General features: G+C 62.0%; 100 protein-coding genes and 5 pseudogenes (1 of these 105 only partly in view). 51 read left to right on the forward strand and 54 right to left on the reverse strand.

Features of this window, described 5'->3' with window-relative positions; translation table 11 throughout:
- Window positions 1-116: 116 nt before the first annotated feature.
- Together AC3G88_RS21085 and AC3G88_RS21090 are read right to left on the reverse strand one after the other, a co-directional pair.
- Entirely contained in the window at window positions 117-1,613 is a 1,497-nt protein-coding gene (locus AC3G88_RS21085; RefSeq protein ID WP_488893825.1) for an alpha/beta fold hydrolase, read from the reverse strand.
- Window positions 1,598-2,185, reverse strand: coding sequence for a hypothetical protein (locus tag AC3G88_RS21090; protein WP_488893826.1), 588 nt, complete (start codon window positions 2,183-2,185; stop codon window positions 1,598-1,600). The genes AC3G88_RS21085 and AC3G88_RS21090 overlap by 16 nt, the downstream gene beginning before the upstream one ends.
- Before the next feature lie 374 nt (window positions 2,186-2,559).
- Here AC3G88_RS21090 and AC3G88_RS21095 point away from each other — a divergent pair, with 374 nt between their 5' ends.
- On the forward strand, window positions 2,560-2,772 hold the full coding sequence (locus tag AC3G88_RS21095) for a DNA-binding protein (RefSeq protein WP_228771113.1): 213 nt from the start codon (window positions 2,560-2,562) through the stop codon (window positions 2,770-2,772).
- 362 nt (window positions 2,773-3,134) lie between these two features.
- Here AC3G88_RS21095 and AC3G88_RS21100 read toward each other — a convergent pair whose 3' ends face one another.
- The gene (locus AC3G88_RS21100) at window positions 3,135-4,172 is read right to left on the reverse strand and encodes an AraC family transcriptional regulator (RefSeq protein ID WP_488893827.1); all 1,038 of its coding nucleotides are present in this window, start codon (window positions 4,170-4,172) and stop codon (window positions 3,135-3,137) included.
- Window positions 4,173-4,459: 287 nt separating this feature from the next.
- On the opposite strand from AC3G88_RS21100, the gene AC3G88_RS21105 reads away from it, so the two are divergent.
- The 8 genes from AC3G88_RS21105 to AC3G88_RS21140 all read left to right on the forward strand — a co-directional run bounded on the left by AC3G88_RS21105 (window position 4,460) and on the right by AC3G88_RS21140 (window position 13,782).
- Complete coding sequence (locus AC3G88_RS21105; protein WP_488893828.1) at window positions 4,460-5,245, forward strand: enoyl-CoA hydratase/isomerase family protein; 786 nt, start codon at window positions 4,460-4,462, stop codon at window positions 5,243-5,245.
- 51 nt (window positions 5,246-5,296) lie between these two features.
- Window positions 5,297-6,538: a thiolase family protein gene (locus AC3G88_RS21110; RefSeq protein WP_488893829.1), complete on the forward strand. Its 1,242-nt coding sequence runs from the start codon at window positions 5,297-5,299 to the stop codon at window positions 6,536-6,538.
- 9 nt (window positions 6,539-6,547) lie between these two features.
- The gene (locus AC3G88_RS21115) at window positions 6,548-7,705 is read left to right on the forward strand and encodes an acyl-CoA dehydrogenase family protein (RefSeq protein WP_488893830.1); all 1,158 of its coding nucleotides are present in this window, start codon (window positions 6,548-6,550) and stop codon (window positions 7,703-7,705) included.
- A gap of 23 nt (window positions 7,706-7,728) precedes the next feature.
- Entirely contained in the window at window positions 7,729-8,505 is a 777-nt protein-coding gene (locus tag AC3G88_RS21120) for an SDR family NAD(P)-dependent oxidoreductase (protein ID WP_488893831.1), read from the forward strand.
- A 106-nt stretch (window positions 8,506-8,611) separates the two neighbouring features.
- The gene (locus AC3G88_RS21125) at window positions 8,612-10,177 is read left to right on the forward strand and encodes a class I adenylate-forming enzyme family protein (RefSeq protein ID WP_488893832.1); all 1,566 of its coding nucleotides are present in this window, start codon (window positions 8,612-8,614) and stop codon (window positions 10,175-10,177) included.
- Between the two features lie 28 nt (window positions 10,178-10,205).
- A complete protein-coding gene (locus AC3G88_RS21130; RefSeq protein WP_488893833.1) occupies window positions 10,206-11,288 on the forward strand; it encodes an MBL fold metallo-hydrolase in 1,083 nt (360 codons plus the stop codon).
- Between the two features lie 27 nt (window positions 11,289-11,315).
- Window positions 11,316-13,100, forward strand: a complete 1,785-nt coding sequence (locus tag AC3G88_RS21135; protein ID WP_488893834.1) for an acyl-CoA dehydrogenase — start codon at window positions 11,316-11,318, stop codon at window positions 13,098-13,100.
- A 187-nt stretch (window positions 13,101-13,287) separates the two neighbouring features.
- Window positions 13,288-13,782: a hypothetical protein gene (locus AC3G88_RS21140; protein WP_488893835.1), complete on the forward strand. Its 495-nt coding sequence runs from the start codon at window positions 13,288-13,290 to the stop codon at window positions 13,780-13,782.
- Between the two features lie 26 nt (window positions 13,783-13,808).
- On the opposite strand, the gene AC3G88_RS21145 is transcribed toward AC3G88_RS21140, so the two are convergent.
- The gene (locus AC3G88_RS21145; protein ID WP_488893836.1) at window positions 13,809-14,555 is read right to left on the reverse strand and encodes an IclR family transcriptional regulator; all 747 of its coding nucleotides are present in this window, start codon (window positions 14,553-14,555) and stop codon (window positions 13,809-13,811) included.
- A 281-nt stretch (window positions 14,556-14,836) separates the two neighbouring features.
- Between AC3G88_RS21145 and fabG the strand changes: the two genes are divergently transcribed.
- The 12 genes and pseudogenes from fabG (at window position 14,837) to AC3G88_RS21205 (ending at window position 29,079) form a co-directional block, all read left to right on the forward strand.
- Window positions 14,837-15,589 (forward strand): 3-oxoacyl-ACP reductase FabG, encoded by a 753-nt coding sequence (gene fabG, locus AC3G88_RS21150; RefSeq protein WP_488893837.1) that lies wholly within the window; start codon window positions 14,837-14,839, stop codon window positions 15,587-15,589.
- A 21-nt stretch (window positions 15,590-15,610) separates the two neighbouring features.
- Window positions 15,611-16,759, forward strand: coding sequence for an acyl-CoA dehydrogenase family protein (locus tag AC3G88_RS21155; protein ID WP_488893838.1), 1,149 nt, complete (start codon window positions 15,611-15,613; stop codon window positions 16,757-16,759).
- Window positions 16,760-16,770: 11 nt separating this feature from the next.
- Window positions 16,771-17,271, forward strand: coding sequence for a MaoC/PaaZ C-terminal domain-containing protein (locus AC3G88_RS21160; RefSeq protein WP_488893839.1), 501 nt, complete (start codon window positions 16,771-16,773; stop codon window positions 17,269-17,271).
- A 22-nt stretch (window positions 17,272-17,293) separates the two neighbouring features.
- Window positions 17,294-18,085, forward strand: a complete 792-nt coding sequence (locus tag AC3G88_RS21165; RefSeq protein ID WP_488893840.1) for a citryl-CoA lyase — start codon at window positions 17,294-17,296, stop codon at window positions 18,083-18,085.
- Window positions 18,086-18,117: 32 nt separating this feature from the next.
- On the forward strand, window positions 18,118-20,235 hold the full coding sequence (locus tag AC3G88_RS21170) for an acetate--CoA ligase family protein (protein ID WP_488893841.1): 2,118 nt from the start codon (window positions 18,118-18,120) through the stop codon (window positions 20,233-20,235).
- 53 nt (window positions 20,236-20,288) lie between these two features.
- On the forward strand, window positions 20,289-21,245 hold the full coding sequence (locus AC3G88_RS21175) for a Bug family tripartite tricarboxylate transporter substrate binding protein (RefSeq protein WP_488893842.1): 957 nt from the start codon (window positions 20,289-20,291) through the stop codon (window positions 21,243-21,245).
- A 36-nt stretch (window positions 21,246-21,281) separates the two neighbouring features.
- The gene (locus AC3G88_RS21180) at window positions 21,282-22,331 is read left to right on the forward strand and encodes a CaiB/BaiF CoA transferase family protein (protein WP_488893843.1); all 1,050 of its coding nucleotides are present in this window, start codon (window positions 21,282-21,284) and stop codon (window positions 22,329-22,331) included.
- Window positions 22,332-22,341: 10 nt separating this feature from the next.
- Window positions 22,342-23,364, forward strand: a complete 1,023-nt coding sequence (locus tag AC3G88_RS21185; RefSeq protein WP_488893844.1) for an NAD(P)H-dependent flavin oxidoreductase — start codon at window positions 22,342-22,344, stop codon at window positions 23,362-23,364.
- 1,813 nt (window positions 23,365-25,177) lie between these two features.
- Window positions 25,178-25,951 (forward strand): annotated as a pseudogene (locus AC3G88_RS21190) (IS1595 family transposase); the annotation flags it as partial.
- A gap of 303 nt (window positions 25,952-26,254) precedes the next feature.
- Window positions 26,255-27,193, forward strand: a complete 939-nt coding sequence (locus AC3G88_RS21195) for a DNA-binding protein (RefSeq protein WP_488893845.1) — start codon at window positions 26,255-26,257, stop codon at window positions 27,191-27,193.
- Entirely contained in the window at window positions 27,190-28,680 is a 1,491-nt protein-coding gene (locus AC3G88_RS21200) for a tyrosine-type recombinase/integrase (protein WP_488893846.1), read from the forward strand. The genes AC3G88_RS21195 and AC3G88_RS21200 overlap by 4 nt, the downstream gene beginning before the upstream one ends.
- A 168-nt stretch (window positions 28,681-28,848) precedes the next feature.
- Complete coding sequence (locus tag AC3G88_RS21205; RefSeq protein ID WP_488893847.1) at window positions 28,849-29,079, forward strand: hypothetical protein; 231 nt, start codon at window positions 28,849-28,851, stop codon at window positions 29,077-29,079.
- A 12-nt stretch (window positions 29,080-29,091) separates the two neighbouring features.
- Here the strand turns inward: AC3G88_RS21205 and AC3G88_RS21210 are convergent.
- Together AC3G88_RS21210 and AC3G88_RS21215 are read right to left on the reverse strand one after the other, a co-directional pair.
- Window positions 29,092-29,568 (reverse strand): annotated as a pseudogene (locus AC3G88_RS21210) (MFS transporter); the annotation flags it as partial.
- Between the two features lie 352 nt (window positions 29,569-29,920).
- Window positions 29,921-30,273, reverse strand: a pseudogene (locus AC3G88_RS21215) (transposase); the annotation flags it as partial.
- Window positions 30,274-30,470: 197 nt separating this feature from the next.
- Between AC3G88_RS21215 and AC3G88_RS21220 the strand changes: the two are divergent.
- Window positions 30,471-32,717: a TonB-dependent receptor gene (locus tag AC3G88_RS21220; protein ID WP_488893848.1), complete on the forward strand. Its 2,247-nt coding sequence runs from the start codon at window positions 30,471-30,473 to the stop codon at window positions 32,715-32,717.
- Window positions 32,718-32,894: 177 nt separating this feature from the next.
- A complete protein-coding gene (locus tag AC3G88_RS21225; RefSeq protein ID WP_488893849.1) occupies window positions 32,895-33,641 on the forward strand; it encodes a hypothetical protein in 747 nt (248 codons plus the stop codon).
- Window positions 33,642-34,175: 534 nt separating this feature from the next.
- Here AC3G88_RS21225 and AC3G88_RS21230 read toward each other — a convergent pair.
- The 10 genes and pseudogenes from AC3G88_RS21230 to AC3G88_RS21275 form a co-directional block, all read right to left on the reverse strand.
- Window positions 34,176-34,559: a YkvA family protein gene (locus tag AC3G88_RS21230; protein WP_488893850.1), complete on the reverse strand. Its 384-nt coding sequence runs from the start codon at window positions 34,557-34,559 to the stop codon at window positions 34,176-34,178.
- Between the two features lie 19 nt (window positions 34,560-34,578).
- On the reverse strand, window positions 34,579-35,589 hold the full coding sequence (gene dmeF, locus AC3G88_RS21235; RefSeq protein ID WP_488893851.1) for a CDF family Co(II)/Ni(II) efflux transporter DmeF: 1,011 nt from the start codon (window positions 35,587-35,589) through the stop codon (window positions 34,579-34,581).
- 44 nt (window positions 35,590-35,633) lie between these two features.
- Complete coding sequence (locus AC3G88_RS21240; RefSeq protein ID WP_488893971.1) at window positions 35,634-35,912, reverse strand: metal/formaldehyde-sensitive transcriptional repressor; 279 nt, start codon at window positions 35,910-35,912, stop codon at window positions 35,634-35,636.
- A gap of 147 nt (window positions 35,913-36,059) precedes the next feature.
- Window positions 36,060-36,257, reverse strand: a pseudogene (locus tag AC3G88_RS21245) (hypothetical protein); the annotation flags it as partial.
- A gap of 16 nt (window positions 36,258-36,273) precedes the next feature.
- On the reverse strand, window positions 36,274-37,467 hold the full coding sequence (locus AC3G88_RS21250; RefSeq protein ID WP_488893852.1) for an ABC transporter permease: 1,194 nt from the start codon (window positions 37,465-37,467) through the stop codon (window positions 36,274-36,276).
- Complete coding sequence (locus AC3G88_RS21255; protein ID WP_488893853.1) at window positions 37,410-38,957, reverse strand: efflux transporter outer membrane subunit; 1,548 nt, start codon at window positions 38,955-38,957, stop codon at window positions 37,410-37,412. The genes AC3G88_RS21250 and AC3G88_RS21255 overlap by 58 nt, the downstream gene beginning before the upstream one ends.
- Window positions 38,954-39,889, reverse strand: coding sequence for an efflux RND transporter periplasmic adaptor subunit (locus AC3G88_RS21260; protein ID WP_488893854.1), 936 nt, complete (start codon window positions 39,887-39,889; stop codon window positions 38,954-38,956). Before AC3G88_RS21260 ends, AC3G88_RS21255 begins: the two co-directional genes overlap by 4 nt.
- On the reverse strand, window positions 39,886-40,632 hold the full coding sequence (locus AC3G88_RS21265; protein WP_488893855.1) for an ABC transporter ATP-binding protein: 747 nt from the start codon (window positions 40,630-40,632) through the stop codon (window positions 39,886-39,888). Before AC3G88_RS21265 ends, AC3G88_RS21260 begins: the two co-directional genes overlap by 4 nt.
- Before the next feature lie 100 nt (window positions 40,633-40,732).
- Window positions 40,733-42,028: a sensor histidine kinase gene (locus tag AC3G88_RS21270; RefSeq protein WP_488893856.1), complete on the reverse strand. Its 1,296-nt coding sequence runs from the start codon at window positions 42,026-42,028 to the stop codon at window positions 40,733-40,735.
- Window positions 42,012-42,701 carry a response regulator transcription factor gene (locus AC3G88_RS21275; protein ID WP_488893857.1) on the reverse strand — a complete coding sequence of 230 codons (690 nt, stop codon included), beginning with the start codon at window positions 42,699-42,701 and terminating at the stop codon, window positions 42,012-42,014. Before AC3G88_RS21275 ends, AC3G88_RS21270 begins: the two co-directional genes overlap by 17 nt.
- Before the next feature lie 506 nt (window positions 42,702-43,207).
- Between AC3G88_RS21275 and AC3G88_RS21280 the strand changes: the two genes are divergently transcribed.
- Entirely contained in the window at window positions 43,208-43,531 is a 324-nt protein-coding gene (locus tag AC3G88_RS21280) for a hypothetical protein (protein WP_488893858.1), read from the forward strand.
- Between the two features lie 56 nt (window positions 43,532-43,587).
- Here the strand turns inward: AC3G88_RS21280 and AC3G88_RS21285 are convergent, their stop codons facing one another.
- From AC3G88_RS21285 to AC3G88_RS21315, 7 genes are all read right to left on the reverse strand, one after another.
- Complete coding sequence (locus AC3G88_RS21285) at window positions 43,588-44,043, reverse strand: hypothetical protein (protein ID WP_488893859.1); 456 nt, start codon at window positions 44,041-44,043, stop codon at window positions 43,588-43,590.
- Between the two features lie 23 nt (window positions 44,044-44,066).
- Window positions 44,067-44,921 (reverse strand): FAD:protein FMN transferase, encoded by an 855-nt coding sequence (locus AC3G88_RS21290; protein ID WP_488893860.1) that lies wholly within the window; start codon window positions 44,919-44,921, stop codon window positions 44,067-44,069.
- A gap of 9 nt (window positions 44,922-44,930) precedes the next feature.
- Window positions 44,931-45,506, reverse strand: a complete 576-nt coding sequence (locus tag AC3G88_RS21295) for an FMN-binding protein (protein WP_488893861.1) — start codon at window positions 45,504-45,506, stop codon at window positions 44,931-44,933.
- Between the two features lie 34 nt (window positions 45,507-45,540).
- Entirely contained in the window at window positions 45,541-46,950 is a 1,410-nt protein-coding gene (locus AC3G88_RS21300; protein ID WP_488893862.1) for a porin, read from the reverse strand.
- A gap of 38 nt (window positions 46,951-46,988) precedes the next feature.
- Window positions 46,989-48,302, reverse strand: coding sequence for a cytochrome-c peroxidase (locus AC3G88_RS21305; protein WP_488893863.1), 1,314 nt, complete (start codon window positions 48,300-48,302; stop codon window positions 46,989-46,991).
- A 1,166-nt stretch (window positions 48,303-49,468) separates the two neighbouring features.
- A complete protein-coding gene (locus AC3G88_RS21310; RefSeq protein WP_488893864.1) occupies window positions 49,469-50,140 on the reverse strand; it encodes a glycine zipper 2TM domain-containing protein in 672 nt (223 codons plus the stop codon).
- A 634-nt stretch (window positions 50,141-50,774) separates the two neighbouring features.
- Entirely contained in the window at window positions 50,775-53,708 is a 2,934-nt protein-coding gene (locus AC3G88_RS21315; RefSeq protein ID WP_488893865.1) for a Tn3 family transposase, read from the reverse strand.
- 211 nt (window positions 53,709-53,919) lie between these two features.
- Between AC3G88_RS21315 and AC3G88_RS21320 the strand changes: the two are divergent.
- Window positions 53,920-54,153 (forward strand): annotated as a pseudogene (locus tag AC3G88_RS21320) (transposase); the annotation flags it as partial.
- A gap of 312 nt (window positions 54,154-54,465) precedes the next feature.
- Here AC3G88_RS21320 and AC3G88_RS21325 read toward each other — a convergent pair.
- From AC3G88_RS21325 to AC3G88_RS21340, 4 genes are read right to left on the reverse strand one after another with little or no spacing between them, the layout of a single operon-like run.
- Complete coding sequence (locus AC3G88_RS21325; RefSeq protein ID WP_488893866.1) at window positions 54,466-54,996, reverse strand: hypothetical protein; 531 nt, start codon at window positions 54,994-54,996, stop codon at window positions 54,466-54,468.
- The gene (locus AC3G88_RS21330; protein WP_488893867.1) at window positions 54,947-57,265 is read right to left on the reverse strand and encodes a hypothetical protein; all 2,319 of its coding nucleotides are present in this window, start codon (window positions 57,263-57,265) and stop codon (window positions 54,947-54,949) included. The genes AC3G88_RS21325 and AC3G88_RS21330 overlap by 50 nt, the downstream gene beginning before the upstream one ends.
- A complete protein-coding gene (locus AC3G88_RS21335) occupies window positions 57,262-58,794 on the reverse strand; it encodes a tyrosine-type recombinase/integrase (RefSeq protein WP_488893868.1) in 1,533 nt (510 codons plus the stop codon). Before AC3G88_RS21335 ends, AC3G88_RS21330 begins: the two co-directional genes overlap by 4 nt.
- Window positions 58,775-60,013: a tyrosine-type recombinase/integrase gene (locus tag AC3G88_RS21340; RefSeq protein WP_488893869.1), complete on the reverse strand. Its 1,239-nt coding sequence runs from the start codon at window positions 60,011-60,013 to the stop codon at window positions 58,775-58,777. The genes AC3G88_RS21335 and AC3G88_RS21340 overlap by 20 nt, the downstream gene beginning before the upstream one ends.
- A gap of 762 nt (window positions 60,014-60,775) precedes the next feature.
- Here AC3G88_RS21340 and AC3G88_RS21345 point away from each other — a divergent pair.
- Window positions 60,776-61,390, forward strand: a complete 615-nt coding sequence (locus tag AC3G88_RS21345; RefSeq protein ID WP_488893870.1) for an ATP-dependent DNA ligase — start codon at window positions 60,776-60,778, stop codon at window positions 61,388-61,390.
- Between the two features lie 46 nt (window positions 61,391-61,436).
- Here the strand turns inward: AC3G88_RS21345 and AC3G88_RS21350 are convergent, their stop codons facing one another.
- A complete protein-coding gene (locus AC3G88_RS21350) occupies window positions 61,437-61,754 on the reverse strand; it encodes a hypothetical protein (protein ID WP_153949548.1) in 318 nt (105 codons plus the stop codon).
- Window positions 61,755-61,865: 111 nt separating this feature from the next.
- Between AC3G88_RS21350 and AC3G88_RS21355 the strand changes: the two genes are divergently transcribed.
- From AC3G88_RS21355 to AC3G88_RS21365, 3 genes are read left to right on the forward strand one after another with little or no spacing between them, the layout of a single operon-like run.
- Window positions 61,866-62,234 carry a hypothetical protein gene (locus tag AC3G88_RS21355; protein ID WP_153949549.1) on the forward strand — a complete coding sequence of 123 codons (369 nt, stop codon included), beginning with the start codon at window positions 61,866-61,868 and terminating at the stop codon, window positions 62,232-62,234.
- Between the two features lie 10 nt (window positions 62,235-62,244).
- Window positions 62,245-62,928 (forward strand): SOS response-associated peptidase, encoded by a 684-nt coding sequence (locus tag AC3G88_RS21360; RefSeq protein ID WP_488893871.1) that lies wholly within the window; start codon window positions 62,245-62,247, stop codon window positions 62,926-62,928.
- The gene (locus AC3G88_RS21365) at window positions 62,925-63,734 is read left to right on the forward strand and encodes an NYN domain-containing protein (protein ID WP_488893872.1); all 810 of its coding nucleotides are present in this window, start codon (window positions 62,925-62,927) and stop codon (window positions 63,732-63,734) included. Before AC3G88_RS21360 ends, AC3G88_RS21365 begins: the two co-directional genes overlap by 4 nt.
- A 251-nt stretch (window positions 63,735-63,985) precedes the next feature.
- On the opposite strand, the gene AC3G88_RS21370 is transcribed toward AC3G88_RS21365, so the two are convergent.
- On the reverse strand, window positions 63,986-64,498 hold the full coding sequence (locus tag AC3G88_RS21370; RefSeq protein WP_488893873.1) for a hypothetical protein: 513 nt from the start codon (window positions 64,496-64,498) through the stop codon (window positions 63,986-63,988).
- 607 nt (window positions 64,499-65,105) lie between these two features.
- Between AC3G88_RS21370 and AC3G88_RS21375 the strand changes: the two genes are divergently transcribed.
- From AC3G88_RS21375 to AC3G88_RS21385, 3 genes are all read left to right on the forward strand, one after another.
- Window positions 65,106-65,663, forward strand: a complete 558-nt coding sequence (locus AC3G88_RS21375) for a PBECR2 nuclease fold domain-containing protein (protein WP_488893874.1) — start codon at window positions 65,106-65,108, stop codon at window positions 65,661-65,663.
- Window positions 65,664-66,009: 346 nt separating this feature from the next.
- Window positions 66,010-67,044 (forward strand): DUF3800 domain-containing protein, encoded by a 1,035-nt coding sequence (locus tag AC3G88_RS21380; protein WP_488893875.1) that lies wholly within the window; start codon window positions 66,010-66,012, stop codon window positions 67,042-67,044.
- Between the two features lie 116 nt (window positions 67,045-67,160).
- Window positions 67,161-68,288, forward strand: a complete 1,128-nt coding sequence (locus AC3G88_RS21385; RefSeq protein ID WP_488893876.1) for an AlbA family DNA-binding domain-containing protein — start codon at window positions 67,161-67,163, stop codon at window positions 68,286-68,288.
- Between the two features lie 462 nt (window positions 68,289-68,750).
- On the opposite strand, the gene AC3G88_RS21390 is transcribed toward AC3G88_RS21385, so the two are convergent.
- Complete coding sequence (locus AC3G88_RS21390; protein ID WP_488893877.1) at window positions 68,751-69,575, reverse strand: cell envelope biogenesis protein TolA; 825 nt, start codon at window positions 69,573-69,575, stop codon at window positions 68,751-68,753.
- A gap of 214 nt (window positions 69,576-69,789) precedes the next feature.
- Between AC3G88_RS21390 and AC3G88_RS21395 the strand changes: the two genes are divergently transcribed.
- Window positions 69,790-70,965 carry a tyrosine-type recombinase/integrase gene (locus AC3G88_RS21395; protein WP_488893878.1) on the forward strand — a complete coding sequence of 392 codons (1,176 nt, stop codon included), beginning with the start codon at window positions 69,790-69,792 and terminating at the stop codon, window positions 70,963-70,965.
- A 40-nt stretch (window positions 70,966-71,005) separates the two neighbouring features.
- Here the strand turns inward: AC3G88_RS21395 and AC3G88_RS21400 are convergent, their stop codons facing one another.
- The 5 genes from AC3G88_RS21400 to AC3G88_RS21420 form a co-directional block, all read right to left on the reverse strand.
- Window positions 71,006-71,659 carry an RES family NAD+ phosphorylase gene (locus AC3G88_RS21400; RefSeq protein ID WP_488893879.1) on the reverse strand — a complete coding sequence of 218 codons (654 nt, stop codon included), beginning with the start codon at window positions 71,657-71,659 and terminating at the stop codon, window positions 71,006-71,008.
- Complete coding sequence (locus AC3G88_RS21405; RefSeq protein ID WP_488893880.1) at window positions 71,659-72,300, reverse strand: hypothetical protein; 642 nt, start codon at window positions 72,298-72,300, stop codon at window positions 71,659-71,661. The genes AC3G88_RS21400 and AC3G88_RS21405 overlap by 1 nt, the downstream gene beginning before the upstream one ends.
- 555 nt (window positions 72,301-72,855) lie before the next feature.
- Window positions 72,856-73,083, reverse strand: a complete 228-nt coding sequence (locus AC3G88_RS21410; protein WP_488893881.1) for a hypothetical protein — start codon at window positions 73,081-73,083, stop codon at window positions 72,856-72,858.
- 142 nt (window positions 73,084-73,225) lie between these two features.
- Window positions 73,226-73,660 (reverse strand): hypothetical protein, encoded by a 435-nt coding sequence (locus AC3G88_RS21415; RefSeq protein ID WP_488893882.1) that lies wholly within the window; start codon window positions 73,658-73,660, stop codon window positions 73,226-73,228.
- 113 nt (window positions 73,661-73,773) lie between these two features.
- Entirely contained in the window at window positions 73,774-74,367 is a 594-nt protein-coding gene (locus AC3G88_RS21420) for a hypothetical protein (RefSeq protein ID WP_488893883.1), read from the reverse strand.
- Window positions 74,368-75,379: 1,012 nt separating this feature from the next.
- Between AC3G88_RS21420 and AC3G88_RS21425 the strand changes: the two genes are divergently transcribed.
- The 3 genes from AC3G88_RS21425 to trfA all read left to right on the forward strand — a co-directional run bounded on the left by AC3G88_RS21425 (window position 75,380) and on the right by trfA (window position 78,265).
- A complete protein-coding gene (locus AC3G88_RS21425; RefSeq protein ID WP_488893884.1) occupies window positions 75,380-76,090 on the forward strand; it encodes a nucleotide-binding protein in 711 nt (236 codons plus the stop codon).
- Window positions 76,087-76,419: a hypothetical protein gene (locus tag AC3G88_RS21430; protein WP_061959944.1), complete on the forward strand. Its 333-nt coding sequence runs from the start codon at window positions 76,087-76,089 to the stop codon at window positions 76,417-76,419. The genes AC3G88_RS21425 and AC3G88_RS21430 overlap by 4 nt, the downstream gene beginning before the upstream one ends.
- An 871-nt stretch (window positions 76,420-77,290) precedes the next feature.
- Window positions 77,291-78,265 (forward strand): plasmid replication initiator TrfA, encoded by a 975-nt coding sequence (gene trfA, locus AC3G88_RS21435; RefSeq protein ID WP_488893885.1) that lies wholly within the window; start codon window positions 77,291-77,293, stop codon window positions 78,263-78,265.
- Between the two features lie 284 nt (window positions 78,266-78,549).
- Here trfA and AC3G88_RS21440 read toward each other — a convergent pair whose 3' ends face one another.
- The 17 genes from AC3G88_RS21440 to AC3G88_RS21520 form a co-directional block, all read right to left on the reverse strand.
- On the reverse strand, window positions 78,550-80,502 hold the full coding sequence (locus AC3G88_RS21440) for a helicase associated domain-containing protein (protein ID WP_488893886.1): 1,953 nt from the start codon (window positions 80,500-80,502) through the stop codon (window positions 78,550-78,552).
- A 164-nt stretch (window positions 80,503-80,666) separates the two neighbouring features.
- Window positions 80,667-81,464, reverse strand: a complete 798-nt coding sequence (gene istB / locus AC3G88_RS21445; RefSeq protein WP_488893887.1) for an IS21-like element helper ATPase IstB — start codon at window positions 81,462-81,464, stop codon at window positions 80,667-80,669.
- A gap of 20 nt (window positions 81,465-81,484) precedes the next feature.
- Complete coding sequence (istA, locus tag AC3G88_RS21450) at window positions 81,485-83,026, reverse strand: IS21 family transposase (RefSeq protein ID WP_488893888.1); 1,542 nt, start codon at window positions 83,024-83,026, stop codon at window positions 81,485-81,487.
- A 93-nt stretch (window positions 83,027-83,119) separates the two neighbouring features.
- Window positions 83,120-83,917 (reverse strand): DEAD/DEAH box helicase family protein, encoded by a 798-nt coding sequence (locus AC3G88_RS21455; RefSeq protein WP_488893889.1) that lies wholly within the window; start codon window positions 83,915-83,917, stop codon window positions 83,120-83,122.
- Between the two features lie 89 nt (window positions 83,918-84,006).
- On the reverse strand, window positions 84,007-85,734 hold the full coding sequence (locus AC3G88_RS21460) for an ATP-dependent helicase (RefSeq protein ID WP_488893890.1): 1,728 nt from the start codon (window positions 85,732-85,734) through the stop codon (window positions 84,007-84,009).
- A 265-nt stretch (window positions 85,735-85,999) separates the two neighbouring features.
- Window positions 86,000-86,833: an ATPase gene (locus tag AC3G88_RS21465; protein ID WP_488893891.1), complete on the reverse strand. Its 834-nt coding sequence runs from the start codon at window positions 86,831-86,833 to the stop codon at window positions 86,000-86,002.
- A 55-nt stretch (window positions 86,834-86,888) separates the two neighbouring features.
- Window positions 86,889-87,506, reverse strand: coding sequence for an IncC plasmid conjugative DNA transfer DtrJ family protein (locus tag AC3G88_RS21470; RefSeq protein WP_488893892.1), 618 nt, complete (start codon window positions 87,504-87,506; stop codon window positions 86,889-86,891).
- Between the two features lie 3 nt (window positions 87,507-87,509).
- Window positions 87,510-87,803 carry a hypothetical protein gene (locus AC3G88_RS21475; RefSeq protein WP_231906831.1) on the reverse strand — a complete coding sequence of 98 codons (294 nt, stop codon included), beginning with the start codon at window positions 87,801-87,803 and terminating at the stop codon, window positions 87,510-87,512.
- Window positions 87,778-88,284: a hypothetical protein gene (locus AC3G88_RS21480; protein ID WP_066733057.1), complete on the reverse strand. Its 507-nt coding sequence runs from the start codon at window positions 88,282-88,284 to the stop codon at window positions 87,778-87,780. The genes AC3G88_RS21475 and AC3G88_RS21480 overlap by 26 nt, the downstream gene beginning before the upstream one ends.
- A gap of 6 nt (window positions 88,285-88,290) precedes the next feature.
- A complete protein-coding gene (gene traD / locus AC3G88_RS21485; RefSeq protein WP_488893972.1) occupies window positions 88,291-90,153 on the reverse strand; it encodes a conjugative transfer system coupling protein TraD in 1,863 nt (620 codons plus the stop codon).
- A complete protein-coding gene (locus tag AC3G88_RS21490; RefSeq protein WP_488893893.1) occupies window positions 90,153-91,385 on the reverse strand; it encodes a TraI domain-containing protein in 1,233 nt (410 codons plus the stop codon). Before AC3G88_RS21490 ends, traD begins: the two co-directional genes overlap by 1 nt.
- Window positions 91,382-92,431, reverse strand: coding sequence for a type IV secretion system protein (locus AC3G88_RS21495; RefSeq protein ID WP_488893894.1), 1,050 nt, complete (start codon window positions 92,429-92,431; stop codon window positions 91,382-91,384). The genes AC3G88_RS21490 and AC3G88_RS21495 overlap by 4 nt, the downstream gene beginning before the upstream one ends.
- A gap of 12 nt (window positions 92,432-92,443) precedes the next feature.
- Window positions 92,444-93,202 (reverse strand): TrbJ/VirB5 family protein, encoded by a 759-nt coding sequence (locus AC3G88_RS21500; protein ID WP_066733051.1) that lies wholly within the window; start codon window positions 93,200-93,202, stop codon window positions 92,444-92,446.
- Window positions 93,203-93,219: 17 nt separating this feature from the next.
- Window positions 93,220-95,676 carry a VirB4 family type IV secretion system protein gene (locus AC3G88_RS21505; RefSeq protein ID WP_488893895.1) on the reverse strand — a complete coding sequence of 819 codons (2,457 nt, stop codon included), beginning with the start codon at window positions 95,674-95,676 and terminating at the stop codon, window positions 93,220-93,222.
- Window positions 95,670-95,999, reverse strand: a complete 330-nt coding sequence (locus AC3G88_RS21510; protein WP_066733049.1) for a conjugal transfer protein — start codon at window positions 95,997-95,999, stop codon at window positions 95,670-95,672. Before AC3G88_RS21510 ends, AC3G88_RS21505 begins: the two co-directional genes overlap by 7 nt.
- Before the next feature lies 1 nt (window position 96,000).
- The gene (locus AC3G88_RS21515; protein ID WP_488893896.1) at window positions 96,001-96,342 is read right to left on the reverse strand and encodes a TrbC/VirB2 family protein; all 342 of its coding nucleotides are present in this window, start codon (window positions 96,340-96,342) and stop codon (window positions 96,001-96,003) included.
- Window positions 96,343-96,367: 25 nt separating this feature from the next.
- On the reverse strand, window positions 96,368-97,417 hold the full coding sequence (locus tag AC3G88_RS21520; protein WP_488893897.1) for a TadA family conjugal transfer-associated ATPase: 1,050 nt from the start codon (window positions 97,415-97,417) through the stop codon (window positions 96,368-96,370).
- Window positions 97,418-97,815: 398 nt separating this feature from the next.
- On the opposite strand from AC3G88_RS21520, the gene AC3G88_RS21525 reads away from it, so the two are divergent.
- The 15 genes from AC3G88_RS21525 to AC3G88_RS21595 all read left to right on the forward strand — a co-directional run bounded on the left by AC3G88_RS21525 (window position 97,816) and on the right by AC3G88_RS21595 (window position 113,475).
- Window positions 97,816-98,523: a VirB8 family type IV secretion system protein gene (locus AC3G88_RS21525; RefSeq protein WP_488893898.1), complete on the forward strand. Its 708-nt coding sequence runs from the start codon at window positions 97,816-97,818 to the stop codon at window positions 98,521-98,523.
- A 17-nt stretch (window positions 98,524-98,540) separates the two neighbouring features.
- The gene (locus AC3G88_RS21530; RefSeq protein WP_488893899.1) at window positions 98,541-99,449 is read left to right on the forward strand and encodes a TrbG/VirB9 family P-type conjugative transfer protein; all 909 of its coding nucleotides are present in this window, start codon (window positions 98,541-98,543) and stop codon (window positions 99,447-99,449) included.
- Complete coding sequence (locus AC3G88_RS21535) at window positions 99,449-100,693, forward strand: TrbI/VirB10 family protein (RefSeq protein ID WP_488893900.1); 1,245 nt, start codon at window positions 99,449-99,451, stop codon at window positions 100,691-100,693. The genes AC3G88_RS21530 and AC3G88_RS21535 overlap by 1 nt, the downstream gene beginning before the upstream one ends.
- Window positions 100,686-101,483 carry a lysozyme family protein gene (locus AC3G88_RS21540; protein ID WP_066733038.1) on the forward strand — a complete coding sequence of 266 codons (798 nt, stop codon included), beginning with the start codon at window positions 100,686-100,688 and terminating at the stop codon, window positions 101,481-101,483. The genes AC3G88_RS21535 and AC3G88_RS21540 overlap by 8 nt, the downstream gene beginning before the upstream one ends.
- Window positions 101,480-102,718 (forward strand): TrbG/VirB9 family P-type conjugative transfer protein, encoded by a 1,239-nt coding sequence (locus AC3G88_RS21545; protein WP_488893901.1) that lies wholly within the window; start codon window positions 101,480-101,482, stop codon window positions 102,716-102,718. The genes AC3G88_RS21540 and AC3G88_RS21545 overlap by 4 nt, the downstream gene beginning before the upstream one ends.
- Window positions 102,715-103,140 (forward strand): lytic transglycosylase domain-containing protein, encoded by a 426-nt coding sequence (locus tag AC3G88_RS21550; protein WP_488893902.1) that lies wholly within the window; start codon window positions 102,715-102,717, stop codon window positions 103,138-103,140. Before AC3G88_RS21545 ends, AC3G88_RS21550 begins: the two co-directional genes overlap by 4 nt.
- 28 nt (window positions 103,141-103,168) lie before the next feature.
- Window positions 103,169-103,762, forward strand: a complete 594-nt coding sequence (locus AC3G88_RS21555; protein WP_488893903.1) for a toxin co-regulated pilus biosynthesis Q family protein — start codon at window positions 103,169-103,171, stop codon at window positions 103,760-103,762.
- Window positions 103,763-103,770: 8 nt separating this feature from the next.
- A complete protein-coding gene (locus AC3G88_RS21560; RefSeq protein ID WP_488893904.1) occupies window positions 103,771-105,573 on the forward strand; it encodes a protein PilN in 1,803 nt (600 codons plus the stop codon).
- A 2-nt stretch (window positions 105,574-105,575) separates the two neighbouring features.
- On the forward strand, window positions 105,576-106,373 hold the full coding sequence (locus AC3G88_RS21565; RefSeq protein ID WP_488893905.1) for a hypothetical protein: 798 nt from the start codon (window positions 105,576-105,578) through the stop codon (window positions 106,371-106,373).
- Window positions 106,370-107,734 carry an ATPase gene (locus AC3G88_RS21570; RefSeq protein WP_488893906.1) on the forward strand — a complete coding sequence of 455 codons (1,365 nt, stop codon included), beginning with the start codon at window positions 106,370-106,372 and terminating at the stop codon, window positions 107,732-107,734. The genes AC3G88_RS21565 and AC3G88_RS21570 overlap by 4 nt, the downstream gene beginning before the upstream one ends.
- Window positions 107,734-108,369, forward strand: coding sequence for a hypothetical protein (locus AC3G88_RS21575; RefSeq protein ID WP_488893907.1), 636 nt, complete (start codon window positions 107,734-107,736; stop codon window positions 108,367-108,369). Before AC3G88_RS21570 ends, AC3G88_RS21575 begins: the two co-directional genes overlap by 1 nt.
- A gap of 10 nt (window positions 108,370-108,379) precedes the next feature.
- Entirely contained in the window at window positions 108,380-110,197 is a 1,818-nt protein-coding gene (locus AC3G88_RS21580; RefSeq protein ID WP_488893908.1) for an ATPase, T2SS/T4P/T4SS family, read from the forward strand.
- Entirely contained in the window at window positions 110,194-111,429 is a 1,236-nt protein-coding gene (locus AC3G88_RS21585) for a type II secretion system F family protein (RefSeq protein ID WP_488893909.1), read from the forward strand. The genes AC3G88_RS21580 and AC3G88_RS21585 overlap by 4 nt, the downstream gene beginning before the upstream one ends.
- A gap of 16 nt (window positions 111,430-111,445) precedes the next feature.
- Window positions 111,446-112,078 carry a type 4 pilus major pilin gene (locus tag AC3G88_RS21590; RefSeq protein WP_488893910.1) on the forward strand — a complete coding sequence of 211 codons (633 nt, stop codon included), beginning with the start codon at window positions 111,446-111,448 and terminating at the stop codon, window positions 112,076-112,078.
- A gap of 65 nt (window positions 112,079-112,143) precedes the next feature.
- Window positions 112,144-113,475, forward strand: coding sequence for an adhesin (locus AC3G88_RS21595; RefSeq protein ID WP_488893911.1), 1,332 nt, complete (start codon window positions 112,144-112,146; stop codon window positions 113,473-113,475).
- Window positions 113,476-113,538: 63 nt separating this feature from the next.
- Here AC3G88_RS21595 and AC3G88_RS21600 read toward each other — a convergent pair whose 3' ends face one another.
- Both AC3G88_RS21600 and AC3G88_RS21605 read right to left on the reverse strand, forming a co-directional pair.
- Window positions 113,539-114,363 carry a hypothetical protein gene (locus AC3G88_RS21600; protein WP_488893912.1) on the reverse strand — a complete coding sequence of 275 codons (825 nt, stop codon included), beginning with the start codon at window positions 114,361-114,363 and terminating at the stop codon, window positions 113,539-113,541.
- A 95-nt stretch (window positions 114,364-114,458) separates the two neighbouring features.
- Window positions 114,459-114,645, reverse strand: partial view of a hypothetical protein gene (locus tag AC3G88_RS21605; protein ID WP_488893913.1) — the end only. Its footprint extends 524 nt past the window's final position; 187 of the gene's 711 nt are visible here — the last part of the coding sequence; its start codon lies off the right edge, out of view; its stop codon occupies window positions 114,459-114,461.

The following is a 114,645-nucleotide window of genomic DNA, read 5'->3' on the forward strand; positions in this document are numbered from 1 at the left end:
GTCGCTTCGTGACTGCACAACGGACGCTCGCGAATCCACGCGCAATGGCAGAGTCTGGCCGGATCCCGACGCCGGATCTTCAATGACCGTTGTAAGGCTTTTCGTTTTTCTGCCTCTTACGTCGGTAATTTGCAGACCTTTAATCGCAGTTCACCTGGCCCCTCTTCAATTTGGGCTACAGCACGAGGAAGTGCGTACAACTCCGAACGAAGCGGCGCCAAAAACTTTGACTGAAATATAACGTCCGCTCCAGGATATTGCGGGAAATAAGGGGGAGTGCTGGATACGTTGAACGAGAGGTCCTCAAAAGGACGTCGAAGATTCATATTTTCGTCGTAGTCCAGTGACGTGTAAGAGGTGCCTTCGGTTAGATAGGCAACGCTGCGGAGATAAAAAGGCGACTTTCCGACTAAAAAAGCGTGAGTAGCCGAAGAGATGTCTGCTGCAGCAGGCAAGCTTGGCGTAAGTCTCGCGAAGATTTTATCAGTCGTCGTCGTGTACTCAGTGGATGTTGCGGGATTGAATGGATTGAGCTTGTTTTTGTTTTTATCAATTAGTGTCCAGCTTCTAGGTCCGCAAACCACATCTGCCACATAGTCTTCGTAGCCGGTCCCTGTGTAGATCAAATAGAATCTCTGGTAACAGGTATCAAGGGAGCCATATGCACCTGCGTCCCCGCCCAGCAGATCATACCAATATGGCACTGGGCCGTATTTTAATAAGACCTCAAAATCATAGGTGTCGTCGGGACGTTCGAGTTGAGAAAGCGTATCGGTAATGTTTTTCCCGATAATGGCGGGGCTGGGAAAATCCTGGCGGAGATAGCTTTTAATGAACTGGTGTCCGGAAAAATCGTTCGTGTTGAACGGATTGTCGACGTTACTTGGCAACGTATTGTTCGCCACAAATTGCCGCACCGCATTAACCACGCCATCCATAACGCTAGTTGCATAGAGACCGTTTCCAGCGACGAAGTTCGCAGGTGTCGCGACGGCCGTAATGCCGAAACTTTTTTTGCTTATGCCAGGATCCGAATATACCATTCGATGTGCCGCGTTGGCATAAAGCCCCCCTTGGGAATGCCCTAGGAGTAAGACGCGGCGACCTTGATTCAGGATTGCGTCCTTTATTTCTGCTACTTGCAAGACAAGATCAATGTCGGCGTAATCGTACTGTTGTGCAAATTTATTTGCGAGTTGCACGGAATTTTGATTGCCGACAGTTGATATGATTGCTGATACATAGCTTATGAGTCCGCCCGTGAGCATGTCGGTAGCACCTAACAACACGCGAAAAAGGACCTCCCACGATAAACTAGGATCTTCGCTGACTTTTTGCTGATATACTTGATACAGATCAAGCAGAAAACCATCCGACGGGTTTTGTGCAATTCCATAGTTGACTTTTACTTTATGGAATTCGTTGCCTATGAGGCTTTGCAGTGCGAGGCTCGATGCGAGCCAGTCGGTTTCTGTGGTTAGAACTCCATTGCCGAAAAGAATCTTGTACTGTGATTCACAATATTCCTCGCTTTGTGCGCCTGCCAATATTGGAAATAGAATCGAAGCCATTACAACGAGAGAAACAAGGCGATGCGCTAATTTTGTTCGCATGGTGATTCCCCGGAGTAGTTATCATAGATGTGGCCAGCGGCAATCTTCCTGGTTTCAATGTAGGACTGAAATCTGACCGGGGTGTTTAAGAGTTGAGCCTGTATTTCATTTGCCTCTCGGGTCCAATTTGCGCCAAACATTTGATTCAAGCATGCTGCAGCTTTTGAATATGAGTTCCAGTTTAGTTTTGCATCCGACGCGGATTTTGTTTCTAAGAGGTACGATTCGGCTGCGCGAGTGTATTGGTACATGGCAAAGCGTTGTTTAAGATCCCTGTAGGTCGTATCAATGTATCTTTGGACGTCATCGCGGATGCCATTGTTGTCGCTGTCGATTCCGTGGGCTGTCGCAGTAAAGTCCGTGGACTTAACACCAGGTCTGCTGCTTTGATCTTCTACTTTCACGAAAGCGCCTTGCGAAAAGAACTTTCGTTGGGCCAATCGGGAAGGGTCATTCTTCTCACGGTGCTGAGCCTCTGATTGGCTTGAATTTGGCGGCGACAAAAATTTTATAGAAAAATATATCGTTAGAAGTGCCGCCGTTGAATATACCGCCAATGTCGTCTTCTTCATGATGCCCCTGATGTATTCGTCGCGTTATATGCTAGAACTGATGAGGTTTTGTTTGCCACCCCCAAGAGGTCTGGTGCGCGATTACATTTTTAGAAATCTGCTATTAGAATGATGAAATCGCTCCGATACGGCGCTGCCCTCATTTGCGTCGTCGCTGGTGTGGTTTTCGCTGTGTTACATATGCACCTTGTCGTATTACGGCACCGATTCACGGCGCGCGTTTTTACTGACCGAAGGGACAAGCTACGCCATATGCAAACGTCTCCGGGTGAACCATTCGCTCGCCCTTTGCACTACCAACTGCTTATCACGAGATCGCCGGGGCCCAGTCCTTGCGCGAGCGCGCTGACGCCGTCCGGTGGATCAAGTCCCAGATGGCCCGCCTCGGGCTGACGTACGAGCACCTCCTAGCGGCAGGCTGCTTCGAGGCTCCCGGCGTGGCCGGAGACTCTGCCTCCGGCGCGGTCCGGTTCCGGGACGCCGATGGCCACGTCTGGAATGGCGTTGGCGATCTGCCGGATTGGCTGCAGCGCGCCGTCAATGCCTTGCAGTCGATCGAGCATTTCCGCGTCGAGCGAAAGGCTTAGCTTGGGCGGAAGGCCGTACCCGACCCTTCTCAGACATTTGTTGCGTCACCAAGCGAACGACGGGTGTTGGAGTTCAACAGTCATTGGCGATGACTTTGGCGGGGAGCCAATCCCTCGTCAAGGCTTGCCGCGTGCCCCAATCACCCGTTTCGGTGGAATGATCCTCGTCGGTTTCGGTTGGCCGTGATCAGTGTGGCGACGTTGCGGAAGACGGTGATTAGGTACCATCTTGTGCACGAGCTGCGCGATCCTGCATTGGCGACGCAGACTACCTACCTGGGCAATTGCGTGAGATAGGGCAAGAACAAGTGGACGCAGTGGGGGTGTCGACTGATCTCGTCACGGGGACTACTGCGACAAACCTACTCCGACCGATCCTCCTGGAATTGCGTAGGCGATATGCCGGTCCATCGCTTGAACGCACGAGCAAAATTGCTGGTGCTGGTAAAGCCGAGCAGGAAAGTGATTTCGGTTACGGAGCGTGTTCGCTGTTGCATGTAATTGCAAGCCAGTTCCCTGCGTGTGTCGTCCATCAACTGCAGGAAATTGGTGCCGCGCTTCGCCAGCCGCACCTGCAAAGTAGCCGGGCTCATGCACAACGCTTCGGCGACCTTCTCCCTGCTGCAGTCACCGGAGGGCAGCAATTCGATGATCTTCTGCGTGACGCCGGTCACCACGTCGTTCTTGTCCAGTCGCGCAAGATATTGATTCGCGATGTTGTCGTTGACTTGCGCCAACTCCGGGCAAGCTCCGCTGAGCGACTGCATCAACTCATGCCTATCGAAAGTCAACGTCGTGGCCTGATTCGAGAAACTGACCGGTGCGCGCATCAAGACGCGGTATGGCTCGTCACCTTCACGCGGCATCGGACGATGGAATTCCACGGACAGCGGGTTGAAGCCCGGTTTGTACAACATGCGCATCGTCAGCACCAGGAAACAGACGAACGCGTCTTCAGTTTCGCCGCTGACCTCGATATTGAAGTCAGTGGCGCGCAGGGCAATCCTGTCGCCTGCCTCAATGACACGGAGGGTCGCCGCCTGCGACACCAGCCGGAAGTGCCGCTCCAGTCGGCGACAGAAGTCGAGCAGCGTGCTGCTGGCGGCGAGCGCGTAGCCGAGCGCATGCAAATTGGAGATATGGATGTGCCGGGCGACCGACAGGCCGAAATACGGATTGTTGGTGGCCGCCACACAGGCGCGGTACAGCCTGGTCAGGGTGGCGACAGGCAGCCGAACCATGGGACCGTTCACCATATCAGGTTGCACGCCGACGGAGCGGAAAATGCGCTTGCTGTCCACGCCGCTCGCGTCCAAAGTCTTGGCGATCGCCGTGCAGTACCCCCCTATGGTCGTCGCTACCTGCGCTGCCGCGAGGGGGGAGTGGCGGTCGGATCTCATGGCGCGGCAATGTTGACAGATGGGGGGCCGCTGATTTTACACCGCCCGTGATCCGGGCAAGGTGCGCTAAAGGCGACTGCTGCCTTGAGCCGTGCCAGAACATCAACCCTTCTTCCAGTTCCCCCCGCTTGCGCGTTCCACGGGTACGCGCCCCGGATCGCTTTGCGGAATGCATTTTTCGCTCCAAAGAGCCGCGCGGTCGTTTCCTCCTTTCTATGATGCCTTCCAACAGCGGGCGGATTTGCGCCGACCGCCAGAACAACAATCACGGCCATCCAGGAGACACCATGAGCGAAGAAGCATTGCTGTTTGAAGTAGCCGGCGCAGTCGCGCGCTTGACGCTGAATCGTCCTAAGGCGATGAACGCGATGAATATGGCGCTGCTGGCGGAACTGAACCGCCGGCTGGCACAGATCGCCGCCGATGATGCGATTCGCGTGCTGGTGGTAACCGGCACCGGCCCCGCATTCTGCGCCGGCGCGGATTTGAAGGAAGTGCTGGCAAGTCAGAAGGCGGAGCCCGGCGAAGCCGACTTCCTCGACCGTGCCGACGCAACGCTTGCGCGCCTGCGCAATTTCCCCAAACCGGTGATCGCAGCACTCAACGGCGTCACCATGGCCGGCGGCCTGGAGATGGCCATGTGCGCCGACATCGTCATCGCTGCTGAAAGCGCTGTGATCGGAGACGCCCATGCCAACTTTGGAGTCTATCCCGGCGCTGGCGGCGCAGCGGTCCTGCCGCGCGTCGTTCCTCAGAACGTCGCCATGTATCTGCTGTTGACCGGCAAGACGCTGTCGGCGGCGGAAATGAAGGCTTACGGTTTCGTATCCGAAGTGCATCCCGACGGCGAACTGGCCGAGGCCGCGATGAAGCTGGCCGGCCAGATTGCCGGAAAGAGCCCGATCGTGCTGCGGCGCATGAAGGAAGTTGCGCGCACCTCCGCCGACAAGAGCCGGGACGACGCCTTGCTTCATGAGCAAGTCATGTTGCGCCGCCATCTGCGCAGCTTTGATCTGCAGGAAGGCTTGCAGGCATTCGCCGAAAAGCGCGCGCCGCAATTCCAGGGCCGTTAAGCCGGTTCTATCTCTTCATCCCGCTTTTCTCATCCCTCTTTCGGGAATCACATGAACGATATCTATGTTGCCGGCGTCGGCATGACGCCGTTCGGACGCTTGCTCGAGCGCAGCGTCTACGACATGGTCGGCGAGGCCGTCACCCTGGCTTTGAAAGACGCCGGCGCAGAGGCTGCCGACATCGGGTCGGCATTCTATGCAACGCTGACCAATGGCCTGTTCCAAGGGCAGACCGCGATTCCTGGACCGATCGCCATGCGCCGCGTCGGTATCGAAGGCGTTCCGGTGTTCACTGTCGAAAACGCCTGTGCCTCCGGTACTTCGGCATTCAACCTGGCTGTGCAGGCGCTGCGGGCCGGGACCTGCGACGTGGCGCTGGCCGTCGGCGCGGAAAAGATGAACATCGCCGACAAGGCCAAGATGTTTTCCGCGTTCGACGGCGGCTGGGACGTCGCCACTGTCGAGGAAAACAAGAAGACGCTGCTGGCAATGGGTGAAGGCGTGGAGCCCCCGCCCGGCACCATGTCCGATCGCCCATACAGCGTGTTCATGGATGTCTATGCAGCCATCGCTCGCAACCATATGAAGCGCTACGGCACCACGCAGCATCAGATCGCTGCAGTGGCGGCCAAGAACCACCAGCACTCGGTGCATAACCCGCTGGCGCAATTCCAGCAACCGATGACGATCGAGCAGGTGCTCGCTTCCCCCCCGATCACCTACCCGCTGACGACGACCATGTGCTCGCCGATCAGCGACGGTGCTGCCGCCGTGGTGCTGTGCACCGCCGCCGGCCTGAAGCGCCTGCAGGGCGAGGCTGGCCGCGCAGTGCGCGTGTTGGCCAGCGTCATTCAGACCGGTACGACGCGCAGTGTCGACGAGCCGCAAAAGATCGTCGCGCACCTCGCGGCGAAGAAAGCCTACGAACAAGCCGGCGTCGCACCTCAGGACGTTGACGTTGCCGAAGTGCACGACGCCTCGGCCATTGGCGAGATCCTCAACGCCGAATCGCTGATGCTGGTGCCGTTCGGCGAAGGCGGCCCCGCGGCCGAGCGCGGCGACTTTACGATCGGCGGACGCATCCCGATCAACCCGTCCGGCGGCCTCGAATCGAAAGGCCATCCAATCGGTGCTACCGGTCTCGGCCAGATTCACGAGCTGGTCACGCAGTTGCGCTGCGAAGCCGGACAGCGCCAGGTCCAGGGCGCACGCATCGCCATCCAGGAAAACGGCGGCGGCCTGTATGGCATCGAAGAAGCTGTGGTCGGCGTCAACATTCTGGCAAGACAATAAGGAGGCAGCATGGGACACGTATTCCGCACTGAAGAGCAGCAGGCTGCCGTCGATGGGCTGAAACGCTTTCTCGACGCCGAGATCGATCCGATCTTCAGCAAGCAATACCGCGACAAGTTCGTGCCGCGCGACAAGATGGCCGAAATCATGCGCAGGCTGACGGAATTCGGGCTGGTGTCTGGCATCGCGAGCGAAGCCAACGGCGGCATGGGCCTGGACTGGCTGACCTCGCTGATGCTGTTCGAGGAGGTGGCGACCACCTCGGCCGACCTGTCGGTGCCGGTGCTGATCAACTCGTTTGGCGTCGTGCTGCTCGAGAAGGTTGCGCCTCCGCATTTGCGTGAACGCTATCTGCCCGGCCTGTTGAGTGGAGACAGTTTCGTCTCGATGGGTATTTCCGAACCCGACGTCGGCTCGAACGTGTTGGAGATCAAGACGCGTGCTCGCCGCGATGGCGACCATTTCATCATCAACGGCGAAAAGACCTGGATCAGCAATGGCGAGTACTCGGACTTCCTGATCTGCACGTGCCGAACCAGCGATGACCCGCGCAAGGGGCTGACCCATTTCCTGCTTGACCGCAAGGAACATCCTTACGAAGTACGCGGCATCCACAAGATTGGCTTCAACAGCCAGTCCACCGCACAGATTTTCCTGACCGATGTCCGTGTACCGGCCTCCAACATGATCGGCAACGAAGGGGAAGGGCTGCGCAATACGCTCTCGCTGTTCGAACGGTCGCGCGTATTTGTCGCCGCCCAGGGCCTGGGCATCGGCCGCCGCGCGCTCGAAGAAGCGATCCGCTACGCGAAGGAGCGCCGCCAGCACGGCAAGGTCATCGCGGGGCATCAGTTGATCGCGGCGATGTTGGCCGAAATGGCGACCAACGTGGACGCTTCACGCCTGCTGACCTACCGCGCCGCGTCGATGATCGAAGCCGGCGTGCCAGCCGAAATGGAAGCAGCGATGGCCAAGTATTTCGCGTGCGAAGCCGCCGTGAAGATCGCCCGCCAGGCCGTGCAGATCCACGGGGGTAACGGCGTCACGACAGAATTCCTCGTCGAGAAGCTCGCGCGCGAAGCGATCATCGCGCCGATTCCAGAAGGCACGACGCAGATTCAGCAACTCATTATCGGCCGCGCCTTGACCGGCGTGCCGGCGTTCTAAAAACCATAGTCGCAGGAGACATCATGCGTATTGAAGGGAAAGTCATCGTCATTACCGGTGGCGCCTCGGGCCTCGGCCTGGCCGCAGCGCGCTACCTGGTACAGGAAAAAGGCGCGCGCGTCGCCATCTTCGATCTGAACGTCGAGGCCGGCGACAAGGCGGTCAAGGATATCGGCGCCGAACACGCGATGTTCGTGCAAACCGACGTCAGCAACGAGGAATCGGTGCAGATCGCGGTGGCTGCCGTGACTGCCCGCTTCGGCGCGATTCACGTCTGCATCAATTGCGCCGCGCTGCCCACGCCGTGCAAGGTTCTGGGCAAGGAAGGCAAGGCCACGCCGCTGGCAAAATTCGCGCAGGTGACGGCAGTCAACGTCAATGGCGTGTTCAACGTCATGTCCAAATGCGCCGAGCAGATGGTCAGAAACGAACCGGAAGCTGGCGAGGAGCGCGGCGTGGTCATCAACATCTCGTCGGGTGCCGCCTACGAGGCGCAGATTGGTCAAGTCGCCTACGCCGCTTCCAAGGCAGCGCTGCTCGGCATGAACATGCCGGCGGCACGCGAACTCGGCGACGTCGGTATCCGTGTCAACGCCATTGCGCCTGGCCTGTTCCTGACACCGATGGTGCAGACGCTCGATGAAAAGATCGTCGCGGCGTTGAAGTCGCAGATCGAGGCTCCGAGGCGCCTCGGCGACATGCGCGAATTCGCGCACTGCTGCGCCTTCATCATCGAAAACGCCTACCTCAACGCGCACACCATTCGCCTGGACGCTGCATCACGCCTGCGCGCACGCTAAACGCACTAAACGCGTTCCGCCGACGCCAAGGTGCCCTTCCTCCAACGAAGAGGGAGGGCAAAAAAACAAAGGAGACCATTCCATGAAAATGAACTTTTGCCGCGTCATGCGCCTGATGACGTTGCGCTTTCGCGACCGGCAAGCGATCGTCAATGTGGAGCGTGGCCGCAGCTACAGCTACCACGAGTACCACCTGTTGACCAACCGCATCGCCGATGCGCTGCGCAATGCGCTCGGGGTCGGCAAGGGCGACAAGTTCCTGCTCATCCTGGAGAACGATAACCTGAGCCTGATGATGCTGCCGACTGTCCTCAAGCAGGAAGGCACGGTGGTCATGACCAACCTGCGCGACGCGCCGGAAGAGCACGCCCGTCAGGTCGAACTGGTCAAGCCGAAGGTCGTATACATTGAAACGCGCCTGCTCGATGGCTACTACGCAATGCTGCGCGCGGCCGGCTGCGAGATCGTCGTCATGGACGATCCGACGCCGGAACAGGCTGCGCGCCCCGGCGTGCACGCGTTCTGGAGCCTGGTCGATGCTGCCTCCGAACTCGATGCCGACGTGGAGCTTGACGACGACGAGCACATCTTCATGTTGCGCTTCACCGGCGGCACGACTGGACAGGGCAAATGCGCCATGTACTCGATTGACAATCTGATGGCTTGCCGCGACGGCGGATTCGGCAACCCGGATTTCGGCTTCAACGGTCACACACGCACGTTGCACGTGGCGCCGCTCTCGCATGGCACGCTGATCGCTTTCATACCGACCTTCTATGCCGGCGGCGCCAACATCACGCTCAATCAGCTCGATCTCGAGCAATGGCGGCAAACGGTCGAGCAGCAGCGTGTTACCCATTCCTTCCTGGTGCCAACCGTTCTGTACCGCCTGCTCGAATTGCAGCGCGCCAACCCACGCGATTTTTCTTCGCTGAACACCCTGATCTATGGCGCCGCCCCGATGAGTCCCGCCAAGCTCGAGGACCTGATCACGTGCTTCGGCCCCATCTTCGCGCAAGGCTACGCCGCCACCGAAGTTCCAATGTTCGTGTCGGCGCTCGACAAGGCCGAGCACGAGACCGCTCGTACGACTGGCGGCATCCAGCACTTGTCTTCGGCTGGCCGGCCGACACCGGGCGTCGAAGTTTATGTCACCGATGCGCACGGAAAGCCGCTGCCAACCGGCCAATGCGGCGAAATCCGCATCCGCAGCCGAGCCATCATCAAGGGCTATTACAACAATGCGGAAACGACGGCCGCCGAGTTTGCCGACGGGGCGTGGAAGTCAGGCGATCTCGGCTACATTGACGAGGATGGCTATCTGTACATCGTCGACCGTTTGAAGGACATGATCATCAGCGGCGGTTTCAACGTCTATGCGATCGAAGTCGAAGCGGCGCTGGCCTCCCATCCGGCCGTCATGATGTCCGCTGTGGTCGGCATTCCGCATCCTGAGTGGGGTGAGGCCGTGCATGCGGAAGTGGTGCTGCGTCCCGGCGCCTCGGTCGAGGCCGCCGAACTGATCGCGCACGCCAAGGAAAAACTTGGCAGCTACAAGGCCCCGAAGTCGATCGTGTTCGTCGAGCAATTGCCGACCTCGGTGGTCGGCAAGGTGTTGCGGCGTGCGGTCAAGGAAAAGTACTGGCAAAACATGCAGCGCAAGGTCAGCTAGCCGCCCACTCTGTGAGGACCCGTTTTCAATGGACAGTACCGAACAAGAGAACCCCACCCAGATCACGGCCCGGAAATCCGGATTGGTCTATCCATTTGCACCGCCGGCGAGCGGGCAGATGATCGAAGTCGCGCCGGGGGTGCGGTGGCTTCGCATGCCAATGCCTTTCTCGCTCGATCACATCAATCTGTGGCTGGTCGACGACGGCGAGGGTTGGGCCGTCGTCGATACGGGCGTCCGCACCGAAGAGGCCACGCGAAGCTGGTGTGACCTGCTCGGGAGCAGCAGTGAAGCTCGGCCCTTGACCCGCGTGTTTGTCACGCACATGCATCCTGACCACGTTGGCCTTGCCGGCTGGTTGGCGCGCAGATTTGGCATCCGGCTCTGGATGACCCGCCTCGAATACCTGACCTGCCGGGTCTTGGTGTCCGACAGCGGACGTGAGGCGCCACCCGATGCGATCGCCTTCTATCGGCGGGCCGGCTGGAGCGCTTCCGCCATCGAATCTTACCGCGCTCGCTTTGGTGACTTCGGCAAGCACATCCATCCATTGCCGGACAGCTACCGCCGTTTGCGCGATGGCGAGGTACTGCGGATTGGCGCGCATGATTGGCATGTGGTTGTTGGCACCGGGCATTCTCCCGAGCATGCCTGCCTGTATTGTCCGGAGCTTGCGCTGCTGATCTCCGGAGATCAGGTGCTGCCGCGCATCTCATCGAATGTCTCAGTGTTTCCAATCGAGCCCGATGCCAATCCCATGGCGGACTGGCTGGACTCGCTCGCGAAGCTCAAGCGCAGCGTGCCGGACGACGTGCTGGTGCTGCCGGCACACGGCGAATGCTTTCGCGGCCTGCATGCACGGATTGACGCATTGAGCGCCGGCCAACAGCGTGCGTTCGACCGGCTGAAAGCCGCACTGGACACGCCACAACGCGTGGTCGATGTGTTCGGCGCACTGTTCGCTCGCCCAATCGACGAGTCGACGCCGATGTTGCTAGGGATGGCAACGGGCGAGAGCCTTGCATGCCTGAACTACCTTATGCATTCCGGCCTTGTCGAATGCAGCCTCGATGGCGAAGGTGTCGCATGGTATCGACTGCGGCGTGCCTGACGCATACGACGACGAGGAGAAATAGCGATGTCCATCTACGCCGCGCCTTTGCGCGACATACTGTTCACAATGAAGGAAGTCGGGGGGCTGGATGCGATCTGTGCCCAGCCCGGCTATCAGGAGAGCACGCCCGATCTGGTCGAGGCGATCCTGCAGGAGGCCGCCAACTACGCCACCGGCGTGCTGGACCCGCTGAACCGACCCGGCGACGTGCAAGGCGCGCGCTGGCACAACGGCGAGGTCACGCCGGCCGACGGTTTCCGCGACGCCTGGGCAAGCTTTTGCGAGAACGGCTGGATCGGCATGCCGGCTTCCACCGAATGGGGTGGCCAAGGCCTGCCGACGCTGGTCTCCACCGCCGTGCTCGAGATGTGGAAATCGTCCAACCTGGCCTTCAGCCTTTGCCAGATGCTCACGCTCGGCGCCGTGGAAGCGATCGCGCACCACGGCAGCGACGCACTCAAGCGCCGCTTCCTAGAGCCGATGGTCGCGGGCCGCTGGACGGGCACGATGAATCTCACCGAGCCGCAGGCCGGATCGGACCTGGCAGCGCTGCGCACCCGTGCCGCGCCCGAGGGCGACCATTACCGCATCACCGGCAGCAAGATCTTCATCACCTGGGGCGAGCACGACATGGTCGAGAACATCGTCCACCTGGTGCTGGCGCGCCTGCCCGATGCGTCATCGGGCGTGAAGGGGATCTCGCTGTTCCTGTGTCCGAAGTTCCTGGTCAACGACGACGGCTCCCTCGGCGAACGCAACGACCTGGCCTGTACGTCGATCGAGCACAAGCTGGGCATCCATGCCAGCCCAACGGCATCCATGAGCTTCGGCGATCGCGAGGGTGCGATTGGCTATCTCGTCGGTGAGCCGCACCAGGGGCTGGCGTGCATGTTCACGATGATGAACCACGCGCGGCTGAACGTCGGACTTGAGGGTGTTGGCGTTTCCGAGCGCGCCTACCAGCATGCGCGCGCCTATGCGCTCGAGCGAGTGCAGGGGAAGCCGGCGCTGGCGGGCAGTACCACCATCGCCGGTCACCCGGATGTGCGACGCATGCTGATGGACATGAAGGCGCGCACAGAGGCCATGCGCGCACTGGCCTACTTCTGCGCCGGCCAGATGGACCGCGCCGCCGGCCACCCCGACGCGCAGGAGCGCGCGGAGGCGCAGGCATTGGTCGGTCTGCTGATACCGGTGGTCAAGGGGTGGTGCACCGACACCGCGCAGGACATCACATCCGACGGCGTACAGGTGCATGGCGGCATGGGCTACGTCGAAGAGACCGGCGCCGCCCAGTACCTGCGCGACGCGCGCATCACGACCATCTACGAAGGCACGACCGGCATCCAGGCCAACGACCTGATTGGCCGCAAGCTCGCGCGCGACGGCGGTCGCACGATGAAGGCGTTGCTCCGCCGCATCGATACCGACGCGCGCCAGATGCTCGACGCGCAGGACATGGCGCTGTCCGAAATTGGCCACGCCTTGCATGCGGCGCTGCACACGCTGAACGATAGCGTCGACTGGCTGCTCGGCAACAGCGCGGAGCGGCCGGAGTGCTGTGCCGCTGGCGCGGTGCCGTTCCTGCGGTTGACGGGCACGGTGCTGGGCGGCTGGCTGTCCGCGCGCCTGGCCGAGGCCGCGCTGGCGCAGCTTGCCGCCGGCAGTGGCGACGCTGCGTTCCTTGCGGCCAAGGTCGCAACCGCGCGGCACTATGCGACGCATGTGCTGGTGCAGGCTCCGATGCTGCGCGACATTGTCATCGCCGGCGCGAACAGCACGCTCTCGCTCGCGGACGAACAGCTCTGAGAAGAGGTACCGATCTTTGCGTTGCGCCAACGGCAACCGCGTAGAAGTTCCGCTGCCGTGTTCGATAGCGTCAACCCGTTCCTGCTGGGTGGTTGCCAGCTTATGTCTTGATTGGCCCCTTACGTTCTCCCGTGTCGCCAGCGCCACGGCGATCCGGGGCTACACCTTCAGAAGGAGTGATTGTCCTATGCCTCATCCCATTTCCTCTTTGGGCGCGGGTCACACCATTGTCAGCTTGGTGACGGTCGCCGTAGGTCTCTATAGCTTTGCCCGATATCAAAAGATTGACAGCACTACCCGGTCCGCCAGGATTTACCTGGCAGGGATGGTGGTATCGGTGTTCACATCGTTTGGTTTGTCCAGCACCGGCGACTTCAATGTCGGGCACGCACTCGGCATCTTGGCGCTGCTCGCAATATTGGGCGGACTACTCGTCCCGCGAATCAAAGTCTTGGGGCCTGCGCGGCTGTATCTATCGCAGTTCGCGTTCACGTTCAGCCTCTTTCTGCTGTTGGTCCCCGGGATCAACGAGACGCTGACACGACTACCGGTTAGTCAGCCCCTCGCGAATGGCCCCGAATCCCCAATCGTGCGCGCATCGCTCGCCGCGTGGCTAGGTATTTTTGTGCTGGGATCGGTGTTGCAGTTTTTGTGGCTTCGTTCGCGCCGCAGCCGTACATGAATTTGCATGGAGCGGCTATCCGTGTTCTACGCGACCCGCTTCGAGAACATCGCTGCCGCGACCTCGCGCAGCGCTTCCAGGTATTCCTCGTGATGCCGGGCGATACGGTCGGCGGGGCCCGCCAGTGACAGCGACAGGGGCTCCGGCCCAAGAAAGCCGGAGACAGCCAGCGCATCCACGCCTTCGCTGCCTTCGCTGCTTGACGCGTACCAGCCGCGCTTGCGGCCTTCCTCGACGTCGCGCGCCACCTCTTCCGCATCGGTCACGGTGCCCGAGACCACTTTGCGCAGCGGCTTGAGCCGAAGCCTGCGCAAGGCTTCGTCCGGGGGCAGTGCGCCAAGGAGGGCTTTGCCCATCGCCGAAGTATGCAGTGCAATACGCTCGCCGGCGGTCAGGACATAGCGCAATTGGTGCCTGCCCTGCTGCACCGCGACCACCCGCACGGTGGCCGTTTCCAGCCGGGCGACAAGCGCCGTTTCGCCCGTGCGCTCCGCCAGCAGGGTCGCAGCCTCTGTTCCCGCTGAAAGCACCGGATCCTTCTGCTCGAGCCGCTGAAGTACTTCACCAAGCTTTGCCGTGGGATAGAAGCGCCGCGTTTGTGCCGTCCGCGCGAAATAGCCCAATTCGAGCAGCGTATGCAGCAAGTCCGTGCATGTGCTTTCGGGCAGTTCGAGCAGTCGTGCGATCTCGGAATTGGAAAGCTCGCGCTGTTCGCGGGCAAAAAGTTCGAAGACCGCCATGGTGCGGGCGGACGCGGGGACGAAGTTCGGCATGTGTGGCAAAAGAGATTCGAAGGGTGGATTCTGCGGGATTTCGCAGGGAAGATCAAAGCCATTTCTTTGTGATGTGCATATTTATTCATTTTTTGGAAAATGAAAATATAGATAACATATTGAAAGTAAATGATTTTTACGAAATCCGTGAAGTCATCGGCACACCAAAGCCGCTCCTCAGCGCGGTATCGGTGAGTTGACCATCTCTGCGGCATTACGTAGACTGCAGCGAGATGTCGCAGGGATGAGGCGCGACATGACGACTGTCAAAGGAGGAAGAAATGGATTTGGGCATTGGTGGCAAGGTCGCCGTCGTGACGGGCGGCGGACGGGGAATCGGGGCAGAGACGGCACGCATGCTCGCCGGGGAGCGGGTGAAGGTGGTCGTTTCCGATATCGACCTGGCGGTGGCCGAGCAGGTGGCTAAGGAGATCGTGGCGGCCGGAGGCGAGGCCATTGCGTCGCGGGCGGACGTATGTGAGTTGTCCGACGTCCAGCAAGTCGTGGCGGACGCCACCGAAGCCTTTGGTGGCGTCGACATCCTGGTGAACAACGCCGGCTTCAACAAGGACCGTTACCTGACGAAGATGACCGAGCCGGAATGGGATTCGGTGGTCGACGTGGTGCTGAAGGGCGCGTTCCACTGCACGCGCTCCGTGCTGCCCGGGATGATGGCGCGCAAGTGGGGCCGCATCGTCAACATCTCGTCGCGCTCGGTGTTCGGCAATCCGGGCCAGACCAATTACAGCGCGGCCAAGCTCGGACTCGTCGGCTTCACTCGCGCGCTGGCGCAGGAGCAGGCGAAGTTCGGCGTCACGGTCAATGCGGTGGCACCGGGTTTCGTCGAAACCGAACAGATGCGCGCCAACCCTACCTACGAGAGGCTGCGCGAGACGGCGCTGGAAAGGATTCCTGTCGGCTTCCTTGGCATGCCTGAGGACATCGCCTCGTCCGTGGCCTTCATGGCCTCGGAGCGCGCCCGCTATATCACTGGCGTTACGTTATTCGTGACCGGCGGCCGCTTCTCTTCCTGATTCCTCGAAAAGGCAACAAGCATGGATTTCGATTTCAGCACTGAACAGGTCGCCTTGCGCGATAGCATTCGCCGGTATATGCGCAACGAGGTGGTGCCCCGCATCGACGCATGTGAGCGCGACCGCAGCATCCCGCTCGACGTGCTGGCCGGCGTCGGACAGTTCGGCTACATCGGCGGCATGCTCCCGGAAGAAGACGGCGGCCTCGGCCTCGACGTCGTCACGTGGGCCATGATGCTGGAGGAGGCCGGCTACTTCTGGGGCTCGCTGCGCACCATCGTCAACATTACCAACGTTTTCATGCGGTTGGTGAGCCGGCACGGCACGGCGGAGCAGAAGGCGCACTTCCTCGCGCCGGTGCTGGCGAGTGGCAAGCGCGTATGTGTGGCGCTGAGCGAGCCGAACCACGGTTCGAATCCGGCCGGCATCGAGACCCGCGCCGACGACAAGGGCGACCATTATCTGCTGTCGGGAACAAAGCTGTGGATCACCAACGGCGTGGCGGCCGACTATGCGCTCGTGCTGGCGCGCACTTACAGCGCCACCTGCGACGGCGGCCACTCTCTGTTCCTGCTCGACAAATCCGAGACGCAGGTCGAGGCGCGCCTGGTCGACAAGATGGTGCTCAAGGCGTCAGGCACGTCGGAACTGTTCCTCGACAACATCCGTTTGCCGAAGTCCAGCCTGCTCGGCAAGGAGGGCGGCGCGCTGAAGGCCGTGTCGGTCGGTCTGAACTATGGCCGCCTCAACATCGCGATGGGCGCGGTCGGCGCTGCGCAGGCGGCGTTGGACCTGTCGATCGAATACGCAAAGACGCGCAAGCAATTCGGCAAGACCATCGCGCATTTCCAGCTCGTGCAAAAGCACATCGTCGACATGATGGTGCGCGTGGAAGCCGCGCGGGCGCTGGGCTACAAGGCGGCGGCGTCGCTGGATAAGGGCCTGCCGTCGCGCATCGAGTGCTCGATCGCCAAGCTCTACGCGGCCGAGGCGGCGCACGAGGTGGCGAAGATTGCCATCGGTGTGCACGGCGGGCTCGGTTATTCGACCGAGTACCCGCTCGAACGCATCTTTCGCGATACCAGCGGCGCGAGCATCCCGGAGGGGACGGCCGAGATCCAGACCCTGATCGTCGGGCGCGAGGTGCTCGGCGTGTCGGCCATCGTTTGAAGGGAATCGCCATGCACACCGCATCCACGCCGTCGCTCGCGGCGCTGTCCGCCCTCCAGTACTACTGGGAGGACCTGGAGCCTGGCCTGGTCTTCGAGACCGCCAGCCGCTCGATCACCGAGGCCGACGTGGTGGGCTTCGCCGGGCTGAGTGCCGACTACAACCGGCTTCACGTCGATGCCGAGTATGCGTCCGGCACGGCCTGGGGCAAACGCATCGCTCACGGCATGCTGGTGGCCTCAATCCTGTCGGGGTTGAACACGCGCACGGTCGTCAACCAGATGATCGAGCCGTCACTGGTCGGGCTGCTGGAGATGAACCTGCGCTTTCCCAAGCCAACCCTGATCGGCGACACCATCCATGGCCGCATCGAAGTGAGTGGACGCCGCGAAACGTCGAACCCCGCGCGCGGCATCGTCGAGTTCCGCCGCCAGGCCATCAACCAACGCAACGAAGTGGTCTGCGAGTGCGACGCCCGGATGATGGTGCTGCGCCGCCCGACCGCCTGTTAGACGACAGATCGAGGAACCCCAAATGATCACCACCGAAATCGGATACACCACCGTCGACAGGATCACCGTGCGCGGCAAGGACCTCTCGCAGGAACTGCTCGGCAAGGTCGACTTTGTCGAGATGATGATGCTTACCATCCTCGGCCGCCTGCCGGACGCGCGCGAGAAGCGGATGATCAACCTGATCCTGGTGGCGGCCTGCGACCACGGTCTCACGCCGAGCGCAATGAGCGCGCGCCTGACCTACCTCGGTGCGCCCGAGGCCATGCAGGCAGCAGTGGCCGCGGGCCTGCTCGGCGCCGGCAGCGTGTTCCTGGGCACCACGCAGAACTCGGCCGAACTGCTGATCCATGCCGCGCGCGACCTGGCCGACGATGCCACCGACGAGGCAGTGCTGGCGTGCGCTCGCGAAGTCATTCGGCAGTCTCGCGAGAAGAAGCAGCCGATCTACGGCGTCGGGCATCCGATCCATGTGAACGGCGACCCGCGCGTGCCCACGCTGGCCCAGGCGTCGCGCGACAACGGCTACTTCGGCAAGCACTGGCGCCTGATGTATGCGATCGAGAAGGTGTTCCGCGAGGAGATGGGCAAGAACCTGCCAATGAACGCAGTCGGCGCTGTCGGCGCCATCGTCGGCGACATGGGGCTGGAGCCGCTTCTGGCGCGCGGTTTCATGCTCGTCGGCCGCGCCGCCGGCCTGCTCGCGCACCTCTACGAGGAGCGCCAGAACCCCATCGGCCAGCAGGTGTGGGACCTCGTGCTCGCGCAAGACCCGCGCAATGAGTTGCCCGTGCGCAAGCCGAAGCAGGCATAAGCACCGTCCCGACAAGAATGACTGGAGGAAACATGGAGACATTTCAAGACCTGAGCCTGCTGATGGACCCGCGGTCGGTGGTGCTGGTCGGCGCGTCCGACCGGCCCGCGAGTCTCGGTCAGCGTGCGCTCGAGAATATCGTCGAACACTCGCGCTTCGAGGGCGAGCTGTTTCTTGTCAACGCCACGCGCGACGAAGTTGGGGGGCGCCCCGCGTTCCGGCGCGTGGAAGATTTGCCGTACGCACCGGATCTCGCCATCGTCGCGGTCCCGGCAGCGGTGGCCAACGAGGTCATCGAATCGTGCGGTCGCCGGGGCATTCGCTTTGCCGTGGTGCTGACGTCCGGATTCGCCGAAACGGGCGAAGAGGGTGCGTTGCTGGAAGCGCGTATGCGGGAGGTCGCGCGGGAGACCGGGATCCGTGTCTATGGTCCCAACTGCCCGGGGCTGACCAACATCAACAAGGGTCTGGGCTTCACGTTCTCGCCTGCGTCGCGCCACGACCTCATGCCCGGCCCGATCGGCCTGGCCACGCAGGGAGGCGGGCTCGGCCGGACGTTTCTGCAGGCGTGTGCGCGGGGCGTCGGCATCGGCCTCTGGTGCTCCAGTGGCAACGAGGTGGACCTGACAGTCAGCGACTACATCAACCACATGGTCACGATGCCGGAGATCAAGGTTATCGTGACGCTGCTGGAGGGCATCAACGATCCGCCGCGCTTCGCGCGTGCCGCGCTGAACGCGGCGGCGGCTGGCAAGCCCATCGTGGCGCTGAAAGTCGGCAAGTCGGAGTACGGCGTGAAGGCAGCGCAGTCGCACACGGCGGCACTGTCGGGCACGGCGGAAATCAACAGCGCTGCGTTCCGGCAACTCGGCATCATCGAAGTCGACGATATCGACGAACTGATAGACACCGCAGCGCTGCTCTCGCGCGGAGTGCCCGAGCGGGACGTACGCATGGCGCTGTACTCGTTCTCGGGCGGTACCGTGGCGCTTGCCGCCGACATGCTCGGCACGGCCGGTCTGGAACTCGCCAGGCTGGCGCCGCAGACGACCGACACGCTGCGCGAATTGCTGCCCGCCTTTGCGGCCATCGGCAATCCGGTCGATACGACCGCGGAGATCCTGGTCAAGCCGGAGATCAGCTACGGCTCGCTGCTGGCGGTTGCCAGCGACCCGAACGTGGATGCAGTGCTGTTCCCGCTGCCGATGGAATATGGCGAGGTGACGCGCGGGGCCTGCGAGAACATGGTCAGGGTGCAGGCAGCCGTCTCGAAGCCGATCATCCCGGTCTGGATGAGCGACAAGCTCGGAGAGGGCTTCGATGTGCTGGTAGCAGGTGGCTTGACGCCGGTGCGCACGCTCGGCAAGGCGATCAAGGCGATGCAGCGCTGGAATGTCTGCGGCGCCTGGCGCAGGGCGTTCGACCCGTCGTGGTTGCCGCTGATTTGCACGACGGCGGTGACGGAGCCGCAGACCTGCCGCACCTGGTCCGAGGCGCAGGCCAAGTCCATCCTTGCGCGCGCCGGCGTGGCGGTGCCGCCCGGCGAAGTGGCGCGCGACGAAGACGAGGCCGCTGCAATCGCCAGGCGTCTCGACGGCCCGGTGGTCGCCAAGATTGCCAGCGCCGACATTTTGCACAAGTCCGACATCGGCGGCGTGGTCGTCGGTCTGCGTGAGCAGGAAGCCGTGCGCCAGGCGTTCCGCACAATTGTCGCCAATGCCGCAAAGGCATACCCCGAGGCGCATGTGGATGGTGTGCTGATCGAGCGCATGTCCGACCGCAGGGGCGGTGTGGAGACGCTGGTTGGAGTGCACCGTGATCCGCTGTTCGGGCCGGTCATCACGTTCGGTATGGGCGGCGTGTTCGTCGAGTTGTTCAAGGACGTCAGCCGTCGCTTGCTGCCACTCACGCGCCGCGAAGCCGCGGCGATGGTGCGCGAGACGCGCTGCCATGAATTGCTGAAGGGCTTCCGCGGCGGCGAGCCGGCCGATGTCGGGGCGCTCGAGGCGCTGCTGGTGGCGGTGTCGGATTTCGTCTGCCACGGCGCCGGCACCGCGCCGGTGGAAGAACTCGACCTCAACCCCGTACTCGTCAGCAAGGCCGGTGCCATGGCGCTGGATGCCGTACTGATCGAAGGCATGTCCGCTTGAGCGGATCCTTCGCCCGACCCATCGTACAAGGAGCGATATTCATGTTCAAACGCATGGCCATGCTGGCCGCCACCGTGGGATGCGTGGTGGCCTCCGCGCACGCGCAAACGGCCTACCCGACCCGTCCCATCAAGCTCATCGTGCCGTTCACGGCGGGAGGCATCGCCGACAATGTGGCCCGCGCAGTCGCGGAGCACACGTCGAAGCTGCTCGGCCAGCCGATCGTGGTCGACAACCGGCCTGGAGCCGGTGGCAATATCGGCGCCAGCTATGCGGCGCATGCCGAGGCCGACGGCTACACGATCTTCCTCGGCACGCAGGGCACGCAGGTCACCAACCAGTACATCTACAAGTCGATCTCGTATAAGCCGGACGCCGATTTCCAGGCCGTGCAGGGACTGATCGCCATCCCCAACGTGATCGTGGCAAATGCATCGCGGCCGTACAAGACCTTGCCCGAGCTGATCGCGTATGCGAAACAACATCCAGGTGAAGTCACCTATGGCAGCCCCGGCGTCGGCACGGGCGCGCATCTTGCCGGCGAACTGTTCCAGGCGATAGCCGGTGTCAAGCTGCGCCATGTGCCGTACAAGGGCAGCGCCGGAGCGATCACCGACCTGCTCGGCGGCAACCTTGACATGGCGTTCGACTATCCCGTGTCGACGGCAGCCCATGTCAAGTCCGGCCGCCTGCGGGCGCTGGCGATCACGGGCGAGAACCGCACCGAGGCGCTGCCTGGCACGCCGACCTTGCGCGAACTTGGCCTGGCGAAGGCGACGTCGGAGTCGTGGACCGGTGTGTTCGCGCCGAAGGGAACACCGCCAGCGGTCGTGTCGAAGTTGCAGGCGGCCTTCGGCAGCGCTGCACAGGAGAAATCCATCCAAGCGAAATTCGGCGAGTTCGGCGGCACGCCGCTGCTGCTCCCGGGGCCGAAGTTCGCCGACTATGTACACGCCGATGCGGGCAAGTGGAAGCGCGTGTTGGAAACTGCCCGCGTGTCAGCGGAATGACCGGCCTCGTTTCATCGTTCAGCTAACACACACAATATGACTCAACACACCCTGCCGCTTGCGGGCATCCGGGTCCTGGATTTCTCGGAACTCCTGCCCGGTCCGTTCTTCACCCAGAATCTCGTGGAACTGGGGGCGTCCGTCCAGAAAATCGAGCGCCCGCCGCACGGCGACAACGCCCGGGTCATGGCGCCCGGCCTGTTCGCCTCGGTCAACCGCGGCAAGCAGAGCGTGATGGCGGATCTCAAGGATCCCGCGCAGGCCACGCGCATCCGGGAGATGGTGGCCGAGACCGACGTCGTTGTGGAAGGCTACCGCCCGGGCGTGATGGACCGCCTCGGCTTCGGCTACGAAGCGCTGGCAGCGCTGAATCCGCGCATCGTCTATGTCTCCCTAAGCGGCTACGGTCAGACCGGACGATTGGCGAAGTCGCCGGGCCACGACGTCAACTACCTGGCAACCGCCGGCGTCCTGGCGCTTTCTGGCTCCGAGCCCGAGCGGCCGGACCACGGCGCCGGTCTGCCGCTGGCTGACCTGTGTGGCGCGATGTATGCACTGTCCAGCACGCTTGCCGCCCTGGTGCAACGCCAAACCACAGGCGTCGGACAGTACCTGGACGTGTCGCTGACAGATTGCGTGATGCACTGGATGAACCCCCGCCTCGGGCATTTCGACGAGGCGGGCCTCGACAACCTGGCGGCGCAGCGCAACGATGTCCTCGCCAAGCCGGCCTACGGCGTGTTCCGCACGGCGGACGGCAGCCATGTTTCGCTCGGTGCGCTGGAGGACCACTTCTGGAGCCGGCTGGCAACCGCGCTTGCGCTGGACCTGCCGCTTGCCGGCTACGAGCGGCTCGCCTCACGGGTCCACGATGCGCCGCGCATCAATGCCGCAATCTCCGCTCGGGTGGCGACACTCGAGGCCGGCACGCTGCTTGCCTTGCTCGATGCGGCGGACGTTCCCGCGTCGCGAGTCGTGGAGCCGTCGGCACTGCGCGCCTCCGCTCACGCCGTTGAACGCCGGCTGATCCGTAGCGATGGCGAGGCGGCCTTCATCCGCTATCCCGTCACGATGACCGGCATGTAGGAGAGCGCTGATGCACCCTTCGCAGCACGCGCCGTCGTTCCGCACGCGCATCACCGCCCTGTTCGGCATTCGTCATCCGTTGCTGCTCGGCGGCATGCACATCCTTGGCGAGTCTGGCCTCGTGGCAGCCGTGGTCAATGCGGGTGGGATGGGCTTCATTACGGCGCGCTCATTCGCGTCGCCCGACGCATTGCGCGCGGACTTGCGCCGCTGCCACGCGCTGACCGGCGGCCGGCCATTCGGCGTCAACATCACACTTGCGCGTCGCGACGATGCCAATTCCGCGGTGCAGGATTGGATCCGCGTCGCGCTGCAAGAGGGCGTGCGGCACTTCGAGAGCGCTGGAGGCCCGCCCGGCGAACTGGTCGGGCCGATTCAGCGGGGCGGCGGCATCCTGATCCACAAGTGCCCAAGCGTGCGCCATGCGCTGAGCGCGGAGCGCTGCGGAGTAGATGCGGTGGCACTGGTAGGCATGGAAGAGGGCGGCCATCCGGGAGCGAATCCGTTGCCGACGTTTGTCAACGGCGCGCATGCGCTGCATAGCGTGAGCGTGCCCCTAGTCCTCGGCGGAGGCATCGGCACAGGCCGGCAGATCGCCGCCGCGCTGGCGCTTGGCGCGGACGGCGTGGTCATGGGCAGTCGCTTCATGGTGGCCGCAGAGACTACTGCGCACGATGCACTCAAGCGCCGGATCATCGCGTCCGGGATCAATGGGTCCATCACCATCATGGACTCGCTTAGCGACACCTGGCGGGTGCTCGACAACGCCGCGGCCCGCGAAGTACGCCGCCTCGAAGCGAATGGCGCGCGCCGCCATGCTGATTTCGGCGATCTCATCCTGTCGTCGCGCACGCGCGAGAAGGTTTACCGCGACGGCGACGTGGAGGCCGGCATCGTTTCGCTGGGGCCGGCAGGCGGCTTTGCCGATGGCATTCATCCGGCGGGATTGATCGTGGAGCGGCTGATGGGCGACGCGGTGCAAGCGACTCAATCGCTTGGGCACTGCCTCGTGCAAGGCGGTCGCGGCAGCTAATCCGCAGCGTTGACGCGTGAGAGTCGTCGTCATGCAAGCGGGGCGATGCACTCCGCAGATGCCGAATCAGAAGTCCGATGAAGAATCACCGGCGATAAGCGCCGGAACACATCATGGAATTCGCGCAATAGCTGTCTGCCGGGGTTCACTCGGCCGTCGAGACGGGCTGGTCGTGCAAGTCGAGGAGGCGCCGTGACAAGGAGTCAGTCCATTCGGAATATATCGACCGTCTTGGCGAAAGTTAGAGATGCCCGTCGACGGGCAGAGAAGGATGCGTCCGATGCGAGAAGCGGGGGACACTATTTCAGCCGCCTTTCCGCCATTGTAGATTTTCGAATCAAAACAGAGTCGGGACAGGAGCAGCTTATATGGATTGCGTGCGCGGCGGAACTCGGCCTGCTCAGGACATCCCATTTGAAGCTGAATGCCGCGGCACGGGAGGCGTTAAGTGAAAAGGCTCTGAATGCTCTATTTTGGGCTGTGGTCGGCCGTTGGAGTAAAGCCCAGGTAAGTAGTTTGAAGGCCGCAGGGAAGTCCAGGTCGGCGCAGAGGTCTCTTGCGCCCTGCCAGGACTGTTGTGCATTGGATGGCGATCGACGACGCTATACACCACATCGCTGGCTGGAACAGGAGAATACGGCCACTACGAATGAACTTGGCTCCGCCACACAATTTCGCTGCGTTAGGTGTGAAACCCGGTGGATGCGCCGCTTGACCGGCTCTGAGTATTTTGTGGGATGGTCCATCTGTCCCGCCCGTCGCGTTGCGTTAGGAGCCTGAGGGTGGGACAACGCTTGCGCTACAAGACTTAAGAGCCGCAGAGAACGTGTTCCTAGACCCGTGTCAGAAGTGTCGTGAGCAGATGTGAATTACAACTGAGATGCATCCAAGTACCCCATTTGAGTGGGGTGAGGCATGCATGCATAGGGGCCCGAGTTGTTGCTGAGAGCCATATATCCAACCTATTGGTGGCAGTCGTTCGTGCAAGGAGCAATCAAGCGCGCTGCTTCTGGGCGGCAAGACTCGCTTGGTAAATGAGTGGGCTCGCGCTTACGCCATCAAGCGGTAGGAGCTTCTCAGGCAAATGGGCTAGTACGCTCCGCAATGCCCTCCTGGCTTTTGTTGAAAGATCTCACGCACCCTGGAAATGGCGCCGTAGGCACTCCAACGCTGAATCTGACCAATGCCAGAAGGTCCGCGATCAAGGCGTAGCGGTCACCCGACTGTCCAAGCGGAGGGCGCAGCGAGCGACTCTTCATGGCCGGATCCCGACGCCGGATGTTCAATGACCGTGTAAGGCTTTTGACCGGCAACACGCTGCTCAAAAGTCTGGCGCTTCAGGCCAGCACCACCGCCCAACAGGGGTATTCGTCAATGCTGTGCTGCACAATGAGTGCAGGAACATTGGCTTGGCTCTTTGCAAGTTTCGGCCGCACCCCCAACGTGCAAATTTCGATTGGCGTTGACAGCAACAGCGCCTTCCGCCCAGCCTCCTCCAGGAAGCTACGCGTCCAACACCTGAACGCCACTGGTAACAACTCGTCCTACCGGTCGGGCAAGCTGACTACCCCGCCAAAGAGACGGATGAATCGACGCTGGATCCAATTGGGAGCCACCGCCCATCGGCGCAGCAGGCACGTGGCTCTGTGCGTCGCCAATAACTGCCCGAGTTGCCGCTTGCCCCACGGGAAGAGGCTCAGCCAGCAGCGACATTTGTTGTCCGTTTTCTCGGTGACCGGTGAGGGTTGATGGCTTCATATCTGTATATATATAAGGGGTATCCACTTAGCTCCAGCTATGCCAGAATTACTGGATGGATATACAGGTAGAACGCATCTTACCGCCAGAAGCCGGCAAGGACTACCCCCGCAACTGGAACGAATTTCTGGACCGGTTCGGCACGGAAGACGCTTGCCTGTCCTACCTGGAGACATTGCGGTGGCCGCAGGGATTCATTTGTCCTGATTGCGGTGTCGCGGCCGAGCCTTATCGGTCGAGCCGTACTCGCTTGATGTGCCGTAGTTGCGGCCATCAAACTACCGTGACCGCTGGCACGATATTCGACAAGACCCGCACCCCGCTACGAGTGTGGCTGGCCGGCGCCTGGTATCTAACTAATCAGAAGCAAGGCGTGAGCGCCCTTGGCCTGCAACGGGTCTTGGGCCTGGGCAGTTACCAGACCGCCTGGACCATGTTGCACCGGTTCCGCCGGGCCATGGTGCGGCCGGAGCGGGAGCGCCTGAGGGGGTGTGTTGAGGTTGACGAGACCTACCTTGCCATCACAGACCGCGAAGCCCCTATCTCGGCCACCAAGCGCAAGAACAGCACGAGCAAGGTGCTGGTCATCCTGGCTGTCGAAGTGCTCCAGCCCAAGGGCTTCGGCCGGATACGCTTGCAGCGTATTCGCAGCGATGCGCACGAGTGCGTCATTCCGTTCGTGCAGGCGTCGATTGAGCCTGGTGCCCAGGTCAGGACCGACGGGTCGGCAGCCTACCGGTCCTTGAGCAAGTTGGGCTATGACCACCAGCGCAATGTGATGCTTGGCGCCGAGGTGCCAGCGCATGTCTCGATGGCCGGCGTGCATCGGGGTCCCCTTGATTTCGCTGCAGTTTGCCGGGGTAGCCAGCCCTAGCAGCCATGCGGGTTTCCGGGCGATGCCTCGCTGAAATCCCCATCAAATCAGTCACTTGCTGACTGGTCTTTTTCCGCTGGTCATTGAGCGCTGACGCCCCCCGCGCGCGATCGGTCGTGGTTGCGGGGCGTCGGAACCTCTGTTTCCGCAAGATAATCGGATTTATCCATCGTAGGTTTTCTCAAGCCATACATAAATGCCTTTGCTAACGTTAGGCATGTGCGTAAGATAGGCTGAAATTTGCCTCCGGAAACTGCCATGCCCCGCCTCGCCGCCACCCCCGACCAGATCCGCGCCACCGTGCTGGCCATGCTGACCGAAGCCGGCGACGCGGCGCCGCGCACGGCCGCACGCTTTCGCCGCGTGGTGTCGGTGCGCAAGCTGCGCGACCGCCTCGGCGGCGGCGACCCGGCGACGCTGTCGCGCACGCTCAACGCGATCGAGGCCGAGGTGGTGCGCGCGGGCCTGGCCGACCTCGCGCTGCCCGAGATTCCGGTCGAGATCGCCGAGGCGATGCGCGCGCTGTGGCAGGCCGCGGTCGCGGTGCAGCTCGACGAAGTGGTGCTTCTGAAGCGGGAGGCGCAGCAGACCGCGGAGGTCGCGCAGGCCGCCCGCGCCGAGGCCGAACTGCGGGTCGAGCTGCTGCGTCAGGAACTCAGTGAAGTGCGGCAGGCACTCGCCGCGCGCGACACCGCGCTGGCCGAAGCGTGCGCCGCCCAGGCCGGGGCGAGCGCGCGCGCCGATGCGCAAGCCGCTCGCCGGGGCGAGCTCGAGGCGGCGCTGGCAACCCTGCAGGAACGCGTCATGACAGACGAACGCACCCACGCCGAGGCGGTCGCCACCATCCAGGCGCGCTACGAGGCGTTGTCGAAGCAGCTGCTGCAGGAAACCGCGCACCAGCGCGACGCGGTGCGGGCCGAGCGCGCCCAACTGGCCTCGCAACTCAAATTCGCCGAGCGGCGTATCGCCGCGCTCGAGGAGGAACGCGGACGACTGGACGCGGAGCTGGCCAGCGAGCGCGCCGCGCGCCAGACAGCCGCCGGCGAGGCGAGCGCGCTCAAGGCCGTCAACGCCAGCCAGCGCGCCCAACTCGACGAACTGCTGCGCGCGACCCTGGCCGCCGCGCCGCCACCGGCCAAGGCGCGCGCGCCCAGGTCGACGGGCAAGGCGGCCGCCAAACGGTCCGCCCAGTCATGAACCCAGCCGACTGGGTCGACACGGCGACAGTGCCGCCGCGCCCGCTGCCGGCCACCGTCGCGGCGGCACTCAACTACCTGGCCGAGGCGCTCGGCCATCCGGTCTACGCGCACTGGACCCTGACGCGCGTCAAGCGCCGCTATGGGTCGCTGGCCGAGGCCAAGGCCGCGCAGCCGACCGTGCTCACGCTGCTGCTATCGCACGATGGCGCAGTCGAATACTGGGAGCGCGGGCGCCTGCGCACGGTACCGGCAGACCAGGCGCCCCGCCCGGAGACGGTCCTCGCGCGGCTGCTGCGCACGCACCGGCGCCGCTTCCGGTCCACCGCCTCTTCGGCGAGCGAGGCTACGGTGCCGACCACCACGGAAGCGAGGGGAGCTGTCGCGGCGAACCCATGGCTGGCCGCGTACGGCCCTGCTGACCCCGCGTGGCTCGCGCGCGCCGGCCGCTTCGCCCAGCCGCACGCTGCCACCAACACGCTGGGCGCCACCGACGATGCGCAGGCGTTGGCGCTTTTTCTGCGCGACCGGACTGGCCGATCGCCCCACACGCAACGCGCCTACGGTGCCGAGCTGCGTCGGCTAATGCGCTGGTGCGGCGTGCACGGGCTTGGGCCGCTGTCGGACCTCACGCGCCAGCAGTTGCTCGCCTACCGGCACACGCTGCAGCACGGCGAGCCCGGCGCGGAGGACGCCACGCCGCCCCTGTCAGAGGCGACCCGCACGCGCGCGCTGGCCGTGGTGGCAAGCCTCTACGGCTACTGGTACGCCACCGGCTACCTGCAGGCCAACCCGGCCGCGGGTCTGTCTGCCGGCAGCCGCGCACGGGCCGGCTTCGCGCCGACGCGGCTGATCCCGCCAGCACTGCTGGAAGCGTGCGATGCCTGGCTCGATACGCCCGGAGCCGACGATGCGTTGCCCGCGCTGCGGCGGCGCGCGATCTGGGCGCTGTATCGCTATGCCGGCGTGCGCCTGGCGGAACTGGCCTGGTCGGATGAGACTGCGCTGCCCCGGCTGGAGGCCGAGGCGCCTGGGCGGTGGACCCTCTATGTCTGCGGCAAGGGACGCAAGGTGCGGGCCATTCCGCTGCCGACATCGTGCGTGGTCGTGCTGCGCGCCTACCGGCACGCCCGCGGTCTGCCGCCCGAGCCGCCGGCGCATGAGACGCTGCCCGTGATTCACGGCAACAAGGGGGAGGCGCTGCAGCAGGCGGGTCTCTATCGGGAGGTCAAGGCGATCTTTGCCGCCGTGGCCGAGGGCCTGCAGGCGCGCGAGCCGGCGCAGGCGTTGCTGCTGCGCGCCGCATCGCCGCACTGGCTACGCCATGCGTATGCCCGCACGCTGGTGGTCGACCACCAGGTACCGTTGCCAGCCGCCCAGGCGCTGCTTGGCCACGCCTCCGTGCAGACCACAGCGGCCTATGCCAGGACGGACCTGACGCAGTTGCGGGCCTTTGTCGATGCAACGTTTAAGGGCGAAGTGTCGTAGCATTCATTCGAGTGCCGTACTGCAGACCGAGCGCGCCCGAGCCATTTCTGCGGCCGCTTGCGTTCGGGCGCCTGTGGCGTTCGTCGCACCCTTAAGCTCTCATAAATTCTCGCGGCATACGATGCGAAGTGCCGTGTTTTCCGAGGCCCCACAACGGAGCGAAGCCACATGTCGACGCATCCCGAAATCGTGCTCCATGCGCCGGTCGGCGAAGGCGAGGCCGCGAAGATGGAGGCCGTATTGGCCAGCCTGACACGGCTTGGCCTGGTATCCGCGTGGCAGCGTCTTACAGACGGCTCCTATTGTGTCGAGGCCAATCCGGAAGTCACGAACCAGCTCGCCCTCCTTGTCGATCGCAGCGACCAGCGCGCTCTCGCGGAGGGCAAGCGCCTGCAATAGGAGCCCGCCGACCTACGCGGCTTTCGCCACAGGTTGACCAACCTGTCGAATGGCCATGAGCATAAGAATGGCCCCTACGCCGAGGGCTGAAGACAGCCAAAGCGCTTTCGCACCATATTCATCGAGGCAAATGCCGAACAACCAGGGCGCCAGTGGCTGTGCAACCCGTACGGGAACCATCAGGATGCCCTGCCGGTGCCCGTACCCGTGCGGTCCGAAGATGACCAAGGGCAGCGTCCCCTTCGCGATGGTCAGGATGCCATTGCCGGCGCCGTGCAGCACACCGAACAACGCGGCCGCGGGCGCACCGATGAGGCCGAAAGCCAGGGCGCCGATCGGATGGAGTGCGGCGGCGATGCGCGCGGACAGCAGCGGATGCACCTTCCGCAAGAATCCGAACTCCAGGATCCGGGCGCCCACCTGAGCCGGACCGATCAAGGCACCAACCATCACGGCGGTTGCCAACGTGGCGCCGCCCGCCTGCAGAAGAGTTGCTGAAAATTCTTCCCAACGGCTCGCTTCCTACGCGTTGGCCTTCGTGTTCGCTGCGACCTGGTTCATTAGCACGGCCATGGCGGCGCATTTGCCTCGTCTTCTCGAACCGGCGGGGACCCCCCGGGCAGGTAACGCGGCGTCTGGTCGACCCAAGCCAGATGGCGCTGAACGACCGACCCATCTGCGACGGTCGACACAGCTAGCCTAGTTGGCTGTGATGGCCGAGAAGCGGACACTCTTGGCCCTCTCTCTCGGCCACGGCAGTGACTCGGGAAAATCAGTGAGCACAATCACTTCCCAGCCTTGGCCGGCTAAGTTGCCGAACGAGATTTGGCGGTTCCCCTGATATTGCGCAGGCCAGGTAGACGGCCTTGTTGCGCACTATGGCGTCCTCGCGCATCTTGACCCGCAACACATCGAAGGCTACCACCGGGTACATGACCGCCAGCGGCTGAGCCAGCCAGGCGTTGACCTCTTCCATGACCGCGTCGGTCACCGAGCTGGTGATCTCGGGGCGAGACCTCGGTGCCGTACTGCTCGGCCAGGAACGCCTGGATCTCGCGCACGGTCATGCCGCGGGCATACATGGCGATGATCTTGTCGTCGAACCCCGTGAGGTGACGCTCGTGCTTTGGGGATAAAGGCCGGTGCGAAGCTGCCGTCGCGGTCGCGCAGGATATCTACCCGCAATGGTCTGTCCTTCGGTCAGCCACCGTCTTGGCTGGTCTTGGCGTTGTGCCGCGCCAGATTTCACACGAACGGGACTGAGTACCCTAAGGCGGAATCGGAGATGCAATTGACAATGATTCGCATTAACTATATATTTGCGCCTGTTTAGCCCCTTTCAGGTTGGGCTTCGTCCCGTGCATTGTCCGCAGCACGATCCCTTCGCGATCATGATCACGCCATTCTCTCTTGCCGCGTCACCGTCGACCGGTGCACCTAAGTGTTTGTTTCGCCTGTGGCTCAAGCCTTGGACAATGTCCAGGCCATGGCTGTTCGCCGGGGCAATCAGCGCCGCCTATCCTGCTTTCCTCACAGCGGCGCAGGCGCAAACGGCCGAGCCCGTTGGCGACGAAGTCCGCCATGATGCGCGGCAATTGCCAGCCGTGACCGTGACTGCCGCCGCCTTCGACGATGTAACCGAGCCCTATGCCGGCGGGCAGGTCGCGCGCGGGGGCCGCTTGGGGCTGCTCGGTAACACCCTCGTGATGGACACCCCGTTCTCGGTCAGCAGCTACACGTCGCGACGCATGGAGGACCAGCAGGCGGTCACGCTGGCCGAAGTCCTGAACAGCGATCCTTCCACGCGCTTTACTGGCCAGATCGGCGGTGTCACTGATTCCTTCTTCATTCGCGGCTTCCCCATCAATGAGGGCAATCTCTCCGAAGTCGCGTTTGATGGTGTGTATGGCGTTTCGCCAAACTACCACCTGTTCACCGAATACCTGGATCGTGTCGAAATACTGAAAGGGCCGGCGGCCTTGCTGTACGGCATGTCGCCCAACAGCGGCGTGGGCGGGGTGGTGAATGTGGTGCCCAAGCGCTCGCTGGCAAATGACCTGACCCGCTTTACGTTGGACTACGCTTCCGACGCGCAGGTAGGCGGCGCCGTCGACCTGAGCCGCCGCTTTGGCGAGGCGCGCGAGTTCGGCATTCGCTTCAACGGGCTGCACCGCCAGGGGCCGACTCCGCTTGACAACCAAAAGTCGCGCGCCGAGGTTGGCGCGCTGTCGCTGGACTACCGTGGAGAGCGCGTGCGCGCCTCACTGGACCTGATCGAGCAGTATCAATGGATCGATGCCCCGACCCGGCCATTCCTGGTCGCTTCCGGAATCCAGGTGCCGTCCGCGCCGGATGGCCGGCGCAATGTCACGCAACCGTGGGCGTGGTGGAAATCCAACGACGCGTCGACCCTGCTTCATGCCGAGTATGACGTGAGCGACAAGCTCACACTGTTTGTCGATGCCGGCGGCACGCGCACGGACGTGGCGCGCTTTTCCGACCAGACGCCCACCATCATGAACGCCGCAGGCGACACCTCGGCGCTGCCTCAGAACTGGAAGTTCCAGATCAACCGCTCGAGCTTCGATACCGGCTTGCGCGCCAAGCTCGATACTGGACCTGTCAAGCATGCCGTGGCGCTGCAGGCGAACCTGTACAACGACCGCATCGCCAATGCGAGGAATTCCGGCACGACGGTACTATCAAACATTTACGCACCGATCGCGAGTCCGGAGCAGGTCGTCGGTGCGCCCCAGAACGTGCCGAAGGTATCGGCCTCGACCTTGTCGGGTGTAGCCTTTGTCGATACCTTGAGCGCGTGGGAGGAGCGCGTACAGCTCACGCTGGGCGTGCGCCATCAGCAGGTGAAGTCGGACAATTTCAACACCACTACCGGCGCGAAATCGTCTTCGTATGACAAGAGTGCCGTCACGCCGCTGGCTGGGCTGGTCGTTAAGCCCTGGCAGAATGTCTCGTTCTACGCCAACTACGTCGAAGGGCTCAGCAAGGGCGATATCGCGCCCGCAACGGCCTCCAACGCAGGCCAGGTGTTTTCGCCTTACAAGACCAAGCAGCAGGAGGTCGGCGTCAAGTTCGACGCGGGCCGCGTGCTGGCGACGCTGGCTGCGTTCCGCATTACCAAGCCCAGCGGCCAGCTCAATGGCACGGTGTTTGCCGTCGATAGCGAGCAGCGCAATCAGGGCCTGGAGCTGACGCTGTCCGGCGAGGCCTACCGCGGCGTGAGGCTGCTTGGCGGCGTAACGCTGCTGGATGCTGAACTAACCAAGACCAACAGCGCCGCGACACTAGGCAATCGGCCAGTCGGTGTGCCGACGGTGATGGCCAATCTCGGTGGCGAGTGGGACCTGCCGTGGGTAGCCGGCGTGACGCTTACAGGCGCCGTCAATTACACGGGCAAGGAGTACGTCAACCAGGCCAACACCCAATCCGTGCCCGGGTGGACGACCTTTGATTTCGGCGGGCGCTACAAGACCAAGCTGTACGGCAAGTCGACCACGATCCGGGCAGGCGTCATGAACGCCTTCAACCGCAAGTACTGGTCTGGCGTGGCCTCGTTCAGCACGATATCGCTTGGTGCCCCGCGTACCGTGTTCGCATCGGCGTCGATGGATTTCTAAGCTCGACTGATTCTGCCAATCACTACGCGTGTCCTTCCCGCGCAGTCTTCCGGGGCTACCCTTGCGAGGAATTCCCTTGCACACTCGATTTGTTGCAGACTTTCTCGGGGGCACTGTCTGGCGACAAGTGCAGTGCCATGCTGACTCCACGAACTCGTCTCCAGTGAGAACACCAACATGAAGATCAAGATGACGACACGTCTGGTGCAGGGTGCCCTGGTGGTGGGGAGCTTGACAGCCGGCATGCCGGCTGGTGCGCACTATCTCTGGTTTGAACAAGGGAAGGCAGACGGCCACCTTTACTTCGGCGAGTACGAGGAAACGCTTCGCGAGCGTTCGCCTGGCCGGCTCGACGAAATGCCGGGCCCTGAGTTCCGGGTAGTCGGACGAGATGGCAAGGGCGCCGCGGCATTGAATGCTACCCGGGAGGCGGGTGGCTTCCGCTTTGCGCTGCCTGCCACGGGAGCTACCGTGCTGGCCAGCGAATCCCGTTATGCGGTAAAGGACTGGACCCGGTACAACCTCGGCGTCGTCAAGCCGATGTTCTATGCCAGGCTGATCGGTATTCAGCCGCAACAGGCGAATCCGGAGGAAACGATGCCGCTGGATATCCTGCCGACGGGCAGGGCCGGCGAGTTCCGCGTCGTCTTCAGGAATGCGCCGCTCGCTGCGACCGGGGTTCGCGTCATCGCGCCCAATGCCTGGACGCGCGAAGCCACCACCGACAGCCAGGGGCTGGTGCGCTTCACGTTCCCCTGGAAGGGGCAATACATTCTGCATGCCGTGCATCTTGAGCACAGCGCCGGCACCTTTGATGGGGCAAAGTACGAAGCGGTCCGGCATCGCGCGACAGCGACGGTGACGGTTTCTACCGGTGCCCCAACCACAACCCCCATTTCGTGGCAAGCCTCTCCGCCGCACTGACTCGGCCAAGTCAGGACAGACAGTGGCGGGCGCAACGGGCTGTTCCTTACGTGGGGTCGCTTCGGAAAACGGAAAATATTGCACGCTAAGGGATGACAGAGGCCCAATGTTGTCCTCCAGGGGCATTGGTCAGCCGATGGCACGCAGATAGGAGCCGAAATCCGGGCGGATGACTCCTGTTCTCAAAGATCGGCCAGCAGTAGGTAGGCGCGGTCAAGTTGCCGATGACATTCCTGCCGGCAGTCCATCGCTTCCAAGGCGAGCACGAGGTGCTCGACTAGATCGAAATCGCGTTCCCGGGATGCCCTCTCGAACACCGCAAAGACCTCTTCATACAACGTGCGCCCCGGAACGTCCATTTAGGGGGCGCTTTGATTTCCATGCAATTTACCAGGGTAGCCCGCCCAGAATCCACGCGGGCTCCCGGGCGACGCTCGCCTTATATCCCGGTCAAATCAGTCACTTGTCGACTGGTCCTTTTCTCCCCTCTTGAACGAAATCGGACCTTGGTCATGCTTCGCGGATCCGCCGGAACTAGCGGAGCACCCACCAAATTCCGGTGGCTGCCAGCAGCCAGGCGACTATGACAAGAGCAATTCCCCACATGCTTGTGGGACGCTTTCCCTGCTCTGCGAGCCATTTGTCGGCGTGGCGGCGGCATTCCACCAGCACCCTATCGGGGATGAGCCGGATCGCAAGCCAAATGAGCGCCGGCAGCAGCAGTACGTCATCAACGTAGCCGAGCACCGGTATAAAATCCGGAACGAGGTCGATTGGACTGAGGGCATAGGCGACTACAAACACCCCAAGAGACTTTGCCATCAGAGGCGTGCGCGGGTTGCGGCAAGCAAACCAGAGCGTGACGCCATCACGCTTCATCTGCCGTGCCCAACTGCGGAGCTTGTCTTTGAGAGACACTGATTCTCCTGAATTGCGATCAGTGGGGGACAGATGCCAGTGTGCTCGGTGCGTGTTCCTCTCCATCGCAGTAGCGATGAATCTCGACCGTCAAATGCACGATTTCTTCGTGAATGCTGAGGGCGTTCTTGATTTTCGCGGCCGACAGCGTTTCGTCGCTTGTGACCAAGCTGATGGCGCACGAGAACTTCTCCTTGCCCACACGCCATACATGAAGATCGACCAGTTGTGCGGCATGCTTTCCCACGGCAAATGCCGCCAGCACTTCGCGAATCTCTTCGACGACGTCGTGATCCATCTCGCGATCCAGTAGGATCACGCCTGTTTGCCGCAGTAAGCCGAATGCCCAAGTGCCGACAAGCAGAGCCCCCACAATGCCCATTACCGGGTCGAGCCAGCTCCAACCAAGCAGCCAGCCGCCGGCCAGCGCCAGAATCGCTAACACCGATGTCGCGGCGTCAGCCAGGACGTGCACATAGGCGGAGCGCAGGTTCAGATCGTGATGCTTGTGGTCGCCGTCACCATGCGCGTGCGCGGCATGATGGTGGCCGTGATCATGTCCGTGTCCATGATCGTGCGCGCCGCCCAGGATGAGCGCGCAGGCAATATTAACTAGCAGTCCGATGATCGTGACGGCCATCGCCTCCTTGTAGTGGATGGCTTGCGGCGTAATCATTCGCTCGACGGAGCTAAACACCATGAGCGCGGCGATGCCAAGCAGGAAGACTGCGCTCGCAAAGCCGGCCAGCACCTCGATTTTCCAGGTTCCGAAGGCAAAACGTGCGTCGTTGGCGTAACGGCGAGCGGCGGCATACGCAAATGCACTAAGCCCGATGGCTAACGCATGGGAACTCATATGCCAGCCATCGGCCAGCAGCGCCATGGAGTTGAACCAGAGGCCCGCCGCGATTTCCACGAACATCATTGCGGCGGTGATCAGCATGACGAGCCGGGTACCCCGTTCTGCGGCGTGGTTGCCGGTATCGAATACGTGAGAGTGGGTCCACCGGGACAGATTTTGAGTTTGCATGGTGATGGTTGGGAACGGGCTGTCCGCTCTGGCAGCATCCGTCCTTACTTGAAATAACTGCGAACAACTTCGATGAGCACCTCACGGGCATCGCCTTCACCTTCGTTCTTGCCGGGCTCGGCATCAACAAGGTGGCACCGGATATGCTCTTCCAGCACGACAGCTAATAGCCCGTTCATGGCGCCGCGACAGCTTGTGATTTGCTGCAAGACGTCCAGGCAACCCTTTTCTTCCTCGAGAGCACGCTCAATGGCATCGATCTGCCCACGAATGCGGCGCACGCGGTTGATGAGTTTTTGCTTGTCGTGGATGATGTGACTCATGGCAGCTGTGTATAGGATAGGGGAGTATCCTATCAGATTCTGGTGGCCGCGAAATTTCCACAAAGGCCGAAGGGGGAAGGGGCAATTAGGGCGTGCGGCCGCATTGAGATGTGATGAGGCCTTTGGTGAAAGGCTTGCGCGCCGCGTCGGCTTCCACAGCAATGGCAAGTGATTTCCGTCGTTCCAAACGCGGATCGCTTCGCAATCGGCCTGCAGCTTGTCCAGATCGCCGTGCAGCGCCAGCAGCTCGCGCACGCGCTGCTCGGTACGGGCGTCGTTCAGGCCTTCGGCCAGAATGCCGAGGACCAGCTCGAGCGCGGCGACCAGCTCTTCGCACAATTCGCGCGTAGGCCGACGGCGATCAACGCCCGGCAAAAACGACCACAGGCTGCAGCTTCAGCACTGGGCGGGCGCTCAGCGCCGCGGCGACGATGCTCACCACCAGGACCATCAATCCCCCAAGCAGCGGCGTAAACCACATGATGCGAAACGGGAAGCCGGCCATGACAGCAAACTGGCCGAGAATGCTGCACAGGCCAACGCCCAGACCCGTACCGATCAACGCACACAGGCCCGCTTGCGCGAAGACCATGGACAGCAACATGCGTGGTGTGGCGCCCATCGCGCTGAGCACGGCGTAATGCCGCTGGTTTTCCTGGGTAAACATGTAGAGCATGATGCCGGTGACGCCAAAGCCGACGGACATGGCCATGGTGAGCATGGCCGCGATGTCACCCACATCCTCCGAGTTCACCAGGATCCAGCGCACGGTGTCGGACTTGAAATCCGCGGAAGCCCGCGCGCGCAGGCCGGTATTGGCTTCGATGCGCGATGCCAGCGCCCGGGCCGATACGCCGGGGCTCGCGGTGACCAGAACGAACGTCATCTGGCGCCGTTCGGGAGGGAGGATGCGGATGGCGTTGGCCAGGCTCATGTAGAGCAGCGGTCTGGGTGGGTACCGCGGCAGGCCGTCGGAGCGACCAGCGATCACCACGCGACGATCGTTGACAAGCAGCTCATCGCCGGCGGCCAGTTCACGCGTGGGTGCCTGAAGGTGCGGCCCATCGGGCGGCCATTGGTCCGTCTTGTGCACAGGCGTCGCGAGCTTGTCGCTCGTGCCGCCGGCGTCGGCGATCGCGGCGTCGGGTGTGCGCAGCGCCATTGGCGAGACGCCATCCCGTATGAGCGGAATGCCTGGCAGTGAGGCTTCATCGACGCCAATGATCTGGAAAGGCTGGAAGCGGCCATTCGGAAAACGCGCCTGGACCGATCCCAGCACCAGCGGCACGGCCGATTGCACACCCGTGACGCTGCGCACACGATCCAGTGCCGCCCAGGACATGTTGGTCGTCAGTTCCACGGATTCCACCGCAGGCTCCATGACCCAGACGTCGGCCGCGCTATTCTCACTGATCAGTGAGAATCCCTGCGTCATGAAACCCGTGAAGTACGACGCGGCAAATGTCACCAGGAACGACGTGAACGTGATCCCCGAGATCAGTCCCGCATATTTGGCGCGATCTCCCAGCAGCATCTTGAGGGCAATATAGACCATGGAGTCCCGGATCCTTGCCCCGACGGGCGTGGCGCTTGCGGCGACGCAAGCGGGTTGGCGTTCCAGCCACCGCCGAGCGCCTTGTACAAGGCGACCAAGCCGAGCGATGTGGTGGCGTCGCTCTGCGCCAGGTCGCTTTGCGCCTGGAACAGGCTGCGCTGCGCGCTGAGCACGTCGCGGAAATCGGTCAAGCCGCCGATGTAGAGGTCGCGCGCGTATGCCGTGGCACGTTGTTCCGCAGTGAGCGCCCGGGCGAGCGCGGCGCGGCGCGCCTGCTCGTGCCGGTAGGCGGCCATCGCGTTCTCCGCATCCTCGATGCCGTTCAGTATGGCTCGCCGGTATGCGATGAGCGCCTGCTGTTGCTGCGCATCGCGCACCTCGATCGTGGCGACGATCTGCCCACCCCGGAAGATCGGCCAGGTAATCGATGGGCCGATCGACCAGAGTGCGCTCGCGCCCGAAAAGAAGTTGCCCGCGGCCACGCTTGCCAGTCCCACCGTGCCCAGTAGTGAAATCTTCGGGTACAGGTCCGCCACCGCCGCCTCGCGTCGCGCATAGGCCGCGGCGACCGCACGTTCGGCACTTCGGATATCGGGGCGCTGGCGCAACAGGTCCGAGGGGAGTCCGATGGGCGGCTGCACAGAAGTCGTTGGGAGCGACGCCTCGGTCCGCAGTTCCTCCGCCAAGGCACCAGGAGGCTCGCCGATCAGCACGCCAAGTCGATGCAGCGCTCTCTTGTAGGCCGTATCGAACGCAGGCAACTGCGAGGCTGTGCTTTCCGCCAGAGCCTCTGCACGTTCCACGTCCAGGTCTGCCGCCATGCCCCCGGCGCGGCGCGCACGCACCAGCGCCAGGGCATCCTGCTGGGCCGCCAGGCTTTCGCGCGCGATCCGCCTTTGCTGTTGAGCGCCTCGCAGCTCGATGTAGTTTCTGGACACCTCGGCCAGCAGCGACAGCAGGACGGCGTCATGATCGTACACGGCAGCTTCGACGTCGGCGCGCGCCGCCTCGGCGGTGCGTCGCGTGCCACCAAACAGGTCGATCTCCCACTTCGCGTCGAATCCGGCCTGAAACAGGTTTTCGGGTTGTCCCGGCGGCTCGACTTCACCGCTCTGCAGTACGCGCAGCGCGTTCGGTGAGTTCTGGCTTTCCTGCTCGCGTGCCACGGATGCCCTGGCACCGATCGATGGGGCGAGCGCCCCACTTGCGATGGCCCGCTTGCCGCGCGCTTCACGCACGCGGGCCTGCGCGAGCTGGAGGTCCAGATTGGCACGCCGGGCACGCTCGACAAGGCGATCGAGTTCTGGATCGTTGAACGTCGTCCACCATGGCGTATCGGCGTTTTGGGCAGGCGTGTGGCTGTCGGCCGCCTCGCTCCAGCGCGCCGGCACGTCCGGCGCCGGCGGTGCATGGTCGGCCGTCACTGCACAACCCGCCAGGGCTACGGCGAGCATGCCCGGGACGACGATGCGACGTTGCCAGGTCGTCATGGTGCGTGAGCGCCGGGTTGCGCGGCGGCGGGTGTCGCGAGCGGGGGCGCCGCGATGAACACGTCGACCTGCTGGCCCACGTACGTACCAGGCAGCGAGGCCGGCTCAAAGCTGTAGAGCACCTGCAGCACGCGCGCGTCGGTGCGCTCCGTGCTGCTGCCGCTCAGGGCGGTCTTCGGTATCACGTAAGGGTCGATGCGTTCGAAACGCAGCGCGGTGTGCCGGCCAGTGGTGCCGCGAACGAATATTTCCGCGGCAGCCTCGGGCCGCACGCGCCAGGCATCGAACTGGTCGATATCGACGCGCACATAGAGCCGCGTATCGTCACCGATCACCATGAGCGGCGTCGCCAACGCTCCGCTTTGGGCAAACTCCCCGGGCCGCAGGTTGACTTGCAAGACCTTGCCTGGCGCCAGTGCACGAATTGTACGGCGCTGGGATTCCAGTCTTAATTGCTCGATCTGCGCCTTGGCCGTTGCCAAGGCGGCGGCGCTGATGGCGACGGCGGAACGGCGATTGCTCAGTTCTTCGGTACTGATGGCGCGTGGGTCGGGCACGCTCTCCGCCAGCCTGAGCTGGGTCCGGGCCTGTTCGGCCCGGGCATCGGCTTCTCTTTCCCTGGCCAGCGCGGGGATCATCTGCGCCTGCAGATCGCGATCATCGAGTGCGAAGAGCGGGTCGCCGGCCTTCACGTGGTCGCCCCACTTGACGAAAATGGTGGCGACAATCGCGGACACCGGTGTGCCGACCGCAATATTCCCGCTGCTGGCCTCGATGAGACCGCTGCCGGCCACATACGACGCAAACGTCGGCCGGGGTGGCGGCACCACCGGCCCGGTTTTGGGCGACGGGCCGTTCTCCAGGACTACTGCCACCACGACGGCAATCACGCCAGCCAACGCAAACACTGGCAGGAGAAGCTTGCGGATCATTGTGCGGCCCCGGTTGGCGTCGAACCGCTGATATCGACGATTCGCCCATCGTCCAGGTGCGCGATGCGATCGGCGAACTCAAAGATGCGGTTGTCGTGTGTGACGACGATGAGTGCCCGCCCAGGCGCCTGGGCTTGTTGCTTGAGTAGCGCCATGACGTGATGGCCGGTTGAATGGTCGAGATTGCTGGTCGGTTCGTCGCAAATGATCAGCGCCGGCTCATGTACCAGCGCCCGGGCAATGGCGACGCGTTGCTGCTGGCCACCGCTGATCCTTGTCGGCAGCACGTGGGTCCGGTCGCCAAGGCCGACGCTGTTCAGTACATCTTGTGCCTTGGCGATCGCCCCCTTGCGTACCGCGCCCTGGATCAGCAGCGGCACCGCCACGTTTTCAGCGAGTGTGAGCGATGGCAGCAGATTGAATGACTGGAAGACGAAGCCAATCGATTGGCCGCGGAAGCGGGCACGTTCATCGGCGCGGCATTGCTGAAGATCGTGGCCGAGCACGAGGCACTCCCCGGCGTCCTGATCCAGCATGCCGGCAATGACCGAGAGCAGCGTGGTCTTGCCGCTGCCCGAGGGGCCCACCAGCATGAGCAATTCGCCGTGGTGGATGTCGAGATCGATGCCGCGCAGGGCGGGCGTGCGTGCATCCCCCGTCCCATAAGCCTTTTCTAGGCCTCTGCAACGGACAGCGACCGGGTTCGACTCTGCTGGGTGGTGTTGGGGCGGAATGGTAGACATGCGTAAGATCGGGCGGGCTGCCCACGGCGGGTAACGTGCCTTGCACATCATTTGCCGAAGGTTCGCCTCGCATACTACGCAGGTCGTTGTGAATTTTTCGTCAAGACCGCGCTGACGCACCAACGGGAAGCAGTCCGACAATCACGCAGGTACCCCGGTCAAGCTCGCTGTGCAGTTCAATCGGCCAGCCGTAGTGGTCGCAGATCTTCTTCACGATCGCCAGTCCAATGCCGAATCCGTGTACCCGGGTTTCCTCCGGTCCCGCTTGGTAGAGCCGTGTGAAAACATGCGGTAGGGCCTGCGGGGCGATACCCGAGCCGGTATCCTGGACGCGCAGCTCGCCGTCGCCATACGAGAAGCGAATCTGTCCGTGCGCAGTATGGCGGACCGCATTGTCGATAATGTTCGACAGCACGATCGCAAGCGCGGCGCGGTTTGCCGTGACGTGCAGTTCGGGGTCGACGTCAAGCACCATGTCGATCCCATTGGCAGTTGTCCGATTTACAAACGGCGCCAGCGCGATTTCAATCGCGCCCCTCAGATTGACCGCCTCCTGGTGCCCCGCCGGTGTCTCTCTTGCCAAAGTCAGCAGAGCCTCGACCATGTCACGCATGTGATCGGTCGCCTGCTCGATCTGGCGAATTCGAGCACGGGATCGGTCGCCGATCGACGCGTCATGGTCGAGCAGCTCGCAACTTGTCTTGATAACGGTAAGCGGCGTGCGGAGTTCATGGCTGACGTTGCCGGTGAATGACTTCTCGCGCTCTACCATGTCGGCCATCCGTTGGTGGTAGGCGTTGAACGCATCGGCCAGTTCGGCAACTTCCGCTTCGTCGTATCTGCCCGGGTTGATAGACACGGTCTCGCCAAGCCGAAGCGCCCTGACCTGCTGCGCCAGACTTGATACCTGGCGGACCAGCACGCCTGACAGGCCGTATGCGAGCCAGATTGTCAGGATGGCGACGAGGCCGGTGCCGGTCATGAGGGAGTTGATCACAAGCTTGAATCGCCGCTCATAGGCATTGAAATCGTAGACTCTGTATAGCCGCGCGGCATCGAACTGGAGGACGGCGACGTGGATTTCCTGGCCATCGACAATTATCTCGTGCGTGCCGACCGGCAGATTCTTGACCGTGGTGGGCAGCCGGGCGGGCGCGCGGCCCGCTCTGGAGATGTAGCCGCTGATCTCCGCATCGAACGGCGGCCGCAGTGCCGGATCACTCCGGTACGACTCCAGCGTGTTCGCGATGTCGTCATGGATCAGTGCATCGATCAGCCGCTCTTCCTGCGCTTCGGCGAGCGTCTTGACGCCCAGGGCCTGGGCCACGAGCAGCAGGATGGTCAGCACCGAGAAGACCAGCGCGACCTTGAAGCGCAGGCTACGGCGCGCTTGCATCGCCCACCGTCAGCCGGTAGCCGAGACCATGCACCGTCTCGATGAGGTTGGCCTCGCCCTCGGCGCACAGCGCGCGGCGCAGCGTGTAGACGTGCGCGCGCAGCGTGTCACTGTCGCCGAGTTCTTCCCCCCAGACTTGCGTCTCAAGTTCGACGCGGCTGAACAACCGGTTGGGCGATTGCATCAGGATACGCAGCAGTTGCAGGGACTTGGGTGGCAGCTTGACGGCACGGCCATGGCGCTCGACGACCAGCGTGGCCAGGTCCATGCGGACGTCGCCACAGCAGAGGACGGTTTGCGCGACCTGTCCCTTGTAGCGCTTGATCAATGCGGCGAGTCGCGCGCCCACTTCCTTGAGCGAGAACGGCTTGACCAGATAGTCGTCGGCCCCGTGGGCGAAGCCAACGAGCTTGTCGTCGAGTGTGTCCTTGGCCGTCAGCATCAGGACTGGCGTGTCCCGATGTGCCTCCTCCCGCAATTGGCGACATAGCGTCAGGCCATCCATCCCTGGCAATGCAAGATCCAGCAGGATGGCATCCCATGGCTGAGACAGTGCAAGTTGCAGTCCGGCGGGGCCGCTCGATGCCATGTCGACGACATAGCCGGCACCCTCAAGGTAGTCATAGAGGTTGGCAGCGATGCTGGCGTCGTCTTCGATAATAAGTACCCGCACGATGTTGACTCCCAGGCCGCGAGCGTGTGAAAGGGTCGAAATGCAGAAGCTATACCGACTGCCCAGTTCAAGCGAGCAGCGAGTTCTGCGTCTTGCCCCTGCAGTATGCACCACGCTCGCCATCGACCCGGCAGTGGCTTGCCGGACTATGAGAGGCCATCCGGGAAGAACAGTAGCGGGACGTTTGCACCGACTCCGCCAGTCGATCATTGGGGGCAGCGGAAGACCGAGTTCCGCAGCCATCTGCCAGGACCGGCTGCGTAGGGCGGAAGACCGGCGGCGATGCATAGGACCCAGGACTGCAGATCTCAAAGTCCGCCACTCGGCCAACGCGGCCGTCCAACGGCTTGGGGGTTGGATGCTCGACATTGGTCGGGTGCGGCCCGATGCCGGGCGCAACCCGATAGTTCCCTAGCCGCGCCTGTTACACGGCGGTACCGCGCTAACATTTTGACAACACCTCCGGCATCCAGCCGCTCCTACATTAGCGCCAGGAGGGCAACATCATGCGTAGCACCTTGGCCGCCTGCGTCGTGGCAGGTATCGCAGTCGCTGTGTCAGGCACAGCACACGCCAGAGTCGACGTGGACATCGGCATTGGCGTCCCCGGGTATGCCGTCGTGGCGCCGCCACCGCCGGTCTATTACGAACCCGCACCGGTCTATGCCGTGCCGCCCGCGCCGGTTGTCGTGGCGCCCGGCTACTACGATGACTGGCAGGCGCGTCGCGCGTGGCGAGAACAGCAGTGGCGCGAGCGCAGATGGCGGGAGCGGGAATGGCGGGAGCGGCATCGCGAATGGCGCCGCTGGCATGACGACTACGATGACTGACGGGCCGTAGGGAGCCGGTGCGATGTCGCCGGTGAAATCGCATTGGCACCGGCATGCTAGCGTGCGTTGCGGTGTCCCCGGGACAGATGCCACCAGAACGGCAACGCCAGCGACAGGCCTGCAATCCAGTGCATCCATTCGGCCAGGCCACGCAGCAAGTCACCGTTGAAATAGTAAAGCCCGTAGCCACTCACCAGCAGCAGGCTCAAGGCGAAGCCGAACACGCCGCCGGCAATGCGGTTGCGGCGCCGTGACCACGCATGGCGAATATGAGCGGACCAGATGGTGCCGACCAGGAACGTGGCAGCCAACGCTGCCGCGCCATGGAGTTTCATGTTCCATGCCAGCCATGGAGCCTGAGCCTCGGGATCAGCAACTGACCATCGCACCACCAGCCACGCAATGCCGGTAACGAGCAGCAGCGTGAACACCGCGTACAAGGCCCAGCGGCGTTGCCGCGCAATCCTGAATGCCTGGCGGGGCGGATGCGGCAGGAAGTGCGGTTCTGACATGGGCTGGCGAATCGAGTGAGGTGCTAGGCACGGGCAGGCGCCAGTGTGCCATCCCGGTAAAGCAAGGTACAGGCATGGTAGCGAGCGAGTAGCGGATGCTCGGGGTCGCGGCACAGCAGGACGACCTTGGTCAGCGCATCGGCGTGCATGCATGTCGGCGCGAGCACGGTGGCGCCGGCGTCTGGCGGCAAGCCTCGTCCCTGTCCCGTGCCAGGGGTGCCTGGACCACCCGTGATGCGTGGCGCAGCGCCGGCTTCAGGCGCCAGTCCGCCCACCGCCGAACTGGCCAGCGCAGCATTGGCGAGCGTCACCACCCGCGCAATGCGCGCCGGCTCCCCTGGTTCGCGCAGCGCGACCTGGACAGGCTCGATACCGGCATGGCGCATGTCGCCGCCTGCATTGACCAGCGCCAGTTCCGCGTCCTCCCCGACTTCCCCGCCCATGATTGCGAGCATGGCCTCGATGGCGCAGTCCACGGCATACCCCTTGGCAATGCCGCCGAGATCGAAGTAGACCGGGGCTTGCTTGCTGATGAAATCGCCAGCCATGGTCCACGCGGGCAGCGTGTCCGTGGCCAGGCTCGCGCCAGGCGTACAACTGAACCGCCCGCCGCTGGCGGACTGCAATTCGGCCCCGAGGGCCAACACCGAAGCGGTGGCGGTGTCCACCTGCACCGGCTGCCCCACCGGCGCGGCGTTCAAGCGGCTGATGTCGCTCGCGGGTTCGAACCGGTTCATCAGTTGCTGGACGCGCGCAACCGCCGCAAAGCCGGCTTCCACGACGCGGGCGGCGGCGCGACCGCGCGCTTCAATTTCCACCAGCGTGCCGAGCAATGGCCGAGCCCGGCGGCACCGGTCTGGCCTCTCGATCCCGGGCATGCTGTGTCCTCAGGACGGCTTGCCGGCGAGCGTCATCTGCGCCATCACGGCAATGCGCCGCACGCCATCGGTGATATGCGTGCACGACAGGGTGGCGCCGCTGATGTTCGCGATGTCATCGCCGATACGCAAGGGCGAACGGGCGGACTTGCCGGCAAACTGGCTGCGCCATGGCTTGTTGCGAACTTCGAAGCCATGGCTTTCGCGGTACGCCAGGATCTCGACGTCGCGGATTTCTCCATTCGGATTCAGCGCCACCGCATAGTTGATCAGTTCGAACTTGCCGATCACCGCGTCGGCCACCACATAGCCGAGCAGGGTGGCACCCTGGCGCGCTTCCCAGATGCGCCACGCGCCCGGCCGCGCGGGCCCGCCGGCACGGTCGGCAAGCTGTCGCAGCTGATCGGCACTGAGCGCCACCACGATCGGCACGAACTCGCTCGCCTCTGCGAACATGAGCTTCTGGCTTTCCGCGGCACTCATGTATTCGGTGGCGTGTACCTGCGTCACGACAAAACCTGCCGACATTGTGGCGGCGGCGCAGACCAGCATCGCCGGAGCCGGCCGGTAGTACGTTCTTGGCATGCTTGCCCTCCTGCTCGTATCGGGCCGAACCGCTTTAGAAATAGACCCCCAGACCAAGGTCGAAGCGGTTGAAGTTGTGGTTCGTGCGGAACCATTGATAGTCCATCTTGAACACGACATTCGGGTTCAGGTAGAAGTTCAGGCCAGTCGTCCAGACCGTGTCGTAAGGCTTGGCGAAGGTGGCGCCGTCAGCGGTAACCGGCCCGCTCGGCGTTGCCGAGAAGCCCGGAGCAATGCCGTCGTACTTGGCCCCCATGTTGTAGCGCTCATAGCGGACGAAAGGCACGGCGCGGTACTTGTCGTGCTGCCAGACATTGTAGGCGGCCTGCATGTACCAGCCATAGAACGACGCGGGCATGGGGTTGGCTGCGCCGGGGAACTGTGCATTGACCTGAGCCGTGTTGCTGATATGGCCCTGGGCGTACAATGCCGAAAGGTCCCATTTGCCCGGCGTCCAGCGTGCATGGGTTTCCCAGAGCGTGGCGCGCTGGCTCCCGGCGCCTGGTGCCGGATTGGCATTGCCGGTGAAGATCGAGCCGCCGAGCAGCAGCCCTGGCACGCCACGGTAGTTCAGTGACAGGTATTGCGAGGCGTTCTTCGCATTGGCCAGGCTCATTTCCTGGTGGGTCGCCTGCATCGGCCCGATGCCATTGGTCTGCAATTCCAGTGCGGAGTTGTAGAGCGGCGTTTCCGGAGTGAAATTCCACTTGGACAGGTCCAGGCCGGTGGTAAGGCCGACGTTCCAGTCGAGCCCGAAATCCGTGTTTCCGTGCAGCGCAAAGCCGCCCTCGCGCCAGGTGGTGGGGATGATCAGGGTCTCGATGAAATTGCGGTAGACACCATAGTATGCCGTCGGCTCATGATGCTCGTTGAGCAGGCCCACCGGCATCAGGAACACGCCAGCGGTCATGCCCACCTTGTCGGTGAACATGTGATCGACATAGAACTGTTCCACTTCGAATTCACCGGCGTCGGACGACGAAGCAATCGCATGCTCTACCTCGAACTCCGAGGCAAAGCGCGTCTTTTCGTCGAAGCGGTAGCCGAAGCCGAACACCGCACGGCCCAGGTCCGCGCGCGTGTCATTGGTGTTGCGGCTCGGCCGCGAATAGTTGATCTCGCCATAGCCGAACACGCTCAGGTTATCCAGCGGTGAAGGCTTCGCAGCCACCTGCTGCAAGCCCTCCTGCGTGGCCTGGATCTGCGCGACCTGGGCGGTCTGCGCTGCTTGTTCCTTTGCCTGCGTCTGCTGCTGGGCGGCCAGGGTGGCGTTCTGCGCTTTCATCGCACGCAGTTCGGCCTTCAAGGCCTCGAGCTGGCTCGCCATGTCGTCGACCTTGCGCTCGAGTTGCTGCACCACTGCGGCATTGCCGCCGGCCGTGGCGGCGAACGCCGGCGAGCCGGCCGCGGCAAGCACCGCGGCGGCGATCATGGTTCTCTTCATTTCTCTCCCCCTTTGCTGGATTCCGATGTGTCTTGTGTTTATTTGCCCGCCGTGCCGGCACGCGTCGCCGCAATACTGTCCGCGCTGGCGTTGCACTGGGCCGGTACGCGATAGGTCGCCGGATTGGCGGGATCAAAGCCATCCGTCAGGGTGCAGAGGAAGCGCACCAGGTCGGCCATCTCGCTGTTGGTGAGGGTCGGCGCCAGGCCCGGGATGTATGGCACCTCGCTCACATTGACATTGCTGCCGTAGGCTGCGGGCAGGTCGTTGTAGCTGACGTCGGGCGAGCCATCCGCCTTGGTGTACCAGCGCGCCGGGTCGGTATCGCGGGTGATGTACCACGCCACCACTTCCTGCAGCGTGTCGAACACGCCGTTGTGGAAGTAGGGACCGGTCAGCGCGATATTGCGCAGCGTGGGCACCTTGAAGCCGCCGCAACGCGACGTGCTACGGGCAAGATCATCGCGCAGCGGGCCGCACAGGCCGAGGTCGTAATAGTCGTGGTTGGGCTCGCCCAGCGCGGTGCCGTTCTTCGGGACATAGTCCAGCGTGTTGCCGTCGATGTTGGCCGGGATCTTCCAGTTGCGCGGAATGCCGACGTTGTCATAGCTGAAGTCGGTGAACAATGCCGGCGTGGCGGCAGTCGGCGTTGACACGTGGCAAGACGTGCAATTGCCCTTGGCCGGGTTGTTGAAGAGCGCCAGGCCATTCAGCTCCTGCGGCGTAAGCGCTGTGGCGCCTTTCAGGTAGGCGTCGTACTTGCTGGAGAACTGGTGAAAGACGGGGTCTTCCTTCTGGTACTGGGCCAGCGCTTGGCCGATGTTGTGCAGTGCGGCGGTAGCGTCCTGCACCGACGCCTTGCCGAACACCGCGGTGAATTCATCGAGGTAAGGCCGCGTGAGCAGGCGGCCGAGCAGTTCTTCCGGCGAGGCGTTTGCCATCTCGAATGGCGTGAAGAATGGCTTCTCGGCCTGGTCGGCCAGCGACGGGGAGCGGCCATCACGGAAGAAGCCGCCAATGGCTTTGCCGTCTGCACCGATGCTGAAAGCGGGCGTGAAATGGTTGTAGGCCAGCGCCGGCGTGTTGCGCAGTCCGGGTAGGTCCATGTTGGGGCCGCCCAGGGGCACGGCAAGCCGATCGTCACCGGCAAAGGCGCGGCTGTCGACGTGACAAGTGGCACACGACTGCTTGCCGGACGCAGACAGTGCCGTATCGTTGAAGAGCTTCTCGCCCAACTGCGCCATGGCGGAAAGCTGGCCTGCGGCTGGCGCCTGCGTGGCCTGCGAGTTGCCGCCGCTGTCGCCGCCGCCTCCGCACGCGCCGACCGTCAATGCACAGGCCATGGCCGCCATGAGAGCCGCCAAGGTCAATCGGCGACGCTTGTTTCCTCCATTGCCACGCCGCGTGTCGCGGCCCATTTTTGTTGTCATGTCCCTGTTTTCGCTGCTGCGCCGCGTCGTTCTGTACCAAGCGAACCGCTCGGCATCACTAATGCGAATGATTCGCGTTGCGCATTATAGGAGGGCCGCAATGAAACAGGCGCAGGAGGTCACGTTTTAATTGAATTAGTGTTGCAACAGCGCATCGCTTGATCGGCAGGATAGTCAAGCAAATTAGGATTTATATGTCAGCAAAATAAGACACGCACCCAACAGATATGGCGACCAATGCGCAAATTGATCGCCATGGGCCAAAGCCAGGCAAATCGTCGACCAACGTCTCGCGTCGCCTAAAATTCCTACCATGTTGGGCCACCCTCGAAGGAGTCGCGATGTCACTAGTCGCTTTGGGCCGTTTCCAAGCCATAAAGGACATGAATGGTGGATCTTGGCGTGTCCATGAGGTGCGATTTAGTCGTGAAGGCGTAAGAATCCATTTTGGATGGCCTATCACAGCACAGTGCGGCCGCGGTGGATGTGGCGCTCCACGTATCATCATGACAAGCGAACTGGCTTCCTACTTATCCTCTCGCCGCTACCAACTGGGAAGCATCGATCTTCCGATTGGAGATTCATCGGTGCGAAGATTGGTCCGCAGGCTTTCGCTTTGATCCGGCAGCTCATCGCGAAGAGTGAGGCAGGCATCGAGCCCGAGATCTTGAGCCCGTCCTGTCCCCCTGAATTCAGCCGGGTGGTGATGTGGGAATCGGATCAATTCGCTGCGAAGTATTGCTTGTGGATGTGAGGCGGGTAGATGGGAATGCCATTGTGAAAATGGACATCCCCGGAACTTCAGATGAGCGACGGTTTATGACCGACTTCAGGCGGCCAACGGGAGGCGTCGGTCGGCGCTACCAGACTGCGGACTCAACCGGTCGATGCAACGGATTGATGGAATCGTGCCGCAGGCGACGGCCATGATTGAAGGGCTGCCTGCCGTACCCGACCCGTTACCGCCCTTCGATTCCACGTTGTGTCAAAGGCAGCTTTCTCCGCGTTCGAGCTGCCTTCGGGGCATGGCAGGTGCAATGGAAGTCGACGAATCTTTGGCACGGTCCGCAATTGACCTGGCCACGAGCTTATACACTGCCGAGTAGCGTTCCATTCCCTACCCGCACGCGCTGCCCCACGCCGACATCAGGTTGCTGGTGGTAGGTGACGACACGACTCGAACCGTCTTCCATACGGACGCGCACCTGATACTCCGTGTCGGCGCGCACGCGCTGCTCTACCATGTTGCCCGCCACGCCGCCGCCGAGGGCGCCGAGAACCGTTGCCACGATCCGACCATTCCCTCCGCCAATCTGGTGGCCCAGCAGGCCACCGGCTACTGCGCCGCCGGCCGCGCCCAGGCCGGTGCCTTGGCCGGGCTGCGTGATCGGCGTAATGGCTTCGACTGTGCCGACGTCTTGGCTAGCTGCTCTCCTTTGTTGCCGCTCGGGATAGTTGTGCGGCCCGGGATTGTAGTCCGGCGTGGAGGAGTAGCGCGCGGCGGTCCGACCTGGATGAGACACTTGATAAATTCGCGGCCTGGGCGAGGCGGGCGTCGCGGGCTGAGCCGCGACTGCGGCCGTGGGTCCCGTGGGCGCCAGCGCGGCAGACGTCGCAGAGGGTGTGCCAGCGCTGCCGTGGGCTGGCGGCAGGAGACCGGTCATCGCTGCGACACCCACCATGCTCACGACGATGACGGCGCCCGCAGCAGTAGCAATCAGCGGATGCAAACGATTTGATTGTTGGCTCGCGTTTTCCATTTCGGCCTCCGAAGTGAGCAAGCGTTGTTCTTCGGAGTCAGTGTGGCCGACCGGGGAACGCGCGTGGTATCCGGTTGTAACAAACTTCGGGAGCGAGGGCGTTGGCACGTTTAAAAAAGGCCCGGAGACTCAGAGCCCTGGGTCTCGCCAAGGCCCGCCAAGAAAGGCTTCGCTGGCGGGATGGAGAGGCAGGAGGCCTGAGATTAGACGTGGAAAATTTTACCGATGCTTACACTCAGATGCGACGGTGGCGTGGAATCCCGCTCAACTTGCAGCAATGTCCCACCATTGTGACCGCGTACATTGCAGTTGGAGCGTGGGCACTAGGGCTCCTCGGCGTGGGTGTTCCCCGGCAGGCTGAGGGCCAAATTTTCACCTCCGCGGCGGGCCTTCTGCTTTGGCTTTCCAGCGAAATAGCTTGGCACTGGCGAGGAGTTACGTAGGTCCAGGCGTCCAAATCAGGTCATCCAAGGTGTGTGAGGCTAGGCTCCCCCTTGAGGCGACGAAGGCAAGGAGGCCTTGGATGCGATGTACGAGTGACCGGTAACTGGCGAAAAGGCGACAAGCTAATGTCAGCATCGCGCCCGAGCTGAATAGCGCTTCATGCGCCGACAAGCGCCGACCGGCTCTCGCCTCAAGCTGTGCGCCATGATGCCGGTGAGTTCTGACTTGTCGCACTCGGCAGCAGCCGGTGCGCGTAGCGTGCAATCGGGAAATCGAAAGTACCACGCAAATTGATGCCTTCCAGACGAGTCGGCGCAATCTGTCGCAGGTCCTCGGCGCGCATGGACTCGCCGCCGATGGCCTCAATCGCGTCCAGCGCCCGTTGCATGTGCAGCGTGTTCCAAGCCATCACGGCATTGGACAGCAAAGTCAGGGCCGACGAGACCGCCGCCAGCGACGCATCGTGGCGGGTCAATTCCAGGGGAATCTTGCCGTAGTGGATGGCCCGCTGCACCGTGTGAACCGCCTCGCCGCGGTTCAAGGCATGCTGCATCTCATGGCGGAACGGGGGATTGGTGAAATAGTCGATGAGGAAGATCGTGCGAAACAGCCGCCCGAGATGTACGCCAGCTTCATAGACGGGTTGACCTTTCGCCGCTGCGCCGAAGCGCATCAGCGCCTGGACTGCCGTACATTGCCCGCTTTGCACCGAGGCCGCAATCCGGACCAGCTCGTCCCAGGCACGTTCGATCAAGACCAGACGGACATCCGCGTCCGCCACTGCAGCCAATTCCGCCGGTATCTCGTGATCCTTGGGCACATGCAGGCGGCGATCGCGCAGGTGGGCAAGCCGCGGGCAGAGATCGAAGCCAAGCAGCCGTGACAGGCTCATGGCGAAATCGGTGTAGCCATGGGTATCGACCGCTAGTTGTGCCACGTCTTCCGATCCGCTCTGGCGGATGACGCCCTCAATGGCGGCGCCGGCCTGCCGCTCGTTTAGTAGGATCGGCTGGTCATAGAAGATGCCCCAGCGGTCCCGGACATGCGTGTACATACCGAGCGATGCCGTGCGCCGGCGCGGATCAGCCCGTGCCTGCCAGACTGTGCGCGTGGTCTCCAGCGACATCATGTCCGACGACGCCAGATCGGCGCGTCCCCAGTGCTGGGCGATCGGGTGCTGATGCATGAAGATCAGGACGGCATCGGCGGCCTGGCGCAGTTTGCGCTCGTCCGCGATGCGATGCATCATTTGCCGGATCGCGCTGGGCGACAGCTCCGGTACCATCCGTGCGAGGTCCGCCGCCGACATTGAGGTGCCGTGCGCCAGCACTGCAGCGTAGACCATCAGCAGCTCGCTGCGCGAATGCGGTTCCCGACCCAGCAGGAGCCAGCTGAAGTGGGTGCTGCTGTCAATCTCCAGCAGGATTTCGGGCAATTGCCCACCGGGGTGCCGCTCGAATAGCGCGCGTCGCAGCGCCTCCACGGAGGCTTCCGGTTTCTTTGCCGTGAGCGGATCGATATGGATCGCGCTATCGATCTTCAACTCCCCACGCTGGACTGCATCGCGTAACCTAGCGAGCCCCGCATCCAGGTGTGCAACCACGGGATCGAGGAATGCCTTGGCGTCCTGCGGCAGCTTGAGATGACCGTAGAAATGGTTACGCCGGGCTTGCCAATCTTCTTTGGGGATTAGTAGGGCCACCTGACTGCGGAAGGCGAAGCTGTGGTCCAGGAAGACCGAGCCATTGCGCAGCGCCACCCGCAGGGCAAACAGCGTCCCCCACTCGAAGGCGGCCAAGGCCCGCTTGCGATCCAAGCCCTCCAATGCTGGCTGCCAGGCGCGTCCCAATCGAACCATCACCCGATCGGGGAGCCAGTCGGCCCTGCGCGCATAGAGCTTGCGCAGTACCGCCATTGCCTCGATCACCGGGTGGGCCGACTGTGCCGCAAATGGCAGATGAACCAATCTGCCCAGCATGGCTCGGGCCTGCCGGTGTCGCGACAGGAGTTGCGCACGGATCAGGCTGGCACGGCTCGATAGATGCTGACCCGCTGCTTCGTCAGCCAGAGTGCTCAGTTGCTGACAGAGCGCATCCCGTGTCAGCGTCTCGTCTGCGACCAGCGCTTTGACCGCGGCAGCGAATTCCCGCAACTTGGTCCCTGGGTCCGGTCGGCCCGCGTCAATTAGGCGTCCGGCATCGTTGACGCATTTGCGAATCCAGTGCCGCAGCATGGACGACAATTGATCCGTGGCCGCGCATAAGGCATAGCGTAAAAAGCAAGCCGATTCCAGGCGGCGGGACTGTTGCGCGACCCGCTTGCTGACCGACGCCGGGCGGTTGGCACAGCGCCGCGCATAGTGCCGCACCACCGCCTCATTGCAGGCCGCCGGCCAACCGCTGTGGATGCCCAGCTTGTACAGGCGGTCGATCTTGTCGAACAACTCGCCCATCTGATGGGTCGAATTGCGTAGCGGGACAGCCCACAGCCATTGTTGTAGGCTCGGCCGGTCGTTTTCTGGCCGCGGTAGCAGGGCACCCCACGCATCGAGGGAGGCCTCGCCGTAGGCCTGCACCAGCGCGTCAGCCAGGGCCGACTCAAATGCCTCTCCGGCCTGGCTGATCAGCCGCTTCAGCGCTCGGTCATGCGGAATCAGGATGCGATGCTCGTAGAGCCAGCGCTTCAACTCGTGCAGCAGGTCACTGCGGCTCGGTTGCCCTGCCAGCCGCTCCTTGAGCCAGCGCGTCACGTAGCGTCGCTGATGCTCTGCCATTGGGCTGAACCCCAGGGCTTGATAGGCCAGCATCTGGTGGTCCACCAAGGTATCGGTGCGCCCGTCATACAGCGCGCTCAGCGTGCCCATGTCCGGCGGCGTGATGCCGAGTTGCGCGCCCACAAAGGCCCAGAGGAATTTGGGCACTTGCTTGTAGGCATCGAGGGTGCGCCCCGTCATGCGGACAAAGCCGATGTGAACGGCACAGGCCAAGCGGTACAAATGGCTGCGCCGCGCGTCGATCAGGGCCCGCTCTTTCGCGGAGAAGGTGAAGAAGGTGGCAAGCTCGAACTCGCTGAGTTCGCGCGGAATCTGCCGCATGCCCAGATACGCCAGTTGCCAGTGATCCATCGCGCTCTCCCAAGCGTAAGACGGACCGCTGAGGTTATCGGCAATGAGACCGGGGCGCAACGTTCCGACACAGTAAGTGCGCTATGAGGCAATCGCATGCAACCGGCGACAGTAGACAGCAACTTATTGATTTACTGGGGTATTTTCCCGGACGCCGCCCGGAAACCCGCGTGAATGCTAGGGGTGGCTACCCCGGTAAATTGCACCGAAATCAAGGGGACGCCTGCATCGGGTCGCCTCGCTGGTCAAACGCTGGATTCTCGGCACGCACCACGGCTCGGTTCAGCCCGAGCATCTGGACGCCTACCTGGACGAGTTCGTGTTCCGCTTTAATCGCCGCACCTCGGGCTCGCGCGGCCTTTTGTTCTATCGGCTGCTCCAACAGGCAGTCGTGACAGCCCCTGTGACGTATGCCGATGTGGTGCACCGCGCTCAGACGGTGTAGCATACGAGCACTGTATATCCATCCAGTGCGTCCAGACTTCTGGAGCTAAGTGGATACCCCTTATATATATACAGTACAGCCGCCGTCATCATCAAGGCCAAAGGTGACTGGTATCTGGTAGCTATCAGATAGCTACAGTTGGTATATAGGGGCCGACTGTTGCAGGGGCCGACACCGCCACATAATAGATATATTGGGGGTTTAAATTGAAGTTATCCACAGGCTGATGCGTTGCATATGTTGCGCAACACTCGGTCAAGGATTTGTTGCGCAATTAGGGATCGCACCACGCAACACCAGCACGGCGCGCTTTTATGCCTTGGGAGGCTTTTCAGGATCGGGCTTGATGGGCGTGATGGTTGCCCGAGGAATGGCACCCAGTGCCTCTAGTTCGAGGCGGGCCTCGGCATAGTGCTCATAGAAGGCTGCCCACTTTTGGAATCCACCCAGTTCGCCTACGACGCGGATCATGGCCAGGTGAGACGCCGTGAGCAGTTCGACCTGTCGTTCGAGCGCAGCAATGCGCAGATCTTTCTCGGCCAGCACCGATGCAGTGCTGGCCGAACTCTGGTGTGGCAGGCGGCGCTGCCAGCGGCGGAACTCGGCTTGCCGCTGCTGGTATTGCGCAAGCAACTGACTACGTGCAGCACTTCGTGTAATGGACGAAGCTGCTTTCAGTGCCGGGTGGTGGCGTACAACGGCCCGCGCCGTGATGGTTTCGTCGCGGGCCAGCAGATCCTCCAGGATGCGAACGAGTTCCGGGTCGTCGAGGGGAGGGGTAGTCGTCAGAGTCTCACCCATCGAGTACTCCAGGTAGCGGTCGGTTGGATAGATCTGGGCCATCAGGGAAGGGCGATTCGCCGGTAGCGCTGGCTAGCAGCTTGCGCACGCCATCGAGACGCACACGCGCATGGGCAATCTGGTTGTCCCGTCCCGGTGTCGTGGAAGGACGCGCTTCAGCATGCGCGAGCGCAGCCGCCAGTTTCCCTTCCAGCCTGGTGAGATACGCGCGATTCTCGGGCAAGTTGGTGGCAGATAGATGCCGGCAGCCAGTGAAGCATTCAAGGTGCTTGGGGCATGGGTCGACCGTGAAGCTGTTCAGGCAGTGGCCATAAGGCGTGGCATGGAAGCCATCGGCTTCTGCTCTCAGATAGGTGAAGGCGGCATCGTCGCCCTCATCCGCCTGGATGCGCAGGAACGCCGCCACGATCGGCCCGGTGGCCTTACCGGCCTGGATCATCTTGGCCACTGTCGTGGCTTTTTCTCCGAGGGAGAGTTCGATCTCCACCGGTAGCTCAATCTGGTCGAGCTGCTCCGCCAGGCTGCGATGGTCATACTCGTAGCTTTGCGCCACGCTTCGCCGGTTGAAGCGCTTGGAGATGATCGTGTCCGCCACGCCAAGCCGGAACAGTTCCGTGTTCTGGAGATGGCGCAGCTTGTGCGACTCCAGGCGTAGCGCACGGTCCTCTGGCGTCTGCCCATATCGGTGGAACAGCGGTTCACCGGAGGGGCGGTCACCGAGCGCATGGCCGATGAAGCTGGGGTCTGGCCGATTCACCGCCATGACACGCGTCACATCGCAGATGCCGTCATCCCGCTCTTCCGCCAACGAGCGTTTGGGATACAGGAACAATAGTTCCCAGCTTGGCAACTCACCAGACATCAGTAGCAGAGGCTCCGTGTCAGAGAGCTTGGTCGGCACCGACGCGCGCAGATAGGCTTCGAGCTCGCCGACCTGCAAACAGGTACGAGCCCACTGCATACGTGTGCCGGGCGGGATCACACTGCCGTCGGGATACCGGAATGACAGCACCGTGCCTTCCGCCAACATGGCCTTGCCGAGACGGTTCAGGTGAACGTATGCCGCCATATCGAGGCGAGGCTGTTGCGCATGACTACCACGTTGGTGATCCTGTATTTCATCGAACAGGGCAACGTCGAAGTCGGCCCGGTAGCGTTCCAGCAGGGCCGCTCGCAACTCACTGTCGACGGCGGCCCAGAAGGGATTGCCCGTCAGGTGAGGGTACAGTTGCGCGGCCGGCACAATGTCGTGTTCGTCGTACCAAGGCAGCAGGCGCCCTGTTTCGGTTTGCTGTCGCAGGGTGCGGCGCAAGGGGGCCGTCAGTGCCGCGCTGCGTTCCAGTGACTCCGTTAGCAAGTCGCGGAACATTTCCGGGACGTACTGCACCTTTTCGAACAACGCTCGACTATCGCTCGTCTCGATCTGCTGCTTTTCAGCGAAGTGGCGCAGCATCATGGCGTCGGCGTAGCCGCCCTGGACCCCAGCCGACTGGCCGCGTTCGTCATAGTAGGTACGGGTGCGTTGCCAGTCCGCGGGCAACAACGTAATCTCGCCAATGCGCAGTCCCGTCACGATCATGGCGCGCAAGCACTGGAAGCGCAGCGTATCGACGAAGCTGCGAGGCGTCTCGGTCATCACGATGCGCACCAGTTCCCAGAAGGCACGCCGCTCCGGTAGCCGTTCGGCACGTTTGCGCTGCTCGAGGCTTTCCCGCAATTCGTCTTCGGACTTCAGGAAGGCCGCACGCTGCCGTGAGGTCGAGGCAGCTTGTGGCCGCACCACTCGTTGGCCGATGGGCCCGGCGTCGGCCAATCGATAGACGTCGAACAGGTTACGCAGAACACCCTCAACCAACTCGCCCAATTTACCGCAGGCTTGCAGGCTACCCGCTAGTTGGATGCCAAGGCTGGCGTCTTCGGTCGTCAGTTGCCAGGGCTCCTTGCCCGGCAAGCACGTTGCGAGCACGCGTAAGGGGCGAATGATGTTGTTGGCGATGTGTCCGGTTGTGTTGCGTCGGACCAGCAACTGCTCCAATGCGGCCGACTTGATCAGATCCTGCCAGGCCGCCGACAGCGGCGCGGCTGACGAATCCGGCGAGCGTGCCGCCATGGCTTGCAATGTCTTGGCATCACGGCCGAGATGGTTCAGATACCGCGTGGGAGAGGGCACAGCGCCCGCCAGTGCGCTGAGATTCCAGTCGTGCCCTTTGCGGACTCGACCGTCCGGCTCCCACGGCAACGACCAGGTCAGGCCACGCTGTTCCGCCAGGCTTTTCCCCAACGCGACGTAGGCACCGTAACCGGGATTCATTTTGCCGCGCCCTCCAGTTCAGCCAATATCGCTTGCACCCCAGCAATGGTGTGTTGCAGTTGCAGGTACGCAGGGGATTCCGTCTCGGCACGCGAGGCGTCGTGGAAGAAGCGCACTACACCGCGCAGGCCTGCCAGCACCTCGCGATGCAGGGCCACATCACGCACCGGCATGAATCGATGACAGCCGTAGCACGAGGTCACGGGATTGAACGGGCAGGCGGGTTGTCCGCTCGTGCAGCCGCCGATGCCTGCAATCGGGATGCCGTGCGGCACGCCCGCAATCTGCTGCTCTCCCTTGAGCGAACCCAATTCTTCCGCGCTGATGAAGCGCGCATGGGCGATGCGTGCGACCTGCTGGTAGATCGGCGACAGGCCCATGGCGCGATTGACGCGTTCTGCCTGATTGGGCGAACTGTCGTAATACACCAGCCCCGTCGTCAGACTGGCGTGCCCGAGGAAGGCGGCGAGCTCTTCCTGGTTCGCACCGGCGTCCACCAGCCGCTGCGCGGCCGTGTGCCGCAGATCTGTGGCGGAGACCCGTACGCCCAGCAGTTGTTCGGTCAGGTCCGCGATGCGCTGCGAGACTTCCTGCGCAGAACCCACCGAGCAGAAGCGATCGCCGCCCGCATTGCCGGCCTGGCGTTGATTCTGTTCCCATTGCGCAAGGATGCCTGCCCACTCCCGCTTCACGCGACGAGGCAGCGGCTTGATGACTGCCCCGTACCGCTGCTTTGCCATGCGGAAGGTCAGGTGTACCGCCGGCAACGCGTCGCTGCCGTCCTGCCAGACCCGCACGTCACGCATGGTCAACAGCGCAATCTGGATCGGCCGCATGCCGAACTGGTAGGCACACAGCAACATTACCGTGTCGCACAGCTTCATATCGTCTAGGCGCGTGCCATCGCGCAACGCCTGTGCGCTGTCATCCAGGTAGCGCACGATCACCGCTTCCTCTTCGACAGACAGGAAGACCTCGCCGGTGCGTACACCCGCGTAGCTGTCCCGTGCGGGCAAGGGCAGGGCAATGCCGAGGAACTCGTGGTACTGGGGCGACCATCCACACAGCCGATAGTGGCAAAGCAGCCGCAGCAGGGACTTGGCGAACACATAGGCATCCACCTTTTTCCCTAACCCACGCAAGTTGCTCCAGGTGGCTACACAACCCTCGGGACCGGCTCTTAGCAGGCTCAATATCTCGGCGTCACTGAATTGCTTGGCTGCCAGTACATATCCGGCGGCAGTGGACATATGCAGATTTTCGTTGAGCAGATACACGAATAGATGCTTCAGCAAAGCTGCATGACTGTGGCCATACCCGGAGAAGTCCAGATGGCGGTTGATGCCATTAAAACTGACCGTAAATATCGAAGCACCTTCCGGGTCATGGATCACGCGCGTAGCATCGTCGAAGTCATCGTAGTACCGCAGCAACGGCGGCAACGCAGGCAGCTTCTGTACGTGAGGTGCCAGCCATGCCTCGGTCTCGCTGACGGCCCCGTGACCGGTATCAATTCGTGGCGCCGACATCGCGGGCTCCCGATGGCAGGGCGCGCAGCACCGCTATCCGGTCGTCGAAGACGTTGTTCCAGATAGCCGACAGGCGATCCTCGAACACGGCGCGGGCATAGTGGGCGGGCATGTCGGAGGTCCGGGACCAGCCGAAGAAGGTGCGCATTTTCTGCAGCGCTTCATCCATCGAGTCGCCCTGGCTCAGCAACTGATTGAGCCGCACCACAGCACAGGTATGGCGCAGATCATGCGGTGTGATGCTGGTCTTGCCGGTGCGGTCCTCCAATTCGGCAATGACATGCGCCGGCAGTGCGGCCGAGGCCCGGGCAAAGAGCTTGGTCAGGGATTCCGTGGAGAGCGGCGTATCGGTCTGCGCGTTGAGCAGGTAAGGGTGGTTGGGGCGCCCACGGTAGTTGTCGACATAGCACTGGACCAGATTCGCCGTCAGTTCGCTGACGGGAACCTGCCGGATCGAATCGGCAGTCTTGATGCCAGGCCGCGAATGCCGGGAATCAGCCGAGCCATGCCGATGCTCGCCCACATTCAGCCAGTAGCGGGCGCGTTGCTGCCGCGCATCGAAGCCCGATTTGACCGCGTCGGCGGTCAACAGCAGCAACTCGCCGCGGCGCAGCCCCTGATGCAACATCAGCACGAAGGCCGTAAAGACCCGCCAGCGCGTGCGCATGCCCTTGAAGGGGTTGGCACCGGATTCCGGGTCCAGGTGCTCATACAAGGATTGCACAACCGCTGCGGGCAACGATCGCAGAATGTTCGGGCGATGATGGCGTTGGATCTGAAGTTGGCCGTAAAGCAACTGGAGACGCTGCCAGCGCGCATCGAGTTGGGACAGCCGGACTTCACCCGTCGATTGCTGAGCCAGCCAGGTCGACACCGCCACGACGAATGCCAGCCCGGTGCGCCACCGTTCCTGATCCGAGGCGGTCAGCATGGCCTGGTTGCGGATCGAGACAAACCAGCCTTCGAGGATCGTGCCCAGCCGAGCTTCGTCCAGATCCGCCAAGGCGCCATCCAGGGCGCCAGCGCCGAACAAGTCGTCGGCATAGGCGTAGAGGCGCTCGACATGTCGCAGCTTGTGCTGCTGGGTCAGATCGGCCAGATCGCTGAGCGCCAACTGTGCCCACACATGGGCCCAGTACCGCGGCAAGCCCAACGCATCCACGAGTGTCGTGCCGTGCAGACGCTGCGGGACGGCCGGATGCCGCAACTGGACGATCATGGCAAAAGCTTCCCAAAGCCCGAGAATCTATACCATAGACCATCCCAGCCGTTGCGCCAGGGCCCGTCAAATCAAGGCTCAGGACGCAACAGATGAAAACATACCTGTCGTAGCCATAACAAAGCTTATGTTAAATAGCTGACTTGTCAGAAATATTCGAACGCGAACGCTGATGGCAGTAGCTTGGCCAGACAATGCTGAGTCCTCGCGCTCGTTGCTTCATCTGAGGGACGAATCGCCTTCATCGACTGCCTGCATTGCGACTCCATCGCCCTACCGCGCAACTTCGTCCGCAGTCGTGACATCACACTGTCCGTTCCCAAGTAACGGAGTCGTGGAGATGTCCAGTAGATACACAAAACTCAACTGTCCTGTGGCGAAAGTGCCGGTCGTGCTGTCGTGGCAATCCTTCGCCGGCCTGGCAGGCATAGGCGGCGAAGTGCTGCCAGTTCAGCACGACTTCGGGTGCTCGAAGGACACCGAGTGCCAGCACCGGATGAGCCCGCGTTGCCCAGTGCGACGGCTAAACGAAGCCTGACACGGCTGAAAAATCCCGGGATGGCGGGTAGCCACATTCGAATCCTTCTGGCGGTGGGCCACACTGCCCAAAGGACCTGTTCTGGCTCCATGCAATAGTCGGCGGGCAGATTTCATACCCGCATGGCGATGTTGGGACAAGAGAAATGACTGCTTTCTGCAGGTTCCAACGGGCCCGTTCTGATATCAGAATCGAGGCATCCGGGTATCAGAACGGAGCCTGCCATGCCGCGCGCGTCGCAGCTCGAGCTCTCCAACGTATCGCCCATGCTGGCCACGCCCAGCAAGGCCCTGCCGCGCACCGGCGCCTGGCACTTTCAGTTTAAGTACGATGGGTACAGGGTGCTGGCCACGCGCGACCAGGTGCGCACGCGAGGCGGTGCCGATGCTGCAGCATGGTTTCCTGAGATACCGGCCGCGCTGGCCGGCCTACCCGCTGGCCACCATATCGTTGACGGCGAGGTGAGCGTCCTCGAGCGCGGCGTATCCAACTTTCTGCAGCTGCACGAGCGCGCGATGCGGCGGCGCTGGTACGCCGGCGCGGCGCCGGTCGTGCTGTGTGCTTTCGACCTGTTGGTGCACGCTGGCCAGGACGTGCGCGGCCTGCCCATAGAGGAGCGCAAGGCGCGGCTGGCTGACCTGGTGGCAGGCCTGCCCAGCGTGCTCTACGTGAGCGGCCTCGATGACGGGCGCGCGGCCTGGGCGGCCGTGCTGGCGCTTCAGCTCGAGGGAATCGTGGCCAAGCGCGCGGGCAGCCTCTATGTGGCGGGCCCGTCCCTCCAGTGGCTCAAGATCAAACGGCCAGGCGCCACTCTGCCCGGCTTCAAACGCGACCTATAAGAAAGGGGCGCCAAAGCGCCCCCCAAACAGTGCGAAGATCCAGCGATTACCCCGCTGCCTCGACTTCCAGCGCAATAGCCAGGTGCTCGGCTTCGCTCGGCGTCAAGGAAGCACGATTGAGGTCCAAATGGATCTCAAAGCCTTCGCCCTTCGTATAGTCAACGGATGCGCCTTTCCGTTCGAAAAAGCCGCGCACTTCCGCGAGCGATTCCGGGCGAAGCCGTTGCACTCCAAACGCTTCTCGCAGTTCCTCCGAGGGAATGTTGAAGTGATAAACCTGGTCGCCCGAGCGCGCCACGCGCTGAATGGCGCTGTTGACGAACGACGAGTACGCACTCTGCAAATATTTTTTATCGGTAGCCATAACGCCCCACTATCCATGTGTTGCCAACATCTTACGTGAGCTTTACCGAGCCGTAAAGCATCTACTATCTCTATCTTGTCGTGCGCCTGGGATACTGTATATTTATACAGTATGCTGTTCGAAGTCATGAAACTCTGTCAGGAGGGGCGCCGGCTGCACCGGGGATGGTGGGGCGGGCAGCGCCTGTATCGCGGCCAGGTGGTAATCGAGGACCGCATGGATGCGCACGCCCATCGGGTGATACCGCACGCCATCATGGTCCACAGCAAGCACCAAGACGTGGCGGAGCTCGGCGTGCTATACGACGCCCGAATAGTGAAGCTAACGGCCGACGACATGATCCTCTCCGGGTTTGAGCGGGCCGACTTCGACATGCGCGAGTACCGCCAGGCGTGGCGCATGCGGCCGATCACGCGCGAGGAAATGGAAACGCCGATCCCTGCGGACGTGGTGCGCGGGCGCGGTAAGAAAGTGGACTAGGGAGAGAGCGATGTGCGTGAACTATGCCCCGTTGCAGCGCCAGCTGCTGCGTGACGTGTTCGGCGTTGAGCCGCCAGATGCAGAGTGGCGGGCAGACGCCTGGCCGGACTACCCGGCCCCCATCGTGCGCGCGGCGGCGGACGGCTCGCGCGAGGCCGTCATGGGCTCGTTCAGTATGGTCCCGAAGGGGAGGCTCCCGCCCGGCGTCCGCTACTTCCCGACAGCAAATGCGCGTACCGAGACAATCGGGAAACTCAGCTCGTTTGCAAAGCACTGGAAGGCTGGCCAACTTTGCCTCATAGGCGCGACCGCTTTCTACGAACCGAATTGGGAGACGGGCAAGGCCGTGCGGTGGAAGATCGGCCTTCCTGGCGGTGAGCCGTTCGCTATTGCGGGGCTCTGGCGCGCGTGGCCCGATGGCGCGGTCTCGTTCACCATGCCGACACTCAATGCCGATAGCCACCCGTTGCTACGCCGTTTCCATAAGCCGGATAGCGAGAAGCGTGGCGTTGTCGTGTTGCCCAGAAGCGATTGGGAAGAGTGGTTACATTGCCGAGATCCGGAGATTGCCAGGACGCTCCTCCGACTCATGCCCTCCGAACAACTCGTCGCACAGCCTGCCCCAATCCCGCCCAAATCAGCTATCGTGCCTCCATCAGACGTCGCAAAAGTCAATTCTGAGACCGGCACATGAACTACGAAGACAATGGGAACGGGCGCTCCGTCGCGATTTACTGGGACTTTGAGAACTTGCATGCGGCGCTGGTCGAAGCCAAGTATGGCGAAGGCTCCTACACCAAGGCTGACGTCCGCTTCAAAGCCCAAGATACCCTCGTCGACGTACAGGCGCTGGTAGAGCTTTGCTCATCATTTGGCACGGTCGCCATCAACCGAGCATATTGCAACTGGCAGTTCTTCGGGCGCTACCGTGATGCCTTGCTCCAGGGGTGCGTCGAACTGATCCAACTGTTCCCGCCGGGCCCTACCGCAAAGAACGGCGCGGATATCAAACTGTGCCTGGATGCCGCCGAAGACATCAACCGCTTCAGGCACATCGAAACCGTTGTGATTATCGGCGGCGACAGTGACTTCATGCCGCTGGCTCAGAAGATCAAGGCAGCGGGCCGCACGTTGATTGGCATCGGGAATCGAAAGAACACCAACAGGCATTGGGCCAAATCCTGTCACGAGTTTCGCTACTACGACAACTTGGTGGAAGAGCCGATGCAACGCGACGTCAACGTGCAGCCCGAGATCGTGGCATTACCGGTCCAGGGTGCGGCCGCTGACATCCTCGTCCGGTCCATCCGCCTGTTGTCAGAGTCGAGCGGGGATATCTGGGTCCACAAAGCAAGCGTGTGGCCGATGATCAAGCGCCTGGACCCCGCGTTTTCACTCAAGGACCATGGGGCAACGAGCTTCAGCGAGATGTTGAAGGCCTTGGACACGCTCGTTGAGATCAAGAAGGGGGACAAGGATCATTTGGTTCGCCTTCGGTAACGGCAGCGTACACCGACCTCGAGATGGGGCGCCATCGCAACGACTTAAAAAGGTCCGCGGTCGCCTGCCCAGCGCCGCTGGCTGCGAGCACTTGACCGGTGGGACATGGAGATATCACACGTGAGTCGTAGGCGTATAAGACTGCCACCCCACGCGTGGAGACAGAGAGTGCGCAGCGTTACGGCCTGGCGCGGACGACGATTGACGTGGAGCGCCTTTTTGCGCTCCAATCGGATCGCTTCAGCTCGATCTCATTTCACGGATAGAACCACTTCGATGTCGCGCTTGTCGCCCTGAGCGTCGAAGACCAGCGCCGACTCGCCTGCACGAAGCATGCTCGAAACCTCTGTGGAAACGCCCGAAACCGTCGGGCAGCCTGCGCGATCTCCGCTGGCAGATACCAGTGTTTCCCGTACATCCCCCGCTTTGCGCGCGAGGATATTCGCTTTCGTCACGACGTTCTTGTCATCTACCCGATTGGCCGTGATATCGATTTTGACAACCGTCGGAATGCTGCCATCTGGCCCAATCAGACCAAAAATACGGCAACGGCCATCGAACTTTGCTGCCGCCGGTCGCTCAAGCGTCACCGTCTGCGGAACACCGTCTTCGAGTTGCAGCGTGCGCGACCCAGACACAAAGGACGTCGACTCGACCTTCACTTCAATGGTCGAGGTTGCCGCGTAGCTCATTGCGGGCAGCAGCCCAGCGACAAGGATGGCGCCACTACGGCGAATGGACTTGCTATCAAAAAAACCGAACACGTACTGTCCTCCGAGTTATAACTGGTACCGACACAATGTCGGTCAACCAATCGTCTCAGTTATCGGCCGAAGTCAAATCAAGTTTACGGCTACGACTCATTCTGCTGGTAGAGCCCTTGGTACGTCCCTGCGCTTGCCGCCTCACTCCATCGCTCGCCGCAGGTGCCATGCCAACATTGGCTGCTCGCGCGCATCGCGACACCGACTGCCCTGACGTCGTTCGTGACCAAAGGTTTTTGTCTTTGCTTACTACGTCGCCAAATCATTTTTGCCCCTGTCTGCGACTTCTCCTTCCGCATTTTGCACCGTTTCGATGTGGAACATTTGATCGGTTGTCGACTAAAGGTGCGTATGTCAAGAAACCTCATATCGGCCGATCAGTTCGCCACGAGCATCGCCCACTCGTACCGGCACATTGCTCCGCACTCTTTCTTGGCTGCGCGACGTCGGCATGTGGCAAAATCGCAGCCACGCTGCGAAGGGTAAGGTCGGCACTTTCCTTCGGCGCCGAGATGACTATGGCGAGGTTGGGACATTTTTGGTATAGCTTGTGCCCCCCGGCACCCGCGTGAGTACCACAGTAGAGCTGCATCGGAAAACAACATACATGGCAGTTGAGAAGAAGGACCAACCAAAATGGGTTGATCTGGGCCGGGTGGACCTACGCCATGTGGACAATGCCGATAGCCTTGGAGAAATCGCTGCGGTGCCCGCAGGCGCCGATTTCGACGAGGCCATGTCCATTCTTGTTGCCGAACTTGGATTTTCGGACGACGCGGTTGTCGTCATGCTTCCTTCCCCGATGGGGGAAGTGGCGGCCCACCGCGATCAGCTCCCTCATATTGTGGAAAAGCGAGCAGATGCGCGTGAACGGTACGTGCGACTCGCTATCGCAACATTGAGGGATCCGTATGAAGTGTGGGAAATCCAATACGACGACGAAACGTCGCGCCACGCCTACATCGGCCTCTTCTCAGGCAAGCGTCAGATGCTAGTTGTCGTCCAACATTTGCACGGACGTATTCTCTGGAACTTCATGCACTGTGATCACAAGTCGCTGAACAAACACAGGCATGGCAAACTCATGTACGAGCGCCCCAAAAAAACAAAAGGCGAGCCTGGTGAGGACTCGCCTGAAACGGTGCCCGTTGAGGGCACGCCCTAATGACCTTTAGGGAAAGGAAGAGGTCTCACACGACGCAAGATCCAAGGCACCTACGGTGTTCCTACGCCGGCTATCGCTCCCTGGAAGCAGCCGGTTTCGCGCTCTTGCGACCATTATAACCGAATCCAAGGCCGAAAGCATTCCCCGAATCACCCTGCGGATGATAGTCCGAAATCCGCACCTGAAAAGGCCTAAAACGATTCTTTTACGTCCTTCCCCTATAGGCTCGCTATCTGGCAAAGTGACAAAAAGGTGACTTGGCTCGAAAAATTGCCGTGTAAATGCCTTATGCACCTCTTTTAGGCCATGCCGGCGAAGCGCGGCATACCGAACGGAAAAGGACATTATGGAGAGGATCTCGATCGACGAGAGCGGGTACACGGGCTTCGACCTACTCAATCCGCCGCAGCCCTACCAGGGCGCAACCGCGATCAGCATTAGCGATGACGAGGCGTCCAGACTGATCAAGGAGCACTTTCCGAAGCTACAAGCCCCGGAGCTCAAGTACTCTTCCCTGGCGCGAAGGGACAACAACCGTCCGCGACTCCTTGCACTGCAGCGAGATATTCTCGCTTCGACCAAGGCAATTACATACGTCTGCGATAAGCGCTACCTGCTCTTGCTCATGTTCGTCGACTACGCCGTCGAGCCGTTCTATTACGATAACGGCTTCGATCTATATGAGGACGGCGGAAACCTCTCCATGGCGTCCATGCTCTATTACGCCGGCCCCGGGCTTTTGGGTCGAATCGAGTTCGCCGCCCTACTCGCAGCCTTTCAGCGAGCAATGAAAGCCAAGACTTCCGAGTCAGTGCGCGATCTCGTCGCTGCCGCACGACGGACGAAATGGAATGAAATGCCGGAAGTGCTCGGTCCCCTGGTAAACGGTTACCCGGACTGCCTTGATGCCATCCGGAACCCCAAGGTATCCACGGACGCCGCCTTTGTCGTATTGCAGTCCTTGATCTCACGGCTCGAGTCAATGATCTCGTCCGAATATCGGATTGAGCATGATCGTTCGAAGAACCTCCTGCGCTACGGGGAAGTGATCTCCAAACTCATTGCTCACGATGTCGATATTGAATTCCGAGCGTCAGACATCGCTGGGCTGAAGTTCCCGCTCAAGCTCAAGGAGGTAGCGCAAGTCGATTCGAAGAAGAGCCCAGCAGTACAGTTGTGCGACGTCATGATCGGTGCAGCAATAGACGCTGTAAAAACTATCCGAGAAACGGGGATCGCCGAGAATGAGGTCGTTGCACTCTACAAGGACGACCAGATCATTCACTTGTTGCCGACTACGGACTTCGAAGCGATAAAGCGCTCCCACAAGAACACGCAGGCAGCCGAGGTGATCGACTACTTCGCGAAGAACTTCTCGTAACATCTACGGGCCGGTTTTTGCCGCTACGTAGTCGCTCACGGCCAGTTGCCCTACGCTAGCGCCGCGGTTCACCCGGACCATGTGGACGACAATTCGACTATGAGGGGTGAGCCCCAATGCTGACCACATTGAATCAGGAAACGCTGCATGCTCTACGCGACAACGGTGCCCGCGAGTCCGTCGAGCTCGACTTCAAATCCGACTTCAATCCCGATAACGCCGATCACCGCCGTGGCCTGATCGAGGACGTCTGTGCCATGGCAAACGCGCGCGGCGGCTGGCTGCTCTTGGGCGTAGCGGAGGACGCCGACGGCGTGATAGATGAGTTACCGGGCATTCAGTTTGCCGACGCCGACAGGTTCCGGCTGCGTGTAGGCCAGATGATCGAAAGCGGTCTCGAGCCCCAACTCGCCGGCGTGCGCATCGAGTGCGTGCCGGTCGATGGGGGCCGCTGGATTGCGGGCATTCGCGTACCACAGAGCTGGGCCGGCCCGCATCGCACGGTCAGTGGCCGCCGCTTCATGGTGCGCACAGATGCGCGGAATACCGAATACGACATTCACGGGCTACGGCAAGCCTTTATGGGGCGTGACCAGGCAACGCATGCGTGGGAAGCCTTCCGGGAAGACCGCGTTGCACGCTACTACGCGGGCCGGCTGCCGTTACCGCTCCAGCCGGGTCCGGCGGCGTTCATTCACCTGTGGCCGCTCGGCGCACCGGCACCGATCGACCTGTTAGCGGCCGCGGCGGCGCGCGACTTTGCGCCCCCGGAGGACACTGGACGCGCGCCTCAGCCCAACCTTGAAGGCGTGGTCCGCAAGGGCCATGAGGGGGAAACCGGGTGGCTGTCATACGTGCAGATCTTCCGCGGCGGCGCGCTCGAAGCGTACCGGATGCTGGATCCGCAACTCGGTGATAACTCGGGGCTGGCGCTGCCTTGGCTACATCGCGATGCAACCACGCTCCTGCCACGGTGGCTGGAAGGCCTTGATAGGTTCGGCGTGGCCGGGCCGCACCAGTTCGCCGTAACGCTGGTCGGTGTGCGCGGCCAGCGTCCGCTGCAGGATGCACATGGTAATCCGCCCTGGGGCGTCGCGACGCAAGAGGACACCTTGCCGCTGCCGGCCTGGTTCATCGACCCTCCCGAGTTCGACGCCGCGCGCCGTGCCGCGCTCCTCGAGGAGCTACGCGTGCAGTTGCACCGTGCGTTCGGCCGCGATGGTGTCCAGGGACGATTCATCTAGCTGATTGCCTTCATCGCACAAGACGCGGCGCAATGACTAAGCCTCCCGCACGCGTCGTCGCGCGCCAACGGCGGTCGCACGCTTTTCTTCGCCAGGCATCGGACACATCAAGTACGACGATCGCCGTCCGCACTTTAAGTGCCGCAAGCGAGCTTTGATTTAAAAGCGCCAAGTGGTAATATTCCGGCTCTCCCACGAAACTTCGCTGAGAGGAAAGGAGGGCCGTCAAATGAAAGCATTACTGACGTCCCGGTGCGCAACTCCAAAACCCCGGATCCACGCCCGCCACCAATAGAGCCTCCGCGCGGGGAGGCTAAGGACGGGAGCATCGTGGCAGTGGTCGCTAAAGCTACGCGAGAACGCCGCTTAAATCGCACAGTTCGACCGAGTCTCTCGGATAAAAAGCCCAGATCGTCCGCGCTTCTGGGCTTTTTTCTTTTCTCCGCTCCTTGAGGTTTGGCGTCACCCCCCTTTACTGCGCAGCGCCTGACGGTAAGCGTCCACGCCGGCACGCGCCGTTTTGAGTTCTTCCTCCAGAAAACTCACCCGCCCCGCCAGCGCATCGCGCTCGGCCCGGTAGGCCTGCCGCACGGCGTCGGTCTCCAGGGCCCGCCGGCGCTCGGCCGCCGCCTGGCGCTCGCCCATGCGCGCCATTTCGTCCGTGGCCGCCTGCAGCGCCGCGACCAAGCCGGCTTCCTTGTCGGCCAGGGCCGCCCGCGCGGCCGCGAGCGCCGCCTGCGCCGAGGCCGCCTCGGCCTGCGCCGCCCGGCTGACTGCCTCCGCGGTGCCCGCGCGTTCCCGCAACTGGCGGTTTTCTTCCTCCAGCGTGGCCACGCGCTGAGTCAGCAGCGCCGCCAGCCCACTGCCCTCTTCTCCTGCCGCCGCTGCTGATTTCGGTATCGCCGTCGCCGGCGCGGCGGCGGCCACGCGTTGGGCGGCCGCGCCGGTCTCGTCCAGCGCGACGCGGATTTCCTTGTGCAGGAAGACGCGCAGGCCGTCGTCGAGCAGCGCGCGGCGCTCGGCCTCCCCCGCTGCCGTGGGCGCAGCCTTGCGCTCGGCGATCACCGCCGCCACGGTCTGGCCGCTTGGCGACCGCACCACGCCGGCGGCGGCCAGCAACCGGCGATAGACGGACGCCCCGAACGTGCGCCCGGTGATGCGGTCGATCGCATCGAAGGCGCGCCGCAGGAAGGCGCGGTTGTCGGCGTGGGCGACGTCGAGCTGCCGGAGCGCGCGGGTGATGGCGAGCAGTTCAGCGTCGGCAAAGGCGGTGGGTGTGCGGGGCATCGGTGAACTATCAAATGGATAGTCGATAGTCTACCCTTTCTTAGTACGATTAACAGTATCCATTACCAATACGTTTTGTCATTAGCCCAATAATGACAAACAGATCGGGAAATTGGCTATACTGCACCGGTCGTGTGGCGAAGCCGCCGCCCACAAGGCGTGGCGGGCCGTGACCGCCGCTTTGCTCTCGTGTTTTGGCCCCTACCGACCCCATATGAACGCCCTCCTCCCTGCCCTGCCCCCGCCCAATGCCCTGGCCAGCCCGGTGCTGCCCGCCGGCCAGACCGACGCCCAACTGGTGCGGACCTGGCTCGACACCAAGTACGCGGCGGGCCTGGGCCTCCGCGCCAGCACCCGCGCCCAGTACGCGCTCGAGGCGCACCGCCTGCTCTGGTACGCCCATGCGCTGGGGCGGCCGCTGGCCAGCTGGCAGGTGGCCGACGCCAACGGCTACCTGGCCTTCCTCGCCGATCCGCCGCCGCACGCGGTGGGCGACGGCCGCGCGCGGCAGGACAGCCCGGCCTGGCGCCCGTTGCGGGGGCCGCTCTCGGAAGCCTCGCGCCGGCAGACCGCCACTATCGTGGGCGGCCTGTTCGACTGGCTGGTCGGGGTGCAGGCGCTGCGCGTGAATCCATTCCAGGCGGTGCCGCGGGCGCGGGCGGCACGCGGGCCGGGCTCGCAGCGGCGCTTCCTCGAGGCCGAGCAGGTGGCGGCCGTGTTCGATGCCATCGAGGCCCGCCCGGCGCCGACGCTTTGGGCCCAGTTGCACAAGGCGCGCGACCGGCTGCTGCTGGCCCTGCTGTTCCAGACCGGCTTGCGCGCCTCCGAGGTGGCGGCGCTGACCTGGCCGGATTTCGAACGCCAGAGGGGAAAAAGCGGGGAGTTCTGGACCGTGCGCATCCGCGAGGCCAAGGGCGGCAACGACCAGCTCGTGCCGTGCGACAACGTGATGGCCGAACTCGCGCGTTTCCGGCAGCTGGTGGGCCTGTCGCCCGCGCCGCGCGCCACCGACACCATGGCGGTCATCCCCGCCATTGCGGGCGGCCGGCAGCGCCAGGCGCCGCTCACCGACGCGCTCGCGCTGCAGCGCAAGCTCGCCCGCCCCGTGCGCACGCGCCAGGGCGTCTATGCCATCGTGCGCGAGGTGTTCGCGGCCGCGGCCGACCGGCTGGAGGCGTCGGGCCACGCCGACGATGCGGCCAACCTGCGCAGCGCGTCGACGCACTGGCTGCGCCACTCGCATGCGACGCACCTGCTGCGCGCGGGGGCGCCCGTGACCGATGTGCAGCGCTCGTTGCGGCACCGCGACATCAATACGACGCGGCGCTACACGCACGAAGCGCTCGAAGACGTCGCGCGGTCGCTTGCCGGCAAGTTGCCTGCCGTGTAGCGCGCGTCGCCCTCCCCTTCGTGCCTGTGCCGCCCGGTCGTCAGCCCCAGCAGTCGCCACCGGGCGCCAGGCCGATCCCGTAGGCGTCCAGGAAGTCCGCCAACAACGGGAATTCGAGCAAGGGGATCGGCGTGCCACGCGGCACGAGGCGCGCCCGGTCGAAGACCGCTACGCTGGGCTCGTTGGCAAAGCGCGACGTAAAGTACAGGCCGTCGAGGTCCGGGAACGCGTCCCGAATCGCCGCGCTCCACAGGTTCGGACCGCGGTAGTCGGCGGTCGAGAAAATGCGGTTGTCCATGCCGAGGTGCACGTGCGGCCGGGTCAGGTCAGCCAGTCTCAGGCGACGGCTGCCCGCAACGTCCAGTCGACTCACGCAGCGTTGCGCGAGTTCCTCCTCGTCCAGCAACAAGGGCAGCGTTTTTCCGTGAAAGCGGTCCCGGATGACCGCTTCGGCCATGCAGGCGCCGAAGCTTGGCGAGGCATACAGCACGCCGAATTCATCATGGGGCGCATCAAAGCGGTAGGGCTGACCGCCGGCCGAACGGCGGTTGTAGTGAATGGCCCCGTAGACGGCCCGATGGATTCTCCAGACAGGGGTCGATCGACAAGGCAGTTCCTTCACGGGCATGACGCGGTCAGCCAGATCCGGAGGAGGCACCGGGCAACCCAGCGCCTCCGCCGTCAGCAGCGCCATCAGGCAGCCCCCTGCTCGCCGGCAAACCGGGCCTTCGCCGCTTCGACCACCGTTTCGATGGGTCGCGCGACGTCCAGCACCCAGTCCATCGGCCGCTCGCCGCCCAGCGCATCCAGCGGGCGCTGCATAAAATTGTGCACGATCCAGCCACTGGCGCTGGCTTCGATAAAGGGTGCCAGCACAGCGGCCAGTCGGGAAGCCTCGGCGTCGAACTGCCATTGCGGATAGCGCAGCCCCCGCTGCTTGCCGGGCGGCACCAGCGCGTACAACTGCCCGCTCAGGCGCGCCTCGTTGATCGCGCGATCGGACCGCCCGGCGTAGGTGGAGGCGTCCCGCAAGGAGAGGTTTTCCGGACGCTGCAGCTCGGCCAGGGCGTACTGGCGGCCGCGATCGCGGGCGGCTTGCAAAGGATCCTGGCTTTCCTGCGCCCTTCCCGGGGTGTCATCGGAGAGTGCCTCGGCAGCCCCCAGGATCAAGCGGTCGAGCAGCGCCACCGTCAGGTGCTGGCTACTGGCTTCGTCCCCCGCCAGTTGCATGACGCGCTCGAGCAGCTTGTCCGCAAAGTCGCGCCGGGCGGGCTCGGGCAGCGCGACAGAGGTGCGGGCAACGCTATGCGACAGTGCCGACTTGTATTTGGTCATGGTTTCCGAACTCCTTTATCTGGCTCGATGATAGTTCATGAACTTCATGACATCAAGCTTGCAAGCGGCGTCGGGCGGCTATTCGGAGAACATTCAGTATATAAATTACGCGCCTGAAGCTTGCGAACGCCCTCCCCGGGCGCTCCCGGCGGAATAACTTTTCTTATCGCGATAGTTGCGTAATGATGAAAAAGCCGCCAAGAGGGCAGCCAGTCCGAAAAGCCTTCTTATCGCACGTGGCAGACTGGGTGAGAGCAAATAGCGGCCAAAAAAAAAGCCACGGCCGGCTGTGGTCGTGGCTCATCAATGCAAAGGGCCGATTGCTCGGCCCCTGAAGGTTGCCATAGCGCCCTGTGGCGCGCATCGCCCAAACGGGTGCCGTGGCCCCGAGTTGACCGCATTTCCCCTAATCCCGAAATCGCTAAGCTATGGATTAATCTCATGCGACGCTGTCTGACCCTGCGTCGTCGTAAGATTTGCGCCCGCCGCCACCCTAGCGGCGGGCTTTTTTTTGGCGCCGCGCCGTCTCCCGCTCCGCCCCGCGCCCCGCGGGGCCTACGCGGTGATAGCGTCCACCAGGCCCCGAAGCCGCTCCTTGTCTCCCGCGCGCTGATGGAGGCTGGTCAGGCTGTCCCAGAAAAAGTACACACCGAAGGCGCGCATCGCAATGTCGCGGCGACCCCCGTTGTCGAGCGTTGGCACGGCCATCATGGCAAAGAAACGGATTTCCTTCTCGGCGGCGGCCGTCAGTTCGGCATAGGTCCAGTGTCTCTCGTCGGTCATACCCGCCTCCCCTTTCCACATTGCGACAATGTCCTCACATTTTGCACCCTGCTCCCGGGGGATGCAGCGCCTCGCTTGGCTCGCCGATAACGTTGCAGTGCTGAACATTGACCCGTTCGCAACACCCCATGTGCCCGTCCCGTCAAGGTGCGGGCATTTTTTTGTCATCGGTGCAGTGCGCCTTGCGGCTTGCGCGCGCGCCGCGCTTGGAGGCGCCGGGCGCCGGGAGTGAAGCGCCGCCGATCACGCCCTCATGGGCCGCGTGCTCGACGCCATGCGCCAGCAGTCGGGCGGCCAGGTGAAACCGGACCGTCGAGCAAAAGCTGAAGTCGCGTGTGCAGGCAAACGTCACGGCGCCATGTGGCTCCTCGAGGGCGAAGGCATACACGAGGCGGTGCGGGCTTTCCCAGATGGCGGGCAGCGAAGCCATGGTGCGGCGGGCCTGCCAGTACGCCAGCGTCGGGTCCTGCGCCTGGACCGCCTGGTCGATCGCCGTTATCATGATGGCGAAAATGGCCCGGGCCCCCGGCGAGGGCCCCGCCGGCCCGCAAAATAATTTGCATAGCGGTTCGGTCATCAAAATCGCCCCCCCTCAGATGGGACGGGCCCCGAAACGGCTCCAGCGGCCCGATTTGGCGCGGGGACGGCGCCGGTCAGCCGCGCATAGAGGCCTCAGGGAACCATCGCCACTCATTTATAAGCGCCGCCGTCGTCGGTCACGCTTTGGCGGAGTATCCGCTGCGTGGTGCCAGGCTCGTCGCTGTCGTCGTCCGCCATCACCAGGACAACGGTCGTCTCCGCGGGGCCCCAACCCGGCACCACGTCGATGCCGCGGATGGGGCCGGTATGGTCCCCCATCAGGGTGTGGGCCGGCAGCTTGCCATGGCCCTTCTCCGCGACCGATTGCAGGGCTAGGATCAGATCCTCGACCGTCAGGCCGACCGCCTCCGGTATTTTCGTGGTCATCTTGTTCGCCTTTTCCGAGATACTGCATCTGGTGCCAGCCGCATTCCTGCCCGTCGACATCCACACCGACAGGAAGCCGTGCAAGCGATGACCGGTGTCGTCCTCCCGCACGTTGTAGGTAAAGATTACACGACTGGTGGCGTCCCGATAGGTATAGCGCAACCGCCGGTTGCCGTCGGCCGCGATGGGCGGCTGCGGCTGCATGGAATGCACCGTGACCGCGAGCGCCACGCTCGGATCCTGGTCGCCCGCCGAGTCGATGACGGCGGCGCGCAGCGCCGCAAACAGGTCTCGGGCGGTGGAGGATGGATCGCGCATTTGACGTAATGACTTGTAAGGAGTCGCACCATATTCTACGTTGAACGCCGGGGCCAAAGATCCCGAACCTTCTCACTTCATTAGCCGGTAGCTACCAGATAGCCCCTGTTCTAGTGCCCCGTGTTATACGGCTCTGCGAGCCTCCGGATCTCTATCCGATAGCTTCCAGGTAGCCACAAGGTTCCGCGCAGTGCGTTTCTTGCTGGGGGCGCGAACCTCCCAGTGAAACACTGCGCCCCGCCCGCCTCTTTTCCTGATAGCTTTCCGATAGCTACCAGCTACTCTCATTGCATCGCTGGCAAGGGTGTCGCAGCGGAACCGCGCGAAGTCACGGCGCTTGCTCGATAGCTTCCGGGTAGCTACCAGATACCGCGCTACATGTTTCTGGCTGGGGCTCCGCGACCTCAATTGAACATACACCCCGCTCGCCTACTTTTCCTGATAGCTTTCCGATAGCTACCAGCTACTCGCTGCATCCGTGGAAGCCTGCCGAACCGTGTTTGCCCGATCGCTTCCCGGTAGCTACCAGATACCGCGCCGCGCGTTCCCGGCTGGGGGATCCCGGCACAACCCACCCTGCGCGCGCTTTCCCTGATATCCGATAGCTACCAGCTAAGCTCATTGCATCATGGAAACCTGATCGCAGATTCCTTGCTGACAGTATCTGATCGATTCCAGGTAGCTACCAGCTACTGCCATTGCGCTTATGGCCGAGACAACTAGCTGTGGGTATCTCTTTGGTATCGCTTCGCTACCACAATATGGCACAGCCCGTTTAACTTGGCCGCCCACAGACTAAATGGCTACCGTTCTGGTAGCTTCACGGTTTCCTCAAAGTAGCCGTTGGGTATCTTTCATTACCGTCATCGATACTCGGTAGCTACTAGCTAGCTCTCAGATTTCAACTCGCTATCGTGTTAGCTATCGGCTATACTGCACGCCGGATACCATCAAGGTATCGAGTAGCTAACATCTATCGGGTAGCTACCAGCTATCTTTCCTAGGAGCGTTTATGCCGGTTATCGCGTTTGTCTCTCCGAAGGGTGGCGCCGGGAAAACCACCAGCTGTCTGGCGCTCGCCACGACCGTAGCTGAGAAGGGCGCCACGGTCACTCTCATCGATGCCGATCCGAATCGACCCATCCAAACATGGGAGAAGGGCGGAGCTGCCCCTAAGACGATGCGGGTCGTCTCGGATGTTACGGAAGAGGACATCGCAGACCGGATCGACGAAGCGGCTCGGGAATCGACCTTCGTCTTTGTTGACTTGGAAGGCACCGCAGCAACGATCGTCGCTCACGCAATCAGCGAGGCCGATTTCGTCGTTGTCCCTACGCAGGGCTCACAGTTAGACGCCGAACAAGCCGGAAGGGCGTTCAGGCTTATCCGGGCCCATGAGCGTGGCATTCAGAAGCACAAGCCGGACTATAGGCTCCCTTACGCGGTCTTGTTCACCCGTACTTCCGTGGCCATCCAAAGCCGGGACACTTCGCACATCCGCAAGACTTTCGCGGAAGCCAACATCCCAGTCTTCAATGTAGAGCTCAACGAGCGTGCGGCATTCAAGGCCATGTTCTCCTATCGCCAAACTCTTAGCGGTTTGAGCAGGTCCGAAGTGTCAAACGTCGATAAGGCGCTTGAGAATATTGAAGCCCTGGCTGCCGAGGTGATTCAACGACTCAAGGAGTCAAAGCAACAATCGGAAAGTGAGGTGGCCCAATGAGCCGCGCTAATCCCCTGGATCTGTCCATCGAGGACTTCGCACCACGAACCGGTGACGACAAGCCGCGCGTCAATCGTGAATCCATTGCCCAAGTCGCCAAGGACAACGGCTTTCTCAGCCGCGACGCAGCGAAAGTCGAGGCCGCGGCCGCCGCAGCCCCTCGCAAGCAGCGACGCTTCACGACAGGCCGCAATCAGCAGCTCAACATCAAGGCTACGGCAGACACCGTGGCGCGCTTCAACAGACTGGCTGATGAACTGAACCTGCCTGCCGGTGCTCTCCTGGAACGTGCTGTCCAGATCTTGGAAGAGAAGTTCAAGCGTGGTTGAGCTACTTAGTAGCTACCAGCTAAGACACAAAGCGGGAAGTTGAATAGGGTGGGGCGGCGGAAGCGCCATCCCGGCCATCGGTGAACTATCAACAGTTTTCGGGCCCCTCATTGGCGAACTATCAACCGAACTAGCTCACCCTGAATCGTCGCGACGCCCATAGCGGCGTACATCGCTGAACTATCAACTTCAACAGGGCGCTCGTAGCTGAACTATCAATAGACCCGCGCCACGACATGCCGAATTGTGCTTCATTCTGCATCTATATGCCTTCCACCTACTGCGTCCAGGGCGCCGCTGCCCGAAAGCTCGCGGTTTTGACCCCTCTTTTGATAGTTGAGCAATGGGACGAGCGGCTGTCAGTTGCTCTTTCTAGCCTACAAAGCGTATGCAGCGAAAGTGATTACTCACGTTATGCCGACTGATGCCGTTGCGGCTACGGATGCGAAACTCACGTAAAGAGCCCCGCGAGTCGCCTGCCGCTTGGCAATGTGGATATCTTGCGGCCCCGAATGCACATGCCATGGTGAATCGCCGAACTATCAATAGCAAATCGCCGATTCACTATTAGCAACACAGCCGAATGACTAACGGTTGTATACGCGAACTACCAATAGCAGATCGCCAATTATCCACAGGAAATTTTCCTTTAAAAACATCGGCTTAACCTGTTCCCTAATCAGGGTTGTAATCGGTTTACTAATCCGTATACGCTTGCGCAAAGGGCAAGCCTGTGCCAACACAACGTCTCTTTTTGACAGATATTTTCAAAACCATAGGCGAACTATCAACGATCATTGGTGAATCACCAATAGGGCCGCCTTGACACACGTATACGCCACCCCATAATGCACCGAGTCAAGGAGAGGTTATGAATCCGCGTTCACACCCAGAGGAAGAATTCCAACTCGTCCCCGAGTCTGAAGGTGAACCGTCTTCCGGACGCGGACGTGGTCGCGCGCAAGCCGCTGGAAGCCGCGTATCCAAGAACCAAGACCTTTTGAACGCCACTGAGAAGCTTCTTTCTTCTGCAGCCTTGCGCAAGGCCCGCGGCGTCATCAACACACAAATCCCCCTCGAGCTGCCGTCTTGGCACGAAAGCAAACGCGCTCTGCCGAACCCGCTTGCTCGCGGTGCGCTCTTTACGGCTACCAAGGACAACAACCGGGAGTATTACAAGGGCACGAAGGTCACAACTCTGGCCAACATCGACATCATCTACAAGGGCGAGGAATTGCGCCAAGATGATATGAGCGTCCTACTCACGATATTCCACCTGGCTCGTCAGCGACCTCTCTCAAAAGACGACCCCGTTGAGTTCACGGCGTACAGCTTCCTAAAAGAGGTCGGCTGGACCATCAACGGGCAAGAGTACAAACACCTTCAGGAATGTTTTGACCGCCTCTCGGCAAACCAGGTCAAGGTACTAGCAGACGGTGGCAAGGCTGGCTATGCAGGGTCCCTCGTACGTTCCTTTGAATGGCGCGATTCCAACGGGGTCACGCTGAGTAAATGGAAGGTATGGCTCGAACCCAAGATTGCGGGCCTGTTCACCCAGGATTCGTTCACGCTAATGGAGTGGGCGGACCGCAAGAAAATCGGTCAGCGTTCACCACTGGCACTGTGGCTCCACAGTTTCCTGTCCACGCACCGCGAGCCGATACCCCTCTCCGTTGAGAAGTACAAGGAGCTGAGCGGTACCAAGGAAAAGTCGCTCGCAGGCTTCCGTATGCGACTGAAGGCCGCCCTGAACAAGCTCAAGGAATGCGGCATCATCGACTCGTTCGAGCTCAAAAACGATCTCGTCTACGTGACTCGAAGCCGCACGAAGCAAATCGCTGCCTGAGGCAAGGCGAGCCGGTCCGGCATCAATTTTCTGACCGCAATACCTGATCGCCTTTATATCGACCTCAGTCTGAATCCTGACGCTTTTCTCGAGGCTGAAATACTTGTTGGCCCATTGGCGACCGAGGAAACCATGGCGCGTGTCAAATCCTTAGCGGCAGAACTGGTACCCCGCGCGCGAGTTGCCCGCAGCTGCCTTAGCGGGCAAATTCGGCGTAAGTGAGCACGACTCAATCCGGATCCTGACGGTAGCCTCGCAGAGGGGGGCGATACCTTTCAAGTCAGCTATTCGGCAAAAGAAATGTCTTTTCTCGACAACCGGCGTCTGTTGCGTTTTCCCTGCCAGGCAGCGACGAACGGGCCGTGAGCACTGATTGACGGAGCGGCAACCACGCGGTGTAAGCGGGTTGGTATCGAGAACATCGGGCCGGACTCCCGAGCGGCCGACGGAATTTCGGCGACTGGACCGGCCTGAGGCATTCGACAATCTTTCAACTTTGGAGCAATGCCAAGAGCGGCGAGAGCGTCAACCCGATTTGGTTTCAGTACGCCTCTTCGCCATTCTCCGCGCTGTTTCTTTAGCCAGCTGCCCAACAGCATGCCATCGCCGCAAGCGTAGTCTGCCGGCGGTAGGCTTCCGAAACGTCGCATGAATTCTTTGAGCCGCTGTAGAGCACTGTCCCAGTTTCCATCGTGACGAACCAAAACGCCGTTCCACTGGACCCCCGCCGCTTGCAGACGGACTGCCCGCTCACGAGACAGTTGGCCTTTCGCTTGCAGCTTCCGTTGCACTCCTAGCCACATCCCCAGCTTGAACTCGTCTGCAGTGCCTGGACACCAAACGGCTCTCGCCGGAACATTGGCGTGACCGTGTTGTGAGATCCATTGCTCAAGGATGGAGAATGAACTATCCCATTGGGAAGAATATCTATTCCACTGGATACCGATACCTTCCAGGCGCTTAATCCTCTCCGAGGTCAAAGTGCCCTGCGCTTTATTTAACCGCTGCGTCACTATCCATGCAGACAGCTTGAATCCGTCGGGCATGATTGTGGGTGTCGGCGCATTGCAGTGTCCATGCTCGCGAAAGAATTCTGACGCCGCTGCGAAGCCTCGCTCGAACTTCTCGCTCATCGGATCCCAAGAGAAGCCGCCCCTTGTTAGCTTTTCGACCTTCTCGGGTGCGAGTTCGCCTCGCTTATAGCGACGCCGCTGTTTGACGGACCAGTCGTATAGGTCCGTAGCCCACCCCTCACGGCTGTACATGGTCTTGCGTGGGACGGAGGCCGTCCCATTCGATCTTATCCACGCCAGGACAGCGTCACAGGATGCATGCCATCGGGCTTCCACTAGATCCCATACCATGCCGATCGATTCCAGCTTCCGAATCCGCTCGGGTGACATCCAAGAATCGTTTCCGCTCTTGGCGTCTCTCTGCATTTTGAGCCACACCCCAAGTCGGAAGCCTTTTGGATCCTCGGGTGGCCAGGTCTCGTCAAGCATCGCGTTGCAAGACCCGAGCCGTTCGGCACGTTGGCGCGCTAGTTCGAAGGCAGCTTCCCACTTATCGGACAGCTCGTCGACGACCACTGGTCGAAGCACGTCGGAGATTTCCTGGACCGCTTCACTGCCAATGAAGTACACCTTAGACAAAGGGTCACCGCCACTGGTTGTTCCGCCAGAGATCGTTATGGATCGACTGATGTTGAGTGAAGCGGCGAACTCCTCATCGTGTGAGCGAAGTGCGCTTAGAACCCGCCAGATTGAGCGGAAGTCGGTGCTTTGGACCACTTCTTCTATCGATTCGCCTTTGCCGAGCAGGATTGGCAGAACGACAGTGCCAATCGTCTTACCGGGACTCATTCGCAGCGCGCGACCGAGAGCCTGTGCAATGTCGACCTCACTGGTTCGCGGGTCGACGAAGACAACACCGTCGACGCTGGGCACGTCGATGCCTTCAGTCAGGCACCGTGCGTTCGTCATCACGTGATGTTGTTCACCCGCGGCCGAACCGAATTTGGCAAGAATGTCCCGACGTCTTGCAGCACTCATGTCTCCAGAGATGAAGGACGCAGTGAAGCTAGCCTTCGTCTTGCCAGCCGATCGCATGGCTTGGGCGACAGTTGCCAGGTCCTGCTGGAAGGTCGAAGCGTTATTCAAAGTGTGATGGAACGTGATCACTTTCTTTAGACTGAAAGTGTCTATCGCCTTGACGACGCCTACCAGTCCGGCTTCCACGACGCGCATCCTGTCACGCTTTGTATCACCAACGTGCTTGGCTATCGTTCTTAGTTCCTCGTCCCCGCTGGCCGGATCAAACTCCCCCACCTTTGGCCACTCAAACTCCCCCAGGCAGGACAGGATGATTTTAGGGTAAATGGCGCGTAATAGAAGACGGCGAGTCAGCCTGGTTGGTCGGCCGCCGACGCAGGGATACCAAGCGGCGAGAGTGCGAGGCGGTTGGCGGCCTCCTTCAAGCGGTAGCTGCGCCCCTCGAACTCCAGCAGATGGGCGCGGTGCATCAAGCGATCGAGGATGGTGGCGGCCATGGTGGCGTCACCAAGGTATTTGCCCCAGTCCTGCACAACCCGGTTGGAGGTCACCATGATGCTGCGCTTGAGCTTGTAGCGCTGGTGGACCAGCGCCTGCAAGAGTTCGCCTGCACCCTCGCCGATACGGCGCGCGAGGAACAGATCATCGAGCACGAGGAGGTCCACCTCGAGCAGTCCGCGCAGGTGCTGACGCTGCTCGGCTGGACTGCCAAGGGCGTATTGCACGAAGGCACTGTCGGCCTCGAGGTAGCGCACCGTGTGGCCGGCCAGGGTAGCCTGGTAGGCGACTGCCTTGGCAATGTGACTCTTGCCGGTGCCAGGCTTACCGACGATGAGCGCGTTATGGCCTTCGGCGATGAACTTCAAGGTGTGCAATTCGAAGCAGGCTGCGCGTGGCAGTTTCGGATTGAAGCGCCAGTCGAAGTCAACCAGTGTTGCGCGCTCGTCCAGCCCGCTTCGCTGGTAGCGGCGCTCCAGCAAGCGTGAGCGCCGTCGGTCTAACTCGTCCTGCAAGATCAGCGAGAAGGTCTCTAGGAAGGGCTGTTGAGAGGCCTGCGCTTGTACTACGCGCGTTTGCAGTGTGGCACTGATGCCGGACAGTCGCAGCGCACGCAAGGCACGCTCGATTTCGGTCATGCTCATACTCATAGGATTCTCCCGTGAGAGAGTTACAAGGCGGCGCTGGCTTGCGCGCCGAGGGCAAACAGGTCGGCATACGCGTCGCCGTCCCGAATCAGGTGATGGTGTTGGGTCAGGTCCAGTTCACCCTGCACCGGTGCATCGAGGGCAGCCAGGGCTTGCTGCAGAAGCTGCTCGGCCAGGGCCCGGATTGATGGGTAGTGCCGCACGCCATCACGCAGGGCGCGCTCACACGCCTGCTCAACGATGCGCCGCGGATAGCGCCGGGCCAGCCCTACGACACCGCGCAAACGGCGGTGTCCGATACGGCCGTCGTGCTCGAACCATTGCTGGCACAGTGCCAGCGCGGCAGGCCCGATCTGTTCGGCCTGTGCGAGGATGCTGCGGGTCTCGCGCGTGGGGTTGTACGGGCGCTCTTCGAGCGGCAGAAGGACGCTGCCGCGGCGCTGTGCACGGGGATGGGTGCGCAACAGCGTAAGCGTGGCGCGATCACGGATCTCGAGGTGATGCTCAAACAAGCGCACCAGCACTCGACTGCCGATGGGCGCCGGGCGGGCCGCGTAGCTGCTGTGGTCAATACGCACGCAGGTGGCATCGTCCACCGTGCGTTCGTACTCGGTGAAGTACGCGAAGCCGGTGGGTGGCAGCGGCAAGAGGTGGGCGCGCTCCTCCTCGAACATGGCCTGGACCTGACGGCAGGCGCTGCCGTGGATGCGCTGGGCAGCCCAGCGTGTCTCCCAGTGTTCGAGGAAGTCATTCTGTTGCTCGATCGACTCGAAGCGCCGACCCTTAAGCGCGGTGCCCTGGGTATGCTGGATCGCGCTCTCGACGCTGCCCTTGCGATTGGGATCCCGGACTCGTGCCGGGTCGGCCACCACGCCGTAATGGGCCAGTACGGCACGGTAGAGCGCATTGAGCTCGGGCTCGTACAAGTCGGGCTTGATCACACCCTCCTTGAGATTGTCCAGGACAACGTAGCGGGCAGCCCCACCAAGGTAGCGCCAGGCCTGCTCGTGCAACTGCGCCCAGGTCTGTTGGCTGGAGTTCCAGACCACGCGCCGGAAGCTGCGGCGCGAGTAGCGCAGCGTCATAACGAACAGCCGCGGGCGGCGGTACCGATCACTGCCTGGCACACGCGTAAGCGCGCCTTCGCCGTAGTCGACCTGGGCTTCCTCTCCGGGAGCGAATTCCAGTCGGTCAAATTGCTCGGGCTCGCGTTGCACAAGGCGGCCGGCGAAGCGCTTGACGCTGTTGTAGGCGCCGGTGAAGCCGAACTGATCGACCAAGTCCTGGTAGATGGCGGTGTAATTGCGCCGCAGGCGCAACTGCGCCTCGATCCACTCCCGATGCGGCTCGCAGGACGAGGGGCGATTCGCCGGTGGCCGGGGTGGAGGAATTTGCGCAACGCCCCCGGTGGCCGGGGTGGGGGAATTTGCTTCTGCCTGACGCTGTGCAAGCCGGCGGATGGTTTTGCGGTCAACGCCGGTGACGCGCTCGATCTCGCGCTGGCTCTTGCCGGTGGCCAGCAGCGTAAAGACAGTAGTTTGCAGATGTGGCTTCAAGACGTTCACCCCTCGCCCCCTGTCAATGACAAAGGGATCAAAGTTACGTCCTGCCAGCAGGATGTGCTCCTGGCGGTACCGCGAGAGGTAACTACCGCATTGCTACGCAGTCATCAGGTGGGGGAATTTGAGTGGCCAAAAGTGGGGGAGTTTGCCCGGCCAACGGGGTTCCTCGTTGTCGGAGAGAACCACCACAACTTGATAATCACAAAGCAATCCAAGATCGATAGCTTTGCGGAACGGAAGGGTGTGAAAGCGAGGGCCGAAGACGGCTTCGTTATCCATGCCGATGAAGTTGGGACTGCTCTTGCGCCGGGCGTTCATGTCCTTCGGTGTTGCCGTTGCGAACAGTCTCCGGTCGGCACGAATCCTCTTCCCATCGAGAACGATCGCGAAGGGCGAGCTGATGTCACCCGCGCAACGGTGCGCCTCGTCGCATATAGCGAGATCAAAGGTCGGTACGTCGCTCTCTGTCTGTGTTGCTGCAATCACGCAGGCGGATTGATAGGTGCAGAAGACCACACGACTTCCGTCGCCTCGCATGAAGCATTCGATGTCGCCGGAATCTGTGGTCACCGCGAACCCGCTATCGCTAAGGCTTGCGACTCCGAGGTCATCGACAGAACCACGTGAGAGAGAGGTGTCCGAACAAACGCAGAGGGCGTGGTAGTCCGCCATCGAATGGTTGCCCCGCCAGGATAACGCGTACTGCAGCAAAAGCGAGATAGATGGGAGGAATACCACCGTGAGCCTCACCTTCATCGCCTCCGCGACCCACAAAGCTGTCAGAGTCTTTCCTGTTCCGCAAGCCATGATGAGTTGACCGCGGTCGTGGGATTGAAATCCGCCGACCACGTCTTGGATCGCTTCCCGCTGATGGGCACGAGGTAGGTGTTTCATTTCTCAGCTATATTTTGTTGCAGACAGGACCAGACTAGCGGTCGCAGATTGGAGTCAAGCTCTGACGGTACGTCGACGCGAATCTTTAGCTACGCCAGGCCAGATTCGATGACAAATCTTGAAGTTGGATGCTTTTTCGCGGTGGAAAGGAGCATGACTCGTCGGGCGCGGGTGAGTGCCACGTAAAACAGTCGCCGCTCCTCTGCCTCCGGACTGCCTTCGTCGGGGATGACCGTTTCTTCGAGCCGGATGAGAGCTGTGTGATCCCATTCGAGCCCTTTGCTTGAATGGAAGGTTGTGAGCACGACGGCATCTTCAGCTGGTTCGTTGTTGCGACGACGCAGGAACTCCAATCGATCCACGAAAGTGCCGTTCAACCTGGCCAGCACATCGTAGGTCGTAGTGATCGAGCGCTTACCCTGATCCGATTTTACCCAGCGCAGCATCCACTCGCTTACCCCGTCGAGTACGAGCGCATGGAACTGGCGATCGCAAAGCGATCGCCATTCACAGATCTTCTTCGCCAGCTCCAAATACTTCTCGACGGCATCGTCACCCAGTCCCGCGTCCAAGAGATCCTTCTTCTTGATCTTTTCGCATTCCTTTGCACCGGAGAACTTGCGATACAACGTTTGGAGATCAGCGGCACCCACGCCAGCGAAGCCAAGAATCGCGTCTAAGCCGCTGGTTCTCGTTCCCTGGATCAATTCAAGTAAGTTGCCCATCAAGGCCGATTCGGGGCGATCCAGGATCGAGCGTCCTGCCGCGCGGTGGTACTTCACCCCATGTGATCGGCAAACGGCCTCGACTGGATCGAGAATGCGATTTGTACGGGCTAGGATCGCAGCAGTCTTTCCAGCACGCACTGCCGCCGCCATTGCTTCCATCGCCGAAATGGCTTCTTTGTACTCGTCGTCGTACCGTGCGAAGTCCACAGTACCGCCGGCGCCACGGTTTGATACAAGCTCCTTTACGATTCGCTCGCGGTTGTTCCGAATGACCTTGTCGGCAACAGACAAAATCTCAGAATGCGAGCGATAGTTAATCCCCAGGACAATCTGTCGGGCATCGAACTCTCTAGCGAAGGCTTCCATGCCCCTTAGCCCGAGCGCAGAACGAAAGCCGTAGATTGCCTGGTCGTCGTCGGCAACGAGAGTCGTAATGGCACCAGTTCTCGCATGCAGTGCGGTCCATAGAGCCTGATGCGGGTCCACATCCTGATATTCGTCGAGTAATAAAGCGTCGATTTTGTAGGGAGCAATTGTGCCTCGCTTCATGCCGTCTACTGCGTATCGAAGGAGGTCGTGAAAATCGACCCGGCCATTTCTCTGCAGCGCTTCTTGATAGGCGACGAACAGTTGGCCTTCCGGCGTCTCAAGCAACGGATCGCCTAGCTCAGACTTGATGCGTTCAATCGCGGCTATGGCGTCCTCGAGCTTCCATTCCGTGCTCGACTCCTGTATGACATGCGTCAGAATCGCGGTGCGCTCACCATCAGTCGCAATGTCAGGCCTCTTGCCAGCTGCCGACGAAAGTTGCTTGTAGGCCAAGGAATGGAAGGTGCCTGCGATTAGACGCCTTTTGGCAGATGGCCCCGCTAAAGCCAGTATCCGGTCGCGTAGCTCGACCGCGGCATCTTTGCTGAAGGTAACGGCACCGACGGTCATGTTCGGGTCGCTCAGCAGCAAGGCGGCCTTTGCTGCGATCGTGGCCGTCTTCCCGGCCCCGGGCACCGCAACGGCGACGCAATGGTCACGGCAATTCACCACCTCGCGCTGCGAGGGATTCAGTTTTTCGAGTGCTGCGGCGAAGGACATAGCGCTGGATCAGACTCAGCCGTTGACCGGCAAGATCGGACTTGCTCAGACCCGGTACATTCGACTGGGCGCAAGCGCTGGCATGTGGCAGCAAGTGCCATGAGTGTCCTTGAGGCATCTGCCACGCACTGCCATTGCAACTGACATGGTCCGACAGACTCTGGCCACGACTGAGCATGCGTTTAAATGAATGTGCCACTTGGTGGCATCAAGACCGGGCACGGCTGAGGGGGGCGGACTTGATGCCACTGCAATTGCACGACCACTAGATGCCGCGCACCGTCGTCATCAGTTTCAAATGGGCGGTATAGCTACGCAGGCCCAGCGGCTGGAACTTACGCAGGAAACGCGAGACCTCTTCGTTGACATCGGTTTGGTCTCGAATCCCGTTCCACACCATGAAGTCGAACTGATCCATGGTCTGATCAAACTTGACCAGAACCTGTAGCGCGCGAACGGCGAAACGCGAGTAAGCCTGAACCTCGAGTGAGAGCGAAGGGCGCTGGATCGTCGGCGCGAAGACGATATCTCCGACGGTACGCATTTCGGTTTCGCGTTGCTCGCGGTACGCCTTCGCCACGCGAAACTGTTCGTCGACGTAGTCCTCGAGTTTGGACAACTCGCGTTCCAGATACGTCTCCAGCGTGGAAAGTTCCGCGCGGGTGAATGTGCCTTGGCCGAAGCGCTGGAGATTGAGCGACATCCGGTTCATGTACGGCCACCATTGTTCGAACAGCGGGCGCAGGCGCGTGTGGTTCAACTTCAGGGCGACAGATACGACGGCAGCCCCTGCGAGTTCGCGATCGAGGATCTGCAGGCCCAGCTCACGGCGCCGGCGGATGATCGCCTGGCGCTGCTCCGGCGGTAGTTCACGAAAGAGCTTGCGCGTCCGCTCGACGTCAGCCTTGCGCTGCTCGTGATCAGCCGGCGATAGCAGGCCCTCGTTGCGCAGTGCATCGGCCGAAGCATCCATCTCGTTGAGCTCGTGCTCCACGTCACCGGTGCTGTCGATGGTGCCGAGCGTGCTAGGCGTAGTGGAAGCCGTTGCCGATGCATCCAGGATGGTCTCATCGGCAGGGATCAGGTCGGTCGTGGTCATGATTTCTCCATTTGGAAGGCCATCCACATGGCCTCGTCGTCATTGAGTGGCCGGACTATTTGCCGACATGGAACGACGCCGCAAGGCGCCAGCAAAGCAAGCCCACCAGGCAGACCACATAGGTCCACCAGTTAGCGAGCAGTGAAATCGGGAGCAGCAACGCAGACGCACCTATGCCGAAGCTAAGCATCAGGCCGTGAGCTGCGACATGAAAAGACACGGGATTGGCGAATCCGGCGCTTGCCGCGCGGATCTTTCGGCAGACCGACCCATCGTTGACGATCGCCAGGATCAGCACCGTCGCGCCGAAGAGCCAGTGATACGCGACGGCCGAGCGATACAGCGCGCGATAGAGTGTCAGCCAGAAGTGCTGCATCCAGCCGCGGCCGAACGCTGATGCGCCGCCGTCCGAGAAGGGACTCGGGGCGTCCGAACCGGCAAAGGATGCCTTCACTGCGCCGGAATCGATGAACCATTCGTGGAACCTTGCGTTCGCCGATGTCACCGCGATATCAGCCTTGCTCGGACCGAGGACGCGCTCCACCGACGCACGCTCGTCACGACTGATCTCGAACGCGGATTGGTCCTGGATGAATGGCGCTAGCGTGCAGATCATCAGCGGCGAAATGATCAGCCAAAGACGAACATGGGATGCGAAACGGCTACTGGCCATGGCTCAGATCCACCGTAATGCCAGCAGGATCGGGAAACTGGGAATCGCGACCAGCGCGGCCCAGAACACAGCGGGCTTGCTAACAGAGATCTTCACCAGCGCAAAGCAGGGCACGACGTCGGCGGCCGTGAACGCTTCCGGCGGCGTATCCGCCCAGGCGGGCGAGGTGAGCCAGTCCTGCATGCTTAGGGCCAGCGTGGGGTCCACGCTGCACAACCAGGCGGCCACGCTCGGCGGGATTCGACGAAGCCGTTGTGCGACGCGGCGGGCGTCAGTGTGCAAAGTTGCCAGCGACATCGTAGCTCTCGAAGTAGCGTGAGAAGGCGTAGCCTGTGAGGACCCTGGCGGCAAGCTGGAATGCCGCGCACCGCTGGGAGATCTCGCCGGGCACCGGTTCGTCGACAACCTGACAGACGTAGCCTGCAGTCTGCCGTTGCTCGAATGCCGGGATGGATTCGTGGAAGGGGTACCAGACGTTGTACTTTTCGCCTTTGAAAGCGGCGTACCGCTTGTTGTACAGGTCATGCGCCCGTGAGAAGAGCCCCTTCATGAACGCCACCGAGGGGTCACCATGCTTGCGCGCTGCGCGCCAGGCGGTGATGCCGTCTGTGAGCATCTCCTTGATCAGCGGCTCGTCTCGCACGCGGAAATTCACACCGACGTAATCGACCACGCGTGCACAGATCTCATCGAGGTCCGGAGACAGCGTAAAGACGGGCGAGAGCTTCGCCGACAGATTGTGTTGCTTGATAACTTCGCGGAAAAGACTGCTGCGCATGGATGGTTAGTCCTGAATAATGGGAATACGACCTTGGTAGACAGCGCCGCCGGAGATTCGCAGGAAATACTGGAGATTTGGCAGTTGCATGACCAGGTCATGCGGAATCAGCGGGACCTTTTCGAGTTGAGCCGACCGGGATACAGAGCCACTGAATTCACCCACGTGCGCTTCGGTGCCGGTACTCGTGCTGCTCGATATCACCAGGTTGCGGATCGCCGTCGTTCCGGCCTTCTCGGCAAACCATTGGGCCGTGTCGATGTCTTCCAAGCGTAAGACCATCTGGTTGTTCAGATTCCCCAAAACCTGCTGCATTTTGGCCACGTTTCCGAGTTTGGCTGTGAAATCCGAGCGCGTCTGGTAAGCAATGAACGCCTTGAAGCCCGCGCCCCGGCCCTTGTTGAGCAATTGCAGCAATTGCTCGTTGATCGCTTCGGCGGCTTCGTCGACCACCAGGACGATTTCGGGGGGCTTGGCGTAGAAGTTGTAAATGGCACCAGCCACGGACGCGATGTCTGCCAGCAACATCGACATGACGGCCTGGGCCACCATCGAATTGGAAAGGGAATCCGCGCCAACGAAGAGCACGGCCTTCTGCTTGATGACCTTGTCGATATCCCAGATTTCTCGGTCGTCGTCGAAGTCGTCCGCCTTGGGCGCGAGCATCAGACCTGTCTCGCCGGTGGCCAGCATTTGGAGAAGGGGCAGGGCGGACGCGATGATGCGGCCGTAATGATCGCGGTCGTGCTGGAACGTCGAGATCAAACCATCGATCGATTCGTGGCCCTTTCCGACGTTCGCGAAGCGGTCAATGTACAAACGCGCCATGGCGTCGAGTCGCGTGCCACCTTTCTGGCCGACCTGCTGCATGTACCCTGCGACCTCTGCATCCCAGTCGGCCATGCCGGCTTCTGGAAAGAAGCGTTGCAGCGCACGCTCGAGAAGATTGTTGATTCCGTTCTGCGCGTATTGCAGGATGGAGCGAAGGTTTGGCTTGTCGCCAACGTAAAGCTCGCCCTTGACCGAGCGATCAATGAACAGGAACGCAAACTGGCGGAACGGGCCTTCTTCCATCAGTTGCGCAATGCGGGTTGGGATTTCCGAAGGTTGCGACCAGTTCTCGAGCGGGTTCAACCGGATCGACTGTGACGGCGCCGCCTGTTTCCAATACAGGAACTTGCGACCCACGCGCTCGCACTCGCGCTTGCATCGTGCAACCCACTCGGGATCGTTCTTTGGGTCCAGAATGATCAAAACATCACTTTTGTTATGAATCACCTGGGTCGAAATGAGTTCGAATGTGCGCGTTTTGCCGGCGCCGGTGGTGCCGCTGATCGAGGTGTGACCGCCCATCGCCTTGTAGTGAAAAGGCACCGGCCGCTTCTTGGCCTCGAGCCCTGCAATCCACGGCTTGCCTTGAGGGGAGCGGTCAGGGATGCTGCCAAGTGGAGAGAACGCCTTTTCAATTGCGCGCACGGTGCCGTTGGGTAGCCATTTCGGCAGGCCGGGAATATCGGTCGATGGCATGCGCAGAATGTCGTGCGCGAGCTGGCAGTGCTTCTGGGTCCACTCGTAGCCTGTCCCGAGATACATGGCGTCCGCGTCTTTGTCGGTGGACCGAAGGCGCTGGCTCGCCTCCAGCAGGCGGTCGATCTTGACGACTGTCAACCACTTTGTGGAGATGGCGAGTCTAAACCTGAGGGCCCGCCAGACTTGCGCCGTGCGGAAAAGCAGTGCGCCCAGGCAGAGAAGGGCAAAGTAGCCGGCGTGCGGCATGCCGCTCACCAGGATCAGCAACCCCGCGAGAGCCCAGCCAACCGCCGCGCGAAATTCGAAGATTGGCCGGAAATGGTTGATGTAGTGGTTCATCATGGCGTGACGTCCGGCGCAATGAGGTTGCCGACCTCATCAACCAGCAAGATGCTCTGGCCGTCGGCCCTGTACAGGTGCTTGCCTTTGCGAAGATGCTCGACCAGGGTGTCGGAGGCGAGCCCATAGTTGCCGAGCATGCGCTTGCTGATCGCGACCTTGCCGTCTATGCGCGTAACCTTGGTCTTGCCGGCGGCCACGTCCTGGGCCAGCGCCTTGAAGAATTCCCGCATCAGATTGGACGAACCCGCCACAGCCTTGAAGGGATCGTCGCCGGATGGTCCCTTCCGAAGGGATTGCGCACCGTCAAGCTGTACGACGTTCCGCGTGCTGGAAGCGTCCAACGGGGTGGCGGTGACCGCTCCGATCTCCGCGGTGGCTTCCGCGACCGCCTGTTCCGGTTCCACTGCTCCTTCGCTCGCCAAGTGGGCGGTCATCGTCGGTACCGCTGCCGCAGCGGCCATGGGCTGAATGGCGGACGGCTGACCAGCCTTCGCCAGTACTTCGGCGTTCGGGGCTGGTGTCGGATCTGGCGCGAACTCTGCTCTGCGAGCCTTTACCTCGAATTGCGTCAAGGTATCGATCGATTGCCGTACGACCTTATGCAGCAGGGTTTCCAGGCCGGTCGGTCGCGGGTCGGGATTGATGGCACCGAAGAGGTCAGTCAGTACTTGAGAGTCGAAGGCGCTGAGTCGATCACTGCCCAGAATCTCACGCGCAAGCAGCGCGGTGCGCATCCGCTCAACAGGCTGTGCAGCGTCGCGTCTAGAAACCTTGTAACTGCTGCTTCCAAGCCATGGGCCGAAGGCGCCGTGGGCGGCAGGAACCCATTCGGCACCATCACAGTCACGATGGAACTGGAAATGCCTGCACGGCTCGTCGAGCCGCGAGCAGCACGCAGCGAGGAACAGGGCGTAGAGATACTGCGGCTCCAGCGCTCGACGCCGCTCGGACGAGAGGTCCGCACCGAACTTCTGTGCACCGGATAGCCGCATGCCAAAGTAGGCCGCTTCGATGGTCGCCCGAAAGGCGCCGCCTGGCTCTGCATGTTCTCCCGGCCGCAAGGGCATGCTCGAAAACCAGTCCGCGCATCGGGAAAGGATGCTCAGCCATTTGGCATCGAACGTCTCCGCGGACGTCTCGTTCGCGTACTGGCGGATGAGTGCAATGCGGCTCTCATGGGCAGCCAGCAATTCTGCTGGCGACAGCGGGGTATGGGTATGTGCGCTCATTTGGCCTTTGCGAGGAATTTACCGATGCCGCCCGCTGCCTTGAGACCCACTCGCATGGCGCCGCCGCCACTGATCCCACCGCCCGATCCGAAGATTGCGCCGGCGAGTTTCGGAAGCTCGAAGGCAACCAGAATCATGAAGAATGCGACGCTCATCGCGTACGTCGCGCCGGAAAGCGTAGCGGTGCCGGCGCTCTGCTGCTCGGAAAGCGTCGACACCAGCGCGCTCGAGACCAGCCGCGCCATGATGGCGGCGACGACCGAATACATCGATGCGCCAATCATGAAATCGAGCCACGAAGTAAAGTAGCGGCGGCTATAGTCAGAGAAGCCCAACGCCACGGCAATCGGGCCGATCACGATGCCAATGGCGGCCGCGATCTCTCCCAACGAAATGAAGAACGTGTAGAGCAGGGACGCGATCGCACACAGGACGAATGCTGCCATCAACATTAGTCCGGCGAAGGCGATCATCAAGACGTCAGAGATACCGCTGGCGGCTTTCATTGACTGAATGTAGGAATCAATGAAACCAGCACCGACGGCGGCGAGTGTCATCGCAGGCGTCATGGCCTGTGTCCCCGCGACCTTGTCGGCGAGATGCTTGAAGTACTCGTAGATGCCCGGCCCGAACTTGTCGTATCCGGTGTAGAGCGAAGCGAAGATGCCTAGCATTAACAGCTTCTCAAACACCTCCGTCCAGGCCGATACCGGGTCCGACGTCGCGGCGAACTGGATGCCCGCCAGCGTCAACGTGATGACTGCCAATCCGAACGCGATCTTGTCGGCATCAGGCGTAAGGCTCTTGCTCAACGTCGTAGCGCCGCCAATCAGGCCGGTGCGGAAGGACTCGAACTGGCTGAGCCAACTCTTAAGCGATTCGCCGATGGAACCGGGTTGGGAAAACAACCCCTTTGGGGCGGCCTTGTCCGGCGTTGTCTGTGCCGCTTCGGTGCCCGTTTGTGGAGCCGACGCTTGTGCGAAAACTGCCGGCGAGTGCAACAGGAAAGTCGTAAGCAACAGGACGATGAAGCGGGCGATCTGCATTTCAGTTTCGGATCAGTTCGACTGCAGCTTGCGCGAGAAGACGCGTGCGCGGAGATTCTTGAGTTCTTCATCCTGGGCGGCCGCCATCGAGCGGATCGCTTCGGCGCTCTGCGTTTCCTTGGCGACGCTCTGCTGGTCCCGGTCGGCATCGGCCTGCGCGCGCACACTCATCAGCTGCAGCAGGTCGGAGTTCTGGCTGGCAAGCACATCGAGCATCTGGTTGGTGGTCTGCGCCGCTGCCTGTGCCGTGGGCGACAGCTTGATTTGCGACTGGATCTTCTGCCGACGCTTGGCCACCGACTGCGTGTTCTTGAAAATCTGCTCGCCCAGAGTGAATAGTGCCTTCGCCGTCTTGTCGCCGTTGGTCAGTAGGGCCCGCTGATCCTCGAACCACTGTTCCTTGGTCTTGCCGGAGGAAACCACCATGCTCTGAATCTTCTTCAGGTAGTCGGCGTTGTCGGACACAGTCCCATACAGATCCTTGAGCGTCGTCCCGTAGATCTCGTACTTGCCGATCTCGTCCTTGATGCTGTTGAACTGCTCCATGATGGCTTCGGCGTCGAGCCCCGTCGCTTGCAGTAGCTGATTGGCCATCATCTGGTACTGGTAGACGATGTTGGTGTTCTCGTACACCTCGGACTTGATCGACTGCAAGGCCGAGATCGTCGTCTGCACAAGTCCCACCCAGTCGGTAACGGGCAGTGCGGCGTGAGCCGGGGCAGCGCCGAGAACGGACGCGGCGACGGCGATGTTGGCGATCCACTTTTTCATTTCTGGGTTCTCCCTGTTTAGGCTGCGCGAGCGAGCATTTCGCGCACGTAGCGGTCTTGCCAGTCGGGGTCTCCCGACGCGTAATGGGTGTCGCAGATGGATTGCGCTACGCCGTCCGAGCGCAGCATCGCCACCATCTCGTCGTTGAATGCCGTCTGCAGCATTCGCGTTTGGATGTTCGTGATCCACAGGTAGTCACGGTTGGGTACGGCGTCCGAGATCATCTGCACCTGGTCGTCGGTCAAGCCGAACTTTTCCTTGTAAAGTTCGGGGCTCGTCTTGGCCTGGCTGTTGGGCAGATAGATCCAGTTGGCGATGTTCTCCTTCAGGATTTCGAAGTTCGCCACGCGAGCGATCTGCCGCAAGGATTGGGTCGCGGCCCAGATGGACCCATTGAGCTTCCGGATCGTCGTGATCCAGTCCTCGAAGCGTTTGTAGAAGCGCTCGTTCTGGAAGAAGAAGCCGCATTCCTCGACCTCAATGACGGTGTAGCGAATACCGTCCATCGACTGGCTGATGCGGTAGAACGCATAGTCGGTGAAGAGAGCAGCCGCGCGTGGAAACTTCTGAAACAGTTCTCCGCACTCGATGCAGAGGTTGTCGCTGACCGCAAAGGCGTCCTCGACATGGTCAAAGAAGTGACCGTACTGGCCGCCAACCAGCCAGATTTGCAACCGTTCCCGCAAGTCCGCGTGTAGCATGGTGGACAGGGCACTCAGTGTCCAACGCTCGCGCGGATACCCGGCGAGGAGCTTCACCGCCTCGAAGATGTCCTGCCGTTGCTGCGGCGTCAGCGAAAAGTCATCATCTTCCAGTGCCAGGGTGAGCCATTCCGCGACGTAGGTGAAGCTGCCGGGATCGGCGAGCAGTGAGAGGGGGTTGACCGGTGTACTCGCCTGGAATTTTCCCGTGACGTCGATGAATGCTCCGCCGCTCAAGAGGGTTGGAATCCGGGTCGACCTGTCTTTGTCGAAGCGAATTCGCCGCGCCTTGTGCCGGTCGGCCTGAGACACCAGGAAATTCAGCATCACTGACTTGCCGGCACCAATGGGGCCGATGACAAAAAGGTGACCGTTGCCTCCCGGCTGGTGCATATCGACACGCTGGCCCGTTCGGTGGCGAGTGGGAAGGCACGTGAGCGGGGGTACTTCCGTGCCCGTTTTCTCCGACAGCCAGATGTTGCGCGTTGGGCCTTCGAGCACCGACCGTACCGGAGCAATGTCCGACACGGCGGGCGTCTCGACAAACTGCAGGCGCCGCTGCCGGTCCCAGCGCCCCGGGAGCGTGCTGTTCCAAGCCGCCATCAGATTGGTCTTTTCTCGAATAGCGCCAAAGCCGGCGTTGGTCAGTGTGCCAACCACTTCGCTGACGGCATCTTCGCATTCGGCTTCGGTGTCGGCATAGAGGACGATCGAGATGTTGGCGAACCCGTGCTGTACGCCTTCAGCGGTGAGGCGCTTGAGTGCCTTGCCGGCTTCCTTGGCCAGTTCCTCGCGGCCCTCGTCGTTGTCGTCTTCTTCCTTCGACACATATTGCTTGACCATCGACCGGAGGTTGACCGCCGCCATCTTGTAGAAGCGACGTACCTTCTCGATGTAGGCTGTCGCGCGAGCAGTGTCGAGGAAGCGGTACATGATGCAGATATCCAGCTCGGCATCGACCTGCAGCAAACTGTCGAGCGCTGCCTCCTGGAAGCTCATCCATTCCTTGACGGCAACAACCGCGGCATAGCGTCTGCCGTGGGCGGACTCGAACAGCAGTCGCTCCGAGCCAACTGTGATCTCCGATTCGCTCAGATGGGTGTCCAGCATCGTGACGGGGAACCGGATGCGGCGCTTCGGGACACTGGGATTGGCCACCTGGTGGAGTGCCGCGTAGCTGTCCTGCATTGCAAGGCGGGTCGGCTTGATGCGCGGAATACCGCCGGTGAATGCATCTAGCATGGCTTCGAAGCGCCGCGTGTCCGAGCGGATCTTTTCCATGTCGAAGGCGAACGCGCTGCGAGCAAGCACGGTATCCTTAGTCGCTTCGAGCAAGGCGGCAAATAGCGGCTTCCCGCCCACGGTCATGTGATGGCCGATTTTTTCGAAGAACTTGGCCACGCCCGTTTCGGGCGTATAGGCGATGCTCAGCGAATGCGCGTTGCGGAAGTACCGGCCGGTTGTCATGTGCGCGCGGTTGAGCGCATCGAGACGGGCGTCTGTTCCGTTGCTGAAGTCGCCGTCTACGTACCCCTTGGTGCGCCGGTGCGTAAGGCGCCACCATGCGGTGATACGGTTGTCGAACGAACGGCATGCCTGGTCGAGCTGGTCGCGGGCCGAGGTGATGTCGCTCGCGTCCGCGCTATCGGCGTCCACACCCCGAAACTCATAGGTGGCCAACAGCGAGCCGTCCTTATTCAGGATGAGTTCGGGGGTAATCGAGGTGAGCCAGGGGGCGATTTCCGCCAGCGGCCGTCTTTTCAGCTTCAGCATGGCAGATCGCTGTCAAAGCCATAGGGGCGACGGAACACCGCGTGAGACTTGCCATGCCACGGCAGCGACTCGTATAGGTCTCCGTACTGGTTGTAGACATTCAGAATCTGGTTCCACCACGGATCCCGGCTCGTCAGCCACGCGAGCAGTGCGTGGCTGCACAGTCCATATACGAAGACCGCCACGGGGATCTGCCAGCCACTCCGGTATGTCACGTAGATCAGAAGCGCGACGATGGTGCCGTTGGCGATGGCCAGACCCCGTACTGCGCCTGCAATCAGGCGCGGCATGGACAAGCCGATGCTCACGTGGTGCTTGCGCATGTTAGAACCCGGTGCAGGAGGCGATCAGGCCGAGCGACTTCAGGATCGAAGGGGCGGCGGCCGCGAGGCCCACGCCCACACAGGCGCCCGAGATGAACTTGGAGAGCGAAGACTCCGCGTTGGCGTACGCGTAGGCGCCCAGGACGATCACGATCAGGCCGACCACGAAAAGATACTTCGTGTTGATAAACGTCGCGATGCCGCAGATGAAGTTGCCGAGATTGTTCAGGAAGGCGTCGTCGGCGGCGACCGCCGAGGTGGCCACGGCCATCATGCCGACCATCAGCAGGGCAGAGGGCGCGTACTTGCGTGCCGTGGCGCGAACACGGTGGTTCAGGGTCATTGTCATTTGGGAAGGACTCCGTTGGTTAAAAAACGCGTTTGATGTCGTAGTCGCCGTTGGTGAAGCCGTTGATCTCGAGGATTTCCGAGACGTGACGCATCTCGCCGGTGCGCCTGAGGTGCACGACGTAATGGATGCAGTCCGCGATGAGCTTTCGCATGTCGTCGAGCTTCCAGCCTGATCCGGGCGGGATGCCGAGGAGCGCCATGCTTTCCAGGCGAGAAAGGGCAGAACGTGCGCTGCTGGCGTGCAGGGAAGCCATGCCGCCGTCGTGGCCGGTGTTGAGGGCCTGGAGCATGTCGAACGCCTCGCCGAATCGGACTTCGCCCACGAAGATGCGGTCGGGACGAAAGCGCAAGGCGAGGGCGACAAGGTGCTGCGTCGTCACGCCCTTGTCCTTATTGGAGAGCAAGCGCACTTGATTTGGTACGGTCAGCTTCAGTTCCATCGTGTCCTCGATCGTGAGGACTCGGTCGCTGGCCGGTACGCACCCGGCCAGTGCGTTGAGGAACGTGGTCTTACCCGTAGACGTGCCGCCCGCAACGATGATGTTCTTGCGCCGGACCATCAGCTGCTCGAGCGCGCGCACGAGCGCCTCATCTTCCTCATTGCCGAGGAAGATTGGCTCCTCAGCGTGAGTGGTAGCGTTGCGCAGTGAGAGCGCACCGGATTTAGCGTAATCCTCCAGCGTCAGGTTCGTTTCGCGATGTCGGCGAATGCTCAGCGCGTGGCCGTCGATCGCTGTCGGCTGCATGACCGCTGCGATCCGCAGACCTTTGTGGCCTGCATTGATGATGCCTTGGGTTGTTCCCCGTACTGCGGACTTCTCCACCGAGGAGGCGAGGGATCGGACGGCGCCTTCGACCTTGATGGGATCGAGGACGATATCGAGTTTCGTTAGCACCCCACGACGTTCCACCCAGATGCTGTCGAACCGGTTGATCATGACTTCGGCAACGTCCGCCGAATGGATGACGTCATGCAGCGGAGCTAGGGACTCGAAGAACATCGAGACGGCGCTGTCGGCCAGCTGCGTCAGCTGCAAGAGAGGGTGGTTGTTAGCGGGGGATTCCATGCCCGCTATTGTTGGCGGGCAATTGGGTAAGAGAGACGGCGAAAGATGGTCGATTTTCGATAGCTTTCGACAAAATCGCTTTCGTCCCACGTTCTCCGAGAACTAACCGTCCGCGCCGCCGAAGGAACATGTTCCTTTCAAAAACCGCGAATCGCACGGTCAAATCTCGAGTATTCGCGTTTCAAGGCTGTCGATACCTCATTCACCTGCCCGAGGCCAACTGCCTTCCCGACATGCGCGTTCCACCGCCTGCTCATCGATCGCGATGACTTATGCGAGAGCGTGAAAGGAGGCCTCGCGCAAAAAGATGGAAAGCTCAGCAAATTGGCATAGCTTTCGAGACAAACCGAGCGCGATTCGCTGTTTCAATTGGCGGCATCCCACTGGACCGCCGCAGCATGCCCTTCTTCCGAAAGCCCGCCGACAAAGCCAAGCCCCTGACCGTTGCGCCGGGGATGTACGGCAATGAAAGCCCGGAGCAAGCGATCTTCGACCGCACCACGCGTATCAGTGTGGATCGCAATCATTGGAAGCTGGCAACGGTGGGCCTCGGCATCATTGCCGTGTCGGCGATACTCACGCGGGAGCCGCCCCCGTCTGTTGTGAAGGTAGTCGGTGTGTCGTCCGATGTCACGGGTAAGCCCATCACCCGAGAACTCGAGGCCTTTCGTCCGGACGAGCGCCAGGTGCAGACGGCGCTTAAGGACCTGGTGCAACGCTGGTTCACGATCGAGCCCATCCTGACGCCGCAGATCGAGGCGTCGCGCATGGCTGCGAACCTGCGTTCCGTACGTGAGCAGATGCTGGGTGCCGCCAAGGACCAATTCAACGCGTGGGTACAAGAGGACGAGCCGTTCCGGCAAGTCATGTCCTCGCCCACGCTCACGCGAGAGCCGAAGTTCACCAATATCGCGAGCCTGCCGGATAGCACGGTGGTGGTCGAGTTTGTCACCACGACGACGGAAGACGGCTACAAGCCGCGCAAGCAGCGCTACACCATCACGTTCCGGTACCAGACCAAGCCTGCGGATAAGGAGGCTGTTCTCGGTACCAACCCGTTCGGGGTGTACCCGATCTTTTTCAGCATTCAGAAATCGGCGGCCTGATCGTCGCGCATACGCCCATGGAAGCTCGTACCCCCTCCCGGTTCATCCCTCTGGCCATCGCGCTTTGCATGGCTTTGATGCTTTCCGCACCGGACAGTCACGCCGCCGACAAGACTCGTCGCACCGGCGCTGGCATGGCCGGTCTCGGTATTGGCGACCTCAGCGATGCGATGAATCCGGCGAATCCGTTTAACGGCGGCGTTGATCCCATCGCTTTGCCGGGCGACTCTCGCCTGGTTGTCTTTACCTACAGTCGTGACCAGATCTTCCGCGTGCTTAGTGCTCCGCTGAAGATCACGACGATCGAATTCCCGGACGACGAGCAAATCGTCGGCGACCCGGCCTGGGGCGAGAACGTCCGCTGGGACTACGACACGGACGGTGCCAATCACCTGTACGTCAAGCCGCAGGCGGCCGGCCTGGTGAATACGCTGTCGGTCAATACCAACAAGCGAAGCTACGAATTCACGCTCGTATCCTCTCCCCTCGGCGGCATCTTCTACCAGAAGGTGCGCTTCAAGGTGCCGACGTCAATCTCCGCCAAGGTGAAGGCGCGCAATGACGCACGTGCGGACGCCTCGGACGAAGCAAAGGCAAGCGAGCCGGACGTGTCGCGCAGTCCCGATGCCGTTGGCGTTTCGCCTGACCAGCTCAATTTCGAGTATGCCATCTCGGGAAGTGCCAGCTTCAAGCCGGAAACCGCCTTCGACGACGGCAAGGCGCTGTGGCTGCGCCTGCCCAACGCAGCACTGCAGAACTGGCCGGTTGCGTTCATCAAGGACGGCAATGATTTCGTGGTCGTCAATGCCATCCGGCGCGGCGGGTATTTGGTAGTGCAACGATTGGCCGACACGGTCGTGCTGCGCTCGGGCGACGATGAAGTGAAGATCGAACGCGGCCGCCGTCGCATCCTGGGGCTCTTCTGATGCGCGGCAAGCAGAAGGCGGAGAACGTCACCGACGTGACCGAAGCGCAGGAGCGCACCGTCAAGGGCAAGCTTCCGCGCAACGTCGTGCTTGCCTTGGGTGGTGTGGCGGCACTGATGGTCGGCGCCTTGGGATACTACTTCCAAACGGTGTCAGATGAGCAGCTCGATGCTAAGGCGGAACAGGCACGCGCCGACCAGATCAAGCAGCGCGCCGGCAGTGCGGACGACGGGCAAAGTCTCGAAGCCGCCATCCGTGCGCAAGCAGAAAAGGCACGCGAAGAATCCGACAAGCAGCGCAAGCAAGCCATCCCAGCCGACACCAAAGCGCCGGTCATGACTGCCGGCGACCTTACCGCCCCGGCGAAGTCCATGGGCGGGGCCGTGGACGCGAAGAAAAACGCGGAAGACGACCTCTTCACCTCATCGGTATTCAAGAGCGGCACGCGCAAATCGCAGGTCGCGCAGGTAAAGCAGCCTGCAGGTCTCGCAGACGTGACGGACCCTGCGCAGATGCGCGCGATTCAGCAGGCGGTCGCTGCGAAGGCTGCGGCTGCCAATGCAGCCGGTGTCAATCCTGACGGCGTCGCTCCGCAGCCGGCCTCGGCCGATCGCCAGTTTCTGCGGGATGCCGGGAGCATGAACACGCTGAGAACCGGATTCGATGGCAAGCTGCCGCGCTGTACGCTGAGCCGCGGCTTCATTATCCCCGCCAACTTCGCGGGCGGCCTTAACTCGGACAAGCCGGGCGAGTTTCGCGCGACGGTATCGCAGGACGTCTACGACACGGTCAAGGGCACCTGCAAGATCATCCCGGCCGGCACGACCCTGGTGGGCATGTACAGCGCGGACATCGCGGTGGGTCAGGAGCGGATTCTGACGGCCTTCGTCCGCATGCAACTGCCGAACGGAAAGACCGTGCCGCTCATGGGTATGCAGGGCGCGGACCCCGACGGAACCGCTGGCAACACTGGTGATGTCAACAACCACTTCCTCAAGATCTTCGGTGGCGCGCTAGTGATCGGCGCTCTGTCGTTGCGCTTCAACGACAACCCGACCACGACGACGGTCGGACCGGCGGGCCTGGTGGCATACGGGAACGCGGCGGGTCAGGTGGCCACGCAAACCGCACAGACGATCCTGAACCGCAACCAGAACATTCGGCCGACGATCACCACCGAGCCTGGCCAAAAGATGATGGTTCAGGTCAAGCACGACATTGTCCTGGAGCCTTACCGTGATTAGGCCGCTGGCGACTCTCCTGGTCTGCGCCGTGACTTTGGCGGGCGCGCACGCCGCGACGATTGAAGCCGTGATCAGTCCCAATGCCATTGTGGTGAAGGATGCCGGGCAGGTTCGCGTGCACTCGCTCGAGGGCAAGCCGGTCCTCTACTGCGGCCTCGATGCGTTCCTGGGGTGGTCGGCCCGGTTGCTCGGCGCACAGATCGCGCCGGGCTCAGACGAGGGCCCGGTTGTCACGCTGGGCGAGAAGTCCACGCCGATTTCACGACTCTTCGCCCGTGAAGGGTGGCTCCGGCCGGCCGTATTGACCGAGGCGTCCCAAGAAGCCCTCGCCGAACGCCGCGGGGGCTGGGCCTGCGCGCCGAAGACTGAGCCGTTCGCCCAGATGGGCAGCCGCGTGGATCCGAAGATCACTGCTGGCATCGCCATGAACGAGTCGTCGTACCGGGGCCGTCCGTGGCCGTGGACCCTCAACGTGGCGGGGCGCGGCATGTTCTTTGCGACGCGCGAGGAAGCCTATGCCGCTGTCAATCGCCTGCTTGCGAATGATCGTTGCGATTTCGATGTGGGCCTCATGCAGGTGAACTGGTGCTACCACGGCAAGCGATTCGCATCGCCGTGGGAGGCGCTTGCCCCGGCTACGAATATCCGCGTGGCAGAAGACATTCTGGCAGAGAACCTCCAGCGCAGTGGATCGGCCATGAAGGCCGTCGCCTGGTACCACAGCGCCAATCCAGAGCGTGGTGGGCCCTATTTCTCCCGTTTCATGAAACACGTCGCACAATTCCAATGATCAGGCCGCTACTCTTCTCCGCATTTGCGCTAATCGCGGTGTGTGCTCACGCGGCCGATACCGATCCGCTCGACTTCGACTATCAGGTCGTCGCGCGCGCAGCGGACCGTCCGGCCATGGTGTTCAACGACGGCCTTTCCACCTACATCCAACCTCGGCACGGCCAAGTCGTACAGGCGGACGGTGCTATCCAGAACGGTCCGTATTGGGTCGTCGATGGCGTCCCCGACGTGCTGCGCTACACGGTCAATGGTCAGCCTGTAGTCGCGCGCTGGAAGCGGGCGAACGGTTTTACGTCGGAGCCTGCGAATCCGAGCGGCGATCTCCCGCGCAGCCTCGGGTCAGTGTCTGGTCGGTTGGCGCTCATCGGCAGCTACAGCGAGTTGCCGCTCGTGCGTGCGGGCCGCTCCTCATTGCCGTTGGCGCAAATGGTCAAGTCTATCGCGCCGACGGGGTGGAGCGGTACCGCGCAAAAAGACATTCCTCTGACCGACGAAGTCGCTTTGGAAGTGCGGGCGGGCGAGAACTGGGTCCAGGCACTTGCGCGCGTGCTCGAGCAGCGCAATCTCTATGCGGAGGTGGACTTCGGTCGCCGGAATATCGCGCTGCGCGCCACGCCGCCCAAGGCATTTTCGGTAGAGCCCGGTAACACGGCGTCTGCGGGCGGCATGCTGCGGGCTACGGCTCCTGTAGTGGCGGCGCCGGTGGCTGACGCGGCACCTGCCGCCACAGCACTGCCGGAAGGTCCGACTCTCGCCTCGGCCTTCAACGCACTGGCGATCCGCGATGCCAAGAACGGCCGCATCGAGGTGCGCTTCGAGGCCGAGCCGAAGGACCTGGAAGTGCGTGACGGCGCCGGCGACAAGCTGCGTACGCGCTGGGACGATACCGAGCGGGTGCTGTCCTTCCCGACGGTGGACAGCTTCACTGCGAGCAGCGGCGGGAAGCGCGTGGAGGTGGCCCGTGTGCCGGGCATCAATTTCCTGTTCCCGCGTGACAACAGCGCTGGCCTCGAACGCGTCTTCGAAAAGGATGGTGCGACCTATCTGAGCTTCGCCAAGTCGATGGCCAGCATCTCCGTGTTCGGCGACAACCACCAGGGCGGGGGAGAGCAGAAGGATCGCTACTTCAAGTTCAACGGTGTATCGGACCACCTGACCGTCATTGCTGACGGCAATGTGGTTCGGGTGGACCGCTTGCCGGAGGTCCGCTTCTACGAGCGGGCGGTCCAATGATTGCGATGCGCATCGGGCTACTGATCGCCGGCACCGCGTTCGCCGGCCTCGTGCACGCCGATTGCCTGGACGATGCGGCGGCTTTCCATCGCGTGAGTCCCGTACTGGTCCGTGGCATCGCGCAAGTCGAGTCCGGCATGCGCTCTTGGGTGACCAACACCAACACCAACGGCAGCGAAGACATCGGGCTGATGCAGATCAACTCGGTGCACCTGCCGCGCCTGGCGAAGTTCGGGATCACCCGCCAGAGCCTCTTCGATCCTTGCACCAATGCCTACGTTGGTACCTGGATCCTCGCCGATTGCCTGGGCCGGTATGGCGAGACCTGGACAGCGGTCGGTTGCTACAACGCCGGCTCGCCAGACAAGCGACTCAGGTATGCGAACCGCGTCTACCAGAAGCTGCAATCGACGACCAAGTAACCCATTCGAATTGAAACGGAATACAGCCATGCACCAGTCTCGATCGTTGTCCCGGATGTGCCGGGTTCTTCTTGCCGGCGCCGCAGCCGTTGCTGCCTGTGCGCACGCGGCAGTACCTGCGTCCTCACCGTTCGGTGCCGACGCCTCGGGCAACTTCGAGCCGAGCAAGCCTTTGGCTGGCGGCGGTTGGCAGCTGCTATCCGATCGCAAGGCGCCGAAGGTCGATCCGTCGACCGTTGCGGCGCTGGCGCCGACATCGGCAGCCACGGCGACCGCAGCGGTTGCATCGCCGGTCGCTGCAGTGCCTGCGGTCCCGGCGCCTGTGGTGGCGCCAGCCACGACGAACGGCCAGCACGACTGGTCTGTCTCGCCGGCCGATGGCAACTATCGCCTGCTCATCGAGAAGTGGGCCCGCGATGCGGGCTGGGCCACCGCGCCCTGGGAGCCGGATCAGGACGTGCAGATCGAAGGTGCTGACGCCTTCACCGCCGACTTCAAGACGGCGGTTCGCCGGGTGCTCTCGGCGACGGAAATGACCGACTACAGCCTGAAGCCGTGCTTCTACTCCAACAACCTCGTCCGTGTGGTGAAGCTCACCACGAAGTGCGACCCAACGAAGTGAGCGTACCCATGAAGCTGAATCGCATTATTCGCCCGGTAACGAGCGCTGCCCTGGTGTGCTCGACGCTGTCCGGCTGCGTTTCACCGTCTCTGATCAAGGACGTCCGTCAGACCACTGACCACACCACGATGCAGATCACGCAGTCTACAGAAGACCTGTACGCCCGTATCCGCCGGGACCGTGCCGCCGTGGAAGCGGAGCAGGAGGTCAATCGACCGTTCCTGGCCGGCAAGCGTGTGCCGGTGGCCCGCAATGTGACGTTGCCTATCGCGCTTCGCAAGGACGTGGATACCTTGGTTGTATTCCCCGAACGCTCGATGTCGCTGGCGGTTGCGGCGCAGCGCGTACAGATGGCGACCGGCATCCCGGTCAAGATCGAATCCGACGTCTACCTGCCGCCGAACCTGCTGCTCCCCCGGACGTTCGCCGCGCAAGCCCAGCAGCAGCTGCGCACGGCGCAGCAAGGGCAGGGCGGGGCGGTGAATCCGCTGTCGCAGGGCCTGGGCCCGGCACCGGCGCTCAACTCGCCGCTGCCATCTGCTCTGACGGCGGCCGGCGGCGTTGGCATGACGCAGGCCACGGCGCTGCTTGAGACCCCACTGAATGTCGAGTTCAAGAACAGCGAAAAGATGCCGCTGGCGAACATGCTCGACCTGATTGCCACGCGGCTGGGTATCAACTGGGAGTACAACGCCGAGAAGGGGCTGGTCCGTTTCTACCGGCTCGTCACGAAGACCTGGCAAATCCCGATGGCGGGCGGCACGAACTCGTTCACAACAGAGTTCAAGCAATCCGCACAGGGCAACTCGTCGGCTGGCGGCAGTGGCGGTACTGGTCAGTCGACGCAGATTGACGCCGCTGCCAAGGCGGAGATCAAGGAGCAGAACGACCTTGACGGCGTGCAGAAAAGCATCCTGCCGGCGATGACGATGGTTGGCAGTGCCGAACTGAATCCTGCGACGGGTGTGCTGACGTTGCGAGATACCAAGGAAGCGGTGGATGCGGCCGACGAGATCATCCGCAAGCAAATCGCCATCTACTCGCGGATGGTGACGCTCAAGTTCCAGATGATCGACCTGACAGTTTCGGACTCGGGAGAGGCAGGTATCGACTGGAATGTTGTGCTCACTAAGGCCTTGCAGAATATCCCGGGCTTTACCGTCAACGCGTTGTCACCGGCGACGTTGGTGTCGTCGGCGGCAGGCAGTGTGGGCCTGAACATCACATCCGGCGGGTTCAATGGCACACAGGCAATCGTGAATGCGCTGAAGCAATACGGGACTGTCACATCGGGTCTGACCATTCCAGTGTCGATGCGCAACCGCCACGGCTTCCAATACAACAACCGCCGGACTTTCTCGTACGTCTCCAACACGACACCTGCCGCCTCGACGGTGGGCGGGACTGGTGGCGTGCCAGGCATCACTACGTCCACCGCCACGGTGGGCTTCAAGCTTGCCGCCTACGCCGATGCGACCTCGCGCGATGACGTGAACCTGACGATCGCTCTGGATCAGTCGCAACAGGATGGCCCGTTGGTGAAGTTCACCTCCGGCTCCGGCGACAACCAGCAGTCGGTGCAGCAGATCAACATCATTGGCAAGGGCATTCCCAAGCAAGACATCATCGTCCGGAACGGCCAGACCGTCCTGATGGCTGCGCTCGACCAGGACGATACCGCCAACACGCGCCGAACGCTGGGTGAGTCGTTGCCGATGATTCTCGGCGGTTCGCAAACCGTATCGAAGACCCGCACGTTCACGCTGCTGCTGGCCACAGTCATGGTGCAGGACCACGGGGAGGGCAAGTAATCATGCGCGCTATCCGAACGCTTCTTTCTGACGCGCTGGCGTTGTATCGCCGCTACCCGGCTGTCGCGATCCTGACATGTCTACCGGGCCTCTCCATGGTGCTCGTGCAGATCCGCGGGCAGGTCACGGGCAATGCGGTCTACGCCGCTGTGGTGTGCACCATCCTCACAATCGTTGCACAAGGATACCTGTCGATCTATGGCCTGTCCCTGGAACAACGGATGCTGGCCAAGACCGACCGGACCTGGACGGTTCAGGTTCACGGCATGGATCTCGGGGTGATCTCAGACGTCGAATACGCCTCGTTGCGCCATCACGCAGCCTTCTCGGCCGCAAACTATCTGCGCCAGATCGCCAACCTTTGCGAGATGGGCTTCAATTTCGTGCGTTCGATGACGCGTGCCATTCCGTTCCTAGCTTTCTGGATCGTGGTTGGTGGGCTTCTTCTCGACACGACCACAGCGCTGGCCGTGGTGCGTAAGGTGTGGGCGCTCGCTCAGACGTCCCCCGAGTCATTCGCGTACGGCATGGCCAAAGGCCTTGCGATGATGCTCGCTTGGGGCGCCGTGCTCTATGGCATGTTCATGCCGAATGCGATTGGCTTCTGCAATCAGTTTCGCGCCGACTTGGAGCACTCCCTGCGCCGGCGGCTGAATCTGCCCACCACTGAGCGGCCCGACCTCTATCGGCTCGAGGGGAATGAGCGCGTGCCGGCTGCCGAGAGGGCTGAGTTCCGCTCCTTCTTGCGCGCGCGCCTGTCGAAATCCGGTGCCGACAGCGTAGCAGGAGTTGCCCGATGATCCTCGAGATCCACGGCAAGGCGATCGCCTTCGGGATGCAATGGCGCACCCTCACCGGGAACGCGCCGGCGCCTGACCTCGCCGCGAAAGTCGCGAAGGAAGTGAAGGCCGCGCGCATCTGGCATGACGGGGCGGCCCTGCACATGGGCTATCTCGCACCGGAAGACGCGCAGACAAAGGTCAAGGACAAGCTCTATTCGGCGGCTGTCGCCGTGGCCCGCATTCCGGGGCTGATGCCGAACGTGTTCTTCGCGTTCAGGCTCGAACACGCCGGGAAGCAGGTCGGGTACCTGGTCTGCGGCATCCTCAAGGGCAGGCCACGTGTCGGGTTCGACCGCGTCATTCAGGACGAGCAAGCCCTGTCGGAGCTTGCGGTCGAGTTCGCGCGGGTCGCAGGGGGAACCTTCCGGCTGGCCGGCAACCTTCCCGAACTGGCCCAGTTGCTCGGCAATGTGTCGGCGCTCACGTTCTCGGAACTGACGCTTGAGCAGCTCGCCGACGCAGCCGACCAGCACGCGGCGCTGCGCAAACCGAGTTCGGCCGCCACGAAGAAGCGTTTGCTGGCGCTCGCCGCGCTGATCGTTGTCGGCGCCGTTAGCTACAAGTACGGCATGGCGCAGTACCGGGCCTATGAGGCACGCAAGCATCCGCCGCCTCCGCAGAAGAGTCCGGCGCAGCGCTATGCCGAGGACATCCTCGCTCGCGGGCGCGCGCCATCGGCGGTCGCCGCAGTAGCCGTGCCGCGCTTTGCAAAGTGGTTCGTCGACGTCGATCCGTTGTTTGTCGGCGGGTGGAAGCTCACGAAGATCAATTGCGGAGTTGTCGTGGCGCCGCAAGCATCTTGCTCGCTCACCTACGGACTCGGCGGCGCGAAGGGCGCGCCAAGAGGTGTCACGAACGCGACGTTCCTGGCTGCGCTGCCGGACGCCTTCAGCGCGCCCGCCTTCTCCAAGGAAGACAAGGAAGTCACGGTGCAGGCGATGGTGCCATTCGGCCCGGACGCGCCGCTGGGCAAGCTGCTCGAAACGCTACCGTCGTCGATGGCGTTGCGCACGGACTTCGGATCGACCCTCCAGTTGTTGCGTCCTGCCGCATCCAAGGCGGTGCTGCAGGACATCGGACTGTTCGGCACGATCCCCGGGGAGGGCATTGCCTCGGTCCCGTATGTCTACAAGGGCGCCAAGTGGGAAATGGAGGGGCCGCTGCGCAATGCGGCGGAGATCGGCACCTTCCCGCCGAACGTCTCGGTCAACGAGATCGCCCTGACGATCAACCTGGACGCGGACTCCGACATCCAGAAATCGAAGTTTGAACTCAATGTGAAGGGCGATGCGTACGCCCGCGATGGAGGAAAAAGCTAATGAAACGCATCGCCATGACTTTTCTTGCAGTTGCCGCCTCGCTGGCCCATGCGGAAGGCGACAAGACTGTGACGCGGGTGCTTCTGGAAAAGGACGCGCAGATCGCCGTGCAGAAAGCTGACCAGGAGCTCGCCAAGACGAATCCGGCGCCAGTGGTCACCACGCCGGCGCCTACCGCCGAGCAGCGTGAAGCCCGCGGCACCCCGAGGACCGTGGCAATCTTTGGCGTGGACGGCAGCAAGGTCGGGCTACCGGTCACGCTGCGCAGCTATGTGAAGTGGGGCGAGCAGGTCTATGCGGCAAAGGTCGGCAGCAGCGTGCGCGGCTACAACGTGGTGTCGATCTCCGAGTCGGGCACGAAGCTCTCCAAGGGAAAACAGACCCTGAACGCTGCGCGTGCCGACGATGACGCAGTTCTGGTCGAGGAGCCGCCCGTACAGCGCACGCCGATGATGAATGCCGGCAATCCGCTGCCCCCGCACGCTGCCGGCATCCCCGCCGCGATGCCGTCGCAGCCTCCGGTGATGCCGGCGCCGTTTTCAGGTGCTGGTAGCAACGGCGTGGCCCCGGTGATGCCGCCGGTGCCGGCAGTACCAGCATTGCCGGCCGCGCCTGCCGCAGTGGCGCAGGGCTAAGGAGTTAGTCGTGCGACTCTTTGAACGCTCCAGAAAAGGGCTGGTGCCCGAGGCCTCAGGCGGCATCATGGTCATATCCGGCGGCGGTTCGGCTCGCCCGGGCGCGGCGCCTGTAGCGGCGGTGCCCATTCACGCCGAACCCTCCCTTTCAACGCCTGAGATGAGCGAGGTCGGTTGTACGGAGGTGCGAACCACCGATGACCTGCCACCGTTCTCGCGGGTGCTGTACGACGACCTATCGTTGGCGCAGTCGCTGCGGCACCAGATTTGCCCGGTCCTGATCGAGGCGGCGGCGGACGGCCAGCGCGGCAAGTTCGCGTTCATCCTGTTGGCCGATATGCGGTACTCGGACTATACGGACGAGATCCTGCGCCAGGCGAAGCTCCGCTGGGACGCGGCCGACCCACTGTTCTACACGGCCACGCCCCAGGTGATGACGGCGTTGTCGCGCGGTGTCGAAGGCAGTGCGCGGCAGGATGGCATCCAGACCACGGGCCTTCGGAATGCGAGCGGCCTGTGGCAGACGTTCCTGGCGGCAGCGCAGTTCGCAAAGCGCGAACAGGCATCCGACCTCCACTTCGAGGTGAAGGACAACAGCGAGCTGTCGCAGATCCGTTTCGCCATCGATGGCCATCTGGTCCTGCCCCCCGAGTTCCGTCTGCGCACGACTGACCTGCTGGACATGCTGTCTCACGTCTTCCAAAAAGGGAAGGGCGGCTCCCATGGCGTGTTCAGCCGGGTGCAGCCCCAGCAGACGAGCATCCGGACTGTGGTTGACGGCGTGCCGATGGTATTCCGGTGGGCCTCAATGCAGAGTGCCGACGGCCACGTGACCGTCATGCGGATGAATCCCGATAACGCGACGACCACTCAGGTCGATTTCGTCAAGGACCTGCACTTCTTCCAGCAACAGGCGGATGTCATCGACCGCTGCACGATGCAGATGGGCGGCGGGGTCGTGCTGGTGGGCACGGTCGGCTCCGGGAAGACGACGACGGCGCACGCCGTCATGCAGCGACTGCCGTCCTGGATGAACAAGATGTCGATCGAAGACCCGGTCGAACTGATGGCCCACGGTACGCACCATTTCTCCGTGGCGCGGCAACTGGATGGTTCGAACCGCGAAGAGGATCCGTTCATCGTGGCCAAGCGGCAGTTGAAGCGGATGAATCCCCACTTCGTGATGATCGGCGAGGTACGGGATTTCGAGTCGGCCGGGCTGTTCCGCGACGTTGCCGGCGCCGGCCTTCGCGCGATGACGACGCTGCACGCGCCTTCGGCCACAGCTGCTACCGACCGCCTGGCTGACAGCGAACTGCAGATTCCGCGCAGTGTGCTGGCAACTCCCGGCTTCGTGAACCTCTACGTGTATCAGGCGCTGCTCGCCAAGACGTGCGAATGCGGCCATCACGGCGAGGAAGCCAAAGACATTCTAGGTGTCGCGAAGCTAAAGCAGATCGAGCGTATGTTCCAGTTCGACGTCGAGGGCATTCGTGTTCGCCGTGAGGCGGGCTGCGATAAGTGCCGGCGCGCGAATCTTCCCGACCTCAACGGTATTCGTGGCCGGGTGATGGCGGCCGAAATGTTCGAGCCCGACGAACTGGACCTGATGTATATCCGCGATGCTCGTGCCATCGAGCTGCAAGCACACCAGCGAGAGAAGCGCACGACGGGCTTCGATATCCCCGACAGCACGGGCAAGTCGGTGTTCGAAGTGGCGATGTATCACGTGTTCGCTGGCACGGTCGATCCGCGCCAGGCCGAGCGCATTTTGTCTCTGGATGCATATGAAGCCAAGGTGAAGCGACTGACGGGAGCCCGAGCATGATGCAACGAATGAAGGACGCGCTGGCCGCGCTCAAGCGCAAGAAGTACGCCGCGGCCGCCGAGAGCATTGGCGGCGCGACGGGGCGGTTCCCGGACAAACTGTGGTTCGCAAAGCTGGAGTTCTCGCCAAAGCGTGCGGACTACTACTACGACCTCGCCATGCGCATCGAGAAGATGCCGGGCGAGCCCATCTCGAACCATTTTGCCAAGGACGCGGCCCGCCGCGCCGGTGAGCCGCTGGGCCTGCTGGCGTCCCTATGGCTGGCCCGCTATGAAGGTCTAGATGGGCAGACGCAGGAATCACGGCTGGCGGAGATCTTCCGGGGCACGGTGCCTGACGAAGATCTGGCCATCCTGGCGGTGGCGGAGCAGGGCGGTGACGTAAAGGACGGCCTGTTCCGGCTGGCGGACAACCTCCGGGCCATTAGCGCGGCGAAGTCCAACATTCTGTTGCTGCTCGCGAGCATGGGCATCACGCTCATCATCCTGCACGTGTACCTCGGCGTCATGGCTTTCATCGTGGCCCCGATGCTGGATCGCAGCTTTGCGAACCTCCTGCCGGTCGATGGCTACGGGCCGATTGCCCGGGCATTCCATCTGGGCACGACATTCCTGCGCGAGTGGGGCTGGCTTGTGCTCATTGGCGAGGTGGGGCTCATCTGGTGGGTACTGCGAGCGCTTCGCAACTACACCGGCCCGTATCGCGCGTGGTTGGACAAGCACGTCATCATCTTCGACTTCTTTCGCCGGTTTCAGGGTGCGCAGTTCCTGGGCGCCATGTCTGCCGTGACGCAGCGGTTCGGCGGCGACATGAACAACCTGACCAACGCGCTGGAGATGATGCGCGCCAACGCCTACCCCTACCTTGCGCAGCACATCCGGCGTATCGAAGCGACGCTTGAAGAGTCGCCCAACGCCGGCGGCAAGATGTTCGATACCGGCCTCTTCGACCGCGACACCACGTACCGCATTCAGGATATCGCGGAGTATGAGGACGACCTGTCCAAGATGCTGAATACGGTATCGGTGACGCTGCTGAAGACTGCGCCGCGCGAGCTCGAGCAACGGGCTTCGCGGTTCAACCGGCGATCCTCCATCCTGCTGATCCTCCTGATTACGGCGCTGGCCTTCATGCCCGCGTTCATGGCGCGTGAGCTGAAGCAAAGCATGCAGGTGCACGGCATGAAGACGCATCAGAAGAGCATCAATCCTTCCACCCTCCCATCCAACTGACGAACAAGGCTGAACAATGGAAAACAACCTGCACACCACCACGGCGGGTCGCGAAACGGCGGCTGGCGACAATGCGGTACCGTTGAATCGACTGAACCGGGCCGAACAATGGAAGCGAATCCGTAGCAACCCGCGCCTTCGCGGGCAGCATGGCGGCATCCTGGACGAATATGGCTTCTACCTGCTGCTGGTGGCCTTCTCGCTCGTTGCAATCCTGGTGCTCTTCTCTGGCAACTCGACAGATTCGCAGGCCCAGCAGTTCACGACTGAGCTGAACAAGGTGATGGGCAAGGTCAAGACGAACTATCGTGGCCGTTACGGCACGGTCACGGTGGCTGCGGTCGTTGACAACGGCACATTCAAGGACCTGACCACCATGACCGTGGACAGCGGAACGGTCACGGTGCAGCCGGGCGGCGGCACGCTGACGATTGTGCCGGGGAAACTGCTGACGGCAAACGATTCCGTGCAGTACACCATCCCGAATCAGCCCGACGCCGCCTGCACGCAGATCGCATCGGCCTTCCAGAGCAGTGCGGGCAAGATCGTTGTCAATGGCACTACCGTCAAGGACGTGGGCGGCAGTGTGAACATGACCCAGGTGAAGTGCTCCAGCGACAGCAACACGATCGACCTTTACATGTCCTGATCGCGGCCTGACGTGCGCATAGACAGCCCGGCCTTTGGCCGGGCTTTGGCATAGGAGAGTGGAATATGTTGATGTCGAACTACGCCATGGGGCTAGCGCTGAGCAGCGTTGCTCTCATGGCATCGGTGCCGTGGACGTACGCCGAGATCGAGGAGGTTCAGTCGGTCGGCACGGGCAACTATATGGCGAACATCGCGTCGGCCGTGAATACCTACACGTTCGAGGCGTTCACGGACCTCGCGAAAAGCCCGACCGGTCCAACGAACCTCACGGTGGGCGGCAAGACCATCGGGGTGCCAAATCCGCTGCATCCGACGGTGCAGGATCTGATCAATTTCGGCCTGTTGCCGATCGGATACACCGACATCAGCCCGTTGGGGCTGTCGTTCCGAGTGGACCTGACGCCGACAAACTGCGGGGCGGACATCACAGCATGTTCGATCCCCGGCCTGGTGTACTCGACGACGGGATACCGGGACGCTGTTGGCCGCGTCCGGACCGACCTGCTAGGTCTTGCTGTGGCGAAGGCCGGGCAGGATGCCGGCGTGTCGTACGCGGAGACACCTGCGACCATCACGGGAATGTCTGCGAGCTGGTCTACCGCGAACCCAGTCGCCGCAAAGCCCTCCGGCGTGCTGGCCATGCGGACCGGATCGAGCTCACTGCTGGCGCAGTCGATGAACCAGTTCTACAAGCGTGACGGCTCGCTCAACCTGACCGGGCCGATGGATGCGAACAACCAGGCGATGAATCGAGTGGGGAATTTCCAGTCGAATGGGTCGGTATCGGCAGCCGGCAATGTGTCTGCGTCCGGCAGTATGTCCGCTGGCGGCAACGTTAACGCGAATGGACTCTACGGGAATTACTTGCAGTCAAATGGCAACGTCGCGGCTGCAGGCACTGTTGTAGGTAGCCAAGTTACGTCGAATGGCAACATCAATAGCGCCGGGTCGGTCGTTTCGAATGGATACCTATATGCCGCCGGAGCCCTCGTTCCGTCGACGGGACAGTGGCAACAAGTTTCCGAGGGACAAGGGTGTGGCGATCCACAAGGGGCGATTCGCAGCGATTCGGCCGGCAAAATTTTGTCATGCCAATCTGGTGTGTGGCGAATGGCTAGTAGTTCTTCCTCAGGCGTGCATTCAATTACGTGGACGTATGGAGGACAGGGAGGTATGGACCGGTTTCCGATGGCGTGTTTCACCTTAGCGGGCTCACCTGGCGTCTATCAAGGCTCCGGTGCAGTTTCCACCGACAACCGGGCGGGCTCAGTCCCGTATAGCGATATGTACGGGAATATGGGATACAGACAATCTGACGGCTATGCGTGTCCGCCCGGCACAGCGATGGTCCCTTTGTACAACATCGCGAGTGGCGGCGGCGGTAGCGGAGGTTGACTCTACATCGCTGACAGAAGTAAAAAAAGCCGGCTTATGCCGGCTTTCCTTTTAGATCGCCGCTTACTGGCACTGAAGCACGGCCACACCAGTTACATCGCCGCTCGAAGGCGTCTGAATCGCGTAGCCGAACGCCAACAGTGGCTTGGATTGATCGGTGCCGAGCGTCTGCACTTGTTGCAGCACGTTCTGTGCGATGAAGACGCCGTTCAAGATAGTCCCCGTAACGGTCGCGGTGGCGTGGGTGTCCGACCCGATGTTGAGATCGATATTGAACGACTGCAAAGTCGGTCCGTTCAGATCGATGACAGCGGTTGCGGCATTCACTTTGCCGGGCGCGAAGTTCCCAGATACTGCCGTAGGATTCGTTGCGGCGAGCAGCGAACAGCTGCGGGTCTGCCCCATGCCGAGGACCTGTTGCACCTTCAGCGGTTTGCCAACGACATACGGGGTGCCCTGGTTCACGCTGATGGTACCAACAGAGCTGCCACCGTCTGTCCATCGGCCAATGGCGAAGTCACCGTTGCCCGCTACATCAACAACCTTTCCGGAATTGAGCGTCACCAAGCTGTTTGCGTCAACGCCGAACTGTGTGTACGCGCCTTCGGGCGTGGACTTCTGGAACTGAGCCGCGAAGGTGGCCGAAGAGATGGTGCCGGCAACAGTCTTCGTTGTCGACGAGCCCTGCGGCACGAGGATGACTGCAAGGGGGTCTGCGGAAATCGCAGGTGCGGTGCCTTGTACCGTGACGGCGGGCGGGGGCGGCGGGGTCGGCGTTGCCGGCTGCTGCGCGGGCGGTGCACTGTCACCACCACCGCCACCGCAAGCGGCCAGGGTCAGGAGTGCTGCAGCAGAAACGATGGAGAGTGCGAACTTGGTCTTTTGCATTTTCTTCTTCCTCTATTGTTCAGGATGGACCGCGATTCGATTTGAACCGCTTGATTCCATCGTACGGGCGTGATCCGCAAGTCAAGCCCAGTCGGTCAGTTGCCGATACCCCTCTTGAAGAGACGTTCGTGCATCCACCCGTCACTAGTGGCGACTAGAACAGCTCTCGCGCCGACTTTTTCGCTCGTGCCTTTGAGTTCCGGATATGCGGCGCGCATCTCCGGGAGCTTGGCGAAATCCGGTGCATCAGGAATCTCGTAGGTGTAGTTCACCTGGGAGACT

The sequence above is a fragment of the Cupriavidus sp. 86D6 genome, assembly GCF_057815095.1.

Excerpts from the sequence above, each read along its gene's own strand:
- AC3G88_RS21465 (WP_488893891.1), bottom strand. The coding sequence starts at position 86,833 with ATGACCACGACCGACCTGATCCCTGCCGATGAGACCATCCTGGATGCA.
- AC3G88_RS21405 (WP_488893880.1), bottom strand. The coding sequence starts at position 72,300 with ATGACCAAATACAAGTCGGCACTGTCGCATAGCGTTGCCCGCACCTCT.
- AC3G88_RS21205 (WP_488893847.1), top strand. The coding sequence starts at position 28,849 with ATGTCGACGCATCCCGAAATCGTGCTCCATGCGCCGGTCGGCGAAGGC.
- AC3G88_RS21185 (WP_488893844.1), top strand. The coding sequence starts at position 22,342 with ATGCACCCTTCGCAGCACGCGCCGTCGTTCCGCACGCGCATCACCGCC.
- AC3G88_RS21145 (WP_488893836.1), bottom strand. The coding sequence starts at position 14,555 with ATGCCGAACTTCGTCCCCGCGTCCGCCCGCACCATGGCGGTCTTCGAA.
- istB (WP_488893887.1), bottom strand. The coding sequence starts at position 81,464 with ATGAGTATGAGCATGACCGAAATCGAGCGTGCCTTGCGTGCGCTGCGA.
- AC3G88_RS21350 (WP_153949548.1), bottom strand. The coding sequence starts at position 61,754 with ATGGCTACCGATAAAAAATATTTGCAGAGTGCGTACTCGTCGTTCGTC.
- AC3G88_RS21530 (WP_488893899.1), top strand. The coding sequence starts at position 98,541 with ATGGAAGCTCGTACCCCCTCCCGGTTCATCCCTCTGGCCATCGCGCTT.
- AC3G88_RS21270 (WP_488893856.1), bottom strand. The coding sequence starts at position 42,028 with ATGCAAGCGCGCCGTAGCCTGCGCTTCAAGGTCGCGCTGGTCTTCTCG.
- AC3G88_RS21460 (WP_488893890.1), bottom strand. The coding sequence starts at position 85,734 with ATGTCCTTCGCCGCAGCACTCGAAAAACTGAATCCCTCGCAGCGCGAG.
- AC3G88_RS21310 (WP_488893864.1), bottom strand. The coding sequence starts at position 50,140 with ATGGAAAACGCGAGCCAACAATCAAATCGTTTGCATCCGCTGATTGCT.
- AC3G88_RS21575 (WP_488893907.1), top strand. The coding sequence starts at position 107,734 with ATGAAACGCATCGCCATGACTTTTCTTGCAGTTGCCGCCTCGCTGGCC.
- AC3G88_RS21265 (WP_488893855.1), bottom strand. The coding sequence starts at position 40,632 with ATGTCTACCATTCCGCCCCAACACCACCCAGCAGAGTCGAACCCGGTC.
- AC3G88_RS21595 (WP_488893911.1), top strand. The coding sequence starts at position 112,144 with ATGTTGATGTCGAACTACGCCATGGGGCTAGCGCTGAGCAGCGTTGCT.
- AC3G88_RS21410 (WP_488893881.1), bottom strand. The coding sequence starts at position 73,083 with ATGACCGACGAGAGACACTGGACCTATGCCGAACTGACGGCCGCCGCC.
- AC3G88_RS21340 (WP_488893869.1), bottom strand. The coding sequence starts at position 60,013 with ATGATCGTCCAGTTGCGGCATCCGGCCGTCCCGCAGCGTCTGCACGGC.
- AC3G88_RS21155 (WP_488893838.1), top strand. The coding sequence starts at position 15,611 with ATGGATTTCGATTTCAGCACTGAACAGGTCGCCTTGCGCGATAGCATT.
- traD (WP_488893972.1), bottom strand. The coding sequence starts at position 90,153 with ATGAACCACTACATCAACCATTTCCGGCCAATCTTCGAATTTCGCGCG.
- AC3G88_RS21365 (WP_488893872.1), top strand. The coding sequence starts at position 62,925 with ATGAACTACGAAGACAATGGGAACGGGCGCTCCGTCGCGATTTACTGG.
- AC3G88_RS21525 (WP_488893898.1), top strand. The coding sequence starts at position 97,816 with ATGCCCTTCTTCCGAAAGCCCGCCGACAAAGCCAAGCCCCTGACCGTT.
- AC3G88_RS21115 (WP_488893830.1), top strand. The coding sequence starts at position 6,548 with ATGGGACACGTATTCCGCACTGAAGAGCAGCAGGCTGCCGTCGATGGG.
- AC3G88_RS21240 (WP_488893971.1), bottom strand. The coding sequence starts at position 35,912 with ATGAGTCACATCATCCACGACAAGCAAAAACTCATCAACCGCGTGCGC.
- AC3G88_RS21160 (WP_488893839.1), top strand. The coding sequence starts at position 16,771 with ATGCACACCGCATCCACGCCGTCGCTCGCGGCGCTGTCCGCCCTCCAG.
- AC3G88_RS21300 (WP_488893862.1), bottom strand. The coding sequence starts at position 46,950 with ATGAAGAGAACCATGATCGCCGCCGCGGTGCTTGCCGCGGCCGGCTCG.
- AC3G88_RS21375 (WP_488893874.1), top strand. The coding sequence starts at position 65,106 with ATGGCAGTTGAGAAGAAGGACCAACCAAAATGGGTTGATCTGGGCCGG.
- AC3G88_RS21165 (WP_488893840.1), top strand. The coding sequence starts at position 17,294 with ATGATCACCACCGAAATCGGATACACCACCGTCGACAGGATCACCGTG.
- AC3G88_RS21355 (WP_153949549.1), top strand. The coding sequence starts at position 61,866 with ATGCTGTTCGAAGTCATGAAACTCTGTCAGGAGGGGCGCCGGCTGCAC.
- AC3G88_RS21220 (WP_488893848.1), top strand. The coding sequence starts at position 30,471 with ATGATCACGCCATTCTCTCTTGCCGCGTCACCGTCGACCGGTGCACCT.
- AC3G88_RS21590 (WP_488893910.1), top strand. The coding sequence starts at position 111,446 with ATGGAAAACAACCTGCACACCACCACGGCGGGTCGCGAAACGGCGGCT.
- AC3G88_RS21325 (WP_488893866.1), bottom strand. The coding sequence starts at position 54,996 with ATGGCCCAGATCTATCCAACCGACCGCTACCTGGAGTACTCGATGGGT.
- AC3G88_RS21560 (WP_488893904.1), top strand. The coding sequence starts at position 103,771 with ATGAAGCTGAATCGCATTATTCGCCCGGTAACGAGCGCTGCCCTGGTG.
- AC3G88_RS21555 (WP_488893903.1), top strand. The coding sequence starts at position 103,169 with ATGCACCAGTCTCGATCGTTGTCCCGGATGTGCCGGGTTCTTCTTGCC.
- AC3G88_RS21520 (WP_488893897.1), bottom strand. The coding sequence starts at position 97,417 with ATGGAATCCCCCGCTAACAACCACCCTCTCTTGCAGCTGACGCAGCTG.
- AC3G88_RS21260 (WP_488893854.1), bottom strand. The coding sequence starts at position 39,889 with ATGATCCGCAAGCTTCTCCTGCCAGTGTTTGCGTTGGCTGGCGTGATT.
- fabG (WP_488893837.1), top strand. The coding sequence starts at position 14,837 with ATGGATTTGGGCATTGGTGGCAAGGTCGCCGTCGTGACGGGCGGCGGA.
- AC3G88_RS21425 (WP_488893884.1), top strand. The coding sequence starts at position 75,380 with ATGCCGGTTATCGCGTTTGTCTCTCCGAAGGGTGGCGCCGGGAAAACC.
- AC3G88_RS21280 (WP_488893858.1), top strand. The coding sequence starts at position 43,208 with ATGCGTAGCACCTTGGCCGCCTGCGTCGTGGCAGGTATCGCAGTCGCT.
- AC3G88_RS21570 (WP_488893906.1), top strand. The coding sequence starts at position 106,370 with ATGATCCTCGAGATCCACGGCAAGGCGATCGCCTTCGGGATGCAATGG.
- AC3G88_RS21120 (WP_488893831.1), top strand. The coding sequence starts at position 7,729 with ATGCGTATTGAAGGGAAAGTCATCGTCATTACCGGTGGCGCCTCGGGC.
- AC3G88_RS21200 (WP_488893846.1), top strand. The coding sequence starts at position 27,190 with ATGAACCCAGCCGACTGGGTCGACACGGCGACAGTGCCGCCGCGCCCG.
- AC3G88_RS21510 (WP_066733049.1), bottom strand. The coding sequence starts at position 95,999 with ATGCGCAAGCACCACGTGAGCATCGGCTTGTCCATGCCGCGCCTGATT.
- AC3G88_RS21515 (WP_488893896.1), bottom strand. The coding sequence starts at position 96,342 with ATGACCCTGAACCACCGTGTTCGCGCCACGGCACGCAAGTACGCGCCC.
- AC3G88_RS21390 (WP_488893877.1), bottom strand. The coding sequence starts at position 69,575 with ATGCCCCGCACACCCACCGCCTTTGCCGACGCTGAACTGCTCGCCATC.
- AC3G88_RS21505 (WP_488893895.1), bottom strand. The coding sequence starts at position 95,676 with ATGCTGAAGCTGAAAAGACGGCCGCTGGCGGAAATCGCCCCCTGGCTC.
- AC3G88_RS21095 (WP_228771113.1), top strand. The coding sequence starts at position 2,560 with ATGGCCCGCCTCGGGCTGACGTACGAGCACCTCCTAGCGGCAGGCTGC.
- AC3G88_RS21125 (WP_488893832.1), top strand. The coding sequence starts at position 8,612 with ATGCGCCTGATGACGTTGCGCTTTCGCGACCGGCAAGCGATCGTCAAT.
- dmeF (WP_488893851.1), bottom strand. The coding sequence starts at position 35,589 with ATGCAAACTCAAAATCTGTCCCGGTGGACCCACTCTCACGTATTCGAT.
- AC3G88_RS21250 (WP_488893852.1), bottom strand. The coding sequence starts at position 37,467 with ATGGTCTATATTGCCCTCAAGATGCTGCTGGGAGATCGCGCCAAATAT.
- AC3G88_RS21105 (WP_488893828.1), top strand. The coding sequence starts at position 4,460 with ATGAGCGAAGAAGCATTGCTGTTTGAAGTAGCCGGCGCAGTCGCGCGC.
- AC3G88_RS21585 (WP_488893909.1), top strand. The coding sequence starts at position 110,194 with ATGATGCAACGAATGAAGGACGCGCTGGCCGCGCTCAAGCGCAAGAAG.
- AC3G88_RS21430 (WP_061959944.1), top strand. The coding sequence starts at position 76,087 with ATGAGCCGCGCTAATCCCCTGGATCTGTCCATCGAGGACTTCGCACCA.
- AC3G88_RS21385 (WP_488893876.1), top strand. The coding sequence starts at position 67,161 with ATGCTGACCACATTGAATCAGGAAACGCTGCATGCTCTACGCGACAAC.
- AC3G88_RS21135 (WP_488893834.1), top strand. The coding sequence starts at position 11,316 with ATGTCCATCTACGCCGCGCCTTTGCGCGACATACTGTTCACAATGAAG.
- AC3G88_RS21110 (WP_488893829.1), top strand. The coding sequence starts at position 5,297 with ATGAACGATATCTATGTTGCCGGCGTCGGCATGACGCCGTTCGGACGC.
- AC3G88_RS21545 (WP_488893901.1), top strand. The coding sequence starts at position 101,480 with ATGATCAGGCCGCTACTCTTCTCCGCATTTGCGCTAATCGCGGTGTGT.
- AC3G88_RS21600 (WP_488893912.1), bottom strand. The coding sequence starts at position 114,363 with ATGCAAAAGACCAAGTTCGCACTCTCCATCGTTTCTGCTGCAGCACTC.
- AC3G88_RS21360 (WP_488893871.1), top strand. The coding sequence starts at position 62,245 with ATGTGCGTGAACTATGCCCCGTTGCAGCGCCAGCTGCTGCGTGACGTG.
- AC3G88_RS21380 (WP_488893875.1), top strand. The coding sequence starts at position 66,010 with ATGGAGAGGATCTCGATCGACGAGAGCGGGTACACGGGCTTCGACCTA.
- AC3G88_RS21225 (WP_488893849.1), top strand. The coding sequence starts at position 32,895 with ATGAAGATCAAGATGACGACACGTCTGGTGCAGGGTGCCCTGGTGGTG.
- AC3G88_RS21330 (WP_488893867.1), bottom strand. The coding sequence starts at position 57,265 with ATGAATCCCGGTTACGGTGCCTACGTCGCGTTGGGGAAAAGCCTGGCG.
- AC3G88_RS21550 (WP_488893902.1), top strand. The coding sequence starts at position 102,715 with ATGATTGCGATGCGCATCGGGCTACTGATCGCCGGCACCGCGTTCGCC.
- AC3G88_RS21315 (WP_488893865.1), bottom strand. The coding sequence starts at position 53,708 with ATGGATCACTGGCAACTGGCGTATCTGGGCATGCGGCAGATTCCGCGC.
- AC3G88_RS21285 (WP_488893859.1), bottom strand. The coding sequence starts at position 44,043 with ATGTCAGAACCGCACTTCCTGCCGCATCCGCCCCGCCAGGCATTCAGG.
- AC3G88_RS21420 (WP_488893883.1), bottom strand. The coding sequence starts at position 74,367 with ATGCGCGATCCATCCTCCACCGCCCGAGACCTGTTTGCGGCGCTGCGC.
- AC3G88_RS21335 (WP_488893868.1), bottom strand. The coding sequence starts at position 58,794 with ATGTCGGCGCCACGAATTGATACCGGTCACGGGGCCGTCAGCGAGACC.
- trfA (WP_488893885.1), top strand. The coding sequence starts at position 77,291 with ATGAATCCGCGTTCACACCCAGAGGAAGAATTCCAACTCGTCCCCGAG.
- AC3G88_RS21130 (WP_488893833.1), top strand. The coding sequence starts at position 10,206 with ATGGACAGTACCGAACAAGAGAACCCCACCCAGATCACGGCCCGGAAA.
- AC3G88_RS21100 (WP_488893827.1), bottom strand. The coding sequence starts at position 4,172 with ATGAGATCCGACCGCCACTCCCCCCTCGCGGCAGCGCAGGTAGCGACG.
- AC3G88_RS21475 (WP_231906831.1), bottom strand. The coding sequence starts at position 87,803 with ATGTCGCTGGCAACTTTGCACACTGACGCCCGCCGCGTCGCACAACGG.
- AC3G88_RS21305 (WP_488893863.1), bottom strand. The coding sequence starts at position 48,302 with ATGGCGGCCATGGCCTGTGCATTGACGGTCGGCGCGTGCGGAGGCGGC.
- AC3G88_RS21175 (WP_488893842.1), top strand. The coding sequence starts at position 20,289 with ATGGCCATGCTGGCCGCCACCGTGGGATGCGTGGTGGCCTCCGCGCAC.
- AC3G88_RS21495 (WP_488893894.1), bottom strand. The coding sequence starts at position 92,431 with ATGCAGATCGCCCGCTTCATCGTCCTGTTGCTTACGACTTTCCTGTTG.
- AC3G88_RS21195 (WP_488893845.1), top strand. The coding sequence starts at position 26,255 with ATGCCCCGCCTCGCCGCCACCCCCGACCAGATCCGCGCCACCGTGCTG.
- AC3G88_RS21470 (WP_488893892.1), bottom strand. The coding sequence starts at position 87,506 with ATGGCCAGTAGCCGTTTCGCATCCCATGTTCGTCTTTGGCTGATCATT.
- AC3G88_RS21395 (WP_488893878.1), top strand. The coding sequence starts at position 69,790 with ATGAACGCCCTCCTCCCTGCCCTGCCCCCGCCCAATGCCCTGGCCAGC.
- AC3G88_RS21085 (WP_488893825.1), bottom strand. The coding sequence starts at position 1,613 with ATGCGAACAAAATTAGCGCATCGCCTTGTTTCTCTCGTTGTAATGGCT.
- AC3G88_RS21565 (WP_488893905.1), top strand. The coding sequence starts at position 105,576 with ATGCGCGCTATCCGAACGCTTCTTTCTGACGCGCTGGCGTTGTATCGC.
- AC3G88_RS21455 (WP_488893889.1), bottom strand. The coding sequence starts at position 83,917 with ATGAAACACCTACCTCGTGCCCATCAGCGGGAAGCGATCCAAGACGTG.
- AC3G88_RS21090 (WP_488893826.1), bottom strand. The coding sequence starts at position 2,185 with ATGAAGAAGACGACATTGGCGGTATATTCAACGGCGGCACTTCTAACG.
- AC3G88_RS21500 (WP_066733051.1), bottom strand. The coding sequence starts at position 93,202 with ATGAAAAAGTGGATCGCCAACATCGCCGTCGCCGCGTCCGTTCTCGGC.
- AC3G88_RS21255 (WP_488893853.1), bottom strand. The coding sequence starts at position 38,957 with ATGACGACCTGGCAACGTCGCATCGTCGTCCCGGGCATGCTCGCCGTA.
- AC3G88_RS21415 (WP_488893882.1), bottom strand. The coding sequence starts at position 73,660 with ATGACCGAACCGCTATGCAAATTATTTTGCGGGCCGGCGGGGCCCTCG.
- AC3G88_RS21295 (WP_488893861.1), bottom strand. The coding sequence starts at position 45,506 with ATGCCAAGAACGTACTACCGGCCGGCTCCGGCGATGCTGGTCTGCGCC.
- AC3G88_RS21480 (WP_066733057.1), bottom strand. The coding sequence starts at position 88,284 with ATGCGCAGCAGTCTTTTCCGCGAAGTTATCAAGCAACACAATCTGTCG.
- AC3G88_RS21170 (WP_488893841.1), top strand. The coding sequence starts at position 18,118 with ATGGAGACATTTCAAGACCTGAGCCTGCTGATGGACCCGCGGTCGGTG.
- AC3G88_RS21290 (WP_488893860.1), bottom strand. The coding sequence starts at position 44,921 with ATGCCCGGGATCGAGAGGCCAGACCGGTGCCGCCGGGCTCGGCCATTG.
- AC3G88_RS21490 (WP_488893893.1), bottom strand. The coding sequence starts at position 91,385 with ATGAGCGCACATACCCATACCCCGCTGTCGCCAGCAGAATTGCTGGCT.
- AC3G88_RS21400 (WP_488893879.1), bottom strand. The coding sequence starts at position 71,659 with ATGGCGCTGCTGACGGCGGAGGCGCTGGGTTGCCCGGTGCCTCCTCCG.
- AC3G88_RS21140 (WP_488893835.1), top strand. The coding sequence starts at position 13,288 with ATGCCTCATCCCATTTCCTCTTTGGGCGCGGGTCACACCATTGTCAGC.
- AC3G88_RS21535 (WP_488893900.1), top strand. The coding sequence starts at position 99,449 with ATGCGCGGCAAGCAGAAGGCGGAGAACGTCACCGACGTGACCGAAGCG.
- AC3G88_RS21180 (WP_488893843.1), top strand. The coding sequence starts at position 21,282 with ATGACTCAACACACCCTGCCGCTTGCGGGCATCCGGGTCCTGGATTTC.
- AC3G88_RS21345 (WP_488893870.1), top strand. The coding sequence starts at position 60,776 with ATGCCGCGCGCGTCGCAGCTCGAGCTCTCCAACGTATCGCCCATGCTG.